The following is a 115,343-nucleotide window of genomic DNA, read 5'->3' as shown; positions in this document are numbered from 1 at the left end:
AGGCGGTAGCTGCAAGCCTGCGTGAAGCCTGGCCGAACTGACCCGAGCAACGCACGCCGGCACTGGCCGTTATCCAGAAACGAGGGCTGCTGTTAGGCAGAACTTAGGTGGTACCGCGGCAAAAGCCGTCCTAACAATGTTAGGGCGGCTTTTGGCGTTTTTCCCGGCATGTTCGATAAATTCAAGGAGGCATTACGCATGTACGATCACAAGGCGATCGAGAAAAAGTGGCAAAAGCACTGGGCTGAGCACAATGAGTTCAACACCACAACGGATCCGAACAAGAAGAACTATTACGCGCTGGACATGTTCCCGTACCCATCAGGCCAAGGTCTGCACGTCGGCCATCCGGAAGGCTACACGGCCACTGACATTATTGCCCGGATGAAGCGTGCCCAGGGCTACAATGTGCTGCACCCAATGGGCTGGGACGCGTTTGGGCTACCTGCTGAGCAGTACGCGCTGAACACTGGCCACAATCCGAAGGGCTTCACGCACAAGAACATTGAGACCTTCAAGCGCCAGATCAACAGCCTCGGGTTTTCTTACGATTGGAACCGGGAAATTGCGACGACGGATCCGAACTACTATAAGTGGACCCAGTGGATCTTTGAGCAGCTGTACAAGCACGGGTTGGCCTATGAGGCGGAAGTGCCGGTCAACTGGAGTCCGGATCTGGGCACAGTGGTCGCCAACGAGGAAGTCATTGACGGCAAAACGGAGCGCGGCGGCTTCCCGGTCATCCGCAAGCCAATGCGCCAGTGGATGCTGAAAATCACCGCCTATGCGGATAAGCTGCTGGCCGATCTTGATGACTTGGACTGGCCAGAAAACATCAAGCAGATGCAGCGCAACTGGATCGGCCGCTCAGTCGGCGCGCAGATCACCTTTGACGTTCAGGGCACGGACAAGCACTTTGATGTCTTCACCACGCGTCCGGACACTTTGTTTGGCGCGACTTATGTGGTCATGGCCCCGGAGCACGAGCTGGTGGACGCCATTACGACCCCGGTGCAGAAGGCTGCAGTCGACGCGTACAAGGCGGACATCGAGCACAAGTCTGACCTCGAGCGGACTGACTTGAACAAGGACAAGACCGGCGTGTGGACCGGCGCGTATGCGACCAACCCGGTCAACGGGGAAAAACTGCCAATCTGGATCTCAGATTATGTACTGGCGACTTACGGTACTGGTGCCATCATGGCGGTGCCAGCTCACGACGACCGCGACTTCGCCTTTGCCAAAAAGTTTGACCTGCCGATCCGCGCCGTGATCGAAGGCGGCGACGTTGCTGACGCGGCTTATACCGGCGACGGCGTGCACATCAATTCCGATTTTCTGAACGGCAAGAACAAGCAAGACGCCATTGACGCGATGCTGCAGTGGCTAGAAGACAAGAAGATCGGCGAAAAGAAAGTGAACTACAAACTGCGCGACTGGGTCTTCTCCCGGCAGCGCTACTGGGGCGAACCGATTCCGGTCATTCACTGGGAAGACGGCGAAACCACACTGGTGCCTGAAGACGAGCTGCCGCTGGTGTTGCCAGAAGAGGCGGACATCAAGCCGAGTGGGACCGGGGAGTCGCCGCTGGCCAACTTGGACGACTGGGTCAACGTGGTTGATAAAAACGGCCGCAAGGGCAAGCGTGAAACCAACACCATGCCGCAGTGGGCAGGGTCCTCTTGGTACTTCCTGCGGTTTGTTGATCCCCACAATAAGGAAAAACTGGCTGATTACGACAAGCTCAAGGACTGGATGCCAGTCGACTTGTATATCGGCGGTGCTGAGCACGCGGTACTGCACCTGCTTTACGCGCGGTTCTGGAATCTGTTCCTGTACGACATCGGCGTGATTCCAAACAAGGAGCCGTTCCAGCGCCTGTTCAACCAGGGGATGATTCTGGGCGACAACCACGAAAAGATGAGCAAGAGCAAGGGCAACGTGGTCAATCCCGACGACGTGGTTGAGCAGTACGGGGCTGATACGCTGCGCCTGTACGAAATGTTTATGGGCCCACTGGATGCCGGTATTGCCTGGAGCACCACTGGCCTAGCCGGAGCACGCAAGTTCTTGGATCGTGTCTACACCACCTTTATCGATGACAACGGCAAGATGCGTGATCATATCACGACCATCAACGACGGCAAGCTGGACAAGGTTTACAACGAAACCGTCAAGAAGGTCACCGAAGACTACGATGCGCTGCACTTTAATACCGCCATTTCGCAGATGATGGTCTTCATCAACGAGGCGCGCAAGGTCGATGACCTGCCATACGCCTACGTGGAAGGCTTCGTCAAGCTGCTGGCGCCGATTGCTCCGCACCTGATGGAAGAAATCTGGCAGAAGCTGGGCAACGCGCACAGTCTGACCTACGCGCCGTGGCCGACCTACGACGAAAAGGCGCTGGTGACGGAGCAGGTTCAGCTGATGGTGCAGGTCAACGGCAAGCTACGAGGACACGTGATGGAGCCAGTCAACGTCGATCAGGCGCAGGCAATCGCCGATGCGATGACGATTGAAAACGTCAAGAAGTTTACGACGGGCAAGACCATCGTCAAGCAGATCGTGGTGCCAAACAAAATCGTCAATATTGTCGTCAAATAGTATTTTGAATGGTCCGACCCCGGTCGGGCCATTTTATGTGAAAACTTACGGATTGCTAACGTCTTGGGGTTCCAATTGAAAGGGGCCGAGGCTTCCCTTAAAATAGAGACTAATCTGATCCGCAACGATAAACACATCTTTCTGTAGAAAATTGGGGTAACGGCATGGCAAAAAATCCGCAGGTCAAAACACCGAACGCGCAGGAGCAAATGCTGCGCGGTTCGGCTTGGATGACGGCCGGAAGCATATTGTCCCGCGTACTCGGGGCGATTTATATCATTCCATGGCGCATCTGGCTGGGTGCGGCCTTTTTGGCGGCCAACAACCTGTTTACTAAGGGCTATAACATCTACAGCATCTTCTTGACCATTGCGACGGCCGGTGTACCTGGGGCAATTTCCAAGCAGGTGGCCCATTATAATGCCATGAACGAGTACCGCACCGGCGTCCGGCTGTTTCGGCAGGGCACCATTTTAATGGGCGTCATGGGGCTGCTGTCATTTGGTCTGATGTGGGTGTTGGCCCCGTGGCTGGCGCTGGGCGATGCCGCGCTGACTCAGGTGTATCGGTCGCTGGCCTGGCCGCTGTTGATCATTCCGGTGATGAGTACGCTGCGCGGATTCTTCCAGGGGTACAGCGACATGGCACCATCTGCGTTGTCTCAGCTGGTTGAGCAAGTCGCGCGAGTGATTTACATGTTGGTGATGACATATGCCATCATGGTGCTCGGCAGTCATAATTACGTGGACGCGGCCTCACAGTCAACGTTTGCGGCGTTTGTCGGGGCACTGTTCGGCCTGCTGCTGTTGGTGCTGGTGTTGGTGTCGCGCCGGCAAAAGTTTCAGACTTTGGTCGCCGGCTCGACCGATGCTGTCAAGATCTCGACGCCTCGGATCCTGAAGGAAATCATCGCCCAGGCGGTGCCGTTCATCGTCATCGGCTCTGGCATCAATCTCTATTATCTGTTTGATCAGTATACCTTCAATCCCATGATGGCCAGCCACTGGCAGGCGACCACGCAGGAGCTGAACAGTCTATTCACGCTTTACGCTGGCAATGCCAACAAACTGATTATGATCGTGATCAGTCTGGCTGTTGCCATGGCGTCGACCGTGCTGCCGCTGCTGTCCGGGGCGAAGACCCGGGGGGATAAGCACGCCATCGGCGAACAAGTCACCAACTTGCTTCAGCTGTTTTTCATTGTCATGGTGCCATGCGCGCTTGGCATGGCGGCGGTGGCCAAACCGCTGTACGTGGTCTTTTACTCCTATGATCAGTTGGGTATTCGCCTGCTGGTCCTGTCGGCCTTTGTTGCCGTTGCCATGGGGCTGTTCACGGTGCTCGCCGCGGCCCTGCAGGGGCTGTTTCACAACGGCGTCGCGATTTACGACATGTTGATCGGGATGGTGGTCAAGGTCGTGCTGCAGTGGCCCTTGATTTACTTTCTGAACGTCTGGGGAGCGCTGGTCGCGACCCTGGCTGGTATGCTGGTCTCCAGCGTCTTAATGATTCAGGCGCTGCGTCAGCGGTACCCGGTTCGCCTGCGCCAGACTGCGCGGCGGCTGCTCGGCATCACACTGTTTTCAGCCGTGATGGCCGTGGTGGTTCGACTGCTCGTGTGGCTGATTGGACTCGTGATCGCGCCTGAGCGCGCAGTTGGGGCCGTTGTGGCCTTGCTGATTGCCGTGCCAATCGGCGTGCTGATTTACGGGTATGCGCTGCTCAAAACGCGGCTGGCCGATATGGTGCTGGGCGAGCGCGTCGGGCGGCTGCGTGCGCGGCTGCACATCAGGTGACGCCGATGCGATTAGACCGCTACTTGGCCAATCTGCAATACGGCACGCGCAGTGACGTCAAAAAAATGATCAAAGCCAACCGGGTGGCCATCAACGGGCAAAAGGTGCGCAACGGCAGCGTGTCAGTGGGGCCTGGCGCGACTGTGACGGTCGACGGGAAAACGGTGGGCGGCTGCTTGCAGGTGTACTATTTGATGAACAAGCCTAGCGGGGTTTTAACCGCCAATTCCGATGCCACGCAGAAGACAGTGTTGGACTTGATCGCGCCGGCAGACAGGCGACCAGGCCTTTATCCCGTCGGCCGGTTGGACAAAGATACTACTGGACTGCTGCTTTTGACCAACGATGGGGCGTTGGGCCATGCCCTGCTTTCGCCCAAGCGCCACGTGCCCAAGACTTATCTGGTGTCGCTGGCGGCTGCGCTGACGCCAGCCATGGCGGACCAGCTGGCCGAGGGGATCACCTTCCAAGAGTTCACCAGTGCTCCGGCGACGGTGGCAGTGCGGCCAGGCAGCGAAGGCCGGTTGATCGAGTTAACGATTCATGAAGGCAAGTTTCACCAGGTGAAGCGGATGCTGAAGGCGGTTGGCAACCAAGTGACCGCCTTGCAGCGGATTCAGATGGGCCCGCTGCACTTGCCAGCGTCACTGCCTTCAGGGCAGTATCGCGAGCTGACAGAAGCAGACCTGGCCGCCTTACTGGAGGCAAAAAAATAGCCGAATCACCCGCGGGTGGTTCGACTTTTTGCGTATCAGGCCCGAGTTGTCGCGGCCTGCTGCATGTACTGGGGCAGCTGCTGGATCAGCGCGGAAGGCAGTACGACATAATTCGTTTTGGCGAGCGCTTCGGCGATGGCGCTGTGGGCATAGACTGCCGCGCAAAGGGCAGCGTCGTTCAGGCCAAATTGAGCAGTGAAGCCGGCTAGAATGCCCACCAAGGTATCGCCCATACCGCCAGTGGCCATCGCCGGCGTGCCCAGGGGGTTTTCGTAGCTGGTCGTCGGGGTGAATAGCTGAGTGCGGTGCGATTTGACGATCACAGTGCCAGGCAGCTTGGCGGCGGCTTGTTGATTCGAGTGCTCATCCTGATCCTTGATGGTAATTCCTGACAGCCGCTGCCATTCCATTTGGTGCGGGGTCCACACGGTTTTCGCGTGAGTGACCGCCAACTGGCGGTCGGCAATCAGCGTGATTGCGGAGCCATCGATAATGAGCGTCTGCGACTCAGTGAGCGCTTCGAGTGCCCGCGTCAGAATCGTTGCTGCCAGTTCATCGGTGCCAAGCCCTGGCCCGATGGCGACCACGTCCATGGTTGGGATTAGCTTTTTCACCTCGGGATCATCGTAGGGGATGACCATGGCCTCGGGCAGGCGGGCATGCAGTGCCGTGCGGTTGACCGGGTCGGTGGCAACGCTGACTAGGCCCGCGCCACTATAAACCGCAGCACTGGCAGCCATGATTGCGGCCCCACCAAACTGGGCGCTGCCGCCAATCACGAGTACGCGCCCAAAAGTGCCTTTGTGGCTCTCTGGCGGCCGCGGCTGAACCACTTGGTTGATGCAGGATGCCGGAATTTTCTTCACAATGCTCACCTCATGAGCATTATACCGCAGCATTACCCGGCTTTTTTCAAAAAAGGGTTGGCAAGCAGGCCTTTGGTTGATATACTTAATCCTGTTGTTGCCGCAATGGCGGAATTGGCAGACGCGCAGTGTTCAGGTCGCTGTAGGGTTTTCCCTGTGCAGGTTCGACTCCTGTTTGCGGCATCAGGCATCAAGCAGGCTGGTCATCAAGAGATGACCAGTTTTTTTGTGTCATTTTTACACCAGGTGTTTCAAAACCAGGCAGTTGAATCGACGCGGGAAAAATATTCTCGATTTTAAATATTGCGGTCTTCCTTGCATATTCTAAGAAGCCGACTGGGCGGCTTAGAATCCTTTAATACTTAGCAAATGCTGAGAGAGCGGGGCTGGTGAAGGAGCGGTAGACACCAGAAAATCGGCAAAAATCAGCGTGAAGTGGTCAAAAAAAGGTGCTTCAACCCCAGCGCCAGCCTGAATTGTTCAAGGAAAAATCGCATTTGTTCGCGAAAAATCTCCACACATGCTTGACACCCCCCTCTAATCAATTTATAATCTTAGATATTCTCAAGAACGTTAGAGGCGGAATTGGGAACTATCTCATAGGTTGGAGGCTTATGTGTATGAAGATGAATAAGAAACGAGGCGCGGTGGTCGTCGCATTGACGTTGGCCACACTGCTCGCAGCTTGCGGGAATAAAGCAAGCAGCAACGGTACCTCAACCAGCACTTATAACTATGTCTATTCGACTGATCCGGATAACTTTGATTACTCGGTCACCAGCCGTGCAACCAACAGTGACCACTTGGCCAACTTCGAGGAACCTCTGATGACCACCAACAAGTATGGTGAAATCGTCCCAGGCCTGGCAAGTTCATACAAGGTCACCAATGGTGGCAAGACCTACACTTACACGCTGCGCAAGGGTGTCAAGTGGGTCGACAGTCAGGGCAACACTTATGCCACTGTTAAGCCGCAAGACTTTATCACTGGCATGAAGCACGCCGTCGAGGCGAAGTCCGAAACGTTGTACATCGTTCAAAACTCGATTGTCGGGTTGGATGATTACGTTAATGGTAAGACGAAGGACTTCAAGAAGGTTGGCATCAAAGTCGTTGGCAACAACAAGATCCAGTACACCTTGAATGAGGCTGAACCATTCTGGAACTCCAAGCTGCAATACGGCATCTTGGAGCCAGTCAACGCCAAGTTCTTGGCTGAAAAGGGCAAGAGCTATGGCCAGCCAAAGGCTAACGGGATTCTCTACGATGGCCCATACCTGCTGAAGAACTTCACTTCGAAGTCTGTCATCGAGTACACGGCTAACCCGAAGTACTGGAACAAGAAGGACGTCCACATCACCGACGTCAAGGAAACCTACAACGATGGGTCAAACCCAGACGCTTTGTACAAGTCCTTCCAAAAGGGTGACTTCAGTCAGGCCCGGGTATATCCGAACCTGCCTGGTTACAAGGATGTTAACAAGAAGGACATTGTTTGGGGCCCGCAAGACGCTTCGACCTACAACATGACCTTCAACTTGGATCGTAAGTCATACAACATGACTGACAAGAAGACGGACAAGGAAAAGGCTGACACCAAGAAGGCTGTTTTGAACAAGGACTTCCGTTTGGCAATTCAGTTCGCGTTCGACAAGACCGCGTACAACGCGCAGTCCACTGGCGCCGCTGGTGCTACGAAGTCGCTGCGTAACTCCTTCATCCCGCCTACCTTCGTTCAGGCCGACGGCAAGAACATCGGGACCTTCACGCAGAGTGATCTTCACGCATTGGGCTCCGAGTACAAGGACATGGACCTGACCGACGCACAGGATGGGACTTACAACAAGGCTGCTGCCAAGGCTGAATTCGCCAAGGCGAAGAAAGCACTGCAGGCCGAAGGGGTTTCCTTCCCAATCAAGCTTGATCTTCCTGAAGAGGAAAAGCAGGCGCTGCAGCTGAACCAGGCCAAGTCCTTCAAGAACTCGGTTGAATCTGTTCTGGGCAAGGACAATGTTCAAATCGACATTATCCAAGCTGCTGAAGACAAGTACCTGGCTGGGACTTACCAAGCTGCAACCGGTGCACAATCAGACTTTGATATCAGTAATGCTTCTGGTTGGAGCCCTGACTACTTGGATCCTTCCACTTACCTGGACATCTACAAGCCATCTAGCGGTGCGCTGCTGAACACCTTGGGCCTGACCCCAGCTTCCGCGCTGACTTCTGCTGCTGATAAAGCAGACTACGCAGCCGCTGCTAAGGCCGCTGGTCTTGATCAGTACGAAAAGCTGGTCAACCAGGCTGAAGCCATCACAACCGATACGAACGCCCGCAACAAGGCATTTGCCAAGGCTGAAGCTTACCTGCTGAGCACAGGTGTTCAGATTCCGATCAATTCTCTGGGCGGTACTCCTTCTGTAACGAAAGTTGTTCCATTCACTGGCAAGAAGTCATGGACTGGCGCCGGCTCATCTCGGTTCGACGGGACGAAGCTGCAAGCTAAGCCTGTAACGACTGCTCAGTTTAACAAAGCACTCAAGGCGTGGACTGCAAAGCGCGCTGAAATTGCGAAGGAACAGGACAAGTAAACTAAGCTTTGAGCTGACTCGATAAGCTCTTTGAACTTAGGCGTGTTAAAGGGCTAGCACACTGATAATGTGACTAGCCCTTTTTCTTTAATGAAGATAAGAGGGGGAACCGCACATGAAGAAGTATCTGTTCTTTCGCGTACTTCGTTCAATCGTGAGTATCTTTCTGGTCACGACCCTGACATTCATCCTGATTTACACCATGATCCCACGCCGGGACGTGTTCAAGCAGGATCCGATGATCAACAAGTTGTCCTCGAAGCCGGACTCGCTGACTGATTACAAGAACAACGCGTACGAAAAAATGAACTATATCGATTACATGGACACCAGGTCCCTGATCAAGACGGTCGAAAAAGCCGACCCGAAGGTCACTGTGACTGCCGCCCATACCGCCTCCAACCAAGCCGCGTTCGCAAAATGGACGAAGGCTAATGGCTATACCTTGCATCGCTTCAAGATCAGCAAGGACTACTATGCCACTCGTGATCTGCCGATTTGGGAACGGCTCGGCCGCTTCTACGGCAACATGATCAAAATCGATACCCCATGGGCCATTCACGACCCGAAGAACCCGAATCTGCCACGCTACCTGAAGATCAAGCACGATCCGCTGGTCGGCTGGGCGGTCGTTGGTTCAGGAACGAAGTATCGTTACCAACTTTACTTCAACTCGAAGTTCCCTTACATTCACGAGAACTTCCTGAAGTTCAACCTCGGGACCTCCTACCCGTCTTATGCTGGCGAACCCGTCAGTGAGGTAATCGGCGGCGGCCAAGGCCCTGCTGATAGCATTACCAAGACCTTCCCGAATGGCCGGAAGCTTGTCACCTCGGATGATGTTTACACGCGAGCCTACCAGCCGCGTAAGCACCGTGATCCCGAAGCGTTTGAGCAGTACAAGGACGACTACACCAGCACCGAACAGATCAATCGCGATCCATCAATGATTGGGACATCCGTGCGGGCCGGGCTGGTTGGGCTTGTTATCTCCTATGCCATTGCGATTCCGGTCGCCATTTACATGGCACGGAAAAAGGGCAAGTGGTTCGATCGGGCCGGGACCTTCGTGGTCACCGTGCTGATCGCCGTGCCAAGTTTGGCCTTTATCTACGTCTTCCGTTATCTGGGTGCCACGCTATTCGGCCTGCCGGATTCGTTCCCGACTTTGGGCGCTGAGAACTGGCGCTCTTGGGTTCTGCCATCAGTGGTCTTAGGGCTGCTGAGTGTGTCCGGGCTGGTCATTTGGTTCCGGCGTTACATGATCGACCAGCAGAAGTCCGATTACGTGAAATTCGCGAAGGCCAAGGGTCTGAACGAAAGTGAGATTTACACCAAGCATATCTTCAAGAATGCCTCGATTCCAATCGTTCAGGGCATTCCCGGCTCCATCATCGGCTTGATTGGTGGGGCTACCATGACCGAAGAAATCTTCGCTGCTCCTGGGATGGGGAAGATGCTGCCAGATTCGATTTCCCAACACAATAATGCGGTCGTGATCGCACTGGTCTTCATTTTCACCACGATTGCCGTCTTGTCAGTGCTGCTTGGCGACATTGCCATGGTCTTGGTTGATCCGCGGATCAAGTTGTCGTCGTCTGACACATCGAAGGGGGAGGAATAGCCTATGGCTGATAAAGAGTCTACTCAACCAGAAATTCTGGACTCCGACTTTACCCCGGTTGAGATCGACAAGCTGGAAACCGAAAAACTGGATACAGAAAAATATTCCTACTGGGGTTCTGTGGGTCGTGCCTTCTTCTCTAGTAAGGTCACCATTTTCCTGTTGCTGTTAATGTTGGCGATTCTACTGATGTCGTTCATTCAGCCGTCATTTTCGGGGTATTCCCTGAACAACGTGGCCAAGATCAATGATTTCGGGGCGCGGTATAATTGGCCGAATGCCAAGTACTGGTTTGGGACCGATGACAACGGGCAATCGCTGTTTGACGCGATCTGGGCCGGCGCCAAAATTTCCATCTCAATTTCCGTCATTGCGACCTTGATCACGACGGTCATCGGGGTTGCAGTTGGCGCGATTTGGGGCACCTCCAAGGGTCTCGATCGCATCATGTTGGAAGTTTACAACGTCATTTCAAACGTGCCTCAGCTGCTGATCATCATGGTGCTGTCCTACTCCTTCGGGGCGGGCTTCTGGAACCTGATTTTCGCCATGACTGTCACCGGCTGGCTTGGCACGGCGTACTTTATCCGGGTTCAGGTCATGATCATGCGTGACCGTGAGTACAACATCGCGTCCAAGACGCTCGGCACTGGGCTGGGCCGCATGGTCCTGCGCAACATTATGCCTTACCTGACATCCGTCATTGTCACGCAGGTCTCGCTGTCGCTGCCGTCCTACATTTCTTACGAAGTGTTCCTCTCCTTCTTAGGGGTTGGGCTTTCGGCAAGCACCCCGTCGCTGGGCCGCTTGATTTCGAAGTATTCGCCTTACATGACGAGTTATCCATACCTGTTCTGGCTGCCAGTGATTGTGCTGGCGCTGATCGCGGTTTCCCTGTACTTGGTCGGCCAGCGGCTGGCTGATGCGTCAGATCCGCGCACACACTTATAAAAGGGGGAGTGACAATGAGTGACGAAAAAGAACCAATTCTAAAAATTGACGACCTCTCTGTTCACTTCCATGTCCGTGGCAAGACGCTCAAGGCGATTCACCATGTTTCGATGGATCTCTACAAGGGCGAAGTGCTGGCCATTGTTGGTGAGTCCGGTTCCGGTAAGTCAGTCTTGACCAAGAGCTTCACCGGGATGCTGGAAGAAAATGGTGAAATCGCCGGTGGCACGATCGTGTACAAGGGCAAGCATCTGGAAAAGCTGACCAAGGATAAGCAGTGGGAAGGCATTCGCGGTAATGAAATTGCCACGATTTTCCAGGATCCCATGACTTCGCTTGACCCGATTCGGACGATTGGATCTCAGATCGCAGAAGTTGTGGTCAAGCACCAAGGCAAGTCCAAGGCGGAAGCCAAGCAGATCGCCATCGAGTTGATGAACCGCACCGGTATTCCGAATGCGGCAGCGCGCTACAATGAGTACCCCTTTGAGTATTCTGGTGGGATGCGGCAGCGCATTGTCATCGCCGTTGCCCTGGCATGCCGGCCTGACATCCTGATTTGCGACGAGCCAACGACGGCGCTGGATGTCACGATTCAGGCCCAGATTCTGGATCTGATCAAGTCTTTGCAGAAGGAAGATGGGTTCACGACCATCTTCATCACGCATGACCTGGGGGTGGTGGCGTCGATTGCCGATCGCATCGCCGTCATGTATTCCGGCCGCATCATCGAGTACGGGACCTGCGACGAGATCTTCTATGATCCGCGTCACCCGTACACCTGGAGCCTGCTTTCTTCTCTGCCGCAGTTGGCGCAAAAAGGCGGCCAGCTGTACTCAATTCCAGGCACGCCGCCAAGTCTGTACAAGGACATTGTCGGTGACGCCTTTGCGCCGCGTGATCCGTGGGCGATGAAGGTCGATTTTAAGGCCGATCCGCCGTTCTTCAAGGTTTCCGACACTCACTATGCCAAGACCTGGCTCTTGGACCCGCGGGCGCCGAAGACGGAAAAGCCGGAACTGATCCAAAACCTGCATGAACGGATGGCCGCGACGGTGGCCGAGTCTCACTTGGAGAACTTGGATCTCACGTTAAGCGACAAGAAGGAGGACGATGCAGATGGCGAATGATCGAGAAACAATTGTCAGCCTGAAGGATCTGCAGATCTCCTTTGGCTCAGGTAAAGATAAGTTTGTCGCCGTTCAGGATGTCAACTTTGACATTTTCAAGGGCGAGACTTTCTCGCTGGTTGGCGAGTCCGGTTCTGGCAAGACCACCATTGGCCGCGCTATTTTGGGCATCAACCCGACCGAAAAAGGCACCATTACCTTTGAAGGCGAGCAGATCAACGGTAAAATCTCCGAACGGAAAAAGCATTCGATCGAGCGCAAGATTCAGATGATTTTTCAGGATCCGTCCGCCTCGTTGAACGACCGCGCGACTGTCGACTACATCATTTCGGAAGGCCTGTACAACTATGGGCTGTTCGATTCCGAAGAAGATCGCGTCAAAAAGGTCCGCACGATGCTTGAGGAAGTTGGGTTGCTGCCAGAACAGCTGTACCGTTACCCCCACGAATTCTCTGGTGGCCAGCGTCAGCGTATTGGGATTGCCCGTGCGCTGATCATGCAGCCGGACCTCGTGGTGGCCGACGAGCCGATTTCCGCGCTGGATGTTTCCATTCGGGCGCAGGTGCTGAACCTGCTGAAGAAGTTCCAGCGTGAACAAGGCGTCACGTACCTGTTCATCGCGCATGACCTGTCCGTTGTTCGGTTCATTTCCGATCGGATCGCAGTCATTCGCGCCGGCCGAATCTTGGAGCTGGCACCCACTGAAGAGCTCTTCACGAACCCGATTCACCCGTACACCGAAGCGTTGCTTTCGGCTGTGCCGGTGCCGGATCCGCAAATTGCCCGCACGCGCAAGTCGTATGTCTACGACCCAAGCATGCACCACTACGAAACCGACAAGCCGAAGTTTGTCGAGATCAAGCCTGGCCACTACGTTTACTGCAACGAAGAGGAAGAGGCCCGCTACACCAAAGAGTTGAAGGAACAAGGTCAGCTCTAATGGCACTATGGCGTCATTCGGCCCCCTCTGAATGATGCCCAACACTTGTCCCCGCTCATCTGAGCGGGGATTTTTGGCGTCGATGACAATCATCGTTGGCAAAAACGGGCAACGCTTGGTATAATACTGGTTGTTGCTGCCGCAATGGCGGAATTGGCAGACGCGCAGTGTTCAGGTCGCTGTAGGGTTTTCCCTGTGCAGGTTCGACTCCTGTTTGCGGCATCAGGCTTGATGAACCGGCCATTCTCAAATGGCCGGTTTTTTGTAGCCTTAAATATTTGACAGCCGGCCGATGTGCAGTAAACTGACCTTATGAACATTTCAAGCAGCGCCACGGATCCTTAGTCCTTACTAGGCCTGGGTTCAGTGGCGCTTTTTTCGTGGAGGTGGCAAGGTGTTTAAAATCCTGATGCAAAATATGCATGGCAAGGTGCGCCTGACATTTTTTCTCGCCCCGCTGGTCATGCTGATTGAGGTCTTCTGCGACTTGCAGCAGCCGACGATGATGGCGGACATTGTGGACTCAGGACTGGCCAAGGGGGATATGCAGTTCGTGCTCAAAACGGCGGCCCTGATGCTCATGTTCGCGTTGATCGGCATCTGCGCTGGGGGCGGGTCCGGCGTCTTGGGCAATTATGCCTCACTGCACATGGGGCAAAGCCTGCGCACGAAAATGCTGACCATTGCCTTAAATTCTCGCGCGGCGGGCGGTCTGCCGCCAGCAACTTTGATCACCCGCATCACCAACGACGTGACCCAGATGCAGAATTTGGTGATGATGATGACCCGGGGGATGGTGCGGGCACCGATGCTGATGCTTGGCGGCGTGGTCATGTCGACGCTTGTGTCACCCCGCCTCGCCCCGATCTTGTTCGTGATCCTGCCAGTTCTGCTGGTGTACACACTCCTGGTGATGCGGCGCAGCCTGCCGTTTTACACGGACATGCAAAACAAAACGGACAACATGAACCGCGTGATGCGCGAAAACCTTCAAGGCGCTAAAACCATCAAAGCCTTCGTGTTAGAAAAACACCAGCAAGATCAGTTCACGCAGACCAACACGGCGCTGTTGAACAGTTCCGTGCGCGCGTCCATGGCCACTGTGCCGCTGGCTCCGGTAATCCAGTTTCTGCTTAACTTGGGGGTCGTGATTGCGCTGGCCTACGGGGGCACCTTGGACGTTGGCGGCGTGATTCTTGACGGACAAATCATTGCCTTCATCAATTACATGATTCAGATCACTAACGCGATGGTCATGACGGTGAATATTATCACCGCGTTTTCGCGGGCAATCACGTCGGCGACGCGCGTTCAGGCGGTCCTCAGCGAGCAGGCCGGTGAGATGCAGGTTGGTTCTGCTGCTGGTGCGCCGCAGGATTCGAGTGTGACGTTTGATCACGTCTCGTTCGGCTACGATCAAAGCAAGCCCATTCTGGATGGCATCAGTTTCGCCGTGCCAAGCGGGCAGTGGCTCGGCATTATCGGCACCACTGGTTCTGGCAAGTCAACTTTGATCAATTTACTGACCCGCGGGTTTGATGATTATACCGGCACCATTAAGATCGGCGGCGTGGACACCCAGCAGCTCGACTTGGCGGCGGTGCATCACAAGGTGACCGTGGCCACCCAAGACGCCATGCTGTTTTCCGGGACGGTGCGGCACAACCTGACCTTTGGCGACAAGGCGGCCACCGATGCCGAGCTGGCCGCCGGTGCGCACCTGGCGGACGCGGATGAGTTCATCGATCCGCTGCCCAAGCGGTATGATGCGCCGGTTGAGCAGGGCGGGAAGAACTTCTCCGGAGGCCAGCGGCAGCGGCTGAACATCGCGCGCGCGGCCGTGCCAGACCCCGATATTCTGGTGTTCGACGATGCGACCAGTGCCGTCGATCAAACCACTAATGCCCGCATTCAGCAGCGCCTGGTTCAGCATCGGCGCGGCCGCACCACGCTGATCATTTCGCAGCGCGTGGCCAACCTGCTGCAGTGCGACCAGATCCTGGTCATGCAGGAAGGCCGACTAGCGGCCCGGGGCACCCACCAGGAGCTGTTGGCTAGTTCGCCGTTTTACGCGCAATTGGTTGAAACTCAGCTGGGAGGAGGACGTTTTGATGCAAGTGATGAATCACGGGCCTAGGCACAACCTGCACCAGGAAAAGGCGCAAGTCACGGACTGGAAGAAGACGGCCCGGCGGATTCTAGGCTACATTGGCTTTGCACGCGGGAAGCTGTTGATTGTTTTTGGGCTGACCATTTTCACCACTGCAGCCACCATTATTGGCAACCGGGTCAACGGCATTGTCGTCGATCAGTTTCTCAAGGCCAGCAAGCTGCATTTACTTTATGTCATTTGCTTGGTGCTCGGTGTGATGTACCTGCTTTCAGCGGTGTTCACCTATTTTCAGAATTCGGTGACGGTGAAAGTGGCCCAGAAGGCGTCAGCGGACATTCGGCGCGACATTTTCAGCAATCTGCAGCGCCTGCCGATGCGCTACTTTGACACGCATGATAACGGGGATGTGATGTCGCGGCTGACTAACGATGTGGACAACATCAACACCGCCATGATGCAGACCTTCGTTCAACTGTTTACGGGGATTGTTTCCGTTGTTGGCATGGGGGCGGCAATGCTGGTGCTGTCGCCGCTGCTGACGCTGATTGCGCTGGCCGCTTCGGGGCTGACGTACCTGTTCACCCGCGCCGCGGCTAAGGTCACCCAAAAGGCCTTCACGACGCAGCAGGAGGCGCTGGGTGCGTTAAACACGCAAATTGAAGAATCGGTGTCGGGTAAGCAGGTGGTTCAGCTGTTTGACCATGAGGCAGACACAATGGCGACGTTTAATCAGACCAACGCGCGATACACGCATGCCGCCTTTATCGCGCAGTCTGTGTCCAGCTTCATCGGGCCGGTAAACAACGGGACCAACAACCTGGCGTACCTGGCGATCACTGCGGCAGGGGCAATTTCGATGCTCACCGGCAGCAGTACCATCACCGTTGGGATCATCTTCACCTTTCTGATTTACCTGCGTAATTTCACCGGACCAATCAACAATGTGCTGAATTTGATCAACACGCTGCAGCTGTCGCTAGCTTCGGCTGAGCGTGTCTTTGAGGTGATCGATGAGCAGCCTGAGGAAGATGTCCCAGAGGCGGTCTCAGTTAAAACCACCACCGGGCACGTTGAGTTTGAGCACGTTGATTTTGCCTATGAACCGGGCCGCCAGATTTTGCACGACATTAACCTTGTTGCTGAACCTGGCCAGACCATCGCGCTGGTAGGGGCAACCGGCGCGGGCAAGACCACCATCATGAATTTGCTGACCAATCTTTACCCACTGCAATCCGGCCGGGTGCTGCTGGACGGCCGCGACGTGACGACAATTCGGCGAGCCGACTTGCGGCACTTGATTACCGTAGTGCAACAGGAGCCTTACATGTTCCAACTGTCGATCCGCGAGAATATCCGGCTGGGGCGAGCGTCTGCCAGCGACGATGACGTGGTGCTGGCGGCCCAGCACGCCCATGCTGACGGGTTTATCCGCCAGTTGAAAGACGGCTATGACACGGTGCTGTCAGAAAACGCGCACAATATCTCGCAAGGCCAGCGGCAGCTGCTCAGCATCGCCCGCGCTTTTATTGCGGAGGCGCCAGTGCTAGTGCTGGATGAGGCCACAGCCTCGATCGACTCCAACACCGAGGCGGACGTTCAGCGTGCCATGACCAGCTTGATGAAAGGCAAGACCAGCTTTGTCATCGCGCATCGCCTGTCGACCATTCGCCACGCGGACCAGATTTTGGTCATCGATGCCGGCCGGGTGGTTGAACACGGGACCCACGAAAGCCTGCTCAAGCAAAACGGCGCCTATGCCGCGCTTTATAACAGTCAGTTTGACCAGCAGTAAAAAACCAGTCGGCGCTCAAGCGTCGGCTGGTCTTTTACTTGGTGGGAATGACTTGATGCAGGTCGTTGCGGTCCTTATCCTGCATGATCGATTGCATGTAGCGGTGGAGGCTCGGTAATTGGTTATCGACCTGGTAGCCAGGTTGTTCGCGTAGCCTAGCCGCTTGGGCGTTTGAGAGGCTATCCTGGCCGGTAAAAAACCGCCAGTTGAGCTGGCCGAGAAATTTGACGCCGGCGGCTTGCTCTTGGGGACTCAGTTTTTTCCCGTACAGACTGTTCAGCGCGAGCGCCTCGCCATTTTGCAAGAATAATCGCTTCAGATAGGATTGGTAATGCCTTAGGTCCGGGTTTTGCCGCTGCTTCGCACTCAGGACTGGCAGCACGTTCACTGCCTTGCGATCATAAGTCAGCTTGGTGGGGGTGAGCTGAACCACCCCGTAGCCCCCAGGGGAAATAGAAAACGCGCCATTAACGATTTCGACCGGTTCGCCGGGCTGACTGCCGCTTTTGATGTCTTGCGCGTGGATGTGGCCGGAGAAAACGACCGGGACGTGATACGTCGTCAGCAGCTTCCGCAGGGCGGGGGCGTTGTTCAGCACGTAACCGTGATTGACCATCGCGTTGTGTGAGTAAAGGTTGTGGTGCATGAACACCAGGCTGGTGCGGCCAGCTTTTTGGCCAGCGGCCAGCCGGCTGCGCAGCCAGCTCATGGTGGCCGGTTTTAGCTCGCCACCGGTGTTTGGGTTGCGGTTGCTCGGCTGGACGGTGTAAATGTTGGAATCAAGCATGATCAGCTGGTAATCGCGATTTAAGTTCACGGTATAGCTGAGCGAGTCTGCGTCTTCGCTGGTTTCATTGCGATAGCCATCGCTGAAAATATTCCGCCAGTCGGTGGGGCTGATCTGTTCCACCTTCAGCTGCTGCTTGCCCTGATATTTGCGGGCCCAGCCGTCATAGATGTCGTGATTGCCGGGGATGACCAGCACGTGAATACCGGCCTTTTGGAGCGGGGACAAGCGCTTGGCCAGGCTTTCGGCGCTGGCCTTGGCGCCGTTCAGCGTGACATCACCCGTAAGAATGACCGCGGTCGGCCGAGGCGTTGCGGTCAGCGCCTCATGCACCAACGCGCGGATGGCGACGGGCTGATACTTCAGGTCCTTGCCGGCGGCGCTTTGCTGGATCTCCCGAAAAGCGGTTCGGTTGTCGTGCAGCGCCGGGGCAATGAAATGGTCGTCAGACAGCACCCAGAAAGTGGGGGTGCGGCTGTTGGTCAGTGTCTTGGCCGCTTGCGTGCGCTGAGGAACCGCCGCAGTCAGCCCCCATGCCAAAAGCACCAGTGCCAGCAGCGCCCCACCAATTTTGACCAGCCATTTCATCATGTCGCTTCACCCCAGTTGTATTCGATGATTCGATTGTACCGCAACTAGTCGTGCCGCGTGGATGTGTTTTTGGGGTGTGCACGCGGTCAATTGCGGCTTGCCGCGTAATCTTTGACTGGAGGTGAGGCCATGTTAGTCGCATTGAATCAGGCCGACGAGCTGGTGACACTGAGAAGCCACGACCAGGCGCGGCGGCTTTTTGGTCAATCATTTCGCTGTCCGGCCTGCAAGGGTGAGCTGCGGATCAAAAACGGGGCGCAACTGATCGCGCATTTTGCCCATAAGGACAACGCCTGCAGCGCGTCAAGTGAGCCGGAAAGTGAAACTCACTTGGCCGGCAAATGGTGGCTGGCCAAGTTTGGCGAGCAACTGGGCGACGCGGTTGCGCTGGAAACCTACTACCCGCCAATTCAGCAGCGCGCCGATGTGGTGTGGCAGCACCACGGTCGCCCCCGGATCCTCGAATTCCAGTGCAGCGGGATCAGCCCTGAACGTCTGCAAGTGCGGACGGTAGGCTATCAATCGCTGGGACTTGAAGTTATCTGGATCGCCGGCCCAGCCTACATCACCCGTTGGCCAGGGGCCAAACAGGCCCGCTTTTTGCAGTGTTCAAAGGCCCTGGGTTTTCATCTTTGGCAGCTGGATCCTCAGGCTAAGGTGCTGACGCGCCTGCAACTGACCGGCCCGGCCATTGTTGAAACCCAGTACCGTCAAGGGCTGCCGCCTCAGACGCGGCGCCGGGAATACATTGAGTCACTCGCCAGTCGGGCCAAGGCGCTTCAGCTGGCCTTGGTGCACCGCGCGCCTGCTGTGATGAAGCTGCAAGCGCAGGCGAGCGCACAGGGGCGCAATCTAGCCGGCGCGCCCTGGCTGATCCACATGCAGCTGCGGCATCTGCCCGGACTCGATGCGCCGGAGTGGGCCATGCGGGCGGCTTGGCTGCTGACTTTTCAGGCTCAGCCGATTAAAAAAGCCGCCGAGGCCGCTTTTTGGAGGCAGTATTCGAGTGTGCGGGCGCCGCAACTGCCTGAAGGACAGTTGCAAAGCGCAATCAGGCGCCAGTGGCTTGAGGTGCTGACCCAGGCCGGGTTGCTTCAGGAAACCGCGGCCGGCTGGCAGTGGCTTCGGGTCCCTCAGTGGTATCAGACCATCGACGAGAAGTTGCAAGCCCTCGGTCAGGCGAGGCAGGGTTAGTGCGATACGTATCCCGTGCAGCGGTGAAGACACAAAAACGGCCAGGCTGCAGCCTGGCCGTTTGGTTATTACTGCAAGACGTGGAGCAAGTCCTTGGAGGGCTGTAGATCCGGCTGCGTGATAATGGTTTGCACCAATGATTTGAAGCGTTCGTAAGATTTTAAGTTGCCTAGGCGCAGTCCTGGATTGGGACTGGCACTGTTCATGATGACGACGGCGGGCAGCTTGGTGATGCCCATTTCCACGGCGATGGCCTGATCTGAGGCCAGGCAGTGGTGCATTTCCTCGCGGCGGCGGTCTTCGGCAAACGCCGCCAGGTCAAAACCAACAGCTTTAAGGCACTCATAGGCTGTTTCTTTGTCGTACGGCGCAACCGGAATCGTCATGTGACTCTGCTCCATGATCAGCAACTTGCGGGCTTTCTCATTACCCTGAAACTGCGCCGCTTTGTAGTCGACCGCCAACTGGTAGGCGGTGTCGAAGAGCTGATTGCGCAGTGGCAGGTTGTGCGGGTCCAGGTGCGCCTCGGCCATGTACTGGTCGATGACGGTGAAATTGACCAGCGGGACAAAGCGCAGGCTGACTTTTTGTTTCAGTTCCTGGGCGAGCCGCTGAACGACCAGCTCCGCTTCGCGGCAGCGGGTGCCAATGGGATTGATGAACAAGAAAAGTTCTAGCAATGCATTTCCTCCAGTATAGGCTAATAAGCAAGCGGTTAAGGTTTTGACAACCTTTTGGACAGTTAAGTGGGCCTGTTGTTTATCCTTACCTTACCAGAAATCTTATTAAAGACAATTAATCAGCTTGTGAAATATTCACATTTGCATAGGCGCGCTGCACCTTGTTTTGAACCGGCTGAACGCGGATATTAAACTCGCTTACAAGCTGCGACCAGTACGCCTTGGCGGCTGGCTCGTCGTGGTATTCCAACTCGAGTTCCCAATCGCGCTTGCCGTTTGGGTAGTGGGTCTCGTCCAGCGTCAATTTGCCTGCCGGGGTGTCGAGCAGGTGTCGCCAGGTGGTCGCCGCTGCAAATTGTTGCAGGCTGGCCGGCTCGATCTGCTGGCTGGCCAGGTATTCGCGAATCTGGCCGTGGGTCGCGATGCTGTTGGCGCGAATCAGCTGGCGCGCTTCGCTCACCGTCAGCGGGTCTGTCATTTCTTCCAGCAGGCGGTCAGGCCCCTTGGGCAGCTTCAGGGTTTCCTCTGCCCGGGTGTTGAACAGCCGGATGCGCAGTCCCAGTGATGCCTTTTGCAGGCGATAGTCAGCCGTGTCGTAGTACGTGTTGGCCTGGCCGAATGCTGGGGCAAAAGTCAGTGCGGCCTGCATGGCAGCGGCCTCATCAGCCGTGATCAGGGTTTTGAACTCTTGCTCGGATTGGATACTCATACAATTCACCTCGCTAATAGTATACAGCTACTCTTCCGGCCGGTGGGTGGCCCGCACTGCTTTTATGGTAAAATGAAGCAGAATCAGATGTGGAGGCTTGAGCATGCAGCGCGACTGGGAAACGTTTTTGATGCCATACGAACAGGCAGTGAAGGAACTCAAAATCAAATTTCGCGGAATGCGCAGCCAATTCCTGCAAGAAAGCCGCCATTCACCAATCGAGATCGTCACCGGCCGGGTCAAGCCGGTCGACTCGATCATTGAAAAGCAGTCGCGCCGGTACATTTCCGATACGCTGCTGGAACAGGACATGCAGGACATTGCAGGGCTTAGGATCCAGTGCCAGTTCGCCGAAGACATTTACGAAGTGGTCGACCTGATCCACCAGCGCACGGACATGAAAGTGGTTGAGGAGCGCGACTACGTGACCAACGTCAAGCCGTCCGGGTATCGCAGTTACCACGTGGTCATTGAGTATCCGGTCCAAATGGTGGAAGGCGAAAAGAAGTTGCTTGCTGAGATTCAGATCCGCACGATGGCCATGAACTTCTGGGCCACGATCGAACACTCGCTGAACTACAAGTACCAAGGCGAGTTTCCGGACGCCTTGAAGGAACGTTTGAAGCGGGCGGCCAAGGCCTCGGCGCTGCTTGATAACGAAATGTCCGAGATCCGTGAGGAAATTCAGGAAGCCCAGCGTCTGTTTTCTTACGGTAAAGGGCAAAATATGCCGCGGCGCTTGGATGATCTTGATCACCCAGGCCAGGGCGATAGTAAGCAAGGGATGAATGACGATGCGCATCGCGATCCAAGCAAACAGTAACGCGAGTTCTCAAGCGGCCCGGCAAAAGCTGATCCGCGGGCTTAAGCAGGACAATTTTGAAGTCGACGTGCCGCATCCTGAAGTCGTGATCACGATTGGCGGGGACGGGACGCTGCTTTCGGCGTTCCACCGGTACGCCGATGTGTTGGACCAGGTGCGGTTCATCGGGGTCCACACTGGCCACCTGGGCTTTTACACGGACTGGCGCGACTATGAAACCGACGACCTCATCGCCGCCTTGAAGCGGGACTCAGGGGAAAGCACCAGCTACCCGTTGCTGGACGTGCTGGTCGACTACGAGGACGGGACCACTGCGCATTTTCTGGCGCTAAATGAGGCCACACTGAAGGGGACCAGCGGCACCATGCGCACGGACGTTTACGTGAAGGAAAACTTCTTTGAGAGTTTTCGCGGGGATGGGCTGTGTGTGGCGACGCCCACCGGCTCGACGGCTTATTCCAAGTCCAATGGTGGTGCGGTGATCCACCCGCGGCTGGCGGCGCTTCAAATGACGGAAATTGCATCGATCAATAACCGGGTCTTTCGCACGCTGGCGGCGCCAATGATCTTGGCGCCTGACGAGTGGGTCTCACTGCGGCCTGAGCCATTTCAGGATTACGTGATGTCAATTGATCAATTCACTGCTAAGCCGGCGATGATCACCGCCATTCGGTTCAAGGTGGCCACAGAGAAGATCCGCTTTGCCAGCTATCGGCACATGCACTTCTGGGACCGGGTCGAGGATGCGTTCATCGGGGAGAAAAAGCCGGATGCGCTTTAAATGGACCTATCAGGGACCGCGCGTGTCCCTTCAGACCTTTTTGCGCCGCCAGGGGTTCTCGCTCGCGCAGCTAAAGCAGTTGAAGTTCCATGGCGGTTTTGTGTTTGTGAACAAACGACAACGCAACACCGCTTTTTCTTTGCGCCCGGGCGATGTTGTCTTCCTGCAAACCGCGCCGGAAGTGGCCGCCGATGCCGTGGTGCCGTATGCTGCACCGCTGGCGATTGTTTACGAAGATGAGTACCTGCTGGTGGTCGACAAGCCCGCCGGTGTGCCCTCGATTCCGGATGTCGGCAAGAGTCCGGACACCATGGCCAATCGCGTCAAAGCGTACCTGCTCAAGACCCACGCTGAAAGTGCGGCCATTCACGTGGTGACGCGGCTTGACCGCGACACCAGCGGGCTCATGTTGTTTGCCAAAAGCGGGTTAATTCACAGCCTGCTGGACGCCCAGCTGCATACCGATGACCTGCAGAAAGAATATCTTGCCTTGGTCGCTGGTGCCGGTAAATTACCACAGCACGGCTGGCTGGTGCTGCGAATCGGCCAGGGCCAAGAGTTTTACATGAAGCGGGCCGTGACGCCTGCAGGCAAGCGCTCGGTGACAGAATTTGAAACGCTGGTACAAAACGGCCGGGCCAGCTTGGTCCGGGTACAGCTGCACACTGGGCGCACGCATCAGATTCGGGTTCACTTCGCTGCCATCGGCCACCCGCTGTTTGGCGATACGCTGTACGGCGGCCCGGCAGCCGGCCTGAACCGGCAGGCGCTGCACTGCGCACACCTGCACTTTTGGCACCCGATTTTAAAAAAGCCACTTGAGTTGACGGCGCCGCTGCCGAACGATATGTTATCTTTGGAGAATGAGTTGGGCCTAGCCCTAAATTAATGAGGATGTGGAAATGATGTATCAACTGTTGACCGATTCGGCCTGTGACCTGCCGCGCCAAACCTTAAAGGACGCGAATGTTGATTTTGTTTCCTTTCACTTCAACGTGGAAGGCCAGGACCTGACAGATGACATGGGCGGCTCATACGAGCTGAAAGATTTTTTTGAGAAGATCAAAAATGGGGTCATGCCTTCTACTTCCGCCATCAACGTCGGCGAGTATGTTGATTTCTTCACCCCCTACGCCAAGGCCGGCACGCCGGTCGCGTACATCGCCTTTTCCAGCGGACTGAGCAGCTCTTTTGAGGCGGCCACTGAGGCCAAGGCCATGGTGCTGGAGAAGTATCCGGACGCGCAAATCGAGCTGGTGGACACGCTTGCGGCTTCGCAGGGCGAGGGCCGTATGGTGCTTGAGGCAATCAGGCTTCAAAAAGAAGGAAAAAGTCTGGCGGAGCTGGTGGCATGGTTTGAAGCGAATCGGCTGCGCCTGCAGGAATGGTTCACGGTTGATTCACTGGATTACCTTTACCATGGTGGTCGGGTGTCGCGGACGTCTGCAGCGCTGGGGACACTGCTCAACATCAAGCCAATTATGGACGTGGACACCCTGGGGCGGTTGCGCGTTGACGGCAAGGTCCGCGCCCGTAAGCGCTCTTTGGCCACTTTAGGCGACAAAATGCTGGCTGCACTGCCAAGCGATCCCGCGCAACCGATCCTGATCGCCACGTCTGGCGATTACGACGCGGCCAATCAGGTGCGTGATTACATCTTGGCTAAGGCGCCAACAGCTAATGTCACCGTGGGGGACATTGGCCTGACCATCGCCAGTCACACCGGGTTTGGCTGCGTGGCGGCGTTTGTCATGGGCGCAGAGAAGCGGCAATAAGGTCAAACAAAACCGACCGCCTGACAGTGAACTCGCCAGGCGGCCGGTTTTGTGTTTAGACGCTTAATTCAAAGGCAAATGTGGTGTCAGGGTCAACCAGCTCGTTATCGCCAGTATAGAAGCCGTGCAGCTGCAAGCGCGAGTCGGTGTTCACCAGCACAAACCCGCGGGGGCCCAAGTTGCTGAGCGCGGGGCTGGCCACAAAGACCTGGCCGGGGGCTTGTGTGCGCCACTGTAAGCGCAAGTAGACCGCGGCAGCCAGTGGCACTAGTCCCAACCCGTAGTGCTGGGCGGCCTGCGTCAGGCGCGGCAGGGTCGCACCTTGCCCCAATCCCAGGTCGCGCATGCGCATCAAACCGAGGCGAATCGGGTAGGGCCGCTCCCCTGGGTAAACCGGCATGGTTTGAAGCAGGGTGCGTGCCGCGTCATCACGCTCAATGTGGGCGGCCGTCAGTGCCGCGGTCAAGGCTTTGCGCGACAGGCCGCCGACGCGCAGCGCAATCGTCGTGAACTCAGGATTCATCTGTTGCCTCCTAAAAAGCCTCGAGGATTGCCTCGAGGCTTGATCACTTACTTGAACGTGACGACCTTAGTGCCGTGAGCTTGCTTGACGCCGATGGCGGCGGTCAGTTCGTCCACATTGGCTGCCGTGACCCCGCCGCCAGGCAAGATTTCGAGCTTGCCAGCCGCCATTTTGACCAGCTGCTGCAGGTGGGGGACGGTTTGGGTGATTGGCACGCTCAAAGGCCCCCCGTGCGTCAGGATGCGGGTGACGTCATGATCAGAGAGCCAGTCAATGGCTTCCTGCTGGCGCGCTTTCGGAATTTCGTCGAACGCCATGTGCATGACCACTTCCATGCCACCAGCGGCGCCGATCAAGTTTTCCATGGCGTCTTCGTCCAGCCAATTGGCCTTGGTCAACGCACCGAAGGCCACACCGTCCGCGCCGAGTTCTTGCGCGGCGAACAGGTCGGTTTCCATGATTTTCAGCTCGGTGTCGGTGTAAACGAAATTGCCACCGCGCGGCCGAATCATGCAGACAATCCGCGCATCGTGCTCGTGCACGTACGAGATGGCCGCCGCCATGACCCCGCGGGACACCGTGGTGCCGCCGGCGGTGAGATTGTCGTTCAGCTCGATGCGATTGGCACCGGCGCGCAAGGCGGCCGGAATATCGGTGAAGTTTTCAACACACGCTTCTTTTAACAGCATGAGAACCTCCTAGATGAATAAGACTAACAAAACGACGAGCCCGAGCGCGATGCGGTACCAGCCAAACGGCTTGAAGTCATGAGTCTGAACAAACTTAAGCAGCCACTTGATGGCCACGATCGCGACTAGGAACGACACCACCATGCCCGTCAGCAGGATCGCCCACTGCGCGCCGGTGAAGACGTTGCCTTTCATGAGGTACGAGCCGATTTTTAAAATCGACACACCCACCATGGTCGGAATCGCCAGGAAAAAGGAAAACTCGGTGGCGACGTAGCGACTGGTACCCAAGATGATGGCGCCGAGAATGGTCGCGCCGGAGCGACTGGTGCCAGGGACAATGGACAACGCCTGGAAGAGGCCGATGAACAGCGCGGTTTGGAAGCTGATGTCTGCCAGGGTCGTGATTTTGGGCGAGCGGTCTTTGAAATAATTCTCAATGACAATGAACAAGATCCCGTATAGGATCAACATCGATGCCACCACGATTGGCTTGTGCAAATGGGCGTCCATGAAGTCGTTCAGCGGCAGGCCAATGATCACGGATGGCAGGACCGCGACGATCACCTTGAACCACAGGGTCCAGGTGGCCTGGCGCTCGGGTTTGGACTTGCTTGGGGCCCACGGGTTCAGCTTGTTGAAGTAGAGCAGTACGACCGCCAGAATCGCACCGAACTGGATCACGTACTCGAACATCGCCATGAAGGCCGGACTCTGATTGATTTTGACCAGTTGATCGACCAGATCGATGTGGCCGGTGGAACTGATCGGCAAGAACTCGGTCAGCCCTTCGACAATGCCAATGATCACGGCTTTGACTATATCTAACATAATTTCCTCCTCAAAGTTGCCAATGGGTCAAGTATACCGGACTCGGCAAGGATGACTAGGCGCAAAAGGCAAAATTTCGGTAAAATCTGAATTGCCAGCATAAAAACAGCGCACCATCTAGGCACGCTGCAGGCGCTTAAGCTTTGAGAAACACGACATTGACCGATTCCGGGGCGACGATGTCCTTTTGGACTGCCGTCAGTTTGCCAGAGCCGCTGTCACGTGAGTACAGGGTGGCGTTGCTGGTGTTCTGGTTGACCGCCAGCAGGTAGTTTTCGGTCAAGTCGAGGTTCGCATCGCGCGGGAAATCACCTTCCGTCGAAATTTGCTGCACTTCGGTGAGCTCGAGGCCGTCCTCAGAGACTGAGTAAACGACAACGCTGTTGTACCCGCGGTTAGTCGCATAGATAAAACGGGAGTCTGAGCTGATGCGGATCGCGGCAGCGCCGTTGTGCTTGGTCCAGTCGGCCGGGATGGTCTTTTGAGTTTGCCCTTGCGTGAACCCGCCAGTGGCTGGATCGTATTGCAGGACGCTGATTTGGCTGGACAGTTCGCCCAGCAGATAGGCGATTGGCTTGTCATGATGGAAGACCAGGTGGCGAGGGCCAAAGCCCGGGGCCAGCTTCAAAATGGCTGGGGTGCCGAGCTTGCCGGCGTCGTCGACCGGGTAGGTGTAGACCTCGTCAGTGCCCAGGTCGATCACGGCCAGCCGCCCGTCCGGCGTCAAAGCCGCAAAGTGCACGTGGCTGGCGTCCTGCTCGGGCAGCGGACCGTGGCCGTGGTGGCGGGCAACATCAGTCGGGGTCAAGGTGCGGTCGGCGTTGATCTTATAAACGTTGACGCGGCCTTCATGATAGTTCGCCGCAAAGACCAGCTGACGTTTTTCATCAATTGACACATGCGCCGGGCTAGTCCCGGGCTCTAAGACGGTGTTGAGCAGCTGCGGCGGCGTTTGATTGAGATCAAAGGCGGCCAGCCCGCCTTTGCCGTCCGCGGCGTCGACCAGGTAGGCGGCGTTGGCTTTGGAGACGGCCAGGTAGGTGGGCGAGCCGATACCGGTGATGTAAGGTTCGGCCTCACTTAACCGGCCGGTTTCGGAATCGAAGGTCGCCCGGTAAACGCCTTGGCCTTCGTGTTTGGTGTAACCACCAAGTAAAACTGTTTCTTTCAATGTATTGCCTCCTCGTAAATGCGTACTCGGTCATTATACCAGAAAACGGATACAGCTATGCAGCCAGCAACAGCCCGCCGAATCCGGCAGGCTGCTGGGTGAGCTGATTAATATTGGTCGCCGTTGAAAATGGAATTTTTGACGATGACGTAATCAACCGCCTTTAAGGCGCCGATGTCTCGGCCGCCGGCGTAAGAAACAGCCGACTGCAGGTCTTCTTGCATTTCAATCAAAGTGTCCTTGATCGAGCCTTTGACCGGCAGGAGGATCTTCTTGCCTTCAACGTTGTGGTGAGCCCCTTTTTGATACTCTGAAGCCGAGCCGTAATACTCCTGGTACTCCTTGCCGTCCTTGACGATGTGCTTGCCTGGGGTCTCCTTGTGGCCGGCAAACAGGGAGCCGATCATGCACATGGTGGCACCGAAGCGAATGCTTTTGGCGATGTCACCGTTGTTGCGGATCCCACCGTCAGTGATGATCGGCTTGCGCGCAGCTTTGGCGCACCACCGCAGGGCCGCCAGTTGCCAGCCGCCGGTCCCAAAGCCGGTTTTGAGCTTGGTGATGCAGACCTTACCCGGGCCGATACCGACTTTAGTGGCGTCTGCACCGGCGTTTTCCAAATCGCGGACGCCTTGTGGGGTGCCGACGTTGCCGGCAATGACGAAGCTGTCCGGCAGATATTTTTTAATGTGGCGGATCATGTCCATCACAATGTCAGCGTGGCCATGGGCGATGTCAATGGTGATGTACTCAGGTACCAGTTGCGCGCCGGCGAGTTCTTTGATGAAGGAAAACTCCTCGTCTTTCACACCGACGGAAATCGACGCGAAGAGGCCGGCGTCGTGCATGTCAGCGACAAATTGCGCCCGCGTTTCCGGGTTGAAGCGGTGCATGACGTAGAAGTACCCATTGGCAGCCAGCCACTTCGCCAGTGGCGCATCGATGATGGTCTGCATGTTGGCCGGCACCACTGGTAGTTTGAATGTGTGGCCGCCAAATTCAACGCTAGTGTCCACTTCCTTGCGGGACCGCACCACGCATTTGTTTGGGATCAGCTGAATGTCTTCGTAATCAAAAATTTCCATGCTTATCGTCCTTTCACGCCTCGAGAACTCGTGTGACCTTTGCCACACCACGCGCTAATATACGGTAAGTGTTCGGAAATGTCAAATTATTTCTGTCAATAACATTTTATTGTTCGTAACGTATCGAACAATTCAGCTGAGGAGCAAAAGAATACCCTCGCCGCGGCGAGGGTCAGCTGTCAAAAATATCGGTTCTTCCAGAACTGCAAGCCGATGAGCACCGAGATGATCAGGGAGATGATGATTGTGATGATCCATGAGATATGCATGCCGGCCCAAGGCAGATCCATATTCATCCCATAAAAGGAGAAGACCAGCGTGGGGATGGTCAGGATGATCGAGTAGGACGTCAGAAATTTCATGACCCCGTTCATGTTGTTGTTGATGATATTGGAATAAGTGTCCGTGGTCTCGCTGATAATTGAATTGGAGATCTGAGCCATTTCGATGCCCTGCTGGTTTTCAATGAGGATGTCGTCCAGCAGGTCGGCGCCGTCGTCGTCCAATCGCAAGGGATTGGTGCGTTCCAATTGCTGCAGCACGTTGCGGTCGGTCCGCAGACTCATCATGAAATAGACCAAGCCGCGCTGAATGCCCATGAGCCCGTAAAGTTCTTCGTTGCACAGGCTGGATTGCAGCTTGGCCTCAAGGCTTTCGCGGGCCTTGTTGATATCGCGCAGGTAGGTGAGATACGCGGCCGTGGCCCGGTACATCATCAGCAGTGCGGCCTGAGTTTTGCGCCGCGGGTCAAAGCCGGTCACTTTGTTTTCGGCGAACAAGGCTAAGAGCGGCTGGTGCTGCGTGTCGATCGTGATCAGGGCGGAGGGCGTCAGGATGATCGCGAGCGGAACAGTTTTATAGGTGACGCGCTTTTTCGGGTCCAAGGTGGCCACGGGCATGTCAAAAATCAGCAGGTGCACATCGACGTCCTCGTCGTATTCGTAACGTGCGCCCTCGTCAGGGTCTAAGCCGTAAAGCAGGAAGTCCTCAGGGACCCGCGTTTTCTTTTCCAGCGTGGTCAGCTCGTCCTGGCTGGGGTCGGTGACGTTGATCCAGACCCCTGGTTCGATTTTGGCTTGTGGCTTCAAGCCACCTTTTGTATCATCAAATTTGTAGACTGAAAGCATGATGACCTCCGCAGACCTTTTTCTTAAGTGTACTATAAAACTGTGAGAGTTCGCGGGAAAGGGATGCGTGATGCGAAAAATCGAGGAAAAAGCGCAGGCGATGGCAAAACTGGGTGTGTTTGCCTGTCCAGTGTGTGGTGAAGCACTGACGGTCAGTCAGACCAGTCTGCTGTGCGCAAATGGGCACCGTTATGATTTGGCTAAAAAAGGGACCGTGAATTTTCTGGCCAAGCCCAGCGCAACGGAGTACGACACGCCGATGCTTGAGGCGCGGCGGCGCGTGCTTCAGGCCGGGTTCTTCGCGCCATTTGTGGCCGCGATTCAAAGCCAGTTGGGCGCCGGAGACACGGTGCTTGACGTCGGCTGCGGAGAAGGCACCCCGACGGCCAGGCTGGCTGAAAGCGGTGCGCAGGCGGTGGGCTTTGACATCTCCGCGCCAGCCATTGCGCTGGCCGGCCGCCTTTCGACCAGCGCGGTGTTTTGCGTGGCGGATCTGGCTCGCCTGCCGTTTCTGCCGGGCAGCTTTTCGGCGGTGGTCGATTTGTTCTCGCCAGGCGCGTATCAGGAATTCGATCGCGTGCTGCGGCCTGAGGGCCGGCTGTTCAAGGTCATTCCAGCCGCGGGTTACTTGCGCGAGCTCCGGCAGGGGCTGTACGCCGGCACCGCCAAGGCGGCGTACAGCAACCAGGCCGTCCTCGACCGGTTCCTGGCGGCGTATCCAGGCGCGACCCAAACGCCGTTGACCTATGATTTCCCGGTCTCGCCCAGCCAATTTGAAGACGTCATGAAGATGACGCCTCTGACCTGGCAGGCCGACCCGGCTAAGCGGACGGCGATGGCGGCGGCTCCGCCGGCCAGCATCCATGTCGACGTCCTGTTGCTTGAGGCAAAACTCAGATGAGAAAACGCTAAGGGAAGTATCTTGAAAGCGCTAAATATTTGGAGAGGGCTTGCACCGGTGGGGCATCGGTGTTAAATTACTCTTAAGCATTTTTATTTCTGGCTTTTATCAGGGCTTGCTTTTGGGAAATTGATAAAAGTTAGCGATGAAAAACTTAACTAACGTACCGTCTCGCCGTGCAGTCACCGAGGTGGTGCGTTTTTTTGTGGAGGTAAGTGACATGACGAATCACATTGTGCTTTATCAACCGCTGATCCCAGCCAACACCGGCAACATAGCGCGCACGGCGGCCGCGACCGACAGCGTGCTGGACCTGATCAAGCCGCTGGGCTTTGCCGTGGACGACAAGCACCTCAAACGCGCCGGCCTCGACTACTGGGCATCAGTCAAGATTGTTTACCATGACTCGCTTGAGGCGTTCATGGCGACCGTAAAGGACCCCCAGTATTTGTACCTCGTCTCCAAGTTCGCTGAGCAGACCTATTCGGATGTCGATTACAGTGACACCAGTGTGGATCACTACTTCATGTTTGGCAAAGAGACGACCGGCCTGCCTGAACCGTTCATGCGTGCCAACCCGGAAAAGGCCGTGCGGATCCCCATGACCGACAAAGTGCGGGCCCTGAACCTGTCCAACTGTGCCGCACTCGTCATCTATGAGGCGCTGCGCCAGCAAAGCTTTGCAGGCCTGGAGCGCAGCCACGTCTACCCCCATGACAAGCTGAAGTAGCGCTTGGCGTTAACATGGTTTTTTCTATTCGTGAAAGCCTCGTGTATAATGAAGCGTAGATTCGAAGGAGGCAATTCATGGCGCAGCGGCGGACAACCAGCAAGCGAAAACCAACAACCAAACGTAAACCCCGCACTCGCAAAGTTGACCACACCTTAAACTGGGTTGGCTGCGGGTTATTTGTTGTGGCGGCGTTGGCCTTCTTCAGACTCGGCATCATTGGGACGTTCCTTGCCAACTGCTTCCGATTGGTGATTGGGGATGCCTATCTGCTTGGCGCAGCGATAGTCGCGGTGTACGGGGCATGGCTGATTGTCTCTGGCAAAGCGCTGCGGCCCACCGCCCGCCTAGGCTGGGGCGGAGGCCTTATTGGTCTGGGCGCCTTAGGGGTGCTGTCGGGCAGCGCGATGGCGGCACAGAGTGTGCACGCCCACTTTTTCCTGGCGACCTGGCGGCTGCTTCAGGGCGACTTTGCCCTGCAAGCCACGACGTCGCGCGTCGGCGGGGGCCTGCTGGGTGCGGGACTGTTGAACCTCTTCGCGCCGCTGCTAGCCGAAATCGGGGCCATGATTTTATTCTGGCTGATCATCGTGATCGGGGTGGCGGCCCTGGCAGGCGTCAAACCAGCACAGGTATTTGCGGCCGGTCACTGGCTTGCCGCCAAGCTCGGCGAGGCGATTGCCGGGTTGCGCAACCAGTTTGACCAAAGCCACCAGGAGCGCGCAGCAAAGCGCGGGGCCCCAAAGCCTGCGGAGACGCCAGCCGATCAGCCTGTGGTCAGAAGTACTGTGGCCCCTTCTGTGGCGGAGACTGAACCTGCGGCCGGTAAAGATCTCCCCAAGCCAGTGGCACAGCGGCAGGAAGAGATTAAAATCAACGTGCCGCACTCAGAAGCCACCCAGACTGAGCTTTTGGCCGAGGATAAACAGGCGGCTTCAGATGCAGAGCAGCCCCTCGACACCAGCACTGGCGCCAGCGGTGATTACGTGATGCCGCCGATGAGCCTGCTGACGCCGATTCCGGCGACCGACCAATCGGCGGAGACGGCCAAGATTCGGAAGAACTCAGTCAAACTCAGTGAGACCTTGCGCTCTTTTGGCGTTGACGTGACGGTCAAACAGGCGACGCTGGGGCCGAGCATCACACAGTACGAGATTCAGCCGGCGACTGGGGTGAAAGTGTCCAAAATCACGAACCTGTCTGATGATCTGGCGCTGGCGCTCGCGGCGAAGGATATTCGCATCGAGGCCCCAATCCCTGGCAAGTCGCTGATCGGCATTGAAGTGCCCAACCAACAGGTGGCCACGGTCGGATTCCGAGAAGTGCTGGAGAAAACGCCAGCGCATCCTGGAAAACCGCTGGTCATTCCCCTGGGCAAGGACGTGGACGGGCGAGTCAAGACGTTCGACCTGACCAAGATGCCGCATCTTCTGATCGCCGGGGCAACCGGCTCAGGGAAATCGGTGATGATCAACGTGATCATCACGAGCATCCTAATGACGACCAAGCCGGACCAGGTCCGCTTGATGCTGATCGATCCGAAAAAGGTGGAACTGTCCGTTTACGACGGCGTGCCGCACCTGCTTACGCCGGTTGTGACCGAGGCCAAAAAGGCGCCGTCGGCCTTGAATAAAGTGGTCAAGGAAATGGAGAACCGGTATGAGCGCTTCGCGGCCGCTGGGGTGCGCAATATTGGCGAGTACAATCAAAAGGCGAAGACCGCCGACGATCCTGATTTGCCGCCGCTGCCGCTGATTGTCGTGATCGTGGACGAATTGTCTGACTTGATGATGGTCGCAGGAACTGAGGTCGAAACCGCACTGGTGCGGCTGGGCCAGATGGCCCGGGCGGCGGGGATCCATGTGATCATCGCGACGCAGCGGCCAAGTGTCGACGTGATCACCGGCCTGATCAAGGCCAACTTCCCGTCGCGCATCGCCTTTGCGGTTTCGTCCGGCGTCGATTCTCGGACGATTTTGGACATGAACGGGGCCGAGAAGCTGCTTGGGCGCGGGGACATGTTGTTTGCCCCAATTGATGCGGCCAAGCCGCTGCGGATTCAGGGCGCCTACATTTCTTCAGAAGACGTTGAAGCGGTGGTCAAGTCGATCACCGATCAGGTGGCACCGGAGTATGTTGAGGACATGACGCCAAGCGACGAGCCGGAAGCGGCCGCCGCCGGGGATTCGGAAGACGAGTTGTACGATGAGGCCAAGGCGTTTGTGATCCAGCAGCACACTGCGTCAACGTCACTGCTGCAGCGGCGCTTTCGCATCGGCTACAACCGGGCTGCGCGGTTGATCGACGACCTTGAGGCCAACCAGGTCGTTGGCCCGAGCGAAGGCAGCAAGCCGCGGAAGGTCTTTATCCAACCGGATCAGCCAAAAGGGGAGAGTTAAGGAGTTTTTATGCGAATTCAATTAGCTACTGGTGTTTTTTTGAACGTCCTGTCGACCAATCAGTTTAAAACCACCCGCGTGGCGATTCATTTCATCGCGCCAGCCAAGGCGCAGGATTTTGCGGCACGGACGCTGCTGACTTCTGTACTGGAAACCAGTTCCGCCAAGTATCCGACCCAGTCCGACTTATCCGCCGCGCTTGAAACAATGTTCGGGGCCAGCTTTGGAATCGGTGTGGCTAAAACCGGCGCAGTCCACCGCGTCACTGCCACCTTGAACCTGGTGGCCGACAAGCTCGCGCAGGTACCGCTGTTGGCGCAGGGCTTTGACTTGCTTCACGAGGTGCTGTTAAAGCCGAAACTGGTTGGCAATCAGTTTGATCCCGAAGTCTTTGACCGGGAGCAAAAAAACCTGGCGGCCTATTTGGGCAGCATGGACGAGGATCGGCAGCTGCAGGCAAGTTTGGCGACGCAGCGTTTGTACTTCCAGGGCAACGATGCGCAGGCCACGCCGAGTTTTGGGACCCTAAGGCAGCTGACAGCCGTCACTCAGGCGCGGCTGATGGCGGTATATCAGGATATGCTAAGTCACGACCAAATTGAAATTGTGGTGCTCGGTGATGTGACCGAAGAGCAGGTGGTCCCACTTGCTAAGCAGTTAGGCTTTGCCGCACGGCCTGAGCCCGCCTTTGCGCTGATTTATCGCCAGCCTGACGCGCCGGTGCGGCAAGAAACCGTCTCGGCCCACGTTAACCAGGCCAAGCTCAATTTAGCCTACACCACGCCGAGTGACCTCTACGGCCGCCAATTCTACGCCAATGTGGTCGCAAACGAATTGTTCGGCGGTTCGCCGCTTTCACTGCTGTTTACCAATGTGCGGGAAAAGGCGAGTCTGGCTTATTATGCCAGTTCGATGTTTGAGCCATTTCGCCAGTTCAGCATGGTGCAAACCGGGATCGATGCTGTGAACCGCGACCAGGTGCAGCAGCTGATTGCAGATCAGTTGGCCAAAGTGGCAGACGGCGCGTTTTCGGCTGAACTGCTTGCACACATCAAAGAGGGCTTGCTTAATGCCCGCCAGGCTGCTTATGATTCCCCCCAGTTTTTGGCTCGTCAGGAACTGCTTCACGCGCTGGTGCCCACCCACCAGCCTGGCTATGCGGCTTATGCCGCAGCGATCACTGCTGTCACTAAACAGGAAGTGATGGCTGCGGCCGCGGCAATGAAGTTGCAAGCCGTGTACTTTTTGGACGAACAGGAGGCCAACTAATGGCATTGAATCAAACCGAGTATCCGGCCGTCCAAGAAACCTTGGTGACGGAGACGCTGGCCAATGGGCTGCGCGTGCTGCTTGTCCCGCGGCCAGCGTATCATCAAAGTTACGCCCTGTTTGCGGTCGATTACGGGGGCATTGATGTGCGCTACCAGCCAGCCGGTGCCACCGAAATGGTCGAGGACCCAGAAGGCATCGCCCATTTTCTTGAGCACAAGCTGTTTGAGAAGGAGGATCACGACGCCTTTGATTTGTTCGGGCAAACCGGCGCCTCAGCTAACGCGTTTACCGGCGCGACCAGCACCGCATACTTGTTCTCGACGTCGACTCAGCTGACTGAGAACCTGACGACGCTGCTGGATTTTGTTCAGGCGCCATATTTCTCCGACCAAACGGTGGCCAAAGAGCGCGGCATTATTGGCCAGGAAATCCAGATGTACCAAGATGATCCCGGCTGGTTGTTGTACTACGGGATCTTGGGAAACTTGTACCCGAATCATCCGGTGGCCAGAGACGTGACCGGGACCATCGCCTCGATTGCTCAGATCACCCCGGAGCGGCTATATCAGGCCTATCGCACCTTTTATCAGCCAAGCAACATGACACTGACACTGGTGGGCAACTTTGACCCTGAGCACGTCCTCGCGCACATTGCCGAGAACCAGGCGGCCAAGACCTTTGCACCGGCCACGCCAATCGTGCGCGGCGTCGGCTTCGACGGCGACCTCAGCACGATTTTGCCATACCGGGCGGCTGATTTGCCAGTGATCCGGCCAAAAAGTGCAGTCGGCATCAAGGGCCAGATCGATGCGCCGGGGGATCTTGAGGGCACCAAGTATAAGCTGGCCATTGAGGTGCTGCTGGAGATGATTTTTGGGGACTCTTCGCCGCTTTATCAAAAGTGGTACGACGACGGGCTGGTGGACGACTCCTTCGCGGCGGATTACATCGCCGGGCGGACGTTCAATTACGCGACGATCACCGGGGATGCCGACGATCCGTCCGCATTCTCCGATGCGGTCGCTTCAGTGATCGCCCGCGGTGCGGATCAGCCCGCCCTCACTGAGGCACGCTTTCAGCGAATCCTCCAGGCCGCCTTGGGCAAGTATTACATGTCCCTGAACTCCCTCGAGCAAACGGCCAACCAGCTGTCGTCTCAGAGCTTCAACGAGTCAAACGCGTTCGAAGTGGTCGAGACCTTAAAGTCCTTGACGCTTAGAGACGTCAAACAAGTCGCCGCCAGCTTTTTCGATGTGGACGCCGTTTCCGTCTTCCACGTCCGTCCGGAGGCGCAAGCATGAGTTTTGCTTTAATTGTCGGGGCCAGTGGCGACATCGGCGGCGCTTGTGCCAAGCGGCTGGCGGCGCAGGGGTGGTCGCTGTATCTCCACTACGATCAGCACGAGGCCCCAGTGGCCGCGTTGGTGGCCAAGCTGACCGCGGCTTATCCCAAACAAGATTTTCTGAAAGTGCAGTACGATTTGACCGATGAAATGCATCTTGACCAGCTGACGGATCAACTGTTCAGTGTCGACGCCGTGATTTTCGCGGCGGGGATGACTTACTATCACCTGTTTCAGGAGACGACTGTGCCCGAACTGACCACCTTGATGCAGGTGCATTTACTGACGCCGATGGTTTTGCTAACTAAGCTCCAGGCTAAATTGTCAGTTTCAGGTCATGGCCGGATCATTTTTATCGGCTCGGTTTACGGTGGGTCAGGCTCCGCCATGGAAGTGGCATACAGCACAGTGAAGGGGGCACAGTCCGCCTTCGTGCGGGCTTACGCCAAAGAGGTCGCGAGCCTTGGCATCACCGTCAACGTGGTGGCGCCTGGGGCCGTTGCCACCAAGATGAACAAAATGTTTGATGCGCCTGCGCTTGCCGCCGTGCAAGCGGAGATTCCGGCGGGCCGGTTTGCGGCGCCTGCAGATATCAGCTACTATGTGGCCAGTTTATGCAGCCAAGAAGCGGCCTATCTCACCGGCCAGACACTATATGTGACGGGCGGTTGGCTGCGTTAGCAACGCAACTATTTCTTAATTCATGTAGCAGTTTATTCATGCTATACTGAAAACAGTCAATAATAAACTAGCGGGTGAAGAAAACAAATGGACGAAATTGGGCAAAAACTGCGTACCGCCAGAATTGAAAAGGGCTATACCCTTGACGACCTTCAGCAGATCACCAAGATCCAAAAGCGTTATTTGATTGCGATCGAAGAAGGCAATTTTGACGCGCTTCCAGGCGATTTCTACGTCCGGGCATTTATCAAGCAGTATGCAGAGACGGTTGGCCTCGATGCCGACGCGCTACTAACGCAATTTCAGCAAGACATTCCTGACACACAGCCTCAGGAGTATGTGGAACAATCAGTTGAAAATCGGACCCGCAGCGAGCGGACTGCTGAAAACTCACCAGTCAATAAGCTGCGTCAGCACGCCTGGCCCATTGCCATTGCGGCACTCGCGATTGTGATCGTGGTGGGGGCCTACCTGGTGATGTGGCATTACTCTAGCACCCAGCCGAAAGAGACGATTCCGACCAACGACAACGTGTCGGTCTCGAGTAGCAAAAAGGCTTCAAGCAGTAAGAAGGCGTCCAGCAGCCAAAAGGCCAGCTCGACGTCCAGTAAGGCAAAGGCAAGCAGTAAAAAGACGAAAAAATCAAGCAAGAAGAACGGCAGCCTGAAGATTGCGGTGGCTGACGTCTCCACGACAAGACAGACGGCCACGGTCACTAATCTGCCGGCCAGTGGTAACACCATCAAAGTTGCGGCTACTGATGCCGCAGCCTGGGTCGCCGTCTACGTCAACAATGCGGTGACCTGGCAGGGGACGGTTCAGCCGGGTAGTGAGCACACGGTAGACTTGCCAGACGGCACGACCAGTTTTGCTGTCAACTCCGGCAATATGCCGAAAACGACCATCTCGTTGAACGACAAAAAGGTTGACTTGGGCACGACCACAACCAGTGTCGTGCGGACGGTGACCTTCACGGCCGCGTCAAGCAGTTCGTCAGAAAGTGGGAACGTGCAGTGAATTTACCAAACAAATTAACGATGCTTAGGATCATCCTGATCCCGGTCTTTACGATCTTGCTGGTCATGGGCTGGCCGGCGGGCAGTTTTGCCGTTGGCGCGAGCCAGCTCTCTTGGTCGTACCTAGTTGCCACTATCATTTTTATCGCGGCGACCCTCACCGACTTGGCCGATGGTAAAATCGCTCGGGCCCGCCACTTGGTGACGAATTTCGGTAAATTTGCTGATCCGCTGGCGGACAAACTGCTGGTGATGACCGCCTTCATCTTTCTCACGGCAGCTGGCGTCGTGCCTGCCTGGGGCACTGCAGTCATTCTGTGGCGGGAGCTTGCTGTAACGGGACTGAGATTACTGCTGTCCAACGAAGGCGAGGTGCTGGCCGCGGCTTGGCCGGGTAAGATCAAGACCGTCACCCAGGACTTGGCCATCATCTGCCTGTTTCTAAATAACTTCGGGCTGAGCTTTCCCTTGGGTGAAATTCTGTTTTACCTCGCGGTGCTCTTCACCTTGTACTCAGGAATCGAATACTTTTACAAGAATCGTGGGGTCTTCGCCGACTCTTTTGGTAAATAACTCGCAGCCCGCAGCTTACTGCGGGTTTTGTTGTCTGTATGGACAGAAAGGACCAATGTCATGAACGCAGAATTGATCGCAGTCGGAACGGAGATGCTGCTGGGCCAAATCACCAACACGAATGGGGCGTTTTTGGCCAAGCAGCTCAGCGAGCTGGGTATCGACAGCCTTAATCAGCAAGTCGTTGGCGACAATCCCGAGCGGTTGGAGGCGGCAATCGCGCTTGCCGAAAGCCGTGCGGACATGATTTTTGTCTTGGGCGGGCTGGGGCCGACACCCGATGACTTGTCCAAGCAGACACTGGCCAAGCACCTCGGTGTGGCGCTGGTCGAAGACGCGCCGGCGATGGCCAAGCTCAAGGCCTACGCCAAGCAGCAGCACCACGAAATGACTGCCAACAATCGCCTGCAAGCCATGTATCCGGCCGGAGCAACGGTACTGACAAACGCCGTTGGCCTAGCTGTTGGCGCCGTGCTGGAACAGCAAGGGCGGACCTACGTGCTGCTGCCTGGGCCGCCGCGTGAGTTTGAGCCGATGGTGTTAAACGCCCTGGTGCCCCTGCTGCTGAAAAGGCAAGGCCAAGGTGAAGTGATGGTGTCGCGGGTGCTGCGCTTCTTTGGCATTGGTGAGTCGCAGGTGGTGACTGAGCTGGCGGACCTCATCGCCGCGCAGACCAACCCGACGTTGGCCACCTATATTAAGCCGTACGAGGTGACGCTGCGGCTGACCGCCAAGGCCAAATCAGAGCAGGCCGCCACGGCGCTGCTGGATCCGCTTGAACGCGCGGTGCAGGCGCGGCTGGGCGAGTTCTTCTACGGTTACGGCGATAATAACAGTTTGGCCGCTGAGGTGGTCCGCGCACTGGCCCGCGAGAAGGTTGAGGTCACGGCGGCGGAGAGCTTAACCGCAGGGGCCTTTCAAGCAGCGCTGGCCGACATTCCCGGGGTTTCGGCATGGTTCAAAGGCGGCTTTGTCACCTATTCCAACCGCACCAAGGCCAAGTTCCTGCAGCTGGATCAGGCCGCGATCGACCAGGCCGGTGCTGTCAGCGAGCAAACCGCTAAAGCGATGGCGGAGGGGGCGCTCAAGCAGGCCGCAGCTGATGTCGCAATCAGCTTCACCGGGGTTGCCGGCCCCGGGCCGAGCGACGGCATCGAGGCGGGGACGGTATGGATTGGGCTGGCCGCCAAAGGTCAGTCGGCCGTCGCGACGCTGCATCATTTCCCGGGCAGTCGGGCCGCAGTGCGCGGGCGCGCGGTCAAAGCCGGTTTATTCACGCTCTTACGTTTTCTGCAAGCGGCTGAAAAACAAGGCTAAATCACCGGTTAAACCTTTTTTGAAGCGGGTCTGCCACGTTGGCAAACCCGCTTTTGCGTAGGGTTGACGCGCTTTCATCAAGTTGACACCACAGACCCTAACCGCTACAATCAACATTGTGTCAAATTGTAAATATTAATAGCATCGTGAAACCATTTGATGATGCGGAGGTGAAAAGATGAGCTCAGGAATTTTGCTCTCAGTGATCCTCGCCGTCATCGCTTTGGTGCTCGGATTGTTGATTGGCAACTGGCTTCAGAAACGAAGCCATGAGCGGACTTTGGATCAAGCACATGACAGTGCTGCTGGAATCATTGAGAGCGCGAAGAAAGAAGCCGAAACGCTCAAGAAAGAGAAAATTGTTTCGGCGCGGGAAAAGGCCCACCAGTACCAGACTCAGGTGGAGGCCGAACTCAAGGATCGGCGCAGTGAGGTCCAGCAATCGGAACATCGCGTCTTGCAGCGTGAAGAGGCGCTGGATCGCCGTGATGATACGCTTGACCAAAAGGAAAAGAGTCTGACGGCGCGCGAGAGCGAATTAAACGCCCGGCAGCAGCAATTGGATGCCAAAAAAGAAGACATTACCGCCACTATTTTGAAACAACAGCAGGAGCTGGAACGCATCGCCGGTCTCACCAAAGCACAGGCGAAAGACCAGGTCCTCACTGAAACCAAGGCTGAACTGGCGCATGAACGTGCCACATTGATCAAAGAAAGTGAAGATGAGGCGAAGGAGACGGCTGACCGCACGGCCAAGTCGCTCATCGCCGATGCCATCCAGCGCAGTGCCTCTGATGTGGTCGCCGAAACGACGGTCACGACAGTTACCCTGCCGAACGACGATATGAAGGGTCGAATCATCGGCCGTGAGGGTCGCAATATCCGGACTTTGGAAACACTGACAGGGATCGACTTGATCATCGATGACACACCGGAAGCGGTGGTGTTGTCAGGGTTTGACCCGATTCGGCGTGAAATCGCCCGGATGGCGCTTGAAAAACTGATTCAGGACGGTCGTATTCATCCTGCCCGCATTGAAGAAATGGTCGACAAGGCGCGCAAGGAAATGGATCAACGCATTCGTGAAATCGGGGAACAGGCAATTTTTGATGTCGGGATTCATAATATGCACCCCGACTTGATCAAGATCTTGGGCCGCTTGCACTTCCGGACCAGCTACGGGCAGAACGTCCTGGATCACTCGATTCAGGTGGCCAAGCTGGCTGGAATCATGGCGGCAGAACTCGGCGAAGATGTCAACTTAGCGAGACGCGCAGGATTATTACATGATATTGGTAAGGCTCAAGACCGTGAAGTGGGCGGGTCTCACGTTGAGATCGGCGTTGAGTTGGCCACAAAGTACAAAGAACCAGAAGTGGTGATCAACACGATTGCCTCGCATCATGGCGACGTTGCGCCGACTTCGGTCATCGCGGTGTTAGTTGCCGCAGCTGACGCGATTTCGGCGGCGCGGCCCGGGGCTCGCTCCGAATCGCTGGAGAATTACCTTCACCGGCTGGAAAAGCTCGAAGCCATTGCTAACTCGTTCGACGGCGTGGCGCAGTCGTATGCGATTCAGGCCGGCCGTGAGGTTCGCGTGATCGTTCAGCCGGATAAGCTAACTGATGAGCAGTCGGTGGTTTTGGCTCGCGAGATTCGCAACCGCATTGAGAAAGAACTTGAATATCCTGGTCACATTAAGGTGACCGTGATTCGGGAAAAGCGCACCGTTGAGTACGCCAAGTGACCGGATTTCAAAAGCGGCTCGTCATCCCCCGATGGCGGCCGCTTTTTTGACGCCATTGGGTCTCAGTTGACGCTGCCCCCTGAAATGGATTATCATTTCGTACAGTCACTTAAGACGCGGCGGGCAGTTCGTCGCTGCTAAGGAGAGAATAATGACACGGAAGAAAAAAGCGTCACTGGTCGGCATGCTGATCACGCTGGGGATCGTTTACGGCGACATCGGGACCTCCCCACTGTACGTCATGAACGCGATCATTGCGGACGCGGGCTCAGTGGGTGCGCTGACGCCGGATTACATTATCGGGTCAGTGTCGTTAATTTTTTGGACCTTGATGATTCTCACCACCATTAAATATGTTGTGCTGGCGATGCAGGCTGATAACAACGGTGAAGGTGGGATCTTTGCGCTTTACGCACTGGTGCGCCGGCGCGGCGCTTGGTTGGCCATTCCTGCCTTGATTGGCGGCGCGGCCCTGCTGGCCGACGGCACCTTGACGCCGGCGGTCACGGTCACCACCGCCCTTGAAGGCCTGAAAAATCAGCGCTTTGGCAGTTTCGTCTTCAGCAACTCGCAGCTGGTTGTTTTGGTCATCACCAGCGTCGTTTTGCTGACCTTATTTATGATCCAGCGCTTTGGCACCGCCAAGTTAGGCAATGCTTTTGGGCCCATCATGCTGATTTGGTTCCTGTTTCTGGGCATTGCAGGGCTGACTCACATGACGGGGCACCTGGAGATCATCAAGGCCCTGAATCCGGTTTATGCGGTGCGAATCTTGTTTTCACCAGCGAATAAAGTCGGTATTTTCCTGCTTGGGAGCATTTTCCTGGCCACGACCGGGGCTGAGGCACTTTACTCAGACATGGGGCACGTGGGTAAATACAATATCTACGCGACCTGGCCATTTGTCTATGTCTGCTTGATGCTGAACTACTTTGGGCAAGGCGCTTGGCTGATTGGCCACTATCAAGATCCTGCATTCGCCGGGATGGCGACCCTGAACCCGTTTTACACGATGCTGAACACCGGGCTGCGGCCGTTTGCCATCGTACTGGCCACGATGGCGGCAATCATTGCTTCCCAGGCCTTGATCACCGGCTCTTACACGCTGGTTCATGAAGCCGTTGGGCTGAAGTTTTTGCCTCGCATGGCGATCAAGCACCCCTCTACTGAGCGCAGTCAGATTTACATCGCGTTTGTGAACTGGTTTCTGTGCCTAGTCACCTTGAGCGTCGTGTGGTTCTTCCGCACCTCTAAAGCGATGGAGGCGGCATACGGGCTTGCCATCACCATCACCATGCTGATGACCACCGTGCTGCTGTTCGAGTTCCTGTCCATGAAGATTCGCCGCTTGTATGCGGCGCTGGTGGCCGGGTTCTTTGGGATGATTGAATTTGTCTTTCTGGTGGCCAGCATGGTCAAGTTTCTTCATGGCGGGTACATCACGCTGTTCATCATGCTGCTAATTTTGGCCATGATGGTCGTTTGGTACTTCGGCAATAAGATTCGAGAGCATTACCAGGACGAAAGTGAGTACGTCGTCCTGACGGATTACGTCGACCAGCTGACTGAGTTGTCAGCGGATGAGACAATTCCAACCTACACGACAAACCTGGTTTACATGACAAAGGTCAAGCAGGGATACCGGTTGAAGCGTTCGACGCTGTACTCAATCTTGGATAAGCGGCCCAAACGTGCCAAAGTCTACTGGTTTGTCACCGTCAACGAAACGGATAAGCCGGTCGAAATGCGTTACACCGTCGATATGCTGCATACCCGCAACGTGATCTCAGTGCAGATTTACCTGGGCTTCCGGATGTCACAACACGTGAATGTCTACATCCGCAAGATCATTAACGATTTGCTGAACGCCAAGGTCATCGACCCGCAGACGCCGAAGTATACGACCGTCAAGAACCGCAACGTGGGGGACTTCAAGTTTGTCATCATCCGCGAACAAGCACAGAACCTGCTGACGACGGAGAACATCCCCGGCTGGCAGCGCAGACTGATTGGCGGACGTCTGTGGCTGCAAAACATCACCACAAGCCCGGCCAACTGGTACGGTCTAGAATTTGCCAATGTCGTGGAAGAAACCGTGCCGCTGTTCATCAGCGTGCCGCGCACTGTGGCTTTTTCCAAGCACCAAATCATGAATGCCAAGGCCATGCGGCTAAAAGCCGTTGACCGCGTGAAAAACAGTCCAATCCAGACGCAAACGGAGATCATTAATCCGCAAACCAAGGCGCCTGACGACGACGCTGAAAAGTGAGAAAACCCCAGACAATTTCAACATTGTCTGGGGTTTTATTGTGGCATTGGGATCAGTCGGGGGCTGAGGGTACCGAGCTCAGGGACCACCTGGCCTGCCGTCAAATTAACAAGGTCGCGGCTGACTAGTTCTGCCTGGGCTGCAGGCACCGCGACGCTCACGGTGACTTGTTCCCGATAGTCCGTGGCGGTGATGGTGAGGCTTTGTTCGCCCAGCCAGTGAGTCACGCGGTCGAGCTGGGCGTAAGGCATGCTGAGGGTCAGCGCACGCATCATTTGCCGCCGGCTGATGCCGGCCTGCTTGACTGCCGCGGTGACGCTGCCGGCGTACGCTCGAATCAGCCCACCGGCCCCCAGTTTGATGCCGCCGAAGTACCGGGTGGTCACGGCGACCACATCGTGAAGCCCCATTTCCTGAAGCGTGCGCAGCATTGGCACCCCTGCGGTACCGGCGGGCTCGCCAGCGTCGTTGGCCCGCTGGATGTGGTCATCGTCCCCCAGCAGGTAGACGGGGACGTGATGGTTGGCCTTAGGATGCGCCTTAGCCACGGCGGTGATGAAGGCCTGCGCGTCTTTTTCGCTTTTGATCGGCGCCACCGCACAGATGAAGCGAGATTTTTTGATCACCTGCTCCGCCTCCGCGGCGCGAGTCAACGTGTGATAATCGGCTGTCATGGCGTAATCTCCTTTTGAGGTGAAAGCAATGATTCCAAGTGGGATGCAACTGATTGATGAAGAAGTCGCAGACGCTGGCATCGCTGCGTCCAGTTTAGCACAGGCTGAGGTCGTCTTCGGCATTGTTGATGGGGTTTGCCAGCGCTGCGGTCAGCGCACGCACCACCAGCTGCCGGATGGGCGCACGTATTGCCGAGCATGCATCGGCCTTGGCCGGGTCACCAGCACGACGCGACTGTTTCGGTTCCCAAGCGGACCTGGTGAAGGCGGCACGTTGACCTGGGCAGGTTCGCTCACACCGGCCCAAAGCGCTGCCGCGCAGGCCGCAGTGGCGTCGGTTGCGGCAGGCCGCGATCATCTGTTGTGGGCGGTGACAGGGGCGGGCAAAACGGAGATGCTGTTTCCGCTCATTGCGCATGAGCTTGCCGAACATCACCGGGTGGCCGTCGCAACACCGCGGATCGATGTTGTGCTTGAGCTGGCTCCACGGCTTCAAGCCGCCTTTGCCGAGACCCCCGTCGCGGTGCAATACGGCGGCGCGCCTTGGCCAGTGGCACCTGCCCCTCTGGTGGTGGCGACCACCCACCAGCTGCTGCGGTATTATCAGCATTTTGACCTGGTGATCGTCGATGAGGTGGACGCGTTTCCGTATAGTCAAACGCCCATGCTGGCTGCCGCCGTGGCTCATGCCAACCGCGGCCCGACCGTGTACCTCAGTGCGACCCCGCCGCGGGCGTTAAAGCAGGCGGCACGCGCTGGCACCATCGGTGTCAGCTTTTTGGTGCGGCGCTTTCATGGCTTTCCGCTGCCAGTGCCGCACCTGCTTGTCGCCACGCTTAAAGGGGTGCCAAAACGGGCTCCCAACACCGTTTTGCGCTTGCTGGCACAACTCACAGGCCGTCAGTGCATGCTGTTTGTGCCGCGCATTGATTGGTTGTTGCCGCTTGCGCAAGCCTTGGGCCAAGCCGGGTACACGGTGCAGACGGTCCACGCCGAAGATCCGGAACGGGTAGTAAAAGTTCAACAGTTTCGCGATGGCGTGGTGGCGGTCCTGCTCACCACGACGATTTTGGAGCGAGGGGTGACGATTCCGCACTGCGCGGTGCTGGTGCTGGCCGCAGACGACCGGCAGTTCAGTGCCAGTGGGCTGATCCAGATGGCTGGGCGCGCAGGCCGCAGCCAGGCCAGCCCGGATGATCCGGTGTGGTTTGTGGGCCGGCACATCACGTTGAACATGCTGGCAGCGCGGCATGAAATCACGATGATGAACAGGCGCAGACCATGAACTGCCTATTGTGCCATCAGCCCCTGCGAGATGATCCGGGGCTCTCTGGCCTGCTTGATGCGCGGCCGCTGCGACCGGCTCAATTGTGCCGGCCCTGCTTTGCCCGCTTTGATCAGATCGATCAGCAGACTGTCTGTCCCGGTTGCGGTCGCGCCGATTCCCCCAGCCTTTGCCAGGACTGCCAGCGCTGGAAGGCACAGGGAGAGCAGCTGCTTAATCACCGGGCGTGGTTTCGTTACACCGCACCGATGAAGGCTTTTATTCAGCAGTACAAAGGCCTGGGTGATTACCATCTGCATGGCGCATTCGCTGATGTGCTCCAAGTAGTTGGCGAAAACCAGGCCCTGGTGCCGATTCCAAGCGAGCGAGGGCACTATGCAAGGCGCGGATTTGATCCAGTGCTGGGATTGTTTGGTCATCTGCCGCTGGCGCTGTGGCTGACCAAGGCCGACACCCCAGTCCCTCAGGCGCAGAAGACGCGGGCAGAGCGACTGCTCACCGGGCAAAGTTTTACCGCTCATTTACCCGCCAAGGTGCCGCCCCACATCGTGCCGCTTGACGATCTATACACCACCGGGCGGACCCTGTACCACGCCAAGGCGGCGCTGCGAGCGGCCGGTTTTGAAGGTGAGGTGATCAGTCGGTCGCTGATCAGATAAATATTTGTTTCACCGCTTTCAGTTCGATATAATAAAGACGAAGGGTGAAAGGGCTTTATCAGAGCCAATTTGCCTGTGTGCAACGAGTTTGCACGGATGAAAGGGGAGAAGTTTTATGCTCACATACAACGTTCGTGGCGAAAACATCGAAGTCACTGATGCCATTCGCAGTTATGTTGAGAAGCGGATCAGCAAGCTGAACAAGTTCTTCGAAAGTTCAGTCGAGGCCATCGCGCATGTCAACTTGAAGGTTTATCAGGATAAAACCGCCAAGGTCGAAGTGACCATCCCATTGTCTTACCTGACTCTGCGGGCCGAGGAAACCAGCCCTGATCTTTATGCCAGTGTCGATTTGGTCACTGATAAGCTGGAGCGTCAGGTCCGGAAATATAAGACCAAGATCAACCGCAAGTCGCGCGAAAAGGGCTTTGCGCCAATTGATGTGGCGCCTGAGGGCACACCTGCACCAACCAGTACCGATGACAACGAAGATGAATTGACGGTGGTCCGGACCAAGCGGGTGTCGTTGAAGCCGATGGATTCCCAAGAGGCCATTTTGCAGATGGACATGTTGGGGCATAACTTCTTCATTTTCGAGGATGCTGATACGAACGGGACCAGCATCGTGTACAAGCGCCGTGATGGCCGCTATGGCCTGATCGAAACTGACGAGTAAAACGCCTTCTTCAGCAACCGCAGATCGCCTGATCTGCGGTTTTTTTGCGCTAGGCGTGTAAAGACCTGAGAACAATGATAAAATGATTTAGATACTGTCAGCAGTATGCAAAGTTGGATGACAGGAGAGGATTACTGAATGCCAAACGTATTAAAGTCTTGGGTCGAAAGCGACAAGCGCGAAGTGAACCGTCTCGGTAAAATTGCCGATCAGGTGATGGCCTACGAGGACGAGTATGCTGCGCTGAGCGATGAGGACCTGAAAGCAAAAACGCCTGAACTGAAAGATCGGCTCATGAAGGGGGAAACCCTCGATGACATCTTGCCTGAGGCCTTTGCGACTGCCCGCGAAGGTGCTAAGCGCGTGCTCGGCCTGTTCCCGTTTCGGGTGCAGATCATCGGCGGCATCACGCTTCACGAAGGCAACATTGCCGAAATGAAAACTGGTGAAGGGAAAACCCTGACCGCGACCATGCCCGTCTACCTGAACGCGTTAGCTGGCAAAGGGGTCCATGTCGTCACCGTCAATGAATACCTGTCCGGTCGTGACGCGACCGAAATGGGCGAGCTCTACAATTGGCTGGGCCTGACCGTGGGGCTGAACACCCATGACCTCTCCTCCGAGGAGAAACAGGCGGCTTACAACGCGGATATCACCTATTCGACGAACAGTGAACTCGGGTTCGACTATTTGCGTGACAACATGGTTGTCTACAAGCAGCAGATGGTTCAGCGGCCACTCAACTACGCGATCGTCGATGAAGTGGACTCAATTCTGATCGATGAAGCCCGGACGCCGCTGATCATCTCCGGTGGGGCGGAAAAGTCGACTGGGCTGTACATTCGCGCCGACCGGTTCGTAAAGACCCTCAAGGAAGAGGACGACTACAAGATCGACTGGCCGACCAAGACCGTGGCGTTGACCGAAAACGGGATCCGCAAGGCGGAGAAGATTTTTGGCCTCAAGAACCTTTACGACACCGAAAACACCGCCCTGACGCACCATTTGGATCAGGCGCTGCGGGCCAACTACATCATGCTCAAAGATATCGACTACATGGTGCAGGAAGGCGAAGTGCTGATCGTTGACCAGTTCACTGGCCGCGCGATGGAAGGGCGGCGCTTCTCCGACGGCCTGCACCAAGCGATCGAAGCCAAGGAAGGCGTCGAGATCCAGGACGAAAATGCCACCATGGCCACGATTACCTATCAGAACTTCTTCCGGATGTACAATAAACTGGCCGGCATGACCGGGACGGCGAAGACGGAAGAGGAAGAATTCCGGGAAATCTACAACATGGAAGTCATTTCGATTCCGACCAACAAGCCGGTCATTCGCGTTGATTCTCCGGATATTTTGTACCCGACCCTAGATGCCAAGTTTAAGGCCGTGACGCGGGACATCAAAGCACGCCACGCCAAAGGGCAACCGATTCTGGTCGGCACGGTCGCAATCGAGTCTTCCGAACGGCTGTCCAAACTGCTGGACGAGGAAGGGATTCCCCACAGCGTGCTGAACGCGAAGAACCATGCCAAGGAAGCCGAAATCATCATGAACGCGGGCCAGCGCGGCGCGGTCACGATTGCGACGAACATGGCCGGGCGCGGGACCGATATCAAACTGGGTCCCGGGGTCACGGCGGTCGGCGGGCTTGCGGTCATCGGGACCGAGCGGCACGAAAGCCGCCGGATCGATAACCAGCTGCGTGGCCGTTCCGGGCGTCAAGGTGATCCTGGTGCCACCCAGTTTTACCTGTCGCTTGAGGACGACTTGATGAAGCGCTTCGGCTCAGAGCGAATCAAGCAGATGCTCGACCGCTTCAAGTTGGACGACGACGAGCAGGTGATTCGCAGCCGGATGATCTCGCGCTCCGTTGAATCGGCGCAAAAGCGCGTTGAAGGGAACAACTACGATACCCGTAAGAACACCCTTCAGTACGATGACGTGATGCGCGAACAGCGTGAGGTCATTTATAAGCAGCGCCAGCAGGTGATCAACGAAGAGGAGACACTGAAGCCAGTGCTGATGGCGATGATCGATCGTTGCATCACACGCATGGTCCAAGCTCACACCCAAGGTGAAAAGCAGGAGTGGGAACTCGACAAGATTTACGACTACGTGACGACTAACATGGTCACGGATGAGGACTTCAAGAAGAGTGCGCTCGCCAAGCGGTCAAGCGACGAGATCATCAGGACGCTTGAACAGCTGGCTGAAGATAATTACACCAGCAAGTTGAACCAGTTGGGCGATAAGGCTCAGATGCTGGAGTTTGAAAAAGTCGTGATCTTGCGCGTGGTCGACAGTCTGTGGACCGAGCACATCGATGCCTTGGATCAGCTTCGGCAAAGTGTTGGGCTGCGCGGCTACGGGCAGATGAACCCGTTGGTCGAGTACCAAGAAGAAGCGTACCGGATGTTTGAGGAAATGATCGCGAACATGGACGACGGGGTCACCCGGCTCTTCATGAAGGCGCAGATCCGACAAAATATTCGTCGCTGATTATGACGCCAGGGCAGCACTCCCGTTGCCTTGGCGTTTTTGGCGAAATCGGTTATTGAGAAAGGAACGACACGATGGAAATCGCAGAGATTCGCACCACCCTCGCAGACATGCGAGCCAAAATAAATCACTTTAGGGGGTCGCTTTGACCTCGATGCCTTGAACGAACGCATCGCTGAAAATGAAGGTCGCATGGCCGAGCCGGGCTTTTGGGACGATCAAGAAAACGCGCAAAAGCTGATCGACCAGAATAATCAACTTAAGGTCAAGCACGATAACTTCATTGCTTTGCAGAGCAAGCTTGACGACCTTGAAGTGGCGTTTGAACTGCTTCAAGAAGAGCCGGACAAGGAGCTGCAACAGGAGCTTGAACGCGATATGGCGGCCTTGCAGGACAAGCTCAGCACCTACGAAATGGCGCTGCTCCTCAACGGTAAGTACGATCACAACAACGCGATCATTGAAATTCACCCCGGCGCCGGCGGCACGGAAGCGCAGGACTGGGGGTCCATGTTGACGCGCATGTACGAGCGGTGGGCTGATCAGAACGGCTACGCAGTTGAAGTAGCCGATTATCAAGCCGGCGACGAAGCGGGTATTAAAAGTGTCACGCTGCTCATTAACGGGGAGAATGCGTACGGCATGTTGCGGTCGGAAAAAGGGGTGCACCGGCTGGTGCGCATCTCCCCGTTTGACGCGGCCGGCCGCCGTCACACGAGTTTTGCCTCGGTCGACGTCATGCCTGAGTTGGATGACACCATCGACGTGGACCTGCGGCCGGAAGACATCAAGATGGAGGTCTTCCGCTCCAGCGGGGCCGGTGGTCAGCACATTAACAAGACCTCCAGTGCGGTCCGACTGATTCACATTCCAACGGGCATTGTGACGTCCAGCCAGGCTCAGCGCAGTCAGTTCCAGAACAAGGCCACCGCGATGGCCATGCTGAAGGCCAAGCTTTATCAGCGTGAGCAGGAGAAAAAGGCAGAGCAGGCTGCGGCCATCAAGGGCCAGCAGATGGATGTGGCATTTGGGTCACAGATTCGCTCGTATGTCTTTCACCCTTACACCATGGTCAAGGATCACCGCACGAATTATTCGACCAGCAACGGCCAGGCCGTGATGGACGGCGCGCTCAATCCGTTCATTTACGCTTATCTGCAGTGGGAGCTCGCCAATGCCAACCCGGCGTAACGAAATGTAATCTGGCTGCAATCAGTCTGACGTATTGCTTTGCTATACTCAGCGATAGTGTTCAAATAAAGGAGCGAAGTCATGATTCAGATGAAAAACGTGATGAAGCAGTACGACAACGGCGTCATCGCGATCAAGGATTTGAGTTTGACCGTCGACCCGGGGGAATTTCTTTACGTGATTGGGCCCAGTGGTGCCGGTAAGTCGACTGTCATCAAGATGCTTTACCATGAATTGAAGCCGACTAGCGGCACCATTCAGGTCGGCAAGTACGACCTGGCTAAAATGGCGCCCAAGGAAGTGCCTTATTTTCGGCGTGGCATCGGCATTGTGTTTCAGGACTTTAAACTGCTGCCGCGGTTGACGGTGTACGAAAATGTCGCCTATGCCATGCAAGTGGTTGAGACCAAAGAGGCCGACATTAAGCCAAGGGTCCTGCATGTGCTGAAAATGGTCGGCCTGGAGCAAAAAATCCGGCGCTTCCCTAACGAGCTCTCCGGTGGGGAACAGCAGCGGGTGTCCATCGCCCGCGCGATTGTCAACGCGCCTGACGTGGTGATCGCCGATGAGCCAACCGGGAACCTGGATCCGGACACCTCGGAAGGCATCATGGATATTTTGGAAAAAATCAACTCGGAAGGCACCACTGTCATCATGGCGACTCACAACCGCGAGATCGTCAATGAACGGCCGCATCGCCTGCTGGAAATCGCCGGCGGCAGGCTGGTTCGCGACGAGCAAGGGGGCAGCTACAGCGATGAAAACTAATATTTTATTGCGTCACGTCAAGGACTCCCTCAAGAGTCTGAAACGCAACGGCTGGATGTCGGTGGCGGCAATTTCTGCCGTGACGGTCACGCTGCTGTTGGTCGGAATCTTCCTTGCCCTGCTGCTGAACGTTAACCGCGTTTCCACACAGGTCGAAAATGATGTGCGGGTTCGCGTATACATCCAAAAAGGCACCACCAAGAAGCAACAGGATCACTTGGAGCAGGAACTGAAGGGCTTAGCTAAGGTCAAGAAAGTCACCTACCGCTCTGCCGGTCAAGAACTCAATTCCATCGTTGGTAGTTACGGCTCACAGTGGGCGATGTTCCGCGGCGATCAGAATCCACTGAACAATATCTTCATGGTCGATACTGACTCTGCCAAAGATACGATCAATGTTGCCCGGCGCGCAGAGAAAATGAAGCATGTCTCGGAGGCCACATACGGCGGGAACACGGCCAAAAAGCTGTTCCGGACAGTTTCGACGATTCAGCGGTGGGGCGCGTTCTTCATGATACTGCTGCTGTTCGTGGCGGTGTTCCTGATTTCCAACACGATTCGCATCACGATTTTGTCGCGGCGTGACGAGATCAAGATCATGCGCTTAGTGGGTGCGACAAACGCGTACATTCGCTGGCCGTTCCTGCTTGAAGGGGCCTGGACTGGATTGTTTGGCTCCTTGCTGCCGATGCTGCTGGTCGACTTTGGCTACGGCCTGGTGGCGCAAAATGCCCACTTCACCGAGGCGGTTAACGGCTTTTCCCTGTACCCGAACATGCCATTTCTGCTTTGGCTGGACCTGGGGATGGCCCTGATTGGGATCATCATCGGGGCGCTCGGGTCGGTCGTTTCCATGCGTCGTTACCTGAAAGCCTGACTGATTGATTTGCTTGCAACCGTTTCGCCTAGAGGCGAGGCGGTTTTTTGCTGGCGTGGGCGTTTGGCGCAGTGAAAATACATGCTATACTTACGATGAATAGTGAGGAAGGTGCGTATGGGACAATTGCTGGTTACATTATTTTTAAGCCCGGTCACCCTGGTGGGACTGCTGGTCGCCTTGTTTTGGCGCAGCCACCGGTTTCGTCAGGAGCGAGCGGTGTTTGGCACCAGCATTGACCGTCTCTGGACGAATTGGTGGGCCGGCTTGCTTGGCGGTATTGCTGGCGGACTGGTCCTTAGCGTGGCCTTGGTTTTGCTCGGGGCAATGCTTCCGCACCCGGTGCTGCTGGCCTTGATTGTGCTTAACGTGGTCGCACTGCTGCTGGCCGGACTCGGTTTTGCGCCATGGTTCGTGGCGCTGGCCGGGCTGGTGATTCTGCTGCCGCCGTGGCTTGGCCCGCTTGCCAAGCCAGCCGGCTGGGCGGCCGGGTATGCCGCGCTGCTCGCTGGCCTCTGGCTGGTTAACGCGTTGCTTCTGCGCTTCATGAATCCGGCTGTGGATGTCCCAAAGCTGCGCCCAGGCAAGCGTGGTGCCCGCATTGCCACGTATAGTCGCCGGCAGTGGTACTGGCTCCCACTCGTGCTGCCGGTGGCCGGCGACTGGCTGCCCGCGTTTGGCTGGTGGCCGCAGCTGGGAATTGGCTCGGTGCACTTCGCGCTTGTGGGTTTGCCCTTGGTGATCGGCGCAGCGCTGACCACCAAAAAGCAGCTGCCCACGCACGCGACCGACGCCTGGTCCTGGCAATACCTAGGCGCCGGGCTGGTCGCGCTGGTTGTTGCCGCGCTTGTTTACTGGCGCCCAGCGGCCGGTCAGATGGCGGTGTTCACCTTAGCCGCGTTGGGCGTCATCTTGGGCCTGGCCAACTGGGCGGCGACTCGGCGTGGGACCGGTCTGATTTCACAAACCAGTGCCGGCGTGCGGCTCGTTGCCGTTCAGCCGGATACGCCAGCCAGCAAAATGGGCCTGGCCGCCGGCGATATTGTCCCGACCTGCAATCATCTGCCGGTTCACACCGAGGATGAATTGTATGCGGCCTTGCAAACGTCGCCCACCTACTGCCGGCTAAAGGTGATGCGTCTTGACGGGGCCATCAGGCTGACCGAAACGGCCATTTTTAACGGGGCGCCACACGAACTGGGAATGATCACATTTGCGGAGGAACAAGCATGAAGAGAATTCTTGTCGTCGATGATGAACCAGCAATTGTTACCCTGCTTCAGTACAACTTGGAAAAAGAGCACTACGATGTGACCACCGCAGAGGATGGGGATACCGCCCTGAGTCTCGCGCTTCAGCAGCATTTTGATTTCATCATTTTGGACTTGATGCTGCCAGGTTTAGACGGCCTTGAGGTGACCAAAAAGTTGCGGGCTGCTAACCTGGAGACGCCGATCATGATCTTGACGGCCAAGGACAGTGAAACGGATAAAATCGTGGGTCTGGAACTTGGGGCTGATGACTATGTCACAAAGCCATTTTCCCCACGCGAGATTATTGCCCGCATCAAGGCGATTGAGCGGCGTATCGACACCCCGCGGCAAAGCGGCCCGAAACCGCCGGCCCAGGCGCTGGTGGTCGGTCAGCTGATGATTGATCCCGAGAATTATCGCGCTAGCAAGGCCGGGGTGCGCCTGCAGCTCACTCCCAAAGAATTCGAGCTGCTGGTTTATTTTGCCAAGCGTGTGGGTAAGGTGCTGTCACGCGATGCGCTGCTGAACGGCGTGTGGGGGTTTGAGTACCCGGCCGCGACGCGGATGGTGGACATTCAGGTCAGCCACTTGCGGGATAAGATCGAACGCGATCCAAAGCATCCAGATTACATCAAGACGGTGCGCGGATTTGGTTATCAGATGGAGGCGCCTCATGAGTAAGCATGTTCGGCGCATTGCCTGGGTTAGCATACTCGCTATCGCAGGCTTTTTTGCCTTGTGGATGGCGATCAACCGTGTGTTGTACGCCCAGCAAGGCGCCCATCTCGCTTCGCTTTACCAAACGTTCAGCGATTATCAAGGAACCGTCGCAACTAAGCGACTGGCAGCGGATAACCACGTCACCTTTACCGTGCTCGACGGCAAGACCACAGGGACGCGTGCAAAGCTGTTGACGAAGCTGGTGGACCAGCAGCGAACAATCATGGGCCACACCACGACGATGAGTGTGGCTGGTCAGCCGGAACAAGTTTACGTGGGTCGCCGCAACAATCAGTTTGTCGGCGTTTGGCAGCGGCGCGCGACTTTGTTTGAGGCCGCCCCGACTGTCGCTTGGGGCATGATTGTGGTGACCATTTTCGGGCTGGCGGCATTGCTAATGCTGATGCAGCGCCGCCACCGGTACTGGGTCGGTCATCTAGATAAAATGACTGGCAACCTGGCCCGCATTGAGGCCGGCGGGGTGCCGGAGTCGATTATTTTGACCCCGGATTCACCGTTTCTGGCCATGGGCAAGCAAATCGAATCGCTGCACGCCGCCACGGAAGATCTGCGGTCGAAAGCGGAGATCCGGCAGGCCACGTTTGGCCGCCTCATTGATCACTTGCCGCTGGGCGTGATGCTGTTGGACGCAAACCGCCAGGTCCTGCTCGCTAACTCGGCCATGGCGGCGCTGGTTGGTCACCCGATACTGGAGGCCAAGCATGATTATTTTGACGATATCAAAACTTATCGCTTGGCCAGGATGATTGAACACACCTATCGCAATCAGAAGACGCACCACAAGGAACTGACCATGCTGAACACGCAAAAGTCGGTCGACGCCAGCGTGATCGCACTGAACCGGGGAACCAGTGACCTGCAGGTGCTGGTCATCTTGTATGATGTGACCTACTTGCGGCAGGTCGAGCAGATGCAGCTGGATTTTGTTGGCAATGTGTCGCATGAGCTGAAAACGCCAGTGACGGCGATCAGCGGGTTTGCCGAGACCTTGCTCGCGGGGGCTAAAGACGATCCGCAGACGCTGGATCAGTTTCTGCACATTATCTACGATGAAAGCTCACGGCTGACGCAGCTAATTACGGACATCTTAACGCTCTCGCGCCCGGATTCCGGCCAAGTCCAGGCCAAGCCGGTGAATGTGCAGGCGCTGGTCACAGACGCCCTGCAGAGCCTGAAGCAGCCGATCGCAGAAAAGCAGCTGACCATCAACGCCGATGTGCCGGACGATTTGGCCATCACCACGGTGCCGGCGAAATTTTCTCAAGTGGTCAGGAACCTGCTAAACAACGCTGTGTTTTATAATCGCAAGGACGGCGTCGTTACGGTGACAGCTAAAGCCGACGAGAAAAATCTGAAGCTCAGCGTGCAGGATACGGGGATCGGCATCGCAGAAAATGACCAGGAGCGGATATTTGAACGCTTCTACCGGGTCGACAAGGCCCGCAGTCGGCATAATGGCGGCACCGGCCTCGGCTTGGCCATCGTCCACGATATGGTACTTCAGCTCGGCGGGGACGTGACGCTGAATAGTCAGCTGGGCGTGGGCTCGACGTTCACGGTCACCCTCCCGTTGACTGATTTACCCAGCTTTTACAAAGGATGAGGCAACAATTTACATGTGATTGATACACTCGTCTTGTTATGTATTGACGCTGAAAACACTGCACTTGGCCGAAGACGGTCGTGGAGGGGTGAACATGAAGAAACGTCATCTTTTATTTCTCGCCTTAGCCGGGCTGCTCGCACTCGCTGGCTGTGGGACGAGCCAAAGCAGCGGTGAGTCCATTACCGCGGTCGGGTCCAGCGCGCTGCAGCCACTGGTTGAAGCAGCGGCTGAGCAATACCAAACCGATCACGTCGGTGTGTTCATCAACGTCCAAGGCGGCGGGACCGGGACCGGCCTGTCGCAGATTCAACAAGGGGCCGTTGAAATCGGAAACTCGGATCTGTTCGCCGAGGAGAAGGCCGGGATCAACGCCAAAAAACTAGTGGACCACAGAGTCGCGGTCGTGGGCATCACGCCGATTGCCAACAAAGCAGTCGGGGTCAAAAATCTGACCGTGGTCCAACTGCGCCGGTTGTTCACGGGTGAGATCACGAACTGGAAACAGGTCGGCGGCAAGGACTTGCCGGTGGTCGTCGTCAACCGGGCACAAGGCTCAGGGACGCGTGCGACGTTTGAACGGTGGGTGCTGGGCGACCGGCAGCCGATGCCGGCGCAGGAGCAGGACTCGACAGGGATGGTGCGCTCGATTGTGGCTAGCACGCCAGGGGCGGTGTCGTACGTCGCGTTTTCATACGTGGATAGTTCGGTGCGTGCGCTGGCACTGAGCGGGGTCAAGCCGACGGACCAGAACGTCACCACGAACGACTGGCCAATCTGGTCGTACGAGCATATGTACACCAAGGGCCAGCCGCACGGGTTGACCAAGCAGTTTTTGGCCTACATTCAAAGCGCCAAGATGCAGCAACGACTCGTTAGCAAAATGGGGTATATCCCGATCACCGCGATGAAGGTCACGCGGGATGCCAAGGGGAACGTGATCGATAAGCAGGGGGAAAAGTCCAATGGATCCAATTAAAGCCGCAATGCTCAAGCGCTCCCGCTCTGCTAAGCTCGAGCAGCGGGGGAAGCTGATCAGTCTGTTTTGCATCAGTTTGATTGTGATCGTGGTCGCCGCCATCTTCTTCTTTGTGGCGTCCAGAGGCCTAGCAACGTTCTTCGACAACAAGGTCAACTTGTGGTCATTTCTGAGCAAAAGTGTGTGGTCGCCAGCGGTCAATGACGCTCACGGCAACCCCCAGGTCGGGGCACTGCCCATGATTGTTGGCTCGTTTGGGGTGACTTTTCTGTCGGCGGTGGTCGCGACGCCGTTTGCGGTGGGTGCGGCGATTTTTATGACCGAGATTTCGCCTAAAATGGGTAAGAAGATTTTGCAGCCGGTAATCGAACTGCTGGTGGGTATTCCCAGTGTCGTTTACGGGTTCATCGGGCTGTCAGTCGTCGTGCCGGCGATTCGCCACGTTTTTGGCGGCACCGGCTTTGGGATCTTGGCCGGGACCTTTGTCCTGTTCGTCATGATTCTGCCAACGGTGACATCCATGACCGTGGACGCCTTGAACGCCGTGCCGCGGTACTACCGGGAGGCGAGCCTGGCGCTGGGCGGCACGCGCTGGCAAACCATCAGTCGTGTGGTGCTCCGCGCGGCCATGCCCGGCATCTTGACCGGGGTCGTGTTTGGGATGGCGCGGGCCTTTGGCGAGGCGCTGGCAGTGCAAATGGTGATCGGCAACGCCGCCCTGCTGCCGCACAACCTGATCAGCCCGGCGTCGACGTTGACGTCCGTTTTGACTTCAGGCATTGGGAATACTGTCATGGGATCGCTGGAAAATAACGCGCTGTGGTCCCTGGCGCTTCTGCTTCTGCTGATGTCCTTGGCCTTCAACCTCGTGATCCGCTGGATCGGTAAGAAAGGGGAGATGAAGCGATGAACGCGAAACAAAAAGACCGGCTGGCGACGGGTATTTTGTACACGATTGCCGTGCTCATCGTTTTGATCCTGGCGAGCCTGCTGGGGTATATTTTGGTTCAGGGCCTACCGCATGTTTCCTGGCATTTTCTTACCAGTCCGGCCAAGGCTTTCGAGGCTGGCGGCGGGATCGGCATCCAGCTGTTCAATTCGTTTTATCTGCTGCTGCTGGCCATGCTGATTTCAGTGCCCATTTCACTTGGGGCCGGGATTTACCTGGCGGAGTACGCCAAGGCTAACCGGTTGACAGACATCATCCGGACCGCAATCGAAATTCTGAGCTCGCTGCCATCGGTGGTCGTTGGCCTGTTCGGCTTTCTGGTCTTTGTGCTGCAATTTCATTTTGGCTTCTCGATTTTGTCCGGGGCGCTGGCGCTGACCATGTTTAACCTGCCGCTTTTGACGCGGAATATTGAAGATTCGCTGCGGCAGGTCGATTTTGCCCAGCGGGAGGCTGGTCTAGCGCTGGGGCTTTCGCGCTGGGAAACCGTGATTCACGTGGTCATCCCGGAAGCACTTCCCGGTATTATCACCGGGATGATTCTGGGCGCCGGCCGCGTCTTTGGCGAGGCTGCGGCGTTGATCTACACCGCCGGGCAAAGTGCCCCGGCGCTGGATTTTACCGACTGGAATCCTTTGAACATTGCCAGCCCGCTGAATATTTTCCGGCCGGCCGAAACCTTAGCCGTGCATATCTGGAAAATCAACTCCGAGGGCATTCAGCCTGATGCGGCGGCGGTATCCGCCGGCGCCAGTGCGGTGCTGATTCTCGCCGTGCTGCTGTTCAACGTCCTAGCCCGGTTCTTGGGCCAGCGACTCTACAAAAAAATGACCGCCGAATAATGGCGAGGAGGGTGCCGCATGCAAAATTATTCATTGACTGATACCTTCATCAAGCCGTTCGACGAGGGTCAGGAAATTGCGCTGGCCACGCATGATCTGAAGGTGTTTTACGGCGACCACGAGGCCATTCACGGCGTGTCGTTGCCGTTTGAGCGTTACAAGATCACTGCGCTGATTGGCGCGTCCGGCTCGGGCAAGTCGACGTTTTTGCGGTCGCTCAACCGGATGAACGACACCATCGAAGGTGCGCGGGTCACCGGCCAAATCATGTACCGGGACATTGACATCAACTCCAAGCAAGTGGACGTCTACGAGATGCGCAAGCACATCGGCATGGTGTTTCAGCGGCCCAACCCATTTGCCAAGTCGATTTATGACAACATCACTTTTGCGCCGAAACGCTTCGGCGAGCACAACAAAGAAAAACTCGATGAGCTGGTTGAGCAGAGTCTCAAAGACGCCGCTTTGTGGGACCAAGTCAAAGATGACCTGAACCAGAGTGGGCTGGCGCTTTCCGGCGGCCAGCAGCAGCGCTTATGCATTGCGCGCGCCATTGCCATGAAGCCGGATATCCTGCTTCTGGACGAACCGGCCAGCGCGCTGGATCCGATTTCCACATCGACGGTGGAGGACACCTTGCTTCAGCTGAAGGACCATTACACAATCATCATCGTCACCCACAACATGCAGCAGGCGGCCCGCATCAGTGACTACACAGCCTTTTTCTACTCCGGTACCGCGATTGAGTACGACGAAACCAGAAAAATCTTTACGCGGCCGAAAATTCAGGCGACCGATGATTATGTGTCCGGCCACTTCGGCTAGGAAGGGGGAGCTCATGAAAACCAAAGTGATCACCAGCAAAGACGTTCACCTCTTCTACGGCAATTTTGAAGCCCTGACCGGCATTGATCTAGACTTTAACGAACACGAAATCACCGCCATGATCGGTCCCAGCGGCTGCGGCAAGTCGACTTACCTGCGCATCCTCAACCGGATGAACGACTTGATCCCCGGCGTCAAAATCACCGGTGATATCCGGTTGGAAGACCAGGACATCTACGCGCCGGACACCGACGTGGTGGCCCTGCGCAAGCGGGTGGGGATGGTGTTCCAACAGCCCAACCCGTTTCCATTTTCGATTTATGACAACGTGGTGTACGGGCTGCGCCTGGCGGGCGTGAAGGACCGCACCACATTGGACGCGGCGGTCGAAACCAGTTTGAAACAGGCAGCGATCTGGGATGAGGTCAATGATAAGCTCCATGACAGTGCGCTTTCCCTGTCAGGTGGTCAGCAGCAGCGGGTCTGCATCGCGCGCGTACTGGCCGTGCAACCGGAAGTGATCCTGCTCGATGAGCCCACCTCGGCGCTTGACCCGATTTCGAGCACGCAAATTGAAAATATGCTGCTGGAACTGCGGGATCAGTATACAATCATCATTGTGACGCACAACATGCATCAGGCCTCGCGAATCTCAGACAAAACCGCCTTTTTTCTTCAAGGCCGGTTGGTGGAATTCGACGACACAAAGAAAATGTTCCTGACCCCAAAACAAAAAGAGACGGAAGATTACCTGAGCGGCCGGTTCGGCTAAGTTCGGGACCAAGGAGGAAAACGGCATGCGGCGACTATTTTCAGATGAGCTCAATGATTTGCACGCGCGCTTTTCGGAGATGGGCATGATGGTCAATGAGGCCATTTTTGATTCGGTGAAGGCGTTCGTCAATCACGATAAGACGCTGGCGCACTCTGTGATCGACAACGACTTCCACATCAACAAGCGAGAAGTCGACCTGGAAAAACGCAGCTTTGAAATGATCGCCTTGCAGCAGCCGGTGACGTCCGACCTGCGCATGATCGTCACGATCATGAAGGCAAGCTCGGACTTGGAGCGGATGGGCGACCATGCGGTGTCCATCGCCAAGTCTACGATCCGAGTGAAGGGTGAGACTCGAGTGCCCGAAATCGAACGCGTCATCGCCCAGATGGCCGCTGCGGTCAAGGAAATGGTCGAGCAGGTCCTTGATGCATACGTCAAAGAGGACGGCGATGCTGCCCGGCAGATTGCCGAAGAAGACCATGGCATCAATGACTTCTCCAGTCAGATCTACTACCTCTGCATCGATGAGATGACCCGGGATGCCGACACCATTGTGGGTTCGATGGATTACATGCTGGTGTCCTCTTACTTGGAACGCATCGGCGATTATGTGACCAATATCTGCGAGTGGATCTTGTACCTGAAGACCGGCAAGTTGCTGGAACTCAACTCAAACGCGAAAGAAGACGGCTTCTAAATAAAGACTAAAGGCGGGCGACCGCCTTTTTTTGGTCCCCCGCACCTTCTGCTCGAGACGGGGGGCAAAATCAACCTTAGGACCTATGCATTTTTCATGGGGACCGACCATACTATAACTACAAGCAGTAGTCAGAAACCCTGGAGGTAAATCTCATGAATGAACGTGAACGGATCCTAGATTTAGTTAAACAAGGTGTGATCACGAGCGAAGAAGCCTTGGTCCTGTTAGAGAACATGGCCAAGAAGCAAAGCGCGCCACAGGGCGAACAGGCGCAGCCAGCAGGGCAAGCGAGTGAAGCCCGCAAAGCACCTGCTGAAGACTCCGCGCTCACCAAACTGAATACTAAAATTGCCGAAATCAATGGCAATTTGGACGCAACAAGCAACCAGATCAAAAAAACGCAAGCAAAGGTGGCAGCGAATAAGGAACAGATCATCGTGCTCGACACAATGGAAGATCTGGACACGCTGACTCCCGAAAAGTATGAAGAGCGTGGCAGCTTGAAGCGCGAAAACGAGCAGCTGGGCGAAAAGCTGGTCCAGCTTGCCGACCAACAGGAACAGCTTCGCCAGCAGCTGGGCGAGTTGCACCGCCAAAAGCGCGTGTTGACCAAGCAGAGTTTGGCTGGCATTTTGCCCGATGACTGGCAGGATCAGACCAAGGATGCCCTGAATGACCTTGGCAAGACCGTCAGCGTGACCACCAATCAAATTGGGTCGATGGTCAAAAAGACGGTCAGTTCCGTTTTGGACAACGTGGACTGGAAAGACGTCAACATCAAGGTGCCAGGCCTAGCCACTGAGAAGTTCAGCCACACCTTCACCTACCCGAACAGTCAGGCGTCGATCATCGACGTCAAGCTTGCAAACGGTGATGTCACCTTAGTTGAAGGCGAGGGCGCGGATATCACGATCCAAGCGGACATTAAGCTGTACGGCAAGATGGCTGGCGAATCGCCGCTTCAGGCCTTTCTTGACCGAAGCCGGGTCGAAGTAACGGATGATCACCTGATTTTCCAAGTGCCCAACAAACGGATTCAGGCTGATTTGACCATCACGGTGCCGAAGCGCGACTACGATCACGTGTCCCTGCGTTTGCTCAACGGCAATCTGAAGGTCAACAATCTGGCCGGCAAAGACTTCTTTGCCAAGAGCACCAATGGTGACCTGACTTTCTCCGGTTTGACCGCAGTGATGCTGGAAACGGAAGGGGTCAACGGGAGCGTGAAGATCAACGGTCAAGTGCACGACCTGGTGATCGATGCGGTTAACGGCGACATCAAGTTCAAAGGCGATGCCAAGACGCTGGAGCTTAAAACTGTCAACGGGACGATTCGGACGACTTTGGTGAGTGACTTCAAGGCGCTGACGGCCAGTTCTGTTAATGGGGACGTGAAGCTTGCGGTGCCTGCCAGCGTCGCCGTTGCCGGCGAAGCGCGGACCCGTTTTGGCAGCATCAAGAGTCGCATGACCGGCGTGGCAGCCGACGGCAAAACCAAGGCGCTTTCGCTCGATCGGCCGGGAACCGGAGTCGGCACGCTGAAGGCAACGGTGTCGACGGGGACGATTCAGCTCAAAGATACCGATTTGACGAAGTAAAGGGGTGACAAAATGCCACTGTTATTCTTACCCATCATTTTGATCATCGTCGGTGTCGCATTGGTGCTCGTCATCGGTTTTAGCCTATTTGTCGGGATCGCACTGCTCCACATTTTAATTTGGCCCGTTTTGATTGGCCTTCTGATTTGGTGGCTGGTGCGCCGCCAGCCTGGCCGGGCGCCGCGGCCAGACCGGCATGATCACCGCGACTGGCAAACTTACCTCAAGCCGGGGGTCAAACCCGCCGAGCACGTGAAGGAAGAGTCACACCATCAGCGGGAATCCCATCATGATGACTGGAGTGATTTTTAATGGGGTTTATCCGCAAAGTGCTGCTGACCATGGCGGTGTTCATTGTTTACGCCGAACTGCTGCCTAATCAGCTGTATGTGGCCGACTGGCAGGCTGCGCTGGCAGGAGCAGTGATTCTGGGACTGCTGAACGGGCTGCTTAAGCCGGTACTGAAGCTGCTGACACTGCCGCTGACGATTCTGACTCTAGGCCTATCGCTACTGGTGCTGAACGCTTTGATGGTAGTCTTGATGACGCAGTTCGTGCCAGGCATTTCGTTTTTCAGCTTCGGCAGTCAAATGATCTTCGCCTTGATTGTCAGTGTCGTGAATGCGACTTTAGGCGAACCCAGAAGAGATCGCTAAGCGAGAGCCAGGCATGAGTGCCTGGCTTTTTCTGATGGCCGCACCACTGTTAAGTTTTGAGCAGTGATGATACACTGATAGCAATGAATGAAAGGCAGGGTGGATCTAATGGCAGACCAAGTCTCAGTCAAGCAGTTGGTCAAAGACATCAACTTACTCGTGTACAGCGGTGAGCCTTATCTGGCGGAACGTCAGGTGGTCGTGAGTGATATTTCCCGACCGGGGCTTGAACTGACGGGCTATTTCAACTACTATCCGCACGAGCGGATCCAGCTGTTTGGCCGCACGGAAAGCGCCTTTGCCCGCAACATGACGGCTGCTGAGCGGCTGGTGATCCTGAAACGCATGGCGTCCGAAGACACACCAGCGTTTTTGGTTTCACGCGGCATTGCGCCTTTGCCAGAGATGCTCGAGGCCGCGGATGCGGCACACGTGCCGGTGCTTGGGTCAAAGCTGCCCACCACCCGACTGTCCAGTCTGCTGACTGACTACCTGGAAAGCCGCCTGGCCGAACGGCAAAGTATGCACGGCGTGTTAGTCGACTTGTACGGACTGGGCGTCATGATTACTGGTGATTCCGGTGTCGGCAAGTCTGAGACCGCGCTGGAGTTGATTCAGCGGGGGCACCGGCTGATTGCTGATGACCGCGTCGACGTGTACCAAAAAGACGAGCAAACGATTGTCGGCGAGGCGCCAGCCATTTTGGCTCACCTGCTTGAAATTCGGGGGCTGGGCATCATCGATGTGATGAACCTGTTTGGCGCCGGGGCAGTGCGGTCCCACGCGAACATTGACCTGATCGTGCACCTGGAGAACTGGACCAAGGACAAGCAATTCGATCGGCTGGGCTCCGGTGAGCAGAGCCAGCAGATTTTTGACGTGAGCGTGCCGAAAATCACCATTCCGGTCAAAGTCGGGCGCAATCTGGCGTCGATCATTGAAGTTGCGGCGATGAACTTCCGCGCCAAGTCGATGGGGTACGACGCGACCAAGACTTTTGAGAACAACTTAAATCACCTGATCAAATCAAACGAACAGGCCGATCGGGCAGACGCCAAAGATTCGACCGATAGCGAGGGATAGTATGGTTGCAGCATTAAATCCAATTGCACTGAAGCTCGGCGGGCTGGAGATCCACTGGTACGGCGTGATCATCGCCTGCGGGGTATTGCTGGCCGTCTGGCTGGCGACACGTGAAGCAAACGCCCGCGGGATCGGGGAAGATCACATCATCAACCTCGTCCTGTGGGCGTTGCCATTTGCGCTGGTGGGCGCACGGCTTTACTACGTGGCCTTTGAGTGGTCCTACTACAGCGCGCACCCAAGCCAGATTATTGCCATCTGGAACGGCGGTATCGCGATTTACGGGGCACTGATTGCCAGCGTGATCGTGTTTCTGATTTACTGCCGGGTCAAGTGGCTGCCCGCGTGGCTGGTGCTCGACATTGCGGCGCCAACGGTCATGATCGCGCAAAGCATCGGCCGCTGGGGCAACTTCATGAATCAGGAAGCGTTCGGGGCTAAGACCACGCTTGCGTACTTGCGAGGTCTGCACCTGCCGGAATTTATCATTCAGCAGATGAACATCGCCGGTGCTTATCGGCAGCCCACTTTTCTGTACGAGTCGATGTGGAATTTGATCGGGTTTGTGCTGATCATGACGGTTCGCCACCACAAGGGGTGGTTCAAGCGAGGCGAAATTCTGCTGAGTTACGTCATGTGGTACAGCTTCGGGCGTTTTTTTGTCGAGGGTATGCGCACGGACAGCCTTTATTTGATGCCGGGTCTGCGGGTGTCGCAGCTGTTGTCGGTGGTGCTGTTTGTCAGCGCGCTGGCCTTGGTGCTTTGGCGGCGCCACAAGGATGTCCCTTGGTACATGGACGGTTTTTCGCTGAATAACTTATAGGAGTGATCTTGTGACTGATAAAATTGCGGTACTTGGCGCTGGCTCTTGGGGCACGGTGCTGGCCAATTTGCTGGTGGAAAATGGGTTGAATGTTGCCTTATGGACCCATGATCAAAAGCAGGTCCCGGAAATCAACGAGACCCATCATAATCAGCACTATCTGCCTGATTTCGTGCTGCACGAGGGCCTGCGGGCGACTAGTGACCTAGCAGAAGCGGTGGCCGGGGCGACCGTGATCCTGTTTGTGGTGCCGACTAACGCGATCCGCAGCGTCGCCGAGCAGGTCAAACCGCTGCTTCAAGGCCAGCCCATCGTTGCCCATGCGGCCAAGGGGCTGGAGCTGGGCACCAAGCTGCGGGTCTCCGAGGTGCTGGCAGCGGTGCTGCCAGTCGGGGCATACCGTGGGCCCGTGGTGATTTCAGGCCCTAGTCATGCAGAAGATGTGGCCACCAAGGACATCACCACGCTGACTGTCGCCTCATCGAATCTGGCCGCCGCCCAGGCCGTCCAGAAGCTGTTCATGAATGACTATTTCCGGCTGTACACCAATACAGACGTCCTTGGCGTTGAGCTGGGCGCGGCGCTGAAAAATGTCATCGCGATCGGCGCCGGGGCCTTGCACGGGCTGGGCTATGGCGACAATACAAAGGCGGCACTGATGACCCGCGGGCTGGCGGAGATTACTCGATTAGGCACGCACATGGGGGCCAATCCGATGACCTTCATCGGGCTGTCTGGGGTTGGCGATTTGATCGTGACCTGCACCAGCGTGCACAGTCGCAACTGGCGCGCCGGCAATGCGCTCGGGCAAGGGAAAAAGCTTTCAGACGTGCTCGCCAACATGGGCATGGTTGTCGAAGGTGTATCCACTGCGAAGGTGGTGCACGAGTTGGCCAAGGATCAAGACTGCGATATGCCGATTTCCGAAGGCATCTATCAAGTGCTGTACCAGGGTGCTCCAATCAAAACCGTGATTACAGATCTGATGGCGCGCGAAGGCAAACCGGAATTTGACTTTGGGCTGACTTTACAAACCACGCCAAAGCAGGTATAGTAACTAAAGACTTACAAAACGTAAGCAAAAATGCGGCGAAGGAGTGTTTGCCATGGCAAAACAATATGATGTGATCGTGATCGGTGCTGGCCCCGGCGGGATGACCGCGGCGCTGTATGCGTCGCGCGCGAACCTGTCGGTGCTCATGCTTGACCGGGGGATTTACGGCGGCCAAATGAATAACACCGCGGCTGTGGAGAACTATCCTGGTTTTAAGTCGATTCTGGGGCCAGAACTCGGCCAACAGATGTACGACGGGGCCACGCAGTTTGGTGCCGAGTATGCGTACGGGAATGTCACCGATTTGACCGATGACGGCAAAATCAAGACCGTGGTCACAGATGAAGGCGAGTACCAGGCCAAAGCGGTGATCATCGCCACCGGCGCTGAGCACCGTAAGCTCGGCGTGCCTGGTGAGGAAGCATACGGCGGCCGCGGCGTTTCATACTGCGCGGTTTGCGACGGGGCATTTTTCAAGGGCCAGGAGGTCGCCGTGATCGGTGGCGGCGATTCCGCGGTTGAAGAAGGGCTATACCTCGCAGGGCTGGCGTCTAAAGTGACGGTGATTCACCGCCGCGACCAGCTGCGCGCGCAGAAAATCATTCAGCAGCGGGCGTTTGCCAACCCCAAAATGCATTTTGTCTGGAACGCGCAAACTGAGGAAATCTTGGGCGATGACAATAAAGTCACTGGCGTACGTTATCACGACAAGGAAACTGGCGAAGATAAAGTGCTTCCAGCTTCCGGTGTGTTCATCTACGTCGGCATCAAACCGCTGACCGACAGTTTCAAGCACGTTGACGTGCTTGATGACGCGGGCTGGATCCCAACTAACGAACTTATGGAGACCCAGGTCCCTGGCATTTTTGCCATCGGCGACGTTCGGGCTAAGAACCTGCGCCAAATCGCAACGGCGGTCGGTGAAGGCGGCCAGGCCGGTCAAAGTGCTTTTAATTACATTCAAAGTTTGCAAGACGCACAATTACAGGCGGGCGCTGTGCCTTCCGCCGAGCAAAACTAGATTAAAGCTACACCGGTCGCCACTTTTGGCAGTCGGTGTTTTTTCTTGGACGGTGATGAGAGTTGCCGCGTCCTGATTGCATCAAAAACTGGCTGTGCAATAATAAATGAGGGAAAGCCGGGCCTGCGAAGTGTGTGAGGAGGCGTTTGCGCGCGCTTTATTCGTGGTTCGGGGTTACAATAGGCGTGTCAATCGCAGCCTGAATAAAAGACAGGAGCTGATCACATGGGATATAAGGAAAACTACCAGGCGTGGCTGAACGAGCCCACCCTGGATGCAGCGCTCAAAGCTGAGCTGCAAACAATGGATGAGACCACGCAGGAAGAGGCCTTCACGGCGCCGATGAGTTTTGGCACGGCGGGGATGCGCGGCATTATTGGGGCCGGGATCAACCGAATGAACATTTACACGGTGCGGCAGGCGACCGAGGGCCTGGCACGATTCATGGACACCTTGTCAACCGCGCAAAAGCAGCACGGCGTGGCCATTTCGTTCGACTCCCGCTACATGAGCCAGCAATTTGCCCTTGAGGCCGCGGCGGTCCTGGGCGAGCATGAGATTCCAAGCTTTGTGTTCGACAGCCTGCGCCCGACACCGGAGCTGTCTTTTGCGGTGCGTGAACTGAAGACTTACGCCGGCATCATGATCACGGCCAGCCACAACCCGAAACAGTACAACGGCTACAAGATTTATGGCCCGGATGGCGGTCAAATGCCGCCGGAAGAGTCCGACAAGATTACGGCGTACGTCCGGAGTGTCACGGACCTGTTCGGGGTCAAGGTGATGGATGTTCATCAACTGCGGGCGAAGGACCTGATGCACATCATCGGCGAAGGCGTGGACGAGGCCTATTACCGCGCCGTTGGCACCGTGACGATCAACGCGGACTTGGTCAAGACCGTCGGCAAGGACATGAGCCTGATTTACTCGCCGTTGAACGGCACCGGCCGAATCCCCGCTCAGATGGTGCTGCGCAACGCCGGGTTTGAAAACTTCGAACTCGTGTTGCCGCAGTCCACCGCTGACCCGGAGTTCCCAACCACGCCCTTCCCCAACCCAGAATTTCCGCAGACGTTTGACTTGGCCATTGAAATGGGCAAAAAGAGTCACGCGGATGTCCTGATTGCCACGGATCCGGATGCCGATCGCCTCGGCACCGCAGTGTGGACCGGCAGCAGCTATCAGCTGCTGACCGGCAATCAAATCGCCAGTTTACTGCTTCACTACATTCTGGAGGCACGCAAGCAGGCGGGCACTTTGCCGGCCAACGGCGCGGTAGTCAAGTCAATCGTGTCGACAGAGCTGGCAACAGCCATTGCGAAGGATTATGGCGTTGAGATGATCAACGTTGAAACTGGCTTTAAGTTTATCGGCGATCAAATCAAGCAGTACGAGGAAACCGGTAGTCATGAGTTTCTGTTCGGGTTTGAGGAGAGCTATGGCTACTTGATCAAGCCGTTTGTCCGCGATAAGGATGCGATTCAGTCGACCGTGCTGCTCGCGGAAGTTGCCGCGTATTACAAGTCGCAGGGCAAGACGCTGTGGGATGGCATTCAAGCCCTGTACGACCGCTACGGTCACTTTGCCGAAAAGACCGTGGGCTTGGACTTCCCAGGCCTTGAGGGCCCGAAGGAAATGGCTGCTTTGATGACCAAGTTCCGTGAGGAAAGCCCGGCCGAGTTTGCCGGTGTCAAGGTGATTTCGACCGAAGATTACAAGCTTCAGCAAACCACAGACGCCGCTGGTCAGGTGACCCCGATTGCCATGCCCGTATCCGACGTGCTGAAGTACATTTTGGCCGACGGCACGTGGATCGCGATCCGGCCTTCCGGGACTGAGCCTAAGGTCAAGTTCTACGTCGGCACAGTCGCCGATTCCAAAGACGTTGCCGACAAGAAGCTGGCTGCCTTTGAGGACGCCTTGACTGCTTTCAAGAATTCGTAATCATCATGAGGACCTCTTCGGGAGGCCCTTTTTGATTCGCGATGCTGAGCAGGCTTGAATCCTTTCGGTGGGCGTGGTAAGCTGTTCAAAATTTACGTCAGGGGGGCTGCATCATGGGCATGCATCAGTACATCCAGGGGTTAGGTAATTTAGAGACGCTGCGCCGCGCGCCGGGTTTCTTCAAGTACGCTGAGCACAGCGTGGCCGCGCACTCGTTCAAGGTGGCCGAGATCGCCCAGATGCTGGGCGACATCGAAGAGCACGCAGGCAACCAGGTCAACTGGCAGATGTTGTACGAAAAGGCCTTGAACCACGATTACACGGAGCGGTTCATCGGTGACATCAAGACCCCGGTCAAGTACGCCACGCCAGCCTTGCGCGCGATGCTGGCCGATGTTGAAGAATCGATGACTGAAAACTTTATTCAAAACGAGATTCCGGCCGAATACCAGGACATCTACCGCCGCCGACTGGGTGAGGGCAAAGATGAGACGCTGGAAGGGCAAATCCTCAGCATTTCTGACAAGGTGGATCTGCTTTACGAGTCCTTCGGTGAAATCGAAAAGGGCAACCCTGAGCGCGTGTTCGTCAATATTTACACGGAAAGCTTGAGCGTTATCATGAGCTTCGAAGCGCGGCCAAGCGTCCAGTATTTTCTCAAAGAGATCTTGCCGGATATGTTGAACGAGGAGTTTGCCGATCGCGACATGCTGAAGAAGTTGACCCGCTCGGTGATGGCAAAAAAGTAAAGAACGCGAGCACGAATATTTGTTCGCTATGGTATAATAAGTGTCAGTCAAAAGTTGGGATCTCGGTTCCGACTTTTTTGTTGCCAGGCCCATGATAATCGCCCACTGCGGCGGTCGGCCACTGGAGGTAATCAGATGATCACACGAATCGCGGATAAGAAATTTGATTTGGTCTCACCCTATGCACCGGCCGGAGACCAACCCGAAGCCATCGCCAAGCTGACCAAGGGCTTTAAAGACGGCAAAAAAGAGCAGATCCTGCTGGGAGCCACTGGGACCGGGAAGACTTTCACAATGAGCAATGTGATTGCCAACTTGAACAAGCCGACCCTGATTTTGTCGCACAACAAGACGCTGGCAGGCCAACTCTATGGCGAATTTAAGCAGTTCTTCCCGCACAACGCGGTGGAGTACTTTGTTTCCTACTACGACTATTATCAGCCGGAAGCCTATGTGCCAAGTTCTGACACGTACATCGAAAAAGACTCAGCGATCAACGATGAAATCGATAAGTTGCGCCACAGCGCGACGGCGGCCTTGCTTGAGCGCAATGATGTGATCGTCGTGGCTTCCGTGTCCTCCATCTTCGGGTTGGGGTCGCCAACGGAGTACCGCGACCACGTGCTGTCGATTCGCAAGGGCATGGAAATTGACCGCAATACACTACTGCGGCAGCTGGTCGACATTCAGTTTGAGCGTAATGATATCGATTTTCAGCGGGGGCGGTTCCGCGTCCGCGGCGACGTCGTTGAAATCTTCCCGGCTAGCCGGGACGACCACGCGATCCGCGTTGAGTTTTTCGGCGATGAAGTGGATCGCATCACCGAGGTCGATGCCTTGACTGGAGAAGTCGTGGGCGAACGCGAGCAGGTGTCCATTTTCCCGGCGACGCACTTCATGACCTCTGACGACGCCATGGAACGAGGAATCGAAAGTATTTCCAAGGAACTGACCCAGCGGCTGAAGGAGCTGCAGGATCAGGGCAAGCTGCTTGAGGCCCAGCGGCTGGAGCAACGGACCAATTATGATATTGAGATGCTGCGGGAGATGGGTTACACCAACGGCATTGAGAACTACTCGCGCCACATGGAAGGACGCAAGGCTGGCGAGCCGCCGTACACGCTGCTGGACTTTTTCCCGAAAGACTTCATGATCATGGTCGATGAAAGCCACGTCACCATGCCGCAGGTGCGCGCCATGTATAATGGTGACCGCGCCCGCAAACAGACGCTGATCGATTATGGATTCCGCCTGCCTAGCGCGCTGGACAACCGCCCGCTGAAGCTGAACGAGTTTGAGCAGCACGTCAACCAGATCCTGTACGTCAGCGCGACCCCTGGCCCTTACGAACTGGACCGCGTGCCGAAAGAAGACATCGCCGAGCAGATCATTCGGCCAACCGGGCTGCTCGATCCTGAAATCGAAGTACGGCCGATCATGGGCCAAATCGATGACTTGACGTCGGAAATCAATAAGCGCGTCGAGCACAACGAGCGCGTCTTTGTGACCACTTTGACCAAGAAAATGGCCGAGGATCTGACTGATTACCTGAAAGAAGAGGGCATCAAGGTCGCTTACCTGCACTCGGACATTAAAACCCTAGAACGGACCCAGATTATCCGCGACCTGCGGCTTGGCAAGTACGACGTGCTGGTCGGCATCAACCTGCTGCGCGAAGGGATCGATGTGCCTGAAGTGTCTTTGATCGCGATCTTGGATGCGGATAAGGAAGGCTTCTTGCGCGCGGAGCGATCGCTGATCCAGACCATTGGCCGCGCAAGTCGCAACGAGCACGGGAAGGTCATCATGTACGCGGATTCCGTGACGGATTCGATGAAGGGCGCGATCGATGAAACCAAGCGCCGGCGCACGATTCAGATGGCGTTTAATAAGAAGCACCACATCACCCCAACGACCATCGTCAAACCGATTCGGGACGCGATTTCTGCGGTGGACACCAGCGGCAACGCGGATCCGGACAAGGACCGCAGCTTTGCGGAAGTCGATTTGCACGACATGAGCAAGGCCGACCGCAAGCAGCTGATCGGCAACCTGCGGACCCAGATGGAAGCCGCAGCCAAGAAGCTCGACTTCGAGCAGGCGGCCACGCTGCGTGATACGATTTTGGAATTGGAAGCAGAAAAGTGAGGATTTATGGCGAACGATAAAATTGTGATCCACGGGGCAAGAGCCCATAACCTGAAGAACATTGACGTGACGATTCCCAAAAATAAACTGGTCGTCATGACGGGCCTGAGCGGCTCTGGTAAGTCCAGTTTGGCTTTTGACACGCTGTACGCTGAAGGCCAGCGGCGGTATGTGGAGAGCCTCTCGGCGTATGCCCGGCAGTTTTTGGGTCAAATGGACAAGCCGGATGTGGACTCCATTGATGGCCTCAGCCCGGCGATTTCGATTGATCAGAAGACCACTTCAAAAAACCCGCGGTCCACAGTTGGCACGGTGACGGAAATCAACGACTACTTGCGGCTGCTCTGGGCGCGCATCGGCACGCCAATCTGTCCTAATGACGGGACCGTGATCTCCAGCCAGAGCGTTGAGCAGATGGTTGACCGCGTGCAGAAGCTCCCAGACCAGAGTCGCATTCAGATTCTGTCACCAGTAGTCCGGCGCAAAAAGGGCTCACACAAGAAGGTCCTGGAAAAAATTGTGCGTGAAGGCTACGTGCGGATGCGCGTCGATGGTGAGATCATGGACGCTAACGCCGACGTAGAACTGGACAAAAACAAGAATCACGACATTGATATTGTGATCGACCGGATCGTGGTCAAGCACGGGGATGCTGATAATCGTTCGCGCCTGTTTGATTCGTTCGAGGCGGCGCTGCGGCTGTCTGAAGGGTATGCCAACGTGGATGTGATCGGCGGGGAGCCCTTGGTCTTCTCCGAGCATTTTGCTTGTCCCCTGTGCGGGTTCACCATTGGGGTGTTGGAGCCGCGGCTGTTTTCGTTCAACGCACCGTTTGGGGCGTGCCCCGAGTGTGACGGTTTAGGCGAAAAGCTGACCGTTGACGTTGACCTGGTCGTGCCGGATCAGACCAAGTCGATTCAGCAAGGCGCTATTGCGGCCTGGTATTCGGCTTCCTCCACGTACTATCCAGCCATGTTGGAGCAGGCATGCAAGGCGTTTAAGATCCCCATCGATAAGCCGTTCAACAAGCTGACCGACCGCCAGCGCGACATTGTGCTCAACGGCAGCCATGGCAAGCCGTTTCATTTTCATGCCGACTCGGACTTTGGCGGGGTGCGGGATGTGACAGCCCCATTTGAGGGCGTGCTGCCGAACATTGAGCGGCGCTACCACGCCAACAACTCGCCGTTTGGCTCCGACCAGATGCGCCAGTACATGACCGCGTTGGTCTGCCCTGTGTGCCACGGCAAGCGGCTGAACCGGCAAGCTTTGGCAGTCAAAGTCGCGGGCAAAGACATTGCCGACGCCTCGAACCTGTCAATTAAGCACGCGTTGCCATTTTTCCAAAGCATTCAACTGACCCCGACGCAGCAAGTGATTGCTCAGCCCATCGTGAAGGAGGTCAACGACCGGTTGACGTTCTTAGAGAACGTTGGCCTGGACTACCTGACGCTGTCGCGCTCCGCCGGCACACTGTCCGGCGGCGAGGCACAGCGCATCCGGCTGGCCACACAAATCGGCTCGAACCTGTCTGGCGTGCTTTACATTCTGGATGAGCCTTCAATTGGGCTGCATCAGCGCGACAACGCACGACTGATCAATTCGCTCAAGAAGATGCGCGATCTGGGCAACACCCTCATCGTGGTCGAACACGACGAGGACACCATGCTGGCGTCGGATTACCTGATCGACGTCGGGCCCGGAGCCGGGGATAACGGCGGCCACATCATGGCGGCCGGCACCCCGAAGCAGGTGATGCGCTCCAGCAAGTCGCTGACTGGTCAGTACCTGGCCGGGAAAAAGTTTATCCCTGTGCCCGAACACCGGCGGCCGGGCAACGGCAAGGTGATCCGAGTCGTTGGGGCCGCCGAGCACAACCTGAAACACATCAATGTCGACTTTCCCCTGGGCGAGTTCATTGGCGTCACTGGGGTATCCGGGTCCGGCAAGTCAACGCTGGTCAACTCGATTTTGAAGCGCGCCTTGGCTCAAAAGCTGTATCGCAATTCTGAAAAGCCAGGCAAGTACGATAAAGTGCTGGGCTGGCAGAATATTGAGAAGCTGGTCGACATCGATCAGAGCCCCATCGGCCGCACGCCGCGTTCCAACCCGGCGACTTACACTGGCGTTTTCAATGATATTCGCGCCTTGTTTGCACAAACCAATGAGGCGAAGCTGCGTGGGTACACCCAGGGCCGGTTCTCCTTCAACGTCAAGGGCGGCCGCTGCGAGCACTGCAAAGGCGACGGCATTATCAAGATCGAAATGAACTTCCTGCCGGACGTGTACGTGCCTTGCGAGGTCTGCCACGGGACGCGCTACAACTCTGAAACACTTGAAGTGACGTACAAGGGCAAGAGCATTGCCGACGTATTGAACATGACCGTGGACGAAGCGGTGAAGTTTTTTGCGGCAATTCCCAAGATCGCGCGCAAGCTGCAGACTATCGTCGATGTTGGTTTGGGGTATGTTCAGATGGGTCAAAGCGCCACGACGCTGTCTGGTGGCGAGGCGCAGCGCATGAAGCTGGCCTCTGAGCTGCAAAAGATCTCGACTGGGCGGAATTTCTACATTCTGGATGAGCCGACGACCGGGCTGCACACAGACGACATTCGCAAGCTCTTGGATGTCCTTCAGCGGCTGGTCGATGAAGGCAACACGGTCCTGGTGATCGAGCACAACCTCGACGTCATCAAGACCGCTGACTGGCTGATCGATCTTGGGCCGGAAGGTGGCGACGGCGGCGGTCAGGTGATTGCCACTGGCACGCCTGAGCAAGTGGCCAAGGTCAAAGCTTCATATACCGGGCAGTATCTCGGCCCGATCTTAGCGCGGGACAAAGCGCGTGCAGCCAAACAGGTGGTAAGCTAGCCGATTGCCTGACGCCGGGTTTTCCTTGTGCATTAAAAGCCGAGTCGGTATGATGAATGCAAGAGGTGGCAAATTATGTTTAGACAGACACACTTTGGTTTTGACTGGGGCGAGCTCTTCACTGGGATCGCTTTGATCCTGGCGGCAATCGTGGTCGTGAATCACCCAGGCGCGACGATGGCGACATTGACCTTCCTGTTCGCGCTGGTTGCCATCATTCGCGGCATCGCCACGCTGGCCAGCTTCTCTAAATTACGGGCACTGACTGGGGGCCTCGCATGGATCAGCTTGATTGCCGGAATTTTCGACGTACTGCTGGGGCTGGTCTTCCTGTTTGACCTTGAGTCGGGGGCCATCACGCTGGCATACCTGTTTGCCATATGGTTTTTGGTCGACAGCATCGCCAACTTGGTCAACGCCGGGCACATGCGCGATGCTGGGACCGGTTGGTTTATCCTGACCTTGGTGCTCGACCTGTTCGCGGTGCTGGTCAGCTTGCTGCTGATCATGCAGCCGGTGGTCGCGGCGGTCGGACTGATTGTCCTACTCGCCACTGCCTTTTTGATTCTTGGAATCAACGCGCTCCTCACCGCTTTTGCGCGGCGTCAGATTTGAGAATGCGGCCGTCCTGTGGGGCGGCTTTTTTGGCTCTACGTCAACTGGTGTTGAAGAATAAATCTTATCCACTTGGAAGTCCTCTCTTTTAGGGGACTTCCTTTGTTGTTTTATGCGGTAATTTGATAGATACGGTCGAAGAAATTACCTTGGTTCCTGAACCCAAAGCAGGAACGTTTCAATGATTTGATCAATCGGTTGACGCCCTCAATCCGGCCATTAGATCTAGGACTGGCTGTTGCGGCTAAGACTCCTGCTCGGTTCTTTCTCAACGTTTCCATTGCGATATCTAACGGTGTACCCGTGTTGCGATAAGTATCTAACAAATGCCAGAGTTTACGAGTATCTTGGTTCATCAAGGCGCTATGGAAGGTCAGATATGTTTCGTAAACGAACTTTAGCGATGGATACTCGTTGAGCGCAATGTCTAAGGCATTCTGCTCAGTCATGTACTCGTTGAGACCAAAGAAATAGCGAGTATGAATCGCATCCGGCTCAGCTTTGTGAAAGAGGCGCCATTGGGTTTTAAGCACCTTGTAGGTGCGCAGATGGTGATCTTCAATCTGTTTCAGTGTCGCAATCCGGGTTTGATCCAGCGCCCGTCCGAGCAACTGCACGATATGGAATCGATCAATAATTATCTGGGATTGAGGAAACACTTCGTGGATAAAGAGCTGATAGGCTGCATTCATGTCCATAGTGATTGTCTTTACCGCGTTCCGCTCTTTGAGGCTGTAATGTGAAATGAAGAAGTCCTTGATCGTCTTATTCAAGCGATCACCCAACAGTGAAACCAGCGAATGGCTATCGCCATCGATGCAGATAAAGGACATCATGTTTCCAGTCGAACGAAACTCATCAAAGCAAAGATGCTCTGGAAGTTTTTTTGCAGGGCAATATTTGACGTTAGTATTCAGGATGCGTTGAACGGACGAGGCAGAGATCCCAATGATAGCGGCAATCGTCTTCAGGGGTAGGTTCTTCATTGAAAGCTTTAACACGGAGTCCTGGATTTCTCTGGCAATCGAACGATTGAACTGGACCAAGGGGGTCTTCGCAATCGTTGAGTGATGACAGTTAGTGCACCACCAACGTTGCTTATTTAAATCCAGAATGGTTGGAATCTCAGTGGCCCCTTTGACATGAATGTGGGTCAGTTTGTGACCGTTAGGCCGCAAAGCTTCAAAATCACACAGTGGGCAGCGTTTCAACGTATAGGAAAGCGTCGCAAAGATTGTATGGTATTTGCGGCGTCGCGCGTCCGTTCCACGATATTCATCGCGAACGTTTGAGACATGGATATTTGCATCTGGTATTCCTAAAATCGACAGTGTAGGATTGAACTGGGACATCGACAAATCGCCTCGCTAGCTTTTGGTTTAGACGCTTAGAGCATAGCATGGGGGACCTTGTAGGTGCCCTTTTAATTTTGTCATTAAAAGAAGGGCCTACACTCTCGGCGTTGGATTTCTCCAACACTAGAAAGTGTAGACCCGCTTTTTTCGTGCCGTGAAAAGTTGGGAACGCCAGGGCTGTTGATGACACGCCCGGCATGTTACAATGGGCAAAGAAAGAAGGGATAGGATGGCAGACACGATGGATCTCGTGGTGATCACCGGCATGTCCGGCGCCGGCAAAACCGTCGCCATGCAATCATTTGAGGACTTGGGTTACTTCACCGTCGACAATATGCCCCCGGCGCTGTTGCCAAAGTTCTGGGAACTGATGAAGGAAAATGGCAAGATCACCAAGATTGCGCTGGTGGTGGACTTGCGCAGCCACGCCTTTTACGACCAGATCAATGATATGCTGGCCAACTTGGACAACACGTCGTTTGTCACCACCAAGATTCTGTTTCTGGACGCGACGGATGCCGAGCTGGTGTCCCGGTATAAGGAGACCCGCCGCAGTCATCCCTTAGCGCAGGAAGGCCGCCTGATGGACGGCATCAAAAAGGAGCGCAGCCTGCTGACCGAACTGCGCAACCGCGCCCAGGTGGTAATCGACACGACCAACCTTTCTCCGCGGCAGCTGCGCGAAAAGCTCTTCGTCATCTCCAAATCGGCCGATCACCCGACCTTCCACTTGGAAGTGATGTCCTTCGGTTTCAAGTACGGTTTGCCTATCGATGCCGATATCGTGATGGATGTGCGTTTCTTGCCCAATCCCTATTACGTGCAGAAGTTTCGCAACCGCGACGGCCGCGATCAGGAAGTCTACGATTACGTGATGGATAACCCAGCGGCGGAGACGTTTTACCAGCAGTTTTACACGATGCTGGCCAGCATTATGCCGCAGTACAAACAAGAGGGCAAAAGCAGTGTGACCATCGCGATCGGCTGTACTGGCGGTCAGCACCGCAGTGTGGCATTCACGGAGCGGGTCGGCAAGGCCTTTGCGGCGGCCGGGTATCCGGTCGACATTACGCATCGCGATGTCAATAAACGGAAAGCGACGGTGAACCGTTCATGATGCCAAATGAAACCAAAACGATTCGCGTCATCCGCGGCCGGCGGCCCAAGGTTGTCGTCATCGGCGGCGGGACGGGCCTGCCGGTCATCGTCAAAAGCCTGCGTGAACAAAATGCTGATGTCACGGCGGTCGTCACGGTGGCTGATGATGGCGGCTCAAGCGGTGTAATTCGCAACTACATCAACGTGGTGCCGCCGGGCGATATTCGCAATGTCCTGGTGGCGTTATCCGACATGCCGGGGCTGGAGAAACAGGTCTTCCAATACCGCTTTGACAGCGGTGATAGTTTCTTTGCTGGCCATGCGATTGGCAACCTGATCATCGCGGCGCTGTCGGAAATGGGCGGGGGTATTTTTCAGGCCGTGCAAACCCTGTCGTCCATCATGAAGGTTGATGGCCATGTCTATCCCGCCAGCAACCGGCCGCTGACGCTTCACGCCGAGTTCACCGATGGCACGACTCTCGCTGGTGAGGCTGAAATCACGGCCGCCGGCAAGCACATTAAGCGGGTTTGGGTCACCGATACCGATGACGCCCAAGAACCTGAGGCCATGCCACAGGTGATCGACGCGATTTTGGCGGCGGATGTCGTGGTGATGGGGCCAGGGAGTCTGTTCACCAGCGTGCTGCCTAACTTGATGATCAAGAACTTGGGCCAGGCGGTGCTCAAGACCCGCGCGGAAGTCATTTATGTCGTCAACATCATGACACAAAAGGGCGAGACCGAGCGTTTCACCGATGCCGACCACGTGCGGGTGTTGAACCGGCACCTGGGGGCCAACTTTGTTGACACGGTACTGGTCAACATTGCCCCGGTGCCCAAGAATGCGCTGGATGCCCAGAAGTACAACGAAATCTTGGTGCCAGTGCGCCCAGACTACCAAGGCCTGCGAGACTTAGGCTGCCGCGTCATCTCGGCTGATTTTCTGAAGCTGCGGGACCGTGGGGTGTTCCACGATGGGGACAAGGTGGCGTCCGAAATTTTGAACCTGGCCTTTCAGGTTGGCACGATGAAAAAAAGAAAGCGGTGAGTGAATGGCCAGTTTTGCTAGCACAGTTAAAAAAGAACTGACCCAACTGGAGGTTCACCCGGAGCACGCGAAGGCGGAACTGTCTGCACTGATTCGGATGAACGGGACGTTGGCAATTCAGGCGCACCAGTTCGTGCTCAACGTCCAAACGGAGAATCCCGCCATCGCGCGCCGAATCTACAGCTTGATCCGCCAAGTTTACCATCATGAAGCTAACCTGATTGTTCGGCGCAAGATGAAACTGAAGAAGAACAACCAGTATGTGGTCCGCCTGACCACAGGGGTGAACGCCGTTTTGGAAGATCTGGATATTCTGGACGGGCGCGACATGTCGATCCGCACTGCGGTGTCCCGAAAGGTGCTGGACGAGCCGCAGCGGGAACGCTCTTATCTTCGCGGCGCATTTCTCGCCGGGGGTTCAGTCAACAGTCCGGAGACGTCCCGGTACCATCTGGAAATTTATTCTCTGTACAAGGACCACAACGATGATGTGCTGAAGATGATGAATGATTTTGGGTTAAATGCCCGTACCGTTGAACGGCGCAGCGGTTGGATCGTGTACCTTAAAGAAGCCGAAAAGATTGCGGACTTTTTGCAGGTGATCGGTGCGACCACGGCCATGCTTAAGTTCGAGGATGTTCGGATTGTCCGCGACATGCGCAACTCCGTCAATCGTCTGGTTAACTGCGAAACCGCCAACTTGAATAAAACCATCGATGCAGCGCAAAGGCAGATTGAGAATATTAACGCCCTGAAAGACCGGGGCCTGCTGGAAGGTCTGCCGCCCAAACTGCGGGAAATCGCAGAGCTGCGGCTTGCACATCCTGATGTTTCGTTGAAGGAGCTAGGGGAAATGGTGCCCAGCGGCGTGATTTCGAAGTCCGGGATCAATCACCGGTTGCGGAAACTGAACCAGATTGCAGAAGGCAGTCAGCAGGCCGCTGAAAGTTGACACTTCCATTACTTAATTAAATCGTCTACAATAAGCTCGATAGAAAAGATGGATATGACGTCACTGGAGGCGAGCATATGACTAAACCGATCCGTTTGAATGAACAGCTGTGTTTTTCCATATACAAAGCGCAAAAACAATTTAACCACTTTTATTCGCAGGCGCTGGCCAAGTACAAGTTGACTTATCCGCAGTACATCACGCTGCTGTCGCTTTACGAGCACGGCACGATGTCGGTCAAGGAAGTCGGGCAGACGCTGAACCTGGACTCTGGGACCTTGACGCCGCTGATGAAGCGGATGGAAAAGGACGGCTGGATCTCACGCAAACGCTCTGCGCAAGATGAGCGCCGGGTGGATGTCAGTTTGACCCAGAAGGCCAAAGACATGCGCGATGAGATTTACGATCATGTGGGTTCATGCATGACCTATCTGGATTTTCCGGAAAAAGTGTATGAAGCGATCAAGAGCCAGGTTGACACGGTCGATCAGCATCTGACGGCCATCCCTGACGAGAAGCTGCAGTGAACGCGGGCCTGAATTTGGCTTGAGGGTTGCATTTTGGCCGGCGCTCCCGTAAAATAATTGAGTACTTGCGCGGTTAGTGTAATGGATCGCACGTGAGATTCCGGTTCTCGAAATCCGGGTTCGACTCCCGGGCTGCGCAGCATTCAAGGAAGACGCCACTAGTTGGCGCCTTTTTTAATGCCTGCAGCAGGTGGTTGAGGGCTCGCGAGGCGCGTGAGTATGCTAAACTATCCCTGACCCGAAAAGTTGGTCAAAGTCTTTGACCTTTTTTGACGTTAGTGCTAAGCTTGGCACTGTACTTAGAAGAGTGCTAATACTCGTTAGGAGGTTCCGCTATGTTAGTTCCGACAGTGATTGAACAAACCAGCCGCGGCGAGCGTTCTTATGATATTTACTCCCGCTTGCTTAAAGACCGGATCATCATGCTGTCCGGGGAAATCAATGACCAGGTTGCAAACTCCGTCATTGCGCAGCTTCTGTTCCTCGACGCACAAGACCCTGATAAAGATATTTACCTGTACATCAACAGTCCTGGTGGTGTGATCACCTCTGGCCTGGCGATGCTGGACACGATGAACTTGATTCACGCCGATGTACAAACGATCGCGATCGGCATGGCTGCATCGATGGCGTCGGTGCTGCTCGCCGGTGGGGCGAAGGGCAAGCGGTTTGCGCTGCCTAACTCTGAAATCTTGATTCACCAGCCGTCTGGCGGTGCCCAAGGCCAGCAGACCGAGATTGAGATCGCCGCTGAGGAGATTTTGAAATCGCGCAAGAAGCTGAATAAGATCCTGTCTGACGCCACTGGTCAGACGGAAGCCAAGATCAAGAAGGATACGGAGCGCGATAACTATATGACCGCTCAGGAAGCCAAGGATTACGGCTTAATCGATGATATTTTGACCTCGAAGGCCGACCAGAAGTAATCCTGAAATCGAGCACTCGCGCATAGATGCGGGTGCTTTTTTGATGAAAAATAGGTGAGAACTCATCCGAATGACCAGTTTTGAAAACCCCGTCCCCAAATTAGAGAACGGTTTCTTTCCGAAAATACGCGCAGGCTCAGCATAGATTCTTCCAAAATTGGAAGAGTTTTCGGCTTTTAGGCAAATCCCTTGCACCGTTTTCAGCAGGTGGCTATAATAGAAAGCGTTGGTAAGGGAGATCCGGTGTGTCTGGGGTCCCAAAATTTTTTGCTACTACTGGGTCACTATGTGGCACGGTAGGACGCCAAACGACCCACGAAAAGGACAATGAGCTATGCATTCTGAGTTCGCTTGGATCGAAGCAATCGCGCCTGATTTCATGGGCGTGATTACGCAACGCTATCAGATCTTGCAATTCATCAGCTGGATGTCGCCGGTCGGTAGACGGGCGCTTGCTGAGCAGATGAAGCTGAGCGAACGAGTTCTGCGCACGGAAACCGAGTTTCTGCGTAAGCAAGGCCTGATTGAAAGCTCAAAGTCTGGCATGGTCCTTACCAGCCAGGGTATCGAAGTTTTCCAAGGCTTGGAGCAGTTCATGAATCGGCTGCTGGGGTTCAAGGAAGACGAGAAGCATCTTGCCGAAAAGCTTGGCATTGAGCACTGCCTGATTGTTAGCGGTGACGCGGATCAAAGCAGCCGGGTCTTGGACGAGATGGGGAAGGAGTTAAACTCCACTCTCCAGCTGATCCTGCCCAGCGGCCAGTTGACCATTGCGGTCATGGGCGGCACAACAATGGCGCGCGTGGCCCAGCAGATGACGTATAAGCTGTCTGCAGGCCGCGAGTTAACCTTTGTGCCAGCACGCGGCGGCGTCGGCGAGGCGGTGGCAATTCAAGCCAATTCGGTTGCCGCCAGCATGGCAGAAGCAACGGATAGTAAGTACCGGGTGCTGTACATTCCTGAAAATGTCAGTGCGAAAACTTACCAGCCACTGCTCCAAGAACCGGCGGTCCGTGAGGTGCTCCAATTAATTGACAATGCCCAGGTTGTGATTCATAGTATAGGAGATGCATTGATCATGGCTAAGCGTCGATCGATGTCTCCTGAGGCCATTGCCGAGCTCACCGAACAGCATGCAGTTTCAGAAACTTTTGGCACGTTTTTCGATGCGAGCGGCAAGGTCATTTACAAGATCCCAAGAATTGGGTTACAGATTCCGGATCTTGATCATATCCCATATGTGTTTGCAGTTGCCGGCGGCCGCTCCAAGGCCAAGGCAATCGCAGCATATATGAAAAATGCGCCGAGTCGGACGTGGCTCATCACGGACGTCGGCGCCTCAAATGCGATTTTAACTGGGGAAACCCGTTAGAATAAAACTCTTATTTCCTAAAGGAGGAAATTTTAGCATGACTGTTAAAATTGGTATCAATGGTTTTGGCCGTATCGGTCGTTTGGCCTTCCGTCGCATCTTTGAATTAGGTGCCAAGAGCAACGATATTGAAGTTGTTGCCATCAACGATCTGACCAGCCCAGCGATGTTGGCTCACCTGCTGAAGTATGACTCAACTCACGGCACTTTCCCTGGTGAAGTCAGCGCTACCGACAACGGTATCGTTGTTAACGGCAAGGAATACCGTGTTTATGCTGAACCTCAGGCTCAGAACATTCCTTGGGTTAAGAACGACGGCGTTCAGTACGTTCTCGAATGCACAGGCTTCTACACCTCAGCCGAAAAGGCTCAGGCTCACTTGGATGCCGGCGCAGAACGTGTTCTGATTTCCGCACCTGCTGGCAAGATCAAGACCATCGTTTACAACGTAAACGATGACACCTTGGACGCTGACGACAAGATCGTTTCCGCCGGTTCTTGCACGACCAACTGCCTGGCACCAATGGCTTACTTCCTGAACAAGGAATTCGGCATCGAAGTTGGTACCATGACAACGGTTCACGCTTACACCTCCACTCAGATGCTGCTTGACGGCCCTGTTCGCGGTGGCAACCTGCGCGCTGCGCGTTCTGCTGCTGTTAACACCATCCCTCACTCAACTGGTGCGGCTAAGGCTATCGGTATCGTTATCCCAGAACTGAACGGCAAGCTTCAGGGCCACGCACAGCGTGTCTCCGTTGTTGACGGCTCCCTGACCGAATTGGTTTCCATCCTGAAGACCAAGAACGTGACGGCTGACCAGGTCAACGCTGCGATCAAGAAGCACACCGATGGCAACCCAAGCTTCGGCTACAACGCTGACGAGATCGTTTCGTCCGACGTTATCGGCACAACCTACGGCTCAATCTTCGACCCTACCCAGACCGAAGTTACGACCGCCGGTGACTACCAGCTGGTTAAGACGGTTGCTTGGTACGACAACGAATATGGCTTCACTTGCCAGATGATTCGTACCCTGCTGAAGTTCGCGACTCTCTAATTTAAAACCTTAGAGCATTAACGATTTCAACCGTTATGAAGGGGGCGGAGGGAGTATCTCCCTCCGCCTTCTTTTTATGACAACATGTGCAAAAGCACACGCATATCCCTGGCCTCGACGGGCTGGGCTTGCCGTACCAAACACGCTGTTTGGCAGGGCAAACCTAGTCCGCTTGGGACCAGGTGGGTGTGCGCTCAGCATTCCAACATTTTAGGAGGGTTTTATTCAATGGCTAAATTGATCGTTTCTGATCTAGACGTGAAGGACAAAAAAGTCCTGATCCGCGTTGATTTCAACGTGCCGATCAAAGACGGTGTCATCGGTGATGACAACCGTATCGTGGCTGCTTTGCCGACGATCCAGTACGTGATCGATAACGGCGGCAAGGCAATTCTGCTGTCCCACTTGGGCCGGGTTAAGACCGAAGAGGATAAGGCTAAGTTGAGCCTGCGTCCAGTTGCAGAGCGTCTTTCTGAACTGCTGAAGAAGCCGGTCACCTTCGTTCCTGCTACTCGCGGCAAGGAGCTTGAAGATGCGATTGCCAAGATGAACGACGGCGACGTTCTCGTGATGGAGAACACGCGCTTCGAAGACCTTGACGGTAAGAAAGAATCCGGCAACGATCCAGAACTTGGCAAGTACTGGGCATCGCTGGGTGACCTGTTCGTCAATGACGCGTTCGGGACCGCTCACCGTTCCCACGCCTCCAACGTCGGCATTGCGTCCAATATGCCTCAGGCTGCTGCCGGCTTCTTGATGGAAAAGGAAATCAAGTTCTTGGGCGACGCTGTTCAAAACCCAAAGCGCCCATTTGTTGCCATCTTGGGTGGCGCGAAGGTCTCTGACAAGATCGGTGTGATCCGCAACCTGGTACCGAAGGCTGACAAGATCATTGTTGGCGGCGGGATGACTTATACCTTCTACGCTGCTAAGGGCCTGTCAATCGGTAAGTCACTGGTTGAAAAGGATAAAATCGACCTGGCCAAGCAGATCATGGACGAAGCTGGCGACAAGCTTTTGCTGCCAGTTGACAACGTGGTGGCTACGGAGTTCTCGAACGACGCCCCTCACAAAGTTGTTGAAGGTGCGATTCCTGATGGCTACATGGCCTTGGATATCGGGCCAAAGTCCGTTCAGGACATCAAGGATGCCCTGAAGGGTGCCAAGACGGTCGTTTGGAACGGCCCAATGGGTGTATTCGAAATGCCTAATTACGCCAAGGGTACCCTGGAAGTTGGGACTGCGCTTGGTGATTTGAAGGATGCAACCACGATTATCGGTGGCGGCGATTCGACCGCTGCGGCTAAGCAGCTTGGTATCGCACCAAAGATCACCCACATTTCCACTGGCGGTGGCGCAAGCCTTGAATACCTGGAAGGTAAGACTCTGCCAGGCATCGCGGCAATTTCCGACAAGTAAGTTTCAATTCTGAAAGGAAGTTAATTATGCGCACACCTATCATGGCCGGGAACTGGAAAATGAACAAGAACCCGGAAGAAACACAAGCATTTCTGAACGGCGTTAAAGGTAAATTACCAGAATCCAGCAAGGTTCAGACCGTGATTGCCGCACCGGCAATTGATCTGAGCACCCTGGTTGCTGGCGCCAAAGGCACTCCGCTTCAGACCGCGGCAGAAAACTGCTACTTCGAAGACGCAGGTGCCTTCACCGGCGAAACCAGCCCGAAAGCCCTGAAAGAGATGGGCCTGGACTATGTCGTGATTGGCCACAGCGAACGCCGCGGCTACTTCCACGAAACTGACCAGGACATCAACAAGAAGGCCAAGGCCATCTTGAAAAACGGCCTGCTGCCGATCATCTGCTGCGGTGAAAGTCTTGAACAGCGTGAAGCTGGTCAGACCAACGACTGGGTCGCTTCACAGGTTGAAGCAGCTTTGGCCGGCATCTCCGCTTCAGAGGTTAAAAACAGCGTGATCGCCTACGAGCCAATCTGGGCCATCGGCACTGGCAAGACCGCCTCTGCTGACCAGGCGCAAGAAGTCGTTGCGCACATCCGCTCAATCGTTGCCAAGCTGTATGATGCGGCAACGGCAGACGCTGTTCGCATTCTTTACGGTGGTTCGGTCAAGCCAGCCAACGTCAAGGAATTGATGGCTAAGCCTGACATCGATGGCGGCCTGGTTGGCGGCGCATCGATGGATCCGGATAGTTTCGTGGCCTTGGCCAACTACCAAGACTAATCCCACAGCTTTTCTGTGGTAAACTAATTACGATAAAACCTGCCTGTATCAGGCACAAAAAGGAGAAAACATATGTCTATTATTACAGATGTTTTGGCTCGCGAAGTCCTCGACTCTCGTGGCAACCCGACTGTTGAAGTTGAACTTTATACGGAAGACGGCGGTTTCGGCCGCGCGCTTGTTCCGTCAGGCGCTTCCACCGGTGAACACGAAGCCGTTGAACTGCGCGACGGCGACAAGTCCCGTTTTGGCGGCAAAGGCGTTTTGAAGGCTGTTGCCAACGTGAACGACGTGATTTCCAAGGCCGTTATCGGTTTGGATGCCACTGAGCAGCGCCTGATCGACCAGACCATGATCGACCTCGACGGCACCCCGAATAAGGGCAAGCTTGGCGCCAACGCCATTCTCGGTGTTTCCCTGGCTGCCGCCCGCGCTGCTGCCTCTGAAGTTGGTCTGCCGCTGTACCAGTACCTTGGCGGCCCTAACGCACACGTGATGCCAACACCGATGATGAACGTCCTCAATGGTGGCGCGCACTCGACCAACACCGTTGACTTCCAGGAATTCATGATCATGCCTGTTGGTGCCAAGTCCATGCGCGAAGCGATCCGCATGGGTTCTGAAACCTTCCACGCCCTGCAAGCAGAGCTGAAGGCGAAGGGCGACATCACTTCCGTCGGCGACGAAGGTGGCTTTGCGCCTAACCTGAAGGACAACGAGGAAGCCTTTGAGCTGCTCGTTGAAGCTATCCAGAAGGCCGGCTACAAGCCGGGCGAAGACGTTGCCATCGCCTTTGACGTTGCTTCGTCTGAGTTCTACGACCCAGAGACTAAGAAGTACACCCTGAAGTGGTCTGATCCTGATACCTCCTACACGACCGACGAATTCATCGATCTGCTGGCGAAGTACATCGACAAGTACCCGATCGTTTCAGTCGAAGATCCAATCGACGAAAACGACTGGGAAGGCTGGCAGAAGTTCACTGCCAAGCTTGGCGACAAGGTTCAAATCGTCGGCGACGATCTGTTCGTTACCAACACCGATTACCTGAAGAAGGGGATCGACATGGGCGTTGCCAACTCCATCCTGATCAAGCTCAACCAGATCGGGACGCTGACCGAAACATTCGAAGCGATCGAAATGGCTAAGGAAGCCGGCTACACCGCCGTTGTTTCCCACCGTTCCGGTGAAACCGAAGATACGACCATTGCTGACTTGGTTGTTGCAACCAACGCCGGCGAGATCAAGACTGGCTCGATGAGCCGGACCGATCGCATCGCGAAGTACAACCAGCTGATGCGGATCGAAGACGAACTCGGCAAGTCTGCTGCGTACAAGGGCCGCAAGTCCTTCTACAACGTTAAGGCGATCGACTAGTCTTTCATTTCGGCGGGTCTAGCCCGGCGGACATTGAGCATCCTGCAGTTTGCAGGGTGCTTTTTTGCTGTCCTGACAACAAAATTCACACTTTCTTCACAATTCACTCGCACACTATTATGTGACTGTTTTTATTTGCAGCTAAATTCAAAGGGAGTGACGACATGAACGAAACCCAAAGAGAAAAGAGCCCGTGGCGGCAGAATTTGAACGTGCTGTGGGTGTGCACGTTTATTGCCGGCATTGCCTTTTCCGAGATCACGCCGTTCATGTCGCTGTATGTCGGTGAATTGGGCAATTTCACCAAGGCGCAGGTTTCCCTGTATTCCGGCTTAGTCTTTGCGGCCACTTTTTTTGTGACCGCCATTGTTTCGCCGCTTTGGGGTGCGCTTGCCGATCGCAAAGGCCGTAAGATCATGCTGATCCGGGCGGCGGTCGGGATGGCCGTCGCAATGTTTCTGATGGGTCTGGTGACCAATGTCTGGCAGCTGATTGGGCTGCGAGCGCTGCAGGGCCTGTTTTCCGGGTTCATTTCTAACGCGCAGGCGCTGATTGCCTCGCAGACGCCGCGCAGTCACGCCGGCAAGGCGCTCGGGACGCTGGTGACTGGCTCCACCTCGGGCATGCTCATGGGGCCCGTGATTGGCGGGTTGCTGGCGCAATTCATGTCGATCCGCGTGACTTTCTTCATCACCGCCGGGCTGCTGTTGCTGGCTGGGATTGCTTCAGGGCTATTCGTCAAAGAATATTTCGTGCCGGCCCCGCACCGTAAAGGTGAAAAGGGCGGCCTCTCAGGGCTTTTGAGCCAATTTGCCAACCCCAAGCTGATTATCATCTTGCTTGTCTCGACCATGATCGTGCAGCTGGGTAACGCGTCCATCTCGCCAATCATCAGCCTGTACATCAAAGAGCTGATGCATAACGTTGGGCCGGTGGCGCTGGTGGCCGGCATCATCGCTGCTTTGCCAGGGCTGTCGAACATTCTCGCGGCCCCGCGGCTTGGCGATTACGGCGACAAGCACGGCTCCGGGAAAGTCCTGATTGCCGGCTACCTGTTCGCGGTAGTCATGTACTTTCCGCAGGGCTTTGTCACCAGCGTCGTCTTGCTCGGGGTTTTGCGCTTTGCCATTGGGATTTCCGATGGCGCCTTGTTCCCCACGATTCAAACGCTGCTGACCAAAAACTCGCCGGCGTCGGCGACGTCTGCAATTTTCTCGTGGAACCAGTCGTTCCAGGCGCTGGGTAACATGTTCGGCGGACTGCTTGGCGGCTTGCTTGGCGGCATTTTCAATTACAATGTGGTGTTCATCTCCACGGCGGCGCTGCTGCTGCTCAACTTCGTCATCTTGTGGGTTACTGAGCCGACGCTGCGGCGCGGCTAGGTCCGTGTTTTCTGCGGACCTTTTTTCTGTTGTATAATGGGACCAGTTTCTTTGGAGGTGTGATATGCATAAGGCTTCAAAAACCGTTGACGCCACACGGCTGCGCTTCGTTCTGTTTGGGCTGCTGGTTGGGCTGCTCACAGGCGGCGTCGTCGCGGCATTTCGGTTTTCAATTGAGCGAATTTTGGGGTTCATGCAGTCGCTTTACCGCACTGCCACGCCTGGCATTGTGATGCTAATTATCATCGGCAGTATTGTCGCCGGCTTACTCGTCGCCTGGCTGCTCAAAAGCGAGCCCAATATCTCAGGCTCCGGGATTCCGCAGGTTGAAGGCCAGCTGCAAGGCGAGCTCGAGTTTCACTGGTGGTCGATCCTGTGGAAAAAATTTGTTGCCGGCATTATCAGCATTGGGCCGGGGCTGTTTCTCGGCCGTGAAGGCCCGTCCATTCAGTTAGGCGCCGCCGTGGGCCAAGGCGTGGCGCAAGGGTTCAAGAAAAATGGCGCGGATCGCCGCATCATGATCGCGGCTGGCGCGGCCGGCGGTCTGGCGGCGGCGTTCAATGCGCCGATCGCTGGCACGATGTTTGTGCTTGAAGAGGTTTACCACAATTTCAGCCCGCTGGTGTGGATCACCAGCCTGGCCAGCGCGGTGGGGGCCAACTTCATTTCCCTGAACGTTTTCGGCGAAGTACCGGTCCTGCATCTGGTTTACAACCGACCGCTGCCGGTTTCCTTGTACTGGCACTTATTACTGCTTGGCGCGCTGCTTGGGGTGCTGGGGTTTGCCTATCAGAAGACGCTGCTGGCAATGCCTAAACTTTATTCGTTTACGCATATTCCTCGCGCGCTGCAGGGGCTTGTGCCCTTTCTCCTGGTGATTCCGATCGGGCTGCTGGACCCGGCTGTTTTAGGCGGCGGCAACGGCTTGATTACCGGGTTTAACCGCAGCATTCCGGCGTTTGGTGTGCTGCTGGTCATCTTTGCACTGCGCTACGTTTTTTCCATGGTCTCTTATGGGTCGGGGCTGCCTGGTGGGATATTTCTGCCCATCTTGTCGCTGGGGGCGGTGATTGGCGCCGCCTATGCGGTCCTGATGGGGGACATTGGTTGGCTGCCGCGGGCCTATGAGATGAATCTGATTATCTTCGCGATGGCCGGGTACTTTGCCGGTATCGGGAAGGCGCCATTCACCGCGATCCTGCTGATCACTGAAATGGTGGGTAACCTCACTAACTTGATGGCCATGGCGGTGTTGTCGCTGGTCGCCTATGTCGTGGTCGATCTGCTGGGCGGCGCGCCGATTTATGAGTCGCTGCTGCGGCGAATGACCACGAAAAATCGGCTTCAGGCGATTCACCGCATGGACCGCCTGGAGCTGCCGGTGTATGCCGGCAGCGTGCTGGACGGCATGGCGGTGCGCGATTTCAAGTGGCCAAAGGAAACCTTGCTGATGGCAATTCGGCGCGGTGAAGACAGCCTGCTACCGCATGGTGATACGGTCATTCACGGCGGCGACACGCTGGTGATTTTGACCGACGCCAGCCGGCGAGCGGCGGTGCGCAAACGGCTGCACGAGCTGGCCGAACAAATGAGTGAGCAGGAGCCCGAATGAGGCGCGCTTAGTTGGGCCCTGCGGGCGAAACTTGGCTGGTCTTGACGGCTGCTTTGTGATAATCTACTACTAGTGACCATTTGCAAGGGAGGGAAAAACTTGCAGAGTCTTTTTACTAATTTACTCATCATCGATTCGATCCTGATCGTGATCGCGACCCTGATGCAGCCGAGCAAGCAGCAAGATGCCTTGAGCGCGCTGTCTGGCGGCGCCACCGACTTGTTCGGCAAGCAAAAATCACGGGGCTTTGAAGCGTTTATGGAAAAGGTGACCGTTGTACTGGGCGTCCTTTTCTTCGCCTTCTCGCTCGTCTTAGTGTATCTGGCATCCCACTAACGAAGGTCTCCTGGTGAACAGGGGCCTTTTTTTGGAGGCAGGCATAGGCGCATCTGCTCAAGTGGGGAAACCTTCTGCGGGTTGGTCAGCTAGCCGGCGCTCGGTGTAATTATATTTTTTAGAGATCGAAAGCTTTTTTATCAAAAGAAAACGAGGGACATCTATGACCACAGTCGGCCACTTAAGAAATGAATTATTGGCGACGTTTCGGCGCAATCCGCAGATCGGTTTTTCCACTGCGTCGCTGAATCGCGCACTCAAATTGACGTCAGCCGAGGACTTCAAAGTGATGGTGCAGGCGCTCACGGGAATGGAAAATGATGATTTGATTCATCAAGACGACAATCAGCGCTACATGCTCGGCGGCAAGCCGCAGAGCATGCAAGGCGTGTTCCACGGCAACGAAAAAGGCTTCGGCTTTGTTGCCATCGAGGATCAGGACAACGATATGTTCATTGCCCCGCCGAACACGAAATTTGCCATGGACGGGGATACTGTTGAAGTCACAGTCGTCCACCAGGCCCGGCCTGGCGACACGCGCGGTCCCGAAGGCGCGATCACCAAGGTGGTTGAGCGTAAAAACACCCGGTTAGTGGGCGAGTATGCGCCATTGTCCGATGCCGAGCACAGCCGCACGGGCTTTATTGGCACGGTCACGAGTCACGAAAAGAAACTGGCGCGCTATCCCATTTTCATCAAGGATAATGGTACCGTGCCGGAACGCGGCGACATGATCATGGCCGAAATCACTGAATTTCCGAACGCCGACCGGCCGAACAGCATGGTGGGGCTGATTGTCCAGAACCTGGGCAACAAGAATGCGCCTGGGGTCGACATCATGTCGCTGGTGCTGGCCAACGATATATACGTGGACTACCCAGACGATGCGATGGCGCAGGCCAACGCCATCCCAGATCACGTCACGGCTGAGGACCGGTTGGGCCGGCGTGACATCACCGATCAGCCGGTGGTCACCATCGACGGGGATGACTCCAAGGACTTCGACGACGCGGTGGTGGCATGGAAGCTGCCCAACGGCAACTACCATTTGGGTGTCCACATTGCGGATGTCTCCTACTACGTGACTGAAGGCTCGCCGCTGGACAAAGAAACCTACAAGCGCGGTACCTCGACCTACCTGGTCGACCGGGTCATTCCGATGCTGCCATTCCGGCTCAGTAACGGGATCTGCTCGCTGAACCCCAACGAAGACCGGTTGGCCATGTCCTGCGACATGGAAATCGATGGCGAGGGCCGCGTGGTCAGCCACGAAATTTACCAGAGTGTCATTCGCTCCCACGGCCGCCTGACCTACAATAAAGTCAACCAAGTGCTCGATGGTGATCCCGATGCGACTGCCGAATACGGCGACTTGGTCCCAATGCTCAAGCTGATGGCGAATCTGCATAAGATTCTCTACAAGATGCGCCATGGTCGCGGCGCCATTGACTTTGAGGAAAATGAAGCCCAGATCATCGTGGATGACCAGGGCCACCCGACGGATATTGTGCTGCGCGAGCGCGGTGTGTCTGAGCGCATGATTGAAAGCTTCATGCTGCAGGCCAACGAGACGGTGGCGGAGCATTATAATCGCATGCACGTGCCGTTCCTGTACCGGGTGCACGAGACCCCAGACGAGGATCGCATTAAGGACTTCGTTGATTTTCTGGCTACCTTCGGCCTGCAAGTCCCAATCAAAAAGGGGCAGCAGGTGACGCCGAAGATGTTGCAGAATGTCAACACTGAAGTTGCGGGGACCCCTGAGGAAATGATGGTCAACGTCAAAATGCTGCGCAGCCTGAAGCAGGCGCGTTACTCTGACGAGCCGCTTGGCCATTTTGGCATCGCGGCCAAGTACTACTGTCACTTCACCAGCCCGATTCGCCGCTACCCTGATTTGGTCGTGCACCGGCTGATCCGGACCTACGCCATTGAAGGCACCGGCGATAACGTGCAGACCAAGTGGGCCGAAAAGCTCCCGGACATCGCCGCCCAGGCCTCGACCCGTGAGCGGCATAGTGTTGATGCCGAGCGCGCCGTTGATGACCTGAAGAAGGCCGAATTCATGGCCGATAAGGTCGGTGAAGAGTTTGATGCCGTGGTTTCCGGCGTTGCTGGGTTCGGGATGTTTGTTGCGCTGCCGAACACCGTTGAAGGCCTGGTTCACATCACCCGAATGACCGATGATTATTACGGGTTCTTGGAAAGCCAGATGGCCTTGATCGGCGAGCGCACGCACCACATTTACCGCATTGGGCAGCCGGTGCGCGTGAAGCTTGAAGCCGTCGACGTTGAGCAGCGTCAGGTCGACTTCTCACTGGTGCCGACTGAGGATACACCGACAACCGATTTGGTCGTGCCAAAGCAGCCCCGGCGTCAGCCGCGACGCGATGATCACAAAGCTGGTGCGCCGAAGCCTGGCGACCAGGGCAAGCGGCACAACGCCAAGCGGCCGACTGGGCACGCCAAGCCGTTTCGCAACACGATCGGCAGCCAGGTCAAAGGCCACGCCACTCGCGGTGGCAATAAAGGAAACAGACATTAACCAAAGAAGGTGAGCCGATGGCAAAAAAAATGAAGCCGAAGCCCGATAACCTTCTGGCCCAGAACAAAAAGGCCCGGCATGACTACAACATCCTCGAGACCTATGAGGCAGGCATTGCCTTGACCGGCACCGAGATCAAGTCGGTGCGGGCTGGCAAAACGACGCTGCGTGATGGGTTCATTCGCATCACGAATAACGAGGCTTGGCTGGTCAACGTGCATATCAGCCCGTACAAGGAGGGCAATCAGTTTAACGTTGACCCGCTCAGGTCACGCAAGCTGCTTTTGCACAAGAAGGAAATTGCCAAGCTGCTGGCCGCGTTGACTCAACAAGGCAAGACCGCAGTGCCGCTTCGCATGTACCTCAAGCACGGCTACGCGAAGGTCTTGATCGGGGTGGCCGAAGGGAAGAAGCTGTACGATAAGCGAGAGGCCTTGAAGCAAAAGGACCAGAAGCGAGATATCGATAGAGCAATCAAAGCACGCTACTAAGTAAAAAATCCAAGCCAATCGGCTTGGATTTTTTGCTTTCAAAGCTTTAAGAAGATATCGAGCCTGACGTACGGCCAGTTGCCTTTCATCGTCCAGTCGGTGATTTTTGCATAGACGTTCAGGCCGGCGTCGAGCAGCCGGGCGATCACGATGTTCTCGCGCTTCGGCAGGTACCCGAGCTTGCGGCCGGGCAGGGTCTCCACTCGCGTTGCAAAGGCATCGTACGCATTTTTCTCCCGCAGCAGGCGTACCTGCTGGCCGAGCGCCAGGTCGGCAGTCAATGTCGCCGGATCGGGCACATGAGCGGTGCCGGCGACATGATGATTGATCAGAAAAATCTCGCTGCCGGTCAGGTCGGTTGCTTGACTCGGCATTCCGCCGTGCCATGGCGTCAGACCGTTACCCCCGGTGACCGGTTTGATTTCAAATTCACCCATGACGGTTACCTCCTAAATCGCCAACCAGCTGCCCATACAGCACAATGTTTGCCGCCACCTGCTGTTTCAGCCGATTGAGGGCCAGTTGCAACTCGGCGCGGTGATGATCCCGCCAGGTCTCACTTTTCAGCTGTGCCTCGATTGTCAGTGGCCACGCTTGATACAGCGCAAACTTGCGGGCTCGCTCCTGCGCCAAGTCGGTCAGCAGGTCGGCCAGCTGGCGGTTCAGCTCCTGGGGTGACAGGTTTTCGTCTTCGCGGTTTGCCAGCATTGCAGCGATAGCCTCCAAGACTTCAAGTAGCCCGTTGGCGTAAGCGTCCAGCACTTTCAAGAACAGCCAGGCGTCCGCTGCACTTTGGTGGGGATGCAGATCCGGATGAAGCGCCTTGATCAGCTGCTTATACAAGGTGTTCAGCTCCTCAGATTCCGAGTCAGACAAAACTGGCAGGGCCAAGTAGCTGGTGGCCTCATTTAATTGGCTGCGCATGAATGCCAGATAGCGAACACGGTCGGCAAACGAGGCAGTGATCTTGACTTCGATCACTGGCAAATCAATGGGCTCGCCGCGGTTCAGGTACTGGCGGATCAGGCGGATCCGCATGGCGGTTTGATCGCGTTTGAGCTCGGCTTCGTACAGGCCGATCTCCAGCGGTCCAAATTCGCTCCAGTAAAAAGCGGTGAGGTTGGGCACGCGATGATTGCTCAAAGCATCATTTTCCTGTACAGCGTCAAGCAGCAGTTCCGCTGCGACGTTTACCCGACGGCGCGCCAAGACGGTCTCGGGGGGATAACATCAGGTCATACACGTTGCCCACCTCCTTTGATATCATTATCCGGCGGCGGGAAATCGCTTGCAAGTTTCCGCAAAAAAAAGATCCGCCGAAGCGAATCTTGGCAACCTAGTCGTAAATATAGTCGCGGGTCAGCGGCAGGCCAGTGCCGGAAGGGGCCTTCGTGACCAAGTACTGGATGACATCGATGTTCCCGGATTCAAAAGACGCGGCTGCAGCCTGCAGGTAGATGTCCCACATGCGTGTGAATTCATAGCCGAACTTCTTTTGAATGGTGTTGCGATGCGCATTGAAATTTTCGTCCCAGTGTTCAAGTGTGCGCTGGTAATGACGGCGGAGGGGTTCAAGGTCGGAAATCTGCAGCCCGGCATCGATAATGTGATCGATGTTTTCACTCAGACCGGGGATGTAGCCACCCGGGAAGATGTACTTGTTCAACCAGGCATTAGTGGCACCGCCTTGCTGGCGGGTAATGCCGTGAATCAGAGCGGAGCCGCCAGCCGCCAGCAGCTTCGTGACGTCCTTGAAGTACAGCTCCAGGTTCTCCTTGCCAACATGCTCGAACATGCCGATCGAAGTGATGTAATCGTAGGGACCGTCTGTGAGTTCGCGGTAGTCGACCAGCAGGACGCGGGCGTGGTCTTCAATGCCTAATTTTTGGATGCGCGCGTTGACAAAGTCGTACTGCTCCTTGGACAGTGTGATCCCGGTCACGTCGAGGTGGTAGCGCATGGCGGCGGTCAGCATGAGCGTACCCCAGCCGCAGCCAATATCCAGGAAGCGCCGGCCGGGCTGTGGGTCGAGCTTGCGCAGAATGTGCGTGACCTTGTTTTGCTGAGCGGCCGTGAGGTCCTGATCCCAGTCGTCAAAATAGGCGCAGGAATAGGTCATCGTGTCGTCGAGCCAAAGCTTGTAGAAGTCGTTGCCGAGGTCATAGTGGGCCTGAATGTCCGCCTTGCTCTTCTTTTCAGTGTGCGATTGTTTGGGGATGAACCGCATCAGTTTTTTGTTGCGCATAAACGAGCCTGCGCTTTCGTATGCGGCCGTCAGCAGCTCCTGGAGGGGGAATTGACCGCCGCCGGTCACATCGATGTCATCGCGCATGTAAGCCTCGCCTAGCGCAAGCGACGCGTTTTTGAGCAGCTCCTTGGCGGGGATTGCCTGTTTCATGTGGATCGTGAGGCTTGGCGTCCCCTCGCCGTAGGTCTTTTGCGTGTGGTCCCAGTATTCCACCGTGATGGGAATATTGAACGAGCGCGCAAACATTTGGTCGTAAAATTGTTTTTCGAGCATGAGTGACCTCCTTAAAATCTGTTCTTAAATACCTTACTCTTTTCACGGGGAAAAGGAAAATCTCAGCGATTCACCAAATGGTGTCAGGGCTGTCGCATCGCGGTTAGCACACCGTGTGCCACTTCCGGACCGAGAGTATTTTCAACTATTCGAATGGTCTTTTCAGGCCTAGTCTTCGGGCTCATCCAGTGTGTAATACAGATCCTTTTCCGGCAGCAGTACCTCGGCGCGAGTGGCCGCGTCGAGCGCTTCGGCTTCGCGCTCCGGGTGGAAGCTGTGCCAAGGCACAATGATGCGCGGGGCAACTGTTTGCGCCAGAGTGATCAGATCCGCCCGCGTGGCGTGACCAGTGCAGGACAAAAAGGTCAGCGGGATGGCGTGCGCGGTCAGAAAGTCTTTGAGCTGCTGGAAGCGGGGATCATAGTCGCCCAGCGGTTCGCCATTGGTATGGACGTAATTGCCCACGGGCAGCGCGGCCAGGTCGGCCAAGTGGCTGAACGAGTTCTCCAGCAGATACTGGTCTGGCGCTTGGCGCAGCGCGTCGGCAGTGATCGACTTGCCGATGATCTGGTCCGCTTTCAGCCCGGTCATCGTCTCCAAAATCACAGCGTCGGCAGGTTCCCAGACCATTTGCCGGTGCGCCTGGTGCGCGGCTTCTTGAATCGCCGCCAGCCGCGCGTAGTTGCGATTGTAGGGATTGATTGCGACCAGCTGCTTGGTGTTTCCCAGCAGACTGCTCAATTGTGCCTGCAATTCACTTTCGGTCAGCGCGGCGCTGGGATGATTTTGATCTTCCACTGGCGTTTCTGTGTCAAAAGAGAAGGTGGTGCCTTCAAGCATGAACATCGCCAGCTTCTTGTCGTGAAACACCTGGGACCAGTGGGCGACGCGTTCGGGATGCGGTCCATTTAGGCGGACATCGCCGGAGTGCGCATACCAGCGTGTTCCATCGCCCACCAAGAGCGCCATGATGCCTGGCTCGTCGTGATCGGAAGCAAAGCCCTCGACCGAAAAGGCCCCGACGGTCATGGGTGTCTCAAACGGGAGGGGGTGCAGATTGCGGACGGGCTTTTCAATGCCCAACTCGATTAGTGTCTGATAGAGCCGGTAGCTGGGTGCGGACAGGTACACCGGGATGTCCTGCTTCAGGTACTGCAGTGCGCCCATGTGGTCGATGTGAAGGTGCGAGATGAAAATTGCCTCGTGCGTCCAGTGATCTTCGGCCAGTCCAAAGAGTTCCGGCACGTTGGGCAGTTTCCCGTTTGCGATTGCCGAGGCCGCCGTTTCGTTCGTTAGGTCCGCGGCCACGCCAAAATCCATGATCACCCGGCTGCCTGCTTGAGAAAATTCCACTATGTTGCCGCCAATAGTCCTCAGTCCGTTCAAAAATCTGATTTGTGTCATCGTGTCCTCCTGGGTGGCGGTGAGCCGGTGAGACCGGTGCCGCTTAATCGTAACTGGTTATTCTACGCCACTTTTGCCGCGGCGTCACGTGGGTGACATACGGCCGTCTGAGTTTTTCGGTAACGACTGGCATTTAGCCAGCCGTACGAATTTTGGCCGAACAAAAAGAGCCGACTGCGCAGCCGACTCTTCTTGGTAAAAGCTGTTTACTTTGCGTCCTTCAGAATCGTTTCGGTCTTCTTTTGTAGGGTGCCCATGGCATCTGCTGGCTTAGTGTGCTTAGTCGTCATCGAATCAACGGCATCCAGCAGGTCATTGCGGTACTCGGTGAAGCCCTTGAAGGCGGTGGACTGGAAGCCGGAATCCAGTGAGTCGACGGCTGCCTTGTTCACTTCGTGGTTCTTCAGGTAGCTCTGGAAGCTGGCATCTTTGACTGCGGACTTGCGCAGCGGCACGTAACCCGTCTTTTCTGCCCACTTGATGGTTTCCTTCTTGGAGGTCAGGAACTTCATGAAGGCCCAAGCACCTTTTTGCTGATCGGCAGAGGCAGACTTGAACATCACAAGGTCATTGCCGGCCAGCTCAGTGGCTTTCTTGCCCTTGTATGAAGGCACCGTCGTGGTGTTCCACTCAAAGCCCTTCGGTGCATTTTGCTGCATCGAGGAAACGCCCGCAGAGGAGCCAATGTAGAAGAGGGTCTTACCCGAGGTGAAGTTCTTGTCACCGTAAATATCTTCACCGGCGGTCTTGGCTTCACCATCTTGCAACATGTTGAAGATCATGTTGGTGACTTGCAGGGTCTTCTTGGAGTTCAAGTTCGCCGTCAGGTCTTTGGAGACCAAAGCGTTGCCGTTCTGGCGAGCCAGTGCTTCGAGTTCCATGTCGAATGAGGCATCGAAGCCGACAACTGCGACGCCCTTGCTCTTAAGCGTCTGACCGAGCGTTTGCAGCTCTTCCCAGCTGGTTGGGACCTTGTTGACCCCCAGCTTCTTCATCAGTGCTGGCTGGTAGTACATGATCCGGGTCGACTTAGAAAACGGCATGGAGTAGTACTTGCCCTGATACTTCGAGCTGGAGATAAAGGCCGGGTAAATATCCTTCAGCGAGCTTTGGCTCAACTTGTCGCTGCCTTTGAGCATGTATGGGTCCAGCGGTGTGATGAAGCCGTTGGAGACATAGTCAGGAACGGTCGTGTAAGTCGTTTGCGCCATGGTTGGCAGTGACTTTGACTTGGCCCCCGCCATGATCTTTTGCTGCAGCGCAGTGTAGTTGCCTTGGGCGGTGCCCTTGACCACGTACTTGCTTTGCGAGTTATTGAAGTCTTTAATAATGCCGTCAAGTGCAGTCTTATAAGGACCGTTCATGCCGTGCCAGAAAGTGATGGTCACTTTCTTGTCACTGGTGCTGTTTTTACTTGAAGCGTTCGAATTGCCACAAGCGGCAAGGGTCAGGCCCAGCAGAACGGCGGCTGCCCCAAGTAATGATTTACCCCAAACACTCTTTTTCATGAGTTAAACTATCCTTTCAATCCAGCTTTTGAGATTCCAGCAATGATGTATTTCTGCAAGAACATGTAAACAATGACCATTGGAATGATCACGAAGGTCGAGGCCGCCATCAGCAGCTGATATTGCGTGCCCGCGTCGGTGGTAAAGGCTTGCAGCCCAACCGGCAGGGTGCGCATTTTTTCGCTGTTGGTGACGATCAACGGCCACATGAAGGAGTTCCAGGACCCGATGACTTCAAGGACGGTCACGGCGGTGATCGTCGACTTACTCATCGGGACCAAGACGGTCCAGAGGTACTTCCAGTCCGAAGCGCCGTCCATTTTCGCGGCGTAGTAAATCTGGTCAGGCGTGGACTGAAACGTCTGACGCAGGGTGAAGACAGTGAAGAAACTGGCCAGCCAAGGAAGAATAAGCGCCCCGTACGTGTTGACCAAACTCATCTTCGACAAGGTGACAAAATTGGGAATGATCAGCATCTCTCCGGGGATCATCATGGTTCCAAGGAAAATCATGAACAGGAAATTCTTGCCCCAGAAGCGAAGCCGCGCAAAGGCGAACGCCGCAAGAATGCTGGTCAGCAGCTGACCCACCGTGGTGACCACGGTGACGATCACCGAGTTAACGAAGTAGCGCAAGAACGGTGCGGCGTGAAACGCCTCGACATAGTTGTGCCAGCGCAGCACCTGAGGGATCCACACCGGCGGCACCTTGATGGTTTCCGGACCGGACTTCAGCGAGGTAGAGATCATCCACAGGAAGGGGATCAGCATCGTCAAGGCCCCGAGGGCGACAATCAAGTACAGTAGAACGCGACTGATTTTTTTTGCCATGATGATGCCCCCTTAGTAGTGAACGTGCTTGCGTGAGTACCACAACTGCACGAAGGTGACCAGGAGAATCAAGACAAAAAGCACAACGCCGCTGGCAGCCGCGATCGGGTACTTATACTCGGTGTAGAATTTTTCGTACAGGTAGTACACGATGGTCAGGTCGGCTTTCCCAGGCCCTGGAGTGCCCTGGAACAAGGCGAAGATTTGGTCAAACACCTTGAACGAGCTGATCACACCGTTGACAGAGACCAGGAAGGTGATCGGTGAAATCATCGGGATCGTGACGTTCCAGAAGCGCTGCCAGGCGTTGGCGCCATCGATTTCGGCCGCCTGATAGTAGCCTTTATCGATGTTGTTCAGCCCCACCAGGAAAAGGATGATGTTGAACCCGAGATCCTTCCAGATACTCATGATGATCAGCGCCAGCAGGGACCAGTGGGGATCCGTCAGCCAATTGATGGGATGGATCCCGACCAGACTCAGAAAGTAATTCATGAGTCCGTAGTCAGAATGGTAGATCCAGTTCCAGACCATCGCGATGGCGACGGTCGACGTGACGAACGGGAGAAAGTAAACAGTGCGGAAAAAGCCGGACAGCCACTTGATCTGATTCAGCAGCAGGGCGATGATCAATGACAAAATCACGGTGATTGGCACGACTCCGGCCACGAAGATCAGCGTGTTGCGCACCGCCAGATGAAAGTCTGGGTCGTTCCAAAGGTAAATGAAGTTGTCGAACCCCATCTTGCTCACTTTATCCGTGTAGAAGTTGTACTTGGTATAGAAACTCATCAGAAGCGATGAGATGATCGGCCAAATACTGAACGTCACGGAGATCACCAGCATTGGCAGGAGGTAAAGGTAGGCCTTGAGTGACGACTTCAGCGTGGGCTTCTCATTCATCATGGGCATCACCGCCAAAAATCAACGCACCTTTTTCGTCAAAGAGGAAAAATCCCGCTTTGGTGAGGAAAAAGTCGCCTTCCGTCTGGCTTGCCGGCAGTCCAGCCATTTCGGTGGAGAGCAGCGTCTCGCCGTTGTAGGCCAGATTGGCGGTAGCTTCCCGGCCGTACTTTCTGGCCTGCTTCAACCCGGCGTGGATCTTCGCCACCATTTCCTGACCGTTATCAAACGGGACGATGGCCTCGCTGCGAATCCCGGCCGTTTTGGCTTGGGCCAGGATGCTGGCCGGCACGCTGCTGACCAGATCGGCCTTCAGCGCGTCGGCGGGCAGGGTGTTGATGACGGGCTCACCGATAAACTTGGCCACAAACAGGTTGGCTGGCCGCTCGTAAAGCACCGTTGGCGTCGAGAACTGCTGAATCGTGCCTTGCGCCAGGACCATGATGTTGTCGGAAATGTGCAGCGCCTCGTCCTGATCGTGGGTCACGAAAATGGTCGTGACGCCAGTTTCCTGCTGGATGCGGCGGATTTCCTGACGCATCTCAATGCGCAGGCGCGCGTCAAGGTTCGACAGCGGCTCATCAAGGAGCAGCAGCGAAGGTGATTTAGCTAACGCACGCGCGATCGCGACCCGCTGCTGCTGGCCCCCGGAGAGCCCGCCCGGCTTTTTGTCAAGCTGGTCATCCACGTGGACGAGCTTCGCCAGTTCTTCGGCTCGCTTGTACCGTTCGGCCTTTTTGACCTTCTGCATCTTGAGTGGGAACGCGATGTTGTCGCGAACGGTCAAGTGCGGGTAGAGTGAGTAGTTCTGAAAGACCATCCCGACTTTGCGTGCCAAGGCGTCTTTTTTTGTGACGTCTTCATCCCCAAAGTAAATGTGGCCAGAGGTCGCCGGTAGTAAGCCGGAGATCAGGTTAAGGGTCGTGGTTTTGCCCCCGCCGCTTGGCCCTAACAGGGAAACAAGGGTGCCGTCAGGAATCTGAAAATTCAGATGCTTGAGGGTATCTTTCTTTCCGTCGTAGGACAAAGTGACGTCTTTAAACGTTACTTTCAACCCGGTTACGCTCCTTCAACTGTATTCGCGTGTCGCTAACTGGTGCGTCGCGGCACTAGATATATCGTAGCAAAGATGCGGCAAGGCCACAAGATACAGTATGATGACAGAACGCGCTCACCAGATGTGGCGGATGAGAGAGAATGCTGAGGATTCTATTCCTTTTATTCAATATGGCACTCATTCGCTGCTCCTGAGAGTTAGAGAGAGACTGACCAGGATTTAAAAACTCTTTGACCTGTTTTGCCAAAGCCCGTGGTGCCTCAAGCGGCGCGTTTAAGAATAACAGTTGCAATTGGCACTTATGCTTATAATTAAATTAGAACTGGCCAAACAAGGGTGCTTTTATCACTTTGGTAGTAGCGACACGCGGTGTGTCAGACTTTTGAATGATAGTCACCTATCCTGACGGTTGGGGGCAATCGCAAAGTTTGCTATAATGGGCGGCGTGACTGATCGGCGGTCAAGGAGGGGATGTTGCGGCGACGCCGGTCGGAAAGAGGCAGCCGCAACGATCATGATTCGTCCAAGTAAACCCGAAGACGCGGCGCAAGTCGTGCCGCTGATTGATCTTGTCTTTGAAGAAATGGAAATTCCTGCGCTGATGCGGATGGCCAAACCGGCGCTATACAAGGTGTTTGAGCAGGCGTTTAAGCTGCCAAAATACCGCTATGGCTATCCGCAAACCACGGTCCACGTCGGCAGCCAAGGCGTTGATGGCATCCTGGTTGGGTACCCGCATGAGGCGGAGGCACACATCGATGACGCCTTTAAACCGCTGCTTCCAAGCGTTGGTCTGCCAATCGATCATGAGCTTTTTCCAGATGTCGAATCCGACCCTGGTGAGTGGTACATCGACACGCTGGCCGTTGCCGAAGCCGCCCAGCACCATGGTATCGGGACGGCTTTATTGAACGGCATTGTGACGCCTTTAAAAAAACAAGGCGTGACGCTGTTATCCCTGAATGTTGACCAGACTAACCCGCATGCCGAGCACTTATACCGCAAGTGCGGGTTCGAGAAGACGCGAGAGCTGATGATTGGGTCCCATCGCTATAACCACATGACTAAAGCCATTTAAGCCAAAAGGCTGAGACATCAAGCGGTTTTAGCTCAAAGTACAAGCGCCTCTGTGCCACGATTCGTTTTTAGAATCGCGGTGCAGAGGCGCTTGGGCGTTGTTCATAGAACGCGACTGGGGGATGTGTCTTGCTTCTTTTTTAAACTAAAAATGTGTGGTCGGCGGTCAGGTTCCAGTCGTGTAGGCCAAATTGCCACGAGTCAGCGGGTTGGTCAGGTGCACGAAGCGCCACCGGTCGAGTACGGCCGCCACCAACAGTCCGGCGTGAACATTGCGGGGATCGAGAATGTCGATCTTGAAAGTGGTGGAAGTCGCCGCACCCACGGCCGCAATCGTGGTTACCGTTTTGACCCCGTGGTAGATGTGGTATTCATTGGCCAGCAGGTTGCCGAAAATCAGCCAGTTGAGGTCAGTGACAAACACAAACTCGTGCCAGACGCCCAGCATTTTTTTCACGCTGCCGGCTTTTTGACCGTTCAAGGTCAGGTCATAGCGCGGCGACATCCCCATGGTTTTCTGCCGGATCTCGCCCAATTCCTGGCCGGAAATCGTGTGCAGGTTAAAGGTATCGTTTGCCAGGCCATGCCGACCATTCAAAATGAAGGCGGGTTTTGACTGGTCGTCTTTGACCACGGTCACGCCTGACTCGTGCAGTGCTTGGGCATCAATATAATACAGCATTGCGTTCGCCGCCTTTTTCCTGTTGGTTCAGGGCGATGGCGTGGTGAATGGCCTGGGCGACCCCATCTTCAACGTTGGTTGCAGTGACGTGCCACGCCAGCTGTTTGATCTGGGGAACCGCGTTGGCCATGGCTACACCGTACTTGGCCATTCTGATCATCGATTCATCGTTGAGATTATCCCCGATGGCCATCACCGAATCCATGGTGATTTTCTTCAGCGCAGCGTAGGCGGCCAAAGCCGGGCCTTTTTGGGCATCTTTCGCATTGATTTCAAGGTTATTCTCGCCGCTTGACGTAATTGCCAATTCGCCCTGGGCCTCAAGTTGCTGTTTGAGCGGCGCAAGCGCGGCCTGGCCGCCGTCGGCAAACACCACGACCTTGAGAATCTCGGTGTCAGGGGTGACATACTCCCGGTAGTCGTCCACGTACTTGGTAAAGAGATACTGGATCCTTTTTTCCGCTTGGGCAGTCAGCTGGTCGTCGCTCAGCTCTGGATGATAGCGGCGCAGTGCGCGTTTCATGTCCGCCAGGCGGTGCGCGTAGGAATTGGAAACGACGCCGTCAGGAATCACCAGTTCGCAGTAAAACCCAGCGCGGTCGATCTCGTCGAGCACGGAGAACAGCAGGTCATGGGCCAGCGGAATGTGGACCTTGACCTGACCGGCCTCGTTGTACACTAAGGCGCCATTGATCGTGATAAAAGCAGGCTTGAGACCGTGACGTGAAAGCCGCGGCTGGGCCTGCGGCAAGTTGCGGCCAGTGGCCACGATGAATTCGATACCGGCTGCTTGGGCGTCACGAATGGCTTGGGCATTGGCTGGCGACACTTCGGAATCGGCGTTGAGCAGGGTGCCGTCCAAGTCGGATGCGATCAGTTTGATCATGACAAAACCTCCAATCATCGCAATTCTACCATAAAAGCGGATGCAAAGCGGGCGATGCTTGAGTACACTAGACGGGGAGGCTAGCAATGAAAACACTCATTCACAACGACTGGCAGACGGTGCTTGCCCCGGTGTTTGAAGGGCCGGAGTACGCGCGGTTGCACCAGTTTCTCAAGCAAGAGTATCAGACCCAGACAATTTACCCAGAGATGCACCACATCTTCCAGGCGTTTGAATGGACGCCGTTTGATCAAGTCAAGGTGGTCATACTCGGGCAGGACCCCTACCATGGGCCCAATCAGGCGGTGGGCGCCAGCTTTGCGGTTGCCCCGGGGGTCCCACTGCCGCCGTCTTTGCAGAATATTTATAAGGAGCTGCAGGATGATCTCGGGTACCCACCGGTGCGCCACGGCTACCTCAAAAGCTGGGCCACGCAAGGGGTGCTGCTGCTCAACGCGGTGCTGACCGTCCGGGCGGGCCAGGCTAATTCGCATCGGGGACAAGGCTGGGAAACGCTGACCGACGCGGCCATCGCGGCGTTGTCCGACCGCGGGGGCGTGGTGTTTATCCTGTGGGGCAGCTCAGCGCGGGCCAAGAAGCAGCTGATCGACCTCAGTAAAAACGCGGTGGTCGAGTCGCCGCACCCGAGCCCGTTGTCCGCTTACCGCGGTTTTTTTGGCAGCCGACCGTTTTCGCGCACCAATGCCCTGCTGACCAAAATGGGCGAAGCACCCATCAACTGGCAGCTGCCAGAGCTCCCGGCGCAGTAAATTTTCAGTGCGGTTTGCGCGAATCATTGCTATGATAGAGCATGAACATTGTATGCGCTAACAAAGCAATTAATGGAGGGATCATTTTGGACTTAATTCAGAGCTTGGAGCAGAAAGTCACTGGCAAAAACTACAGCATTGTTTTCCCTGAAGGCACTGACCCCCGCATTCTTGGTGCGGCGGTGCGGCTTGCTTCAGATGGGCTGATTCAGCCGATCGTCCTTGGTGAGCAAAGCGCAGTCGAGGCAGTGGCGAAGGACAAAGGCTTCAACTTGGCAAAGCTAACCATCCGCGATCCGCAAACCGATGCGCTGCTCCCAGAGATGGCAAAAGCCTTCTTTGAACGCCGCAACGGGAAGGCCACTGAAGAACAGGCCGAGGCCATGGTCAAGGACCCGAATTACTTTGGCACCATGCTGGTGTACATGGGCAAAGCAGACGGCATGGTTTCCGGTGCGGTTCATTCAACCGCTGATACCGTGCGCCCGGCGCTTCAGATCATCAAGACCCGGCCAGGGGTGTCGCGGACGTCAGGCGCGTTTATTATGCAGCGCGGGCGCGACGAGCGTTACCTGTTCGCGGACAACGCGATCAACATCGATCCTGACGCTCAGACCCTGGCAGAGATCGCCGTCGAGTCGGCGAAAACGGCCAAGTTATTCGATATTGATCCCAAAGTGGCGATGCTGAGCTTCTCCACCAAAGGCTCCGCCAAGGCGCCGCAGGTCGACAAAGTGGTTGAAGCCACGGCCTTGGCTCAGAAGTTGGCCCCAGATCTGGCGCTTGATGGCGAGCTTCAGTTTGACGCCGCGTTTGTGCCGACCGTCGCGAAGCTGAAGGCCCCGGAGTCCAAGGTGGCAGGCAATGCCAATGTCTTCATTTTCCCGGACCTGCAGTCCGGCAACATCGGCTACAAGATCGCCCAGCGGCTTGGCAACTTCGAAGCCATCGGCCCAATCCTGCAGGGCTTGAACAAACCGGTTTCCGATTTGTCCCGCGGCGCCAACGAGGAAGATGTTTACAAGGTCGCGCTGATCACGGCAGCCCAAAACCTGATCGACTGATTATGGTAAAATGGTCTCAGTTTGGACCGTCACAAAAGCGCCGGTGCAATTGCCCGGCGCTTTTGCGTTGAAGGAGGCACAGAGATGGAATTCAAGGACGAAACCGCGCTGCAGGCGTTTGCGGCGGCGGTGGCGCCGAAGCTTCAGGCCGGGGACATTCTGCTGTTGGACGGGGATCTGGGTGCCGGGAAAACCAGCTTCACCAAGGGCCTGGCCCGCGGGCTGGGGATCACCGATTACATTAAAAGTCCCACCTTTACGCTGATCCGCGAATACCCAGATGGCCGCCTGCCGCTCTATCACATGGACTTATACCGCCTTGAGGGCGGCGGGGCAGGCGACTTGGGCCTAGAAGAATACTTTGAAGGCGATGGTGTCTCGGTGGTCGAGTGGCCTGATTATCTTGGTGAAGCGATGCCTGATGCGTATCTGCTGATTCACTTTCTCAAGGATGAAGTTGACGATAACAAGCGCACGCTGACTTTTGAAGCGGTTGGCGCGCGGGCGCAGGCCCTGCTTGCGGCCCTGCCAACAAAATGAGCAAGGTCACTAAAACATCCCGCCAGGTCAAAGCCTGACGGGATGTTTTCGGTTATGCGGTCATTTTCAGCATGGGCGCGAGCGCTGCCTGACCAAAGCGCTGTTCCTGGGCGATCAGGATCCGGGCGCAGGCGTAGCTGTCCTGCAAAGCGTTGTGGTGGTGGACCAGCGGGATGTGAAGCGCCGCGCTGACCGTATCCAAGCGATGGTTGGGCAAGTCGGGCATCAGTTTTTTTGACGTGCGAGCGGTGTCGATCACTTGGTACTGAGGCACCGCGAGGTCGTAGCGCTCAAGTGTCCGCCGCAGAACGGAAACATCAAACGGCGAGTTGTGTGCCGTCACCAGCTGATCGGCGGTGAAAAAGCTTTGGATGTGCGGCCAGACCGCTGGAAAGGTGGGCTGGCCTTTGACTTGGGCGGCGGTGATGCCGTGAATGCGGACGTTTTGCGGCTCAAAGGGGCCTTCCGGATCGATCAGCGTGTAGAAGGAGTCGACCACCCGATCGTTGCGCACCACGACAAGCGCGAGCGAGCAGGCACTGGCCCGCTGGCGGTTCGCGGTTTCAAAATCCATCGCAATAAAATCCATTTTAGTCTCCTATTAGGTCTGTGGTTTGCAGCTCAACCGGGCAGTGGTCCGAGCCCATGATTTCGTTGTGAATCTTGGCGTCCTTCATGAACGGGACGAACCCGTCGCTGCCCACGAAATAATCAATGCGCCAGCCGGCGTTGCGCGAACGGGCATTGAACCGGTAGCTCCACCATGAGTAGGCCTCGGTTTGGTCGGGGTAGAAGTGGCGGAACGAGTCCGTGAACCCGGCGGCCAGCTGCGTGGTGAAGTCCGCACGCTCCTCATCGGTGAACCCTGCATTGTGGTGATTGGAAGTGGGGTTTTTGAGGTCGATTTCATGATGCGCGACGTTGAGGTCGCCGCAGTAGACCAGCGGTTTTTTTTCGGCCAAGGTCTGGGTGTAGGTCAGAAAAGCCTTATCCCAGGCCTGCCGGTAGGCGAGCCGCTTCAGCTCACTGCCGGAGTTGGGCGTGTACACCGTGATCAGGTAGAATTGCGGGTATTCCAGCGTGATGACGCGGCCTTCATCGTCGAATTCGGGCACACCGATTTCGTAAGTCACGTGAATTGGTTCATGCCTGGTAAAAATGGCGGTGCCAGAATAGCCTTTGCGCTCGGCGTAGTTAAAGTACTGGTGATAACCTGGCAGCTCGAGCGTCGCCTGACCCGCCTGCATTTTGGTTTCCTGGATGCAGAACCAGTCTGCGTCCAGCGAGTTAAAGGTCGTCATAAAATCATGCTTTAAGACGGCCCGCAAGCCGTTGACGTTCCATGAGATCATTTTCATCGTGTGCTGCCTCCGTTCGTATTGCCTCCAGTATATAAGAAAAACCAGCTCGCCTCAAACCGCTGGCGAACCGGCATCTATGTTAAAATTAGACCGTAATTTAATCTTGGGAGGCAGATCATGACTGCAGCCGTAATCGATGGCATCACGATTTTAAAAAATGAACCACTCAGTAAATATACGTTTACCCGCACCGGGGGCCCGGCAGACCAGTTGGCCTTCCCGCGCACGGTTGAGGAAGTGGCAGCGCTGGTGCAGTACGCCGATGACCAAGGCCTGCCGATCACAGTGATCGGTAACGCCTCAAACCTGATCGTGCGTGACGGCGGCATCCGTGGGCTGACCCTGATCCTCACGCAGATGGATCAGATCACGGTTTCCGGCGATCAGGTGACTGCCCAAGCCGGTGCGCGGTTAATCGACACGACTGAGGCGGCGTATCGCGCGGGGCTTTCGGATTTCGAATTTGCGTGCGGGATCCCTGGCAGCATCGGCGGTGCCGTTTACATGAACGCCGGCGCCTATGGTGGGGAGATCAAGGATATTCTGACGGCGGCCACCGTGTTGACCAAGGCTGGCGAATTGAAGCATTATGACAACGCGGCCATGGCGTTCAGCTACCGGCACAGCCTGGTGCAGGACACTGGGGACGTGGTGCTGGAGGCCACTTTTCAGATGACGCCTGCGCCCAAGCCCGACATTCGTGCGCGCATGGATAAGTTGAACGCGCGCCGCGCCAGCAAGCAGCCGCTGGAGTACCCGTCTTGCGGCTCAGTGTTTAAGCGGCCGGTCGGGCACTACGTGGGGCCGATGATTCAGCAGGCGGGTTTGCAGGGCCATAAGATCGGCGGCGCGCAGATCTCGATGAAGCACGCCGGGTTCATTGTGAACATTAACCACGCGACGGCGACCGACTACATGGCGATGATCCGCTACGTGCAAAAGAATGTGTTGGCAAAATTCGGCGTTCAGCTGGAGCCTGAGGTCCGTATCATGGGGACTGAACAGACATTATAAAACGACACGAAGGAGGTGAGCAGCATGCAGTTGGTCGAAGCGGTCTTGTTGCTCATTTCGTTGGTGATTCTCTCAAATGTGATCAGTCATTACCTGGTGGCCGTGCCGGTTTCGCTCATTCAGGCAGCATTGGGCCTGGGTGCAGCACTATTTTTTAAGCTCAGTCTCGACATGCAGACCGACTGGTTCATGCTGTTGTTCACAGCGCCGCTGCTGTACAACGATGGGCGGCGATTTCCCAAACGGGAGCTGTGGCAGCTGCGCGGGGCCATTGTCGGTAACGCCATTTTTCTGGTCTTTGTGATCACCTTTCTCGGCGGCTTTTTCCTGCACTGGCTTGTGCCGGCCATGCCGCTGGCGGCTAGTTTCGCGCTGGCGGCGATCATGGCGCCCACGGATCCGGTGGCGGTGCAGTCGCTAGCCAGCCGGGTCCACTTACCGGCGGGACTGATGCACCTGATCGCGGGCGAAAGTCTGATCAATGACGCCAGTGGGCTGATTGGCTTCAAGTATGGCATCGCGGCGGTTATGACTGGTGCCTTCATTTGGACTCAGGCCATCGGCGACTTCCTCTATATCGCACTGGTGGGGGCGCTGGCCGGGGCGCTGCTCATGGGCATCATCAACTTAGTGCGGTTGTGGCTGCTTCAGCAGGGCATCAACGATACCATCCTGCATGCGGTGCTCCAGCTGATCACGCCGTTTTTGATTTACCTGTTGGTCGATGAAGTCATCGGGGCCTCTGGTGTGATTGCCGTGGTGGTGGCTGGGCTGTTGACGAACGCCTCGGGCAACCGGTTTGTTTCCGCCTTGCCCGAGTTGCGCATAGTGACGGAGAAAACCTGGGACATTGTGGTGTATGTCCTAAACGGCCTGATTTTCATTTTGCTGGGGTTGGAATTGCCAGTCGCGATGCACGCGACGATTGAAAGTCGGGCGGTTTCGACCTGGCAGGCGCTGCTGGATATGGTGCTGGTCTATCTGGTCATGCTTGCCATTCGGGTTCTCTGGACCTATGGCTACATGTGGGTGAGTGCCTGGCACAAGCCGACCGCTGCTCATCCCAGCGCGTATTTGGCGCTGTTAAATGGAATCTCGGGGGTGCGCGGGGCGATTTCTCTGGTCGGGGTGCTGGCCGTTCCGGTGATGCTGCCCAGTGGTGCACCGTTTCCGGAGCGTTCCTTGATGCTCTTCATTGCGGCCGGGTACATTGTCTTGTCGATGATCGTGGCGACTGTGGGCCTGCCTTTGATGACTAACAACCGGGCGCCGCTGAAGCTGCGCGGCTCGGCAACCGAAGATGGCGACCCTGCAGCGGCCGTCGCGCCGCATGATGTGCGGCTACTAACCCACGCTCAGGCTCAGCGGGTCTTGTACCAAACGGCGGTGCGGAAGCTGGAAAGTGAGCGGCGAGAACAGAATCAAAAACCGGCGCTTGATTTGATTGATGAGTACCAACACTTGCTGCGCCGGCTTGACCTTCAGGAGGACGACAGTGATGATTTGCCGCCGTTTGTCCAGGATGAGATCGATCTGCGCGCAGTCGGCGTGGCCGGGGAGCTGGCCGCGCTTGAAACCTTGTATGAGGCGGACAAAGTGAGTGACCGCCTGTATCAAAAGACTAAACGCCGCCTGCACACGCGGGCGCGCTCCCTGGCCGCGATGGCGCAAAACCACGGCCACCTGAACCTGACGGACTTTTTGGATCGGGCTAAGGCGGCAGTGCCGCACTGGTGGCATAAGGTGGCGGCAGACCGGCTGGGGCAACCAGTGAATGAGGAGCGGTTGTTGGTCGAAAAAGAAATTGCCAAGGGTGGGCTGAAGACGCTCAGCAATTACTTGAAGGAACCCGAGCACCGCGCCCGGCAGTTTAACCGGCAGGTGATTTACGCCCTGATTGTTCAGTACCGCAATCGCATCGCGACCGCTAAAGCCAAGGCCAAAGGGACCCACAAGTCCCTGCAGTACGAGGATGAGATGAACCGGCTGCGGACGCTGGCGCTTGCGGCGGAGCGCGCGGCGATTCACGACTTGCTGGAGCAGGGTTACATCAATGTCGCCATGGCGCAGCACCTGTCTCAAACCGTGAACTACACGGAGAATGCCGCAAACTTGGCGGCCGCCGAGTAGCATCCCGTTGGGTCAATAAATGATAGAATGGACAAGTAAGCGGGTTCCCGCGTGACTTGTTCGTTTTGCAGGGAGCCTCTGGCTGCCTGCTTTTTGTTCTCAAGCGGCCGCCAGTGAGGGAGGACATAATGGAAACCATTCAGGATCAATTCTTTGATGGCGAGCGGCCGTTGTTTGGCAAGCACGACGCGCGCATCATCCGCACGACCTTTGGCGAAGGCGAGTCACCGCTGAAGGAAAGCCGCGACATCACGCTGCGGGATAGCACCTTCACGTGGAAGTATCCGCTTTGGTACAGCAAGCACGTCGATGTGATCAATACCATTTTTGAGACGATGAGTCGCAGCGGCATCTGGTACACTGACGATATTTCGCTGCGCAATTGCAGTTTTCAGGCGCCGAAGCTGTTTCGGCGCGCGCATCACATTACCCTGCAAAACGATTTCTTCGCTGATGCCCAGGAGACGCTTTGGTCCTGCTCGGACATCGCAATCGAAAATGTGAACGTGACCGGCGATTATTTTGCCAAAGACAGTGAGAACATCTACGTTGATCACCTGAACTTGGTGGGTAATTACGCCTTCGACGGCTGCAAGTACGTCGAGGTGCACAACTCCACTTTTGTCACTAAGGATGCGTTCTGGAACTGCGATCATGTGGTGATTTTTGATTCCGTGATTTCCGGCGAGTACCTGGCCTGGAACACGAAGCACCTGACCCTGATCAATTGCACGATCGCCAGCGACCAGGGCCTCTGCTACAGCGATGACCTGACGCTCAAAAACTGTCGGATGATGGAAACCGACCTGGCCTTTGAGTACTGCACCAACATCGATGCCGAGGTGACGACGCCGATTCGCAGCGTGAAGAATCCAATCTCCGGCAAGATCCGGGCCAAGGCAATTGGTACCCTGATTTTGGATCCGACCAAGATCGACCCGGCCAAAACCGAGATCAGCACTGACAATCAGCCAAAGGTGGTGCAAGCATGAGCGAGTTTGACCAGCTGATCGATCGCACTGGGACCGACTCGATCAAGTGGGCGGTAAAACCCGGTGAGCTGCCGATGTGGATCGCTGACATGGACTTCAAGACCGCACCGGCCATTATTGCCGCAATGCAGCAGAAAGTGCAGTTTGGCGTGTTCGGGTACGAGGAGCCGCCCGCGGCGTATTTCACCGCCGTGGCCGACTGGTATGAAAGTCAGCACGGCGCGCGGCCTGACCCGGCTTGGATGCTGTATTGCACCGGCGTGATCCCAGCGGTGTCCTCAGTGGTGCGGCGAGTTTCGCATCCCGGGGACAACGTGGTGGTCCAGGCGCCGGTGTACAACATGTTCTACCACTCGATTGAAAACAATGGGCGCCACACGCTGTCGTCGGATCTGGTGTACGACCAGGCCGCCGGCACCTACCACATCGATTTTGAAGACTTAGAGCAAAAGCTCGCCGATCCGCTCAGTACCCTGATGATTCTGTGCAACCCGCACAACCCGGTCGGCAAAGCCTGGTCAAAGGCGACGTTGACGCGGATCGCGGAGCTTTGCTTGAAGCACCACGTGGTCTTGCTTTCAGACGAGATCCACGGGGACCTCGTCTTCGGCGCCCCCGCTTACACGCCGGTGTTTGCCCTGCCAGAGCGGCTGCGCAACAACGCGGTGATTTGTGTGTCACCGTCTAAGACGTTTAATGTGGCGGCACTGCATGCGGCGACCGTGATCGTGCCGGGAAAGGCGCTGCGCGAGTCGGTCACTCGGGCCCTCAATAACGATGAGCTGGCCGAGCCTAACCTACTGTCGCTGCCGGCCAGCATCGCGGCCTACACCCAAGGCGCGGCTTGGCTGGCGGATTTGAAGGCGACACTGCTGGCCAACCGGCGGCAGGTCCAAGACGTTCTGCAGTCGTCGCTGCCTGCCGTGAAACCGGCGTTTGAGAATGCGACGTATCTGCTGTGGCTCGACATCTCGGCGCTGCACGCGGACAGTGAGACCTTCTGCCAATTCCTGCGTGAGCAAACCGGGTTGATTCTCTCGGCCGGCAGCGAGTACCGCGTCAATGGCGCGCAGTTCATTCGCATGAACATCGCCTGTCCCAAGGCGCAGCTCACCGATGGACTGCAACGCCTGGCCAAGGGTGTGCATTTATTTGAGGAACAAAATCTATAGGAGGCATTACAATGGCATCTTCGATTTTGACAGAAACCTATGAGTTGGCAAATGGCGTTAAGATTCCCAAAGTTGGCTTTGGCACGTGGCAGATTCCCCAGGCCGAGGCCCAAGAGGCAGTCTATAACGCATTGTCGCTTGGCTATCGCCACATCGACACGGCGCTGGCCTATCACAACGAGGAAGGCGTTGGGGCGGCCATCAGCTACTCCGGCATTCCCCGCGATCAGATCTTTGTGACCACCAAGCTGCCGGCTGAGACCAAGACTTACGAGGGCGCCAAGCAGGATTTTGAGACTTCACTCAAGAACCTGGGCCTTGATTACGTTGACTTGTACCTGATCCACGCACCGTGGCCATGGGCCAAGCGTGGGAACTACGACAAGGAAAACAAGGACGTCTGGAAGGCCATGGAAGAGATTTATCAAAGCGGCCAAGCCAAGGCTATTGGGATCTCAAACTTCGGCGTCCCAGAGATGAAAAATATCTTTGACGGGGCCACCGTCAAGCCGATGGTCAACCAGATTCAGTACCATGTTGGCTACACTGAAAACCCCATCACCAAGTTTGCCAAAGACAACGGTTTGCTGGTCGAGGCCTACTCGCCACTTGCCACCGGCCGCCTGCTGCAAGACCCTGATCTGACGGCCATTGCTGAGCAGTACAACGTCTCGATTGCGCAGCTGGCCGTTAAGTTCTGCCTGCAAAATGGGGTTTTGCCGCTGCCTAAGGCGACACACCGGTTCCACGCTGAAAGCAACGCCCAGTTGGACTTCACCATTAGCGATAAGGATATGGACAAGCTCAACCGGCTGGAAGAAGAATAATAAAGGGTTGATCTGTTTTACGCCGTTGCCTTTGGGTGACGGCTTTTTTTGGCGCGAACGAAAATGCGTACCACTCATCTGCTTGTTAACGAACTGTAATGAAAACGTGGGGCTTTTTTCTTGAATTCGGCTCCTGACCCGGTATAATAGGCAAAGCGTACTAAACTTATGGTTTAGTTGGACAAAACCGACGCTGGGGGTGGCCGAATGGACATAGGACAGAAAATCCGTGATTTGAGGATCCAGAAAAACCTGACTCAAGAGGAGTTGGGGGAACGCACCGATTTGACGAAGGGCTACATCTCACAGCTGGAACACGAC

The 115,343-nt window shown here is 55.9% G+C and carries 104 protein-coding genes and 3 tRNA genes (1 of these 107 cut by a window edge); 82 read left to right on the top strand and 25 right to left on the bottom strand.

The annotated features are described in order from the left end of the window. Window positions 1-198 precede the first annotated feature (198 nt). The 3 genes from leuS (at window position 199) to JUF21_RS00825 (ending at window position 5,119) form a co-directional block, all read left to right on the top strand. Complete coding sequence (gene leuS, locus JUF21_RS00835) at window positions 199-2,607, top strand: leucine--tRNA ligase (RefSeq protein WP_203624800.1); 2,409 nt, start codon at window positions 199-201, stop codon at window positions 2,605-2,607. A 164-nt stretch (window positions 2,608-2,771) separates the two neighbouring features. Beyond that, entirely contained in the window at window positions 2,772-4,403 is a 1,632-nt protein-coding gene (locus JUF21_RS00830) for a polysaccharide biosynthesis protein (RefSeq protein ID WP_203624828.1), read from the top strand. A 5-nt stretch (window positions 4,404-4,408) separates the two neighbouring features. Beyond that, a complete protein-coding gene (locus JUF21_RS00825) occupies window positions 4,409-5,119 on the top strand; it encodes a pseudouridine synthase (RefSeq protein WP_203662543.1) in 711 nt (236 codons plus the stop codon). Window positions 5,120-5,154: 35 nt separating this feature from the next. Here JUF21_RS00825 and JUF21_RS00820 read toward each other — a convergent pair whose 3' ends face one another. Beyond that, window positions 5,155-5,985, bottom strand: a complete 831-nt coding sequence (locus tag JUF21_RS00820; protein ID WP_239061416.1) for an NAD(P)H-hydrate dehydratase — start codon at window positions 5,983-5,985, stop codon at window positions 5,155-5,157. A 99-nt stretch (window positions 5,986-6,084) separates the two neighbouring features. Here JUF21_RS00820 and JUF21_RS00815 point away from each other — a divergent pair. The 9 genes from JUF21_RS00815 (at window position 6,085) to JUF21_RS00775 (ending at window position 17,123) form a co-directional block, all read left to right on the top strand. Further along, window positions 6,085-6,168 (top strand) — tRNA-Leu (locus tag JUF21_RS00815). A 437-nt stretch (window positions 6,169-6,605) separates the two neighbouring features. After that, window positions 6,606-8,573, top strand: a complete 1,968-nt coding sequence (locus JUF21_RS00810) for an ABC transporter substrate-binding protein (protein WP_374706422.1) — start codon at window positions 6,606-6,608, stop codon at window positions 8,571-8,573. 115 nt (window positions 8,574-8,688) lie between these two features. After that, on the top strand, window positions 8,689-10,197 hold the full coding sequence (locus JUF21_RS00805) for an ABC transporter permease (protein ID WP_203624825.1): 1,509 nt from the start codon (window positions 8,689-8,691) through the stop codon (window positions 10,195-10,197). 3 nt (window positions 10,198-10,200) lie between these two features. Continuing rightward, window positions 10,201-11,148 carry an oligopeptide ABC transporter permease OppC gene (oppC, locus tag JUF21_RS00800; protein WP_203624824.1) on the top strand — a complete coding sequence of 316 codons (948 nt, stop codon included), beginning with the start codon at window positions 10,201-10,203 and terminating at the stop codon, window positions 11,146-11,148. 14 nt (window positions 11,149-11,162) lie between these two features. Next, window positions 11,163-12,278 carry an ABC transporter ATP-binding protein gene (locus JUF21_RS00795; RefSeq protein ID WP_125755058.1) on the top strand — a complete coding sequence of 372 codons (1,116 nt, stop codon included), beginning with the start codon at window positions 11,163-11,165 and terminating at the stop codon, window positions 12,276-12,278. Further along, window positions 12,268-13,218 (top strand): ATP-binding cassette domain-containing protein, encoded by a 951-nt coding sequence (locus tag JUF21_RS00790; RefSeq protein ID WP_125755057.1) that lies wholly within the window; start codon window positions 12,268-12,270, stop codon window positions 13,216-13,218. The genes JUF21_RS00795 and JUF21_RS00790 overlap by 11 nt, the downstream gene beginning before the upstream one ends. A 138-nt stretch (window positions 13,219-13,356) precedes the next feature. Then, window positions 13,357-13,440: transfer RNA gene (locus JUF21_RS00785), tRNA-Leu, on the top strand. Window positions 13,441-13,612: 172 nt separating this feature from the next. Further along, on the top strand, window positions 13,613-15,355 hold the full coding sequence (locus JUF21_RS00780; protein WP_203623260.1) for an ABC transporter ATP-binding protein: 1,743 nt from the start codon (window positions 13,613-13,615) through the stop codon (window positions 15,353-15,355). Continuing rightward, window positions 15,330-17,123: an ABC transporter ATP-binding protein gene (locus tag JUF21_RS00775; RefSeq protein ID WP_203623259.1), complete on the top strand. Its 1,794-nt coding sequence runs from the start codon at window positions 15,330-15,332 to the stop codon at window positions 17,121-17,123. Before JUF21_RS00780 ends, JUF21_RS00775 begins: the two co-directional genes overlap by 26 nt. A gap of 34 nt (window positions 17,124-17,157) precedes the next feature. Here JUF21_RS00775 and JUF21_RS00770 read toward each other — a convergent pair whose 3' ends face one another. Beyond that, window positions 17,158-18,498, bottom strand: coding sequence for a metallophosphoesterase (locus JUF21_RS00770; RefSeq protein ID WP_203662558.1), 1,341 nt, complete (start codon window positions 18,496-18,498; stop codon window positions 17,158-17,160). Window positions 18,499-18,630: 132 nt separating this feature from the next. Between JUF21_RS00770 and JUF21_RS00765 the strand changes: the two genes are divergently transcribed. Further along, window positions 18,631-19,695, top strand: a complete 1,065-nt coding sequence (locus JUF21_RS00765) for a competence protein CoiA (RefSeq protein WP_203662534.1) — start codon at window positions 18,631-18,633, stop codon at window positions 19,693-19,695. 68 nt (window positions 19,696-19,763) lie between these two features. Here the strand turns inward: JUF21_RS00765 and JUF21_RS00760 are convergent, their stop codons facing one another. Together JUF21_RS00760 and JUF21_RS00755 are read right to left on the bottom strand one after the other, a co-directional pair. Then, window positions 19,764-20,375, bottom strand: coding sequence for a DsbA family protein (locus JUF21_RS00760; protein ID WP_203662533.1), 612 nt, complete (start codon window positions 20,373-20,375; stop codon window positions 19,764-19,766). Between the two features lie 115 nt (window positions 20,376-20,490). Beyond that, complete coding sequence (locus JUF21_RS00755) at window positions 20,491-21,084, bottom strand: CYTH domain-containing protein (protein WP_203623256.1); 594 nt, start codon at window positions 21,082-21,084, stop codon at window positions 20,491-20,493. Window positions 21,085-21,187: 103 nt separating this feature from the next. Here JUF21_RS00755 and JUF21_RS00750 point away from each other — a divergent pair, with 103 nt between their 5' ends. Genes JUF21_RS00750 through JUF21_RS00735 form a run of 4 tightly spaced genes read left to right on the top strand, consistent with a single transcriptional unit; the run spans window position 21,188 to window position 24,463 of the window. After that, on the top strand, window positions 21,188-21,907 hold the full coding sequence (locus tag JUF21_RS00750; RefSeq protein WP_203662532.1) for a GTP pyrophosphokinase family protein: 720 nt from the start codon (window positions 21,188-21,190) through the stop codon (window positions 21,905-21,907). Continuing rightward, window positions 21,879-22,688, top strand: a complete 810-nt coding sequence (locus JUF21_RS00745; RefSeq protein WP_203623269.1) for an NAD kinase — start codon at window positions 21,879-21,881, stop codon at window positions 22,686-22,688. Before JUF21_RS00750 ends, JUF21_RS00745 begins: the two co-directional genes overlap by 29 nt. Next, window positions 22,678-23,577 (top strand): RluA family pseudouridine synthase, encoded by a 900-nt coding sequence (locus JUF21_RS00740; RefSeq protein ID WP_203623254.1) that lies wholly within the window; start codon window positions 22,678-22,680, stop codon window positions 23,575-23,577. Before JUF21_RS00745 ends, JUF21_RS00740 begins: the two co-directional genes overlap by 11 nt. 16 nt (window positions 23,578-23,593) lie before the next feature. Then, the gene (locus JUF21_RS00735) at window positions 23,594-24,463 is read left to right on the top strand and encodes a DegV family protein (protein ID WP_203623268.1); all 870 of its coding nucleotides are present in this window, start codon (window positions 23,594-23,596) and stop codon (window positions 24,461-24,463) included. A 55-nt stretch (window positions 24,464-24,518) separates the two neighbouring features. On the opposite strand, the gene JUF21_RS00730 is transcribed toward JUF21_RS00735, so the two are convergent. From JUF21_RS00730 to JUF21_RS00705, 6 genes are all read right to left on the bottom strand, one after another. Continuing rightward, on the bottom strand, window positions 24,519-24,986 hold the full coding sequence (locus tag JUF21_RS00730; protein ID WP_203623253.1) for a hypothetical protein: 468 nt from the start codon (window positions 24,984-24,986) through the stop codon (window positions 24,519-24,521). 47 nt (window positions 24,987-25,033) lie between these two features. Beyond that, window positions 25,034-25,672, bottom strand: coding sequence for a copper homeostasis protein CutC (locus JUF21_RS00725; protein WP_203623267.1), 639 nt, complete (start codon window positions 25,670-25,672; stop codon window positions 25,034-25,036). Window positions 25,673-25,684: 12 nt separating this feature from the next. Next, entirely contained in the window at window positions 25,685-26,506 is an 822-nt protein-coding gene (locus JUF21_RS00720; RefSeq protein ID WP_203623252.1) for an undecaprenyl-diphosphate phosphatase, read from the bottom strand. A 136-nt stretch (window positions 26,507-26,642) separates the two neighbouring features. After that, complete coding sequence (locus JUF21_RS00715) at window positions 26,643-27,677, bottom strand: lactonase family protein (RefSeq protein ID WP_203623251.1); 1,035 nt, start codon at window positions 27,675-27,677, stop codon at window positions 26,643-26,645. A 107-nt stretch (window positions 27,678-27,784) separates the two neighbouring features. After that, entirely contained in the window at window positions 27,785-28,762 is a 978-nt protein-coding gene (locus tag JUF21_RS00710; RefSeq protein ID WP_203623250.1) for a GMP reductase, read from the bottom strand. A 179-nt stretch (window positions 28,763-28,941) separates the two neighbouring features. Then, on the bottom strand, window positions 28,942-29,889 hold the full coding sequence (locus tag JUF21_RS00705; RefSeq protein WP_203662531.1) for a magnesium transporter CorA family protein: 948 nt from the start codon (window positions 29,887-29,889) through the stop codon (window positions 28,942-28,944). Window positions 29,890-29,959: 70 nt separating this feature from the next. On the opposite strand from JUF21_RS00705, the gene JUF21_RS00700 reads away from it, so the two are divergent. From JUF21_RS00700 to JUF21_RS00650, 11 genes are all read left to right on the top strand, one after another. Beyond that, complete coding sequence (locus JUF21_RS00700) at window positions 29,960-30,790, top strand: methyltransferase domain-containing protein (RefSeq protein ID WP_203623249.1); 831 nt, start codon at window positions 29,960-29,962, stop codon at window positions 30,788-30,790. 220 nt (window positions 30,791-31,010) lie between these two features. Then, window positions 31,011-31,520 (top strand): tRNA (cytidine(34)-2'-O)-methyltransferase, encoded by a 510-nt coding sequence (locus JUF21_RS00695; protein ID WP_125755042.1) that lies wholly within the window; start codon window positions 31,011-31,013, stop codon window positions 31,518-31,520. 77 nt (window positions 31,521-31,597) lie between these two features. Then, a complete protein-coding gene (locus JUF21_RS00690) occupies window positions 31,598-33,919 on the top strand; it encodes a DNA translocase FtsK (RefSeq protein WP_203662530.1) in 2,322 nt (773 codons plus the stop codon). A 9-nt stretch (window positions 33,920-33,928) separates the two neighbouring features. After that, window positions 33,929-35,188, top strand: a complete 1,260-nt coding sequence (gene yfmF / locus JUF21_RS00685) for an EF-P 5-aminopentanol modification-associated protein YfmF (RefSeq protein WP_203662529.1) — start codon at window positions 33,929-33,931, stop codon at window positions 35,186-35,188. Then, window positions 35,188-36,492: an EF-P 5-aminopentanol modification-associated protein YfmH gene (gene yfmH / locus JUF21_RS00680; RefSeq protein ID WP_203623246.1), complete on the top strand. Its 1,305-nt coding sequence runs from the start codon at window positions 35,188-35,190 to the stop codon at window positions 36,490-36,492. Before yfmF ends, yfmH begins: the two co-directional genes overlap by 1 nt. Then, window positions 36,489-37,214, top strand: coding sequence for an elongation factor P 5-aminopentanone reductase (gene ymfI / locus JUF21_RS00675; protein WP_203662528.1), 726 nt, complete (start codon window positions 36,489-36,491; stop codon window positions 37,212-37,214). The genes yfmH and ymfI overlap by 4 nt, the downstream gene beginning before the upstream one ends. Before the next feature lie 87 nt (window positions 37,215-37,301). Then, window positions 37,302-38,231 (top strand): RodZ domain-containing protein, encoded by a 930-nt coding sequence (locus tag JUF21_RS00670; protein ID WP_203623244.1) that lies wholly within the window; start codon window positions 37,302-37,304, stop codon window positions 38,229-38,231. Beyond that, window positions 38,228-38,803, top strand: coding sequence for a CDP-diacylglycerol--glycerol-3-phosphate 3-phosphatidyltransferase (pgsA, locus tag JUF21_RS00665; RefSeq protein WP_203623243.1), 576 nt, complete (start codon window positions 38,228-38,230; stop codon window positions 38,801-38,803). The genes JUF21_RS00670 and pgsA overlap by 4 nt, the downstream gene beginning before the upstream one ends. Window positions 38,804-38,863: 60 nt before the next feature. Next, window positions 38,864-40,120: a competence/damage-inducible protein A gene (locus JUF21_RS00660; RefSeq protein WP_203623242.1), complete on the top strand. Its 1,257-nt coding sequence runs from the start codon at window positions 38,864-38,866 to the stop codon at window positions 40,118-40,120. Window positions 40,121-40,298: 178 nt separating this feature from the next. Continuing rightward, complete coding sequence (rny, locus tag JUF21_RS00655; protein WP_125755034.1) at window positions 40,299-41,867, top strand: ribonuclease Y; 1,569 nt, start codon at window positions 40,299-40,301, stop codon at window positions 41,865-41,867. A 151-nt stretch (window positions 41,868-42,018) separates the two neighbouring features. Then, window positions 42,019-44,136 (top strand): KUP/HAK/KT family potassium transporter, encoded by a 2,118-nt coding sequence (locus JUF21_RS00650; protein WP_203623241.1) that lies wholly within the window; start codon window positions 42,019-42,021, stop codon window positions 44,134-44,136. Window positions 44,137-44,171: 35 nt separating this feature from the next. On the opposite strand, the gene JUF21_RS00645 is transcribed toward JUF21_RS00650, so the two are convergent. Next, window positions 44,172-44,810 carry a YigZ family protein gene (locus JUF21_RS00645; protein ID WP_203623240.1) on the bottom strand — a complete coding sequence of 213 codons (639 nt, stop codon included), beginning with the start codon at window positions 44,808-44,810 and terminating at the stop codon, window positions 44,172-44,174. A gap of 28 nt (window positions 44,811-44,838) precedes the next feature. Between JUF21_RS00645 and JUF21_RS00640 the strand changes: the two genes are divergently transcribed. Further along, window positions 44,839-46,095 (top strand): helicase-related protein, encoded by a 1,257-nt coding sequence (locus tag JUF21_RS00640; RefSeq protein ID WP_203623239.1) that lies wholly within the window; start codon window positions 44,839-44,841, stop codon window positions 46,093-46,095. 5 nt (window positions 46,096-46,100) lie between these two features. On the opposite strand, the gene JUF21_RS00635 is transcribed toward JUF21_RS00640, so the two are convergent. Continuing rightward, the gene (locus tag JUF21_RS00635) at window positions 46,101-46,316 is read right to left on the bottom strand and encodes a hypothetical protein (RefSeq protein WP_203623271.1); all 216 of its coding nucleotides are present in this window, start codon (window positions 46,314-46,316) and stop codon (window positions 46,101-46,103) included. A 27-nt stretch (window positions 46,317-46,343) separates the two neighbouring features. Between JUF21_RS00635 and JUF21_RS00630 the strand changes: the two genes are divergently transcribed. The 27 genes from JUF21_RS00630 to JUF21_RS00500 all read left to right on the top strand — a co-directional run bounded on the left by JUF21_RS00630 (window position 46,344) and on the right by JUF21_RS00500 (window position 76,000). After that, window positions 46,344-46,754 carry a ComF family protein gene (locus JUF21_RS00630; RefSeq protein ID WP_239061415.1) on the top strand — a complete coding sequence of 137 codons (411 nt, stop codon included), beginning with the start codon at window positions 46,344-46,346 and terminating at the stop codon, window positions 46,752-46,754. Window positions 46,755-46,869: 115 nt separating this feature from the next. Beyond that, a complete protein-coding gene (gene hpf, locus JUF21_RS00625) occupies window positions 46,870-47,430 on the top strand; it encodes a ribosome hibernation-promoting factor, HPF/YfiA family (protein WP_125755031.1) in 561 nt (186 codons plus the stop codon). Between the two features lie 138 nt (window positions 47,431-47,568). Then, the gene (secA, locus tag JUF21_RS00620; protein WP_203662527.1) at window positions 47,569-49,932 is read left to right on the top strand and encodes a preprotein translocase subunit SecA; all 2,364 of its coding nucleotides are present in this window, start codon (window positions 47,569-47,571) and stop codon (window positions 49,930-49,932) included. A gap of 74 nt (window positions 49,933-50,006) precedes the next feature. Beyond that, a protein-coding gene (gene prfB / locus JUF21_RS00615) for a peptide chain release factor 2 (protein WP_203623237.1) occupies window positions 50,007-51,123 on the top strand; the annotation gives its coding sequence in 2 pieces (ribosomal slippage) (window positions 50,007-50,078 and window positions 50,080-51,123; 1,116 coding nt in all). An 81-nt stretch (window positions 51,124-51,204) separates the two neighbouring features. Continuing rightward, window positions 51,205-51,891, top strand: coding sequence for a cell division ATP-binding protein FtsE (ftsE, locus tag JUF21_RS00610; RefSeq protein WP_125755028.1), 687 nt, complete (start codon window positions 51,205-51,207; stop codon window positions 51,889-51,891). Beyond that, window positions 51,881-52,768, top strand: a complete 888-nt coding sequence (gene ftsX, locus JUF21_RS00605) for a permease-like cell division protein FtsX (protein WP_125755027.1) — start codon at window positions 51,881-51,883, stop codon at window positions 52,766-52,768. The genes ftsE and ftsX overlap by 11 nt, the downstream gene beginning before the upstream one ends. 117 nt (window positions 52,769-52,885) lie before the next feature. After that, window positions 52,886-54,001: a PDZ domain-containing protein gene (locus JUF21_RS00600; RefSeq protein ID WP_203662518.1), complete on the top strand. Its 1,116-nt coding sequence runs from the start codon at window positions 52,886-52,888 to the stop codon at window positions 53,999-54,001. After that, the gene (locus JUF21_RS00595) at window positions 53,998-54,702 is read left to right on the top strand and encodes a response regulator transcription factor (protein ID WP_125755025.1); all 705 of its coding nucleotides are present in this window, start codon (window positions 53,998-54,000) and stop codon (window positions 54,700-54,702) included. Before JUF21_RS00600 ends, JUF21_RS00595 begins: the two co-directional genes overlap by 4 nt. After that, window positions 54,695-56,365, top strand: a complete 1,671-nt coding sequence (gene pnpS, locus JUF21_RS00590) for a two-component system histidine kinase PnpS (RefSeq protein ID WP_203662516.1) — start codon at window positions 54,695-54,697, stop codon at window positions 56,363-56,365. Before JUF21_RS00595 ends, pnpS begins: the two co-directional genes overlap by 8 nt. Before the next feature lie 94 nt (window positions 56,366-56,459). Further along, the gene (locus JUF21_RS00585) at window positions 56,460-57,344 is read left to right on the top strand and encodes a phosphate ABC transporter substrate-binding protein PstS family protein (protein WP_203662514.1); all 885 of its coding nucleotides are present in this window, start codon (window positions 56,460-56,462) and stop codon (window positions 57,342-57,344) included. Further along, complete coding sequence (gene pstC, locus JUF21_RS00580) at window positions 57,331-58,254, top strand: phosphate ABC transporter permease subunit PstC (protein ID WP_125755022.1); 924 nt, start codon at window positions 57,331-57,333, stop codon at window positions 58,252-58,254. Before JUF21_RS00585 ends, pstC begins: the two co-directional genes overlap by 14 nt. Next, window positions 58,251-59,135, top strand: a complete 885-nt coding sequence (pstA, locus tag JUF21_RS00575) for a phosphate ABC transporter permease PstA (protein ID WP_203623233.1) — start codon at window positions 58,251-58,253, stop codon at window positions 59,133-59,135. The genes pstC and pstA overlap by 4 nt, the downstream gene beginning before the upstream one ends. Window positions 59,136-59,153: 18 nt before the next feature. Continuing rightward, entirely contained in the window at window positions 59,154-59,960 is an 807-nt protein-coding gene (pstB, locus tag JUF21_RS00570) for a phosphate ABC transporter ATP-binding protein PstB (protein ID WP_203623232.1), read from the top strand. Between the two features lie 13 nt (window positions 59,961-59,973). Next, the gene (gene pstB, locus JUF21_RS00565) at window positions 59,974-60,732 is read left to right on the top strand and encodes a phosphate ABC transporter ATP-binding protein PstB (RefSeq protein ID WP_203662506.1); all 759 of its coding nucleotides are present in this window, start codon (window positions 59,974-59,976) and stop codon (window positions 60,730-60,732) included. 25 nt (window positions 60,733-60,757) lie between these two features. Next, a complete protein-coding gene (gene phoU / locus JUF21_RS00560) occupies window positions 60,758-61,435 on the top strand; it encodes a phosphate signaling complex protein PhoU (protein ID WP_125755018.1) in 678 nt (225 codons plus the stop codon). Window positions 61,436-61,590: 155 nt separating this feature from the next. After that, entirely contained in the window at window positions 61,591-63,036 is a 1,446-nt protein-coding gene (gene liaX, locus JUF21_RS00555) for a daptomycin-sensing surface protein LiaX (protein ID WP_203623231.1), read from the top strand. Window positions 63,037-63,048: 12 nt separating this feature from the next. Next, the gene (locus tag JUF21_RS00550; protein WP_203623230.1) at window positions 63,049-63,348 is read left to right on the top strand and encodes a hypothetical protein; all 300 of its coding nucleotides are present in this window, start codon (window positions 63,049-63,051) and stop codon (window positions 63,346-63,348) included. Next, window positions 63,348-63,692: a phage holin family protein gene (locus JUF21_RS00545; protein WP_203623229.1), complete on the top strand. Its 345-nt coding sequence runs from the start codon at window positions 63,348-63,350 to the stop codon at window positions 63,690-63,692. The genes JUF21_RS00550 and JUF21_RS00545 overlap by 1 nt, the downstream gene beginning before the upstream one ends. A 108-nt stretch (window positions 63,693-63,800) precedes the next feature. Next, window positions 63,801-64,775, top strand: a complete 975-nt coding sequence (gene hprK, locus JUF21_RS00540; protein WP_125755014.1) for an HPr(Ser) kinase/phosphatase — start codon at window positions 63,801-63,803, stop codon at window positions 64,773-64,775. A gap of 1 nt (window position 64,776) precedes the next feature. Continuing rightward, window positions 64,777-65,598, top strand: coding sequence for a prolipoprotein diacylglyceryl transferase (gene lgt / locus JUF21_RS00535; protein WP_203623228.1), 822 nt, complete (start codon window positions 64,777-64,779; stop codon window positions 65,596-65,598). Window positions 65,599-65,608: 10 nt separating this feature from the next. Beyond that, on the top strand, window positions 65,609-66,652 hold the full coding sequence (locus JUF21_RS00530) for an NAD(P)H-dependent glycerol-3-phosphate dehydrogenase (RefSeq protein WP_203662504.1): 1,044 nt from the start codon (window positions 65,609-65,611) through the stop codon (window positions 66,650-66,652). A 52-nt stretch (window positions 66,653-66,704) separates the two neighbouring features. Continuing rightward, on the top strand, window positions 66,705-67,673 hold the full coding sequence (gene trxB / locus JUF21_RS00525) for a thioredoxin-disulfide reductase (RefSeq protein WP_203623226.1): 969 nt from the start codon (window positions 66,705-66,707) through the stop codon (window positions 67,671-67,673). A 225-nt stretch (window positions 67,674-67,898) separates the two neighbouring features. After that, window positions 67,899-69,617 (top strand): phospho-sugar mutase, encoded by a 1,719-nt coding sequence (locus JUF21_RS00520; RefSeq protein WP_203623225.1) that lies wholly within the window; start codon window positions 67,899-67,901, stop codon window positions 69,615-69,617. Between the two features lie 113 nt (window positions 69,618-69,730). Then, window positions 69,731-70,366 carry a YfbR-like 5'-deoxynucleotidase gene (locus JUF21_RS00515; protein ID WP_203623224.1) on the top strand — a complete coding sequence of 212 codons (636 nt, stop codon included), beginning with the start codon at window positions 69,731-69,733 and terminating at the stop codon, window positions 70,364-70,366. A gap of 135 nt (window positions 70,367-70,501) precedes the next feature. Next, the gene (gene uvrB / locus JUF21_RS00510) at window positions 70,502-72,514 is read left to right on the top strand and encodes an excinuclease ABC subunit UvrB (protein WP_125755008.1); all 2,013 of its coding nucleotides are present in this window, start codon (window positions 70,502-70,504) and stop codon (window positions 72,512-72,514) included. A gap of 6 nt (window positions 72,515-72,520) precedes the next feature. After that, window positions 72,521-75,385: an excinuclease ABC subunit UvrA gene (uvrA, locus tag JUF21_RS00505; protein WP_203623223.1), complete on the top strand. Its 2,865-nt coding sequence runs from the start codon at window positions 72,521-72,523 to the stop codon at window positions 75,383-75,385. Window positions 75,386-75,460: 75 nt separating this feature from the next. Next, window positions 75,461-76,000, top strand: coding sequence for an HdeD family acid-resistance protein (locus JUF21_RS00500; protein ID WP_125755006.1), 540 nt, complete (start codon window positions 75,461-75,463; stop codon window positions 75,998-76,000). Between the two features lie 110 nt (window positions 76,001-76,110). On the opposite strand, the gene JUF21_RS00495 is transcribed toward JUF21_RS00500, so the two are convergent. Continuing rightward, a complete protein-coding gene (locus JUF21_RS00495; protein ID WP_203662502.1) occupies window positions 76,111-77,352 on the bottom strand; it encodes an ISL3 family transposase in 1,242 nt (413 codons plus the stop codon). Window positions 77,353-77,584: 232 nt separating this feature from the next. On the opposite strand from JUF21_RS00495, the gene rapZ reads away from it, so the two are divergent. The 16 genes from rapZ (at window position 77,585) to smpB (ending at window position 94,284) form a co-directional block, all read left to right on the top strand. Next, complete coding sequence (rapZ, locus tag JUF21_RS00490; protein WP_203662500.1) at window positions 77,585-78,472, top strand: RNase adapter RapZ; 888 nt, start codon at window positions 77,585-77,587, stop codon at window positions 78,470-78,472. Then, window positions 78,472-79,503 carry a uridine diphosphate-N-acetylglucosamine-binding protein YvcK gene (gene yvcK / locus JUF21_RS00485; RefSeq protein ID WP_203662554.1) on the top strand — a complete coding sequence of 344 codons (1,032 nt, stop codon included), beginning with the start codon at window positions 78,472-78,474 and terminating at the stop codon, window positions 79,501-79,503. The genes rapZ and yvcK overlap by 1 nt, the downstream gene beginning before the upstream one ends. Before the next feature lie 4 nt (window positions 79,504-79,507). Continuing rightward, entirely contained in the window at window positions 79,508-80,455 is a 948-nt protein-coding gene (gene whiA / locus JUF21_RS00480; protein ID WP_203662498.1) for a DNA-binding protein WhiA, read from the top strand. Window positions 80,456-80,532: 77 nt separating this feature from the next. Further along, window positions 80,533-80,982: a MarR family winged helix-turn-helix transcriptional regulator gene (locus JUF21_RS00475; RefSeq protein WP_203623220.1), complete on the top strand. Its 450-nt coding sequence runs from the start codon at window positions 80,533-80,535 to the stop codon at window positions 80,980-80,982. 67 nt (window positions 80,983-81,049) lie between these two features. Continuing rightward, window positions 81,050-81,121 (top strand) — tRNA-Arg (locus JUF21_RS00470). 196 nt (window positions 81,122-81,317) lie between these two features. Next, window positions 81,318-81,908: an ATP-dependent Clp endopeptidase proteolytic subunit ClpP gene (clpP, locus tag JUF21_RS00465; RefSeq protein ID WP_056989759.1), complete on the top strand. Its 591-nt coding sequence runs from the start codon at window positions 81,318-81,320 to the stop codon at window positions 81,906-81,908. 334 nt (window positions 81,909-82,242) lie between these two features. Beyond that, window positions 82,243-83,280 (top strand): sugar-binding transcriptional regulator, encoded by a 1,038-nt coding sequence (locus JUF21_RS00460; RefSeq protein WP_125755002.1) that lies wholly within the window; start codon window positions 82,243-82,245, stop codon window positions 83,278-83,280. A 37-nt stretch (window positions 83,281-83,317) separates the two neighbouring features. Then, window positions 83,318-84,340, top strand: a complete 1,023-nt coding sequence (gap, locus tag JUF21_RS00455; protein ID WP_125755001.1) for a type I glyceraldehyde-3-phosphate dehydrogenase — start codon at window positions 83,318-83,320, stop codon at window positions 84,338-84,340. Window positions 84,341-84,568: 228 nt separating this feature from the next. Further along, window positions 84,569-85,759, top strand: coding sequence for a phosphoglycerate kinase (gene pgk / locus JUF21_RS00450; protein ID WP_125755000.1), 1,191 nt, complete (start codon window positions 84,569-84,571; stop codon window positions 85,757-85,759). Window positions 85,760-85,785: 26 nt separating this feature from the next. Next, window positions 85,786-86,541 (top strand): triose-phosphate isomerase, encoded by a 756-nt coding sequence (tpiA, locus tag JUF21_RS00445; protein ID WP_203623218.1) that lies wholly within the window; start codon window positions 85,786-85,788, stop codon window positions 86,539-86,541. 72 nt (window positions 86,542-86,613) lie between these two features. Next, complete coding sequence (gene eno / locus JUF21_RS00440) at window positions 86,614-87,918, top strand: phosphopyruvate hydratase (RefSeq protein WP_125754998.1); 1,305 nt, start codon at window positions 86,614-86,616, stop codon at window positions 87,916-87,918. Window positions 87,919-88,082: 164 nt separating this feature from the next. After that, complete coding sequence (locus JUF21_RS00435) at window positions 88,083-89,300, top strand: MFS transporter (protein WP_203623217.1); 1,218 nt, start codon at window positions 88,083-88,085, stop codon at window positions 89,298-89,300. A 64-nt stretch (window positions 89,301-89,364) separates the two neighbouring features. Further along, a complete protein-coding gene (locus tag JUF21_RS00430) occupies window positions 89,365-90,912 on the top strand; it encodes a ClC family H(+)/Cl(-) exchange transporter (protein WP_203623216.1) in 1,548 nt (515 codons plus the stop codon). A 99-nt stretch (window positions 90,913-91,011) separates the two neighbouring features. Then, window positions 91,012-91,248 (top strand): preprotein translocase subunit SecG, encoded by a 237-nt coding sequence (gene secG / locus JUF21_RS00425; RefSeq protein WP_125584772.1) that lies wholly within the window; start codon window positions 91,012-91,014, stop codon window positions 91,246-91,248. 163 nt (window positions 91,249-91,411) lie between these two features. Then, window positions 91,412-93,793 (top strand): ribonuclease R, encoded by a 2,382-nt coding sequence (rnr, locus tag JUF21_RS00420; protein WP_203662490.1) that lies wholly within the window; start codon window positions 91,412-91,414, stop codon window positions 93,791-93,793. Window positions 93,794-93,810: 17 nt separating this feature from the next. Then, window positions 93,811-94,284 carry an SsrA-binding protein SmpB gene (smpB, locus tag JUF21_RS00415; RefSeq protein ID WP_125758263.1) on the top strand — a complete coding sequence of 158 codons (474 nt, stop codon included), beginning with the start codon at window positions 93,811-93,813 and terminating at the stop codon, window positions 94,282-94,284. 38 nt (window positions 94,285-94,322) lie between these two features. Here the strand turns inward: smpB and JUF21_RS00410 are convergent, their stop codons facing one another. The 8 genes from JUF21_RS00410 to JUF21_RS00375 form a co-directional block, all read right to left on the bottom strand. Beyond that, window positions 94,323-94,721 (bottom strand): HIRAN domain-containing protein, encoded by a 399-nt coding sequence (locus JUF21_RS00410; protein ID WP_203623214.1) that lies wholly within the window; start codon window positions 94,719-94,721, stop codon window positions 94,323-94,325. Next, window positions 94,714-95,427 carry a J domain-containing protein gene (locus tag JUF21_RS00405; RefSeq protein ID WP_203623213.1) on the bottom strand — a complete coding sequence of 238 codons (714 nt, stop codon included), beginning with the start codon at window positions 95,425-95,427 and terminating at the stop codon, window positions 94,714-94,716. Before JUF21_RS00405 ends, JUF21_RS00410 begins: the two co-directional genes overlap by 8 nt. 193 nt (window positions 95,428-95,620) lie before the next feature. Next, window positions 95,621-96,805 (bottom strand): cyclopropane-fatty-acyl-phospholipid synthase family protein, encoded by a 1,185-nt coding sequence (locus JUF21_RS00400; RefSeq protein ID WP_203662482.1) that lies wholly within the window; start codon window positions 96,803-96,805, stop codon window positions 95,621-95,623. Window positions 96,806-96,973: 168 nt separating this feature from the next. Then, window positions 96,974-98,209, bottom strand: a complete 1,236-nt coding sequence (locus JUF21_RS00395) for an MBL fold metallo-hydrolase (RefSeq protein WP_203662480.1) — start codon at window positions 98,207-98,209, stop codon at window positions 96,974-96,976. 206 nt (window positions 98,210-98,415) lie between these two features. Further along, window positions 98,416-99,717: an ABC transporter substrate-binding protein gene (locus tag JUF21_RS00390; RefSeq protein ID WP_203623210.1), complete on the bottom strand. Its 1,302-nt coding sequence runs from the start codon at window positions 99,715-99,717 to the stop codon at window positions 98,416-98,418. An 8-nt stretch (window positions 99,718-99,725) separates the two neighbouring features. Continuing rightward, window positions 99,726-100,547, bottom strand: a complete 822-nt coding sequence (locus JUF21_RS00385; protein WP_125758215.1) for a carbohydrate ABC transporter permease — start codon at window positions 100,545-100,547, stop codon at window positions 99,726-99,728. A 12-nt stretch (window positions 100,548-100,559) separates the two neighbouring features. Next, a complete protein-coding gene (locus JUF21_RS00380) occupies window positions 100,560-101,453 on the bottom strand; it encodes a carbohydrate ABC transporter permease (RefSeq protein ID WP_203623209.1) in 894 nt (297 codons plus the stop codon). Further along, a complete protein-coding gene (locus JUF21_RS00375; protein ID WP_203623208.1) occupies window positions 101,443-102,504 on the bottom strand; it encodes an ABC transporter ATP-binding protein in 1,062 nt (353 codons plus the stop codon). The genes JUF21_RS00380 and JUF21_RS00375 overlap by 11 nt, the downstream gene beginning before the upstream one ends. Window positions 102,505-103,018: 514 nt before the next feature. Here JUF21_RS00375 and JUF21_RS00370 point away from each other — a divergent pair. Then, window positions 103,019-103,585: a GNAT family N-acetyltransferase gene (locus JUF21_RS00370; protein ID WP_125758219.1), complete on the top strand. Its 567-nt coding sequence runs from the start codon at window positions 103,019-103,021 to the stop codon at window positions 103,583-103,585. A 165-nt stretch (window positions 103,586-103,750) separates the two neighbouring features. Here JUF21_RS00370 and JUF21_RS00365 read toward each other — a convergent pair whose 3' ends face one another. Both JUF21_RS00365 and JUF21_RS00360 read right to left on the bottom strand, forming a co-directional pair. Beyond that, on the bottom strand, window positions 103,751-104,266 hold the full coding sequence (locus JUF21_RS00365; RefSeq protein ID WP_125758209.1) for an LURP-one-related/scramblase family protein: 516 nt from the start codon (window positions 104,264-104,266) through the stop codon (window positions 103,751-103,753). Continuing rightward, on the bottom strand, window positions 104,250-105,152 hold the full coding sequence (locus JUF21_RS00360; RefSeq protein ID WP_203623207.1) for a Cof-type HAD-IIB family hydrolase: 903 nt from the start codon (window positions 105,150-105,152) through the stop codon (window positions 104,250-104,252). Before JUF21_RS00360 ends, JUF21_RS00365 begins: the two co-directional genes overlap by 17 nt. Window positions 105,153-105,238: 86 nt before the next feature. On the opposite strand from JUF21_RS00360, the gene JUF21_RS00355 reads away from it, so the two are divergent. The 3 genes from JUF21_RS00355 (at window position 105,239) to tsaE (ending at window position 107,526) form a co-directional block, all read left to right on the top strand. Continuing rightward, on the top strand, window positions 105,239-105,922 hold the full coding sequence (locus tag JUF21_RS00355; protein ID WP_125758205.1) for a uracil-DNA glycosylase: 684 nt from the start codon (window positions 105,239-105,241) through the stop codon (window positions 105,920-105,922). Between the two features lie 86 nt (window positions 105,923-106,008). Further along, complete coding sequence (gene pta / locus JUF21_RS00350; RefSeq protein ID WP_203623206.1) at window positions 106,009-106,986, top strand: phosphate acetyltransferase; 978 nt, start codon at window positions 106,009-106,011, stop codon at window positions 106,984-106,986. Window positions 106,987-107,070: 84 nt separating this feature from the next. Further along, window positions 107,071-107,526 (top strand): tRNA (adenosine(37)-N6)-threonylcarbamoyltransferase complex ATPase subunit type 1 TsaE, encoded by a 456-nt coding sequence (gene tsaE, locus JUF21_RS00345; protein ID WP_203623205.1) that lies wholly within the window; start codon window positions 107,071-107,073, stop codon window positions 107,524-107,526. A 52-nt stretch (window positions 107,527-107,578) separates the two neighbouring features. Here tsaE and JUF21_RS00340 read toward each other — a convergent pair whose 3' ends face one another. After that, window positions 107,579-108,115, bottom strand: a complete 537-nt coding sequence (locus JUF21_RS00340; protein WP_203662471.1) for a 3'-5' exonuclease — start codon at window positions 108,113-108,115, stop codon at window positions 107,579-107,581. Window position 108,116: 1 nt separating this feature from the next. Further along, complete coding sequence (locus JUF21_RS00335; RefSeq protein WP_203623203.1) at window positions 108,117-108,884, bottom strand: exodeoxyribonuclease III; 768 nt, start codon at window positions 108,882-108,884, stop codon at window positions 108,117-108,119. 120 nt (window positions 108,885-109,004) lie between these two features. On the opposite strand from JUF21_RS00335, the gene murB reads away from it, so the two are divergent. The 6 genes from murB to JUF21_RS00305 form a co-directional block, all read left to right on the top strand. Beyond that, window positions 109,005-109,901 carry a UDP-N-acetylmuramate dehydrogenase gene (murB, locus tag JUF21_RS00330; RefSeq protein WP_203623202.1) on the top strand — a complete coding sequence of 299 codons (897 nt, stop codon included), beginning with the start codon at window positions 109,005-109,007 and terminating at the stop codon, window positions 109,899-109,901. 24 nt (window positions 109,902-109,925) lie between these two features. Next, the gene (locus JUF21_RS00325) at window positions 109,926-112,031 is read left to right on the top strand and encodes a sodium:proton antiporter (protein WP_203662469.1); all 2,106 of its coding nucleotides are present in this window, start codon (window positions 109,926-109,928) and stop codon (window positions 112,029-112,031) included. Window positions 112,032-112,159: 128 nt separating this feature from the next. Beyond that, on the top strand, window positions 112,160-113,023 hold the full coding sequence (locus JUF21_RS00320; protein WP_203623200.1) for a DUF3737 family protein: 864 nt from the start codon (window positions 112,160-112,162) through the stop codon (window positions 113,021-113,023). Beyond that, on the top strand, window positions 113,020-114,195 hold the full coding sequence (locus tag JUF21_RS00315; protein ID WP_203662467.1) for a MalY/PatB family protein: 1,176 nt from the start codon (window positions 113,020-113,022) through the stop codon (window positions 114,193-114,195). Before JUF21_RS00320 ends, JUF21_RS00315 begins: the two co-directional genes overlap by 4 nt. Window positions 114,196-114,206: 11 nt before the next feature. Next, window positions 114,207-115,022 carry an aldo/keto reductase gene (locus tag JUF21_RS00310; RefSeq protein ID WP_203662465.1) on the top strand — a complete coding sequence of 272 codons (816 nt, stop codon included), beginning with the start codon at window positions 114,207-114,209 and terminating at the stop codon, window positions 115,020-115,022. A 207-nt stretch (window positions 115,023-115,229) separates the two neighbouring features. After that, window positions 115,230-115,343, top strand: the 5' end (the start) of a protein-coding gene (locus JUF21_RS00305; protein ID WP_203662463.1) for a helix-turn-helix domain-containing protein. Its footprint extends 426 nt past the window's final position; only the first 114 of its 540 coding nucleotides appear in the window; the start codon lies at window positions 115,230-115,232; the stop codon falls past the right edge of the window.

Source organism: Lacticaseibacillus sp. 53-4, from assembly GCF_016861805.1.
Classification (GTDB): Bacteria; Bacillota; Bacilli; order Lactobacillales; family Lactobacillaceae; genus Lacticaseibacillus.
This window is presented reverse-complemented; position numbering and strand designations above follow the sequence as displayed.

Coding starts and splice junctions, on each gene's coding strand:
- leuS (WP_203624800.1), top strand. CDS start 199: ATGTACGATCACAAGGCGATCGAGAAAAAGTGGCAAAAGCACTGGGCT.
- JUF21_RS00830 (WP_203624828.1), top strand. CDS start 2,772: ATGGCAAAAAATCCGCAGGTCAAAACACCGAACGCGCAGGAGCAAATG.
- JUF21_RS00825 (WP_203662543.1), top strand. CDS start 4,409: ATGCGATTAGACCGCTACTTGGCCAATCTGCAATACGGCACGCGCAGT.
- JUF21_RS00810 (WP_374706422.1), top strand. CDS start 6,606: ATGAAGATGAATAAGAAACGAGGCGCGGTGGTCGTCGCATTGACGTTG.
- JUF21_RS00805 (WP_203624825.1), top strand. CDS start 8,689: ATGAAGAAGTATCTGTTCTTTCGCGTACTTCGTTCAATCGTGAGTATC.
- oppC (WP_203624824.1), top strand. CDS start 10,201: ATGGCTGATAAAGAGTCTACTCAACCAGAAATTCTGGACTCCGACTTT.
- JUF21_RS00795 (WP_125755058.1), top strand. CDS start 11,163: ATGAGTGACGAAAAAGAACCAATTCTAAAAATTGACGACCTCTCTGTT.
- JUF21_RS00790 (WP_125755057.1), top strand. CDS start 12,268: ATGGCGAATGATCGAGAAACAATTGTCAGCCTGAAGGATCTGCAGATC.
- JUF21_RS00775 (WP_203623259.1), top strand. CDS start 15,330: ATGCAAGTGATGAATCACGGGCCTAGGCACAACCTGCACCAGGAAAAG.
- JUF21_RS00770 (WP_203662558.1), bottom strand. CDS start 18,498: ATGAAATGGCTGGTCAAAATTGGTGGGGCGCTGCTGGCACTGGTGCTT.
- JUF21_RS00765 (WP_203662534.1), top strand. CDS start 18,631: ATGTTAGTCGCATTGAATCAGGCCGACGAGCTGGTGACACTGAGAAGC.
- JUF21_RS00755 (WP_203623256.1), bottom strand. CDS start 21,084: ATGAGTATCCAATCCGAGCAAGAGTTCAAAACCCTGATCACGGCTGAT.
- JUF21_RS00750 (WP_203662532.1), top strand. CDS start 21,188: ATGCAGCGCGACTGGGAAACGTTTTTGATGCCATACGAACAGGCAGTG.
- JUF21_RS00745 (WP_203623269.1), top strand. CDS start 21,879: ATGCGCATCGCGATCCAAGCAAACAGTAACGCGAGTTCTCAAGCGGCC.
- JUF21_RS00740 (WP_203623254.1), top strand. CDS start 22,678: ATGCGCTTTAAATGGACCTATCAGGGACCGCGCGTGTCCCTTCAGACC.
- JUF21_RS00735 (WP_203623268.1), top strand. CDS start 23,594: ATGTATCAACTGTTGACCGATTCGGCCTGTGACCTGCCGCGCCAAACC.
- JUF21_RS00730 (WP_203623253.1), bottom strand. CDS start 24,986: ATGAATCCTGAGTTCACGACGATTGCGCTGCGCGTCGGCGGCCTGTCG.
- JUF21_RS00720 (WP_203623252.1), bottom strand. CDS start 26,506: ATGTTAGATATAGTCAAAGCCGTGATCATTGGCATTGTCGAAGGGCTG.
- JUF21_RS00710 (WP_203623250.1), bottom strand. CDS start 28,762: ATGGAAATTTTTGATTACGAAGACATTCAGCTGATCCCAAACAAATGC.
- JUF21_RS00705 (WP_203662531.1), bottom strand. CDS start 29,889: ATGCTTTCAGTCTACAAATTTGATGATACAAAAGGTGGCTTGAAGCCA.
- JUF21_RS00700 (WP_203623249.1), top strand. CDS start 29,960: ATGCGAAAAATCGAGGAAAAAGCGCAGGCGATGGCAAAACTGGGTGTG.
- JUF21_RS00695 (WP_125755042.1), top strand. CDS start 31,011: ATGACGAATCACATTGTGCTTTATCAACCGCTGATCCCAGCCAACACC.
- JUF21_RS00690 (WP_203662530.1), top strand. CDS start 31,598: ATGGCGCAGCGGCGGACAACCAGCAAGCGAAAACCAACAACCAAACGT.
- yfmF (WP_203662529.1), top strand. CDS start 33,929: ATGCGAATTCAATTAGCTACTGGTGTTTTTTTGAACGTCCTGTCGACC.
- yfmH (WP_203623246.1), top strand. CDS start 35,188: ATGGCATTGAATCAAACCGAGTATCCGGCCGTCCAAGAAACCTTGGTG.
- ymfI (WP_203662528.1), top strand. CDS start 36,489: ATGAGTTTTGCTTTAATTGTCGGGGCCAGTGGCGACATCGGCGGCGCT.
- JUF21_RS00670 (WP_203623244.1), top strand. CDS start 37,302: ATGGACGAAATTGGGCAAAAACTGCGTACCGCCAGAATTGAAAAGGGC.
- JUF21_RS00660 (WP_203623242.1), top strand. CDS start 38,864: ATGAACGCAGAATTGATCGCAGTCGGAACGGAGATGCTGCTGGGCCAA.
- rny (WP_125755034.1), top strand. CDS start 40,299: ATGAGCTCAGGAATTTTGCTCTCAGTGATCCTCGCCGTCATCGCTTTG.
- JUF21_RS00650 (WP_203623241.1), top strand. CDS start 42,019: ATGACACGGAAGAAAAAAGCGTCACTGGTCGGCATGCTGATCACGCTG.
- JUF21_RS00645 (WP_203623240.1), bottom strand. CDS start 44,810: ATGACAGCCGATTATCACACGTTGACTCGCGCCGCGGAGGCGGAGCAG.
- JUF21_RS00640 (WP_203623239.1), top strand. CDS start 44,839: ATGATTCCAAGTGGGATGCAACTGATTGATGAAGAAGTCGCAGACGCT.
- JUF21_RS00630 (WP_239061415.1), top strand. CDS start 46,344: ATGAAGGCTTTTATTCAGCAGTACAAAGGCCTGGGTGATTACCATCTG.
- hpf (WP_125755031.1), top strand. CDS start 46,870: ATGCTCACATACAACGTTCGTGGCGAAAACATCGAAGTCACTGATGCC.
- secA (WP_203662527.1), top strand. CDS start 47,569: ATGCCAAACGTATTAAAGTCTTGGGTCGAAAGCGACAAGCGCGAAGTG.
- ftsE (WP_125755028.1), top strand. CDS start 51,205: ATGATTCAGATGAAAAACGTGATGAAGCAGTACGACAACGGCGTCATC.
- ftsX (WP_125755027.1), top strand. CDS start 51,881: ATGAAAACTAATATTTTATTGCGTCACGTCAAGGACTCCCTCAAGAGT.
- JUF21_RS00600 (WP_203662518.1), top strand. CDS start 52,886: ATGGGACAATTGCTGGTTACATTATTTTTAAGCCCGGTCACCCTGGTG.
- JUF21_RS00595 (WP_125755025.1), top strand. CDS start 53,998: ATGAAGAGAATTCTTGTCGTCGATGATGAACCAGCAATTGTTACCCTG.
- pnpS (WP_203662516.1), top strand. CDS start 54,695: ATGAGTAAGCATGTTCGGCGCATTGCCTGGGTTAGCATACTCGCTATC.
- JUF21_RS00585 (WP_203662514.1), top strand. CDS start 56,460: ATGAAGAAACGTCATCTTTTATTTCTCGCCTTAGCCGGGCTGCTCGCA.
- pstC (WP_125755022.1), top strand. CDS start 57,331: ATGGATCCAATTAAAGCCGCAATGCTCAAGCGCTCCCGCTCTGCTAAG.
- pstA (WP_203623233.1), top strand. CDS start 58,251: ATGAACGCGAAACAAAAAGACCGGCTGGCGACGGGTATTTTGTACACG.
- pstB (WP_203623232.1), top strand. CDS start 59,154: ATGCAAAATTATTCATTGACTGATACCTTCATCAAGCCGTTCGACGAG.
- pstB (WP_203662506.1), top strand. CDS start 59,974: ATGAAAACCAAAGTGATCACCAGCAAAGACGTTCACCTCTTCTACGGC.
- phoU (WP_125755018.1), top strand. CDS start 60,758: ATGCGGCGACTATTTTCAGATGAGCTCAATGATTTGCACGCGCGCTTT.
- liaX (WP_203623231.1), top strand. CDS start 61,591: ATGAATGAACGTGAACGGATCCTAGATTTAGTTAAACAAGGTGTGATC.
- JUF21_RS00550 (WP_203623230.1), top strand. CDS start 63,049: ATGCCACTGTTATTCTTACCCATCATTTTGATCATCGTCGGTGTCGCA.
- JUF21_RS00545 (WP_203623229.1), top strand. CDS start 63,348: ATGGGGTTTATCCGCAAAGTGCTGCTGACCATGGCGGTGTTCATTGTT.
- hprK (WP_125755014.1), top strand. CDS start 63,801: ATGGCAGACCAAGTCTCAGTCAAGCAGTTGGTCAAAGACATCAACTTA.
- lgt (WP_203623228.1), top strand. CDS start 64,777: ATGGTTGCAGCATTAAATCCAATTGCACTGAAGCTCGGCGGGCTGGAG.
- trxB (WP_203623226.1), top strand. CDS start 66,705: ATGGCAAAACAATATGATGTGATCGTGATCGGTGCTGGCCCCGGCGGG.
- JUF21_RS00520 (WP_203623225.1), top strand. CDS start 67,899: ATGGGATATAAGGAAAACTACCAGGCGTGGCTGAACGAGCCCACCCTG.
- JUF21_RS00515 (WP_203623224.1), top strand. CDS start 69,731: ATGGGCATGCATCAGTACATCCAGGGGTTAGGTAATTTAGAGACGCTG.
- uvrB (WP_125755008.1), top strand. CDS start 70,502: ATGATCACACGAATCGCGGATAAGAAATTTGATTTGGTCTCACCCTAT.
- uvrA (WP_203623223.1), top strand. CDS start 72,521: ATGGCGAACGATAAAATTGTGATCCACGGGGCAAGAGCCCATAACCTG.
- JUF21_RS00500 (WP_125755006.1), top strand. CDS start 75,461: ATGTTTAGACAGACACACTTTGGTTTTGACTGGGGCGAGCTCTTCACT.
- JUF21_RS00495 (WP_203662502.1), bottom strand. CDS start 77,352: ATGTCCCAGTTCAATCCTACACTGTCGATTTTAGGAATACCAGATGCA.
- rapZ (WP_203662500.1), top strand. CDS start 77,585: ATGGCAGACACGATGGATCTCGTGGTGATCACCGGCATGTCCGGCGCC.
- yvcK (WP_203662554.1), top strand. CDS start 78,472: ATGCCAAATGAAACCAAAACGATTCGCGTCATCCGCGGCCGGCGGCCC.
- whiA (WP_203662498.1), top strand. CDS start 79,508: ATGGCCAGTTTTGCTAGCACAGTTAAAAAAGAACTGACCCAACTGGAG.
- JUF21_RS00475 (WP_203623220.1), top strand. CDS start 80,533: ATGACTAAACCGATCCGTTTGAATGAACAGCTGTGTTTTTCCATATAC.
- clpP (WP_056989759.1), top strand. CDS start 81,318: ATGTTAGTTCCGACAGTGATTGAACAAACCAGCCGCGGCGAGCGTTCT.
- JUF21_RS00460 (WP_125755002.1), top strand. CDS start 82,243: ATGCATTCTGAGTTCGCTTGGATCGAAGCAATCGCGCCTGATTTCATG.
- gap (WP_125755001.1), top strand. CDS start 83,318: ATGACTGTTAAAATTGGTATCAATGGTTTTGGCCGTATCGGTCGTTTG.
- pgk (WP_125755000.1), top strand. CDS start 84,569: ATGGCTAAATTGATCGTTTCTGATCTAGACGTGAAGGACAAAAAAGTC.
- tpiA (WP_203623218.1), top strand. CDS start 85,786: ATGCGCACACCTATCATGGCCGGGAACTGGAAAATGAACAAGAACCCG.
- eno (WP_125754998.1), top strand. CDS start 86,614: ATGTCTATTATTACAGATGTTTTGGCTCGCGAAGTCCTCGACTCTCGT.
- JUF21_RS00435 (WP_203623217.1), top strand. CDS start 88,083: ATGAACGAAACCCAAAGAGAAAAGAGCCCGTGGCGGCAGAATTTGAAC.
- JUF21_RS00430 (WP_203623216.1), top strand. CDS start 89,365: ATGCATAAGGCTTCAAAAACCGTTGACGCCACACGGCTGCGCTTCGTT.
- rnr (WP_203662490.1), top strand. CDS start 91,412: ATGACCACAGTCGGCCACTTAAGAAATGAATTATTGGCGACGTTTCGG.
- smpB (WP_125758263.1), top strand. CDS start 93,811: ATGGCAAAAAAAATGAAGCCGAAGCCCGATAACCTTCTGGCCCAGAAC.
- JUF21_RS00410 (WP_203623214.1), bottom strand. CDS start 94,721: ATGGGTGAATTTGAAATCAAACCGGTCACCGGGGGTAACGGTCTGACG.
- JUF21_RS00400 (WP_203662482.1), bottom strand. CDS start 96,805: ATGCTCGAAAAACAATTTTACGACCAAATGTTTGCGCGCTCGTTCAAT.
- JUF21_RS00395 (WP_203662480.1), bottom strand. CDS start 98,209: ATGACACAAATCAGATTTTTGAACGGACTGAGGACTATTGGCGGCAAC.
- JUF21_RS00390 (WP_203623210.1), bottom strand. CDS start 99,717: ATGAAAAAGAGTGTTTGGGGTAAATCATTACTTGGGGCAGCCGCCGTT.
- JUF21_RS00385 (WP_125758215.1), bottom strand. CDS start 100,547: ATGGCAAAAAAAATCAGTCGCGTTCTACTGTACTTGATTGTCGCCCTC.
- JUF21_RS00380 (WP_203623209.1), bottom strand. CDS start 101,453: ATGATGAATGAGAAGCCCACGCTGAAGTCGTCACTCAAGGCCTACCTT.
- JUF21_RS00365 (WP_125758209.1), bottom strand. CDS start 104,266: ATGCTGTATTATATTGATGCCCAAGCACTGCACGAGTCAGGCGTGACC.
- JUF21_RS00360 (WP_203623207.1), bottom strand. CDS start 105,152: ATGATCAAACTGATCGCATCCGACTTGGACGGCACCCTGCTCAACGCC.
- JUF21_RS00355 (WP_125758205.1), top strand. CDS start 105,239: ATGAAAACACTCATTCACAACGACTGGCAGACGGTGCTTGCCCCGGTG.
- tsaE (WP_203623205.1), top strand. CDS start 107,071: ATGGAATTCAAGGACGAAACCGCGCTGCAGGCGTTTGCGGCGGCGGTG.
- JUF21_RS00340 (WP_203662471.1), bottom strand. CDS start 108,115: ATGGATTTTATTGCGATGGATTTTGAAACCGCGAACCGCCAGCGGGCC.
- JUF21_RS00335 (WP_203623203.1), bottom strand. CDS start 108,884: ATGAAAATGATCTCATGGAACGTCAACGGCTTGCGGGCCGTCTTAAAG.
- murB (WP_203623202.1), top strand. CDS start 109,005: ATGACTGCAGCCGTAATCGATGGCATCACGATTTTAAAAAATGAACCA.
- JUF21_RS00325 (WP_203662469.1), top strand. CDS start 109,926: ATGCAGTTGGTCGAAGCGGTCTTGTTGCTCATTTCGTTGGTGATTCTC.
- JUF21_RS00320 (WP_203623200.1), top strand. CDS start 112,160: ATGGAAACCATTCAGGATCAATTCTTTGATGGCGAGCGGCCGTTGTTT.
- JUF21_RS00315 (WP_203662467.1), top strand. CDS start 113,020: ATGAGCGAGTTTGACCAGCTGATCGATCGCACTGGGACCGACTCGATC.
- JUF21_RS00310 (WP_203662465.1), top strand. CDS start 114,207: ATGGCATCTTCGATTTTGACAGAAACCTATGAGTTGGCAAATGGCGTT.